Here is a 115,343-nt window from a genome sequence, read left to right as displayed (position 1 = left end):
CGTACCAGGAGAGCAGCGCACGCGGATCGGGCCGCGGCGGCTTTTCTGCGGACGGCCTTCCGGCCGACGACTTGGCGGGGACTCTCGGCATGGGCTAATCTGTCCTTACCGAGATCGGAGCCGATCGCGCAAGGAGCAGGCCATGACCGGGGCGGCGACGGGACGCTCGAAATTCAGGCAATCGCGCCTCATCGGCGAATTCATCGACAAGACGCTGGATCCTCTGGCGGCGCGGCATGGCTTCAGCGAAAGCTCGCTGCTGCTGCGCTGGGAGGCGATCGTCGGCGCGCGCGTCGCCGCCATTTGCGAGCCGGTGAAGCTGCAATGGCCGCCGCGCGCCAAAAGGCGCGCGGCCGACGAGAACCAAACTGGCGCCAAAAACCGCGCGGCCGACGAGAACCAAACTGGCGCCAAAAACCGCGCAGCCGACGAGAACCGAGCCGGCGCCAAAAACCGCGCGACCGAGAAGAAGGACGAGCCGGCGACTCTGGCGCTGCGCGTCGAGCCCGGTTTCGGGCTCGACATTCAGCATATGAGCGCCGCCATCATCGAGCGCGTGAACACGCATCTCGGCTGGCGCTGCGTCGCCAAGGTCACGATGAAGCAGGAGCCGCTCGCGCCCCGACGCGTCCGGCCGGCGAAGCCGCCGGTCGATCTCGCGGCGCGCCGGCAGGCGGAGGCCGCGACCGAAGGCGTCGCCGACGAGAGGCTGCGGGCCGCGCTCGTCACGCTCGGCGAGCGGGCGCTCGCCAAGCCCGCCCGCTGATCATTGGATGATCCAATAAGCGTCCGGATCGCCGCGCATATGCACTTTCGCCAGCCGGCTGAAGGGCGGGACCACCTCGACGATGATGTCGCCGCCGAGCACGCGGCAGTCCTTGCTCTTTATGCCGCGGCGGATCATTTCCCGCGCCGCCTCGAGATCATATTGCTCCGCGAGCTCGATGACGCGCTGCATGTCGGCGCGCTCCTTGCAGCCGGCATAGCCCGGAAAGCCTTCGTAAATGACGGCGACCTCGACGGCCGCCGCATGGCCGAGCAGAAAAGGCGCGAGCGCCGCGCCGAGAAAAAACGCCGAGAGCTTCATCCTCGTCTCCCAATGAAATGATCGGCTCGCCCGTGAGGGACGCGGGACGCTTTTGAAATTGCGACAAAAATCGATCGGCGACGCAGGGGCGAATCACTGCGCGCAATGGTCGCTCATTCGGCGCTGAAATTCCTCTGTGGATTTATCGAAATCGATCGACCGAATAGGGCGCCGGATCGGTGAAAGGCGTCTCTCCAGTCATCATCTCGGCGAGCAGCCGGCCGCTCACCGGGCCGAGCGTGAAGCCATGATGCTGATGGCCGAAGTCGAACCAGAGCCCCTGATGGCGCGGCGCCTTGCCGATGATCGGCAGCATGTCCGGGAAGCAGGGCCGGCAGCCCATCCAGGGCTTGGGGTCCAGCCGCTCGCCGAGCGGAAACAGCGTGCGGGCGAGGATTTCGTCCTTGTCCACCTGCACCGGCGTGGGCTTGGCGTCGCGGCTCGCGAATTCCGCGCCGGTGGTGAGGCGCACGCCGCGCGTCATCGGGGCCAGCACATAGCCATTGTCGGCGTCGAGAACCGGATGGAAGAGCCGCGCGCCCTCCTCGGTTCCGTAATGCATGTGATAGCCGCGCTTGACCGCGAAGGGCAGATCATAGCCGAGCGGACGGAAAATCTGATCCGACCAGGGGCCGAGCGCGACGACGACGTCGCGCACGATCAGCGCGCCGTCATGGGTGGGCGCGCTCCAATGTCCGTCGCGCGTCTGCGCCAGCGCGCGCACATCGCCGGCGAGAAAGCGCCCGCCGCGACGCTGGAACAGCTCCGCATAGGCCTGCGCAACGGCGCATGGATCGGCGACCGAGGCGGTGTCGCGAAAATGCACCGCGCCGACGACGGGCGCTATGTCGGGCTCCAGCGCCGAAAGGCCGGCGGCGTCCAGCTCCTCGACGCGCAGCGAAAAATCGCGCAGACGGGCGGCGTCGACGATCCCTTTGGCGAGGCTCCTCTCGCTGCGATAGAGCTTGATCCAGCCGGTGCGACGCACGATGTCGCCAGCGCCCGAGAGCTGGATCAGCGCGTCATGCTCCTCGAGGCAGCGCTCGACCAGCGGCAGCGCGTCCAGAGCGTGACGCTTGGCGCGCTCCGGCGAACTCTCGCGGAAATAGCGCCACAGCCAGGGCGCGACGCTCGGTAGGGCCGAGAAATGATAATGCGCCTGCGGCGAGAGATTGAGCGCATAGCGCAGGAGATCGCCGAAGTCCCGCGGGAAGAGATAAGGGAAGATGGAGGCGCGCTCGATGAGCCCGGCGTTGCCGAAACTGGTCTCGAGCCCGGCCGCGCCATGCCGGTCGACGAGAACAACGTCTCGCCCCCGCGCCTGCAGATGCAGGGCGGCCGAGACTCCGACCATTCCCGCGCCCAGCACGGCGACATCGGCGGTCTGCTGCATGAGGTCCTCCGGGCGAACACATTCTAAAAGCGGAATATGGCGGCGCGGGCGGGTGAACGCTAGCGCAAGCGTTGCCTCATCCGCAGCAATATTTCGGCCAAGGCCGCGTCTTTTCCCCTTTGTGGTTTATTCACCACAAAGACACAAAGGACAGGAAGCGGAGCCGGCCCCGCCCCCTTCACTCTGCTCACGGAAGGGCCTAAACGATCCTCTTCCCGCCGACCGGCCGCGCGAAGACTTTTCCCAAAAGGACGCCCAAGCCCATGATCCCTCGCTATTCCCGCCCCGAGATGACCAAGATTTGGGAGCCGCAGACGCGCTTTCGCATCTGGTTCGAGATCGAGGCCTATGCCTGCGATGCGCTCGCCGAGATCGGCGTCATCCCCAAGGAGAGCGCCAAGGCGATCTGGGACAAGGCCGATTTCGTCACTTTCGACGTCGCCCGCATCGACGAGATCGAGCGCGTGACCAAGCATGACGTCATCGCCTTTTTGACCCATCTCGGCGAGTTCATCGGCCCGGATTCACGCTTCGTGCATCAGGGCATGACCAGCTCCGACGTGCTCGACACCTGCCTCGCCGTGCAATTGGCGCGCGCAGCCGATCTTCTCATCGCCGATGTCGACGGATTGCTCGCCGCGATAAAGCGCCGCGCGCTGGAGCACAAATATACGCCGACCATCGGCCGCTCGCATGGCATTCACGCCGAGCCGACGACCTTCGGCCTGAAGCTCGCGCAAGCCTATGCCGAATTCACGCGCTCGCGCGAGCGGCTCGTCGCGGCGCGCAAGGAGGTCGCGACCTGCGCCATTTCCGGCGCCGTCGGCACTTTCGCCAATGTCGATCCGCGCGTCGAGGAGCATGTCGCCAAGCAGCTCGGCCTCGCGGTGGAGCCCGTCTCGACGCAGGTCATTCCGCGCGACCGTCACGCCGCCTTTTTCGCGACGCTCGGCGTCGTGGCGTCATCGGTGGAGCGGCTGGCGATCGAGATCCGCCATCTGCAACGCACAGAGGTGCTGGAGGCGGAGGAATATTTCTCGGCCGGGCAGAAGGGCTCTTCCGCCATGCCGCACAAGCGCAATCCCGTGCTCACCGAAAATCTCACCGGCCTCGCGCGGCTGGTGCGCGGCATGGTGACGCCGGCGCTGGAGAATGTCGCGCTATGGCACGAGCGCGACATTTCGCACTCTTCCGTCGAGCGCAATATCGGTCCCGACGCGACAGTGACGCTCGACTTCGCGCTCTCGCGCCTGACCAGCGTCATCGATCAGCTCATGATCTATCCGGAGAATATGCAGAAGAATCTCGACCGCCTCGGCGGGCTCGTGCATTCGCAGCGCGTGCTGCTGGCGCTGACGCAAAAGGGCGTCTCGCGCGAGGACGCTTATTCGCTGGTGCAGCGCAACGCCATGCCCGTGTGGCGCGGCGAAGGCGAGTTCCGCAAGCTGCTCGGCGCCGACGCCGAGGTGAGCGCGAAGCTCTCGCCCGCGGAGCTCGATGAATTGTTCGATCTCGCCTATCACTTCAAGCATGTCGACACGATCTTCGATCGCGTCTTCGGCAAGGCGTGAATCGGACGAGGCGTGACTAGCGCTCACGCCACCGTCTGCTTGCCATTCTCGTCGAACAGCACCTCGGTCTCGTCCTCGCCCATCAGAATGAGCGCGCGGGCGAGGCCGCCCTCGGCGCGATATTCGTACGCGTGGCGCAGCTCCACCTCGCCATAGACCATCTTCTCGCACAAAAGCAGACGCTCGGCCTCGTCATAGCGGGCGCGAAAGAATGTGTTGCGATTGTTGAGGTCGTTCGGATCGAGCGGCGACGTCAATTTGAGCGGAAGGCTCACGCCGCTATAGGTAAGGAAATAGTAATAACCGTCACTGTCCGCTTGCATGCGTTTGTCTCCCGTCGGACCGGCATTGGCGCTCCCGCCGGCCTCGTCGGAGCGATTGCGTAGCGCGCCGCGCGCAAAAAGAAAACCGCCTCGCTGCGACCAATTCTGCGCTTGACGAAATTCAGAATCGAGATCACCATTTCATCATCGCGTCACAGGGGGCCGCGGAAAACGGCGACGAGCCGAGACCGAGGCGAACCGATCGAGCGGGACCTCGAGGGATGAGAACGCGATGGGCGGGCCAGCGTGGCAACGCACGCAGGCCTCGAGTCGAGCGATACATGCGAGAGGAGCATGACGCCACCGGGTCACACCGTTTGACCTCAGCTGAGGTCGAGGGCGCGGCGAAGAAATCGAGCGCAGGTTTCCTCGGGCGCCGACATTCGTGACATCCCGACGGGCGGCGAAACGCGAAGGCCAAGCGCGACGCCTCCCGATCTTCCGAATCTGGAGCTTTCCGGAGATTCGCATTCTGCGAAGCAAGCGGCCCCGCCAGCCTCAGCGCTGCGGGGCCATCTCATGTCTTCCCCCTCCCGTCGAAATCATTTGTAATTCGTCCGCATATTCGCTAGCGCCTGCCTGCGGCGCAGCGTCGCGGAGGCGTCGATTTGAAAATCGTCATCGTCGATGAGAGTCCGGTGCGGGCTGCGATCCTCGAGGATGGATTGCGCGAGGCCGGCTTCACCAATGTCGAGCGCATCGCTGAGATGCGCAGCCTGCTCGCGCGCATCTATGCGATCGACCCGGATGTCATCCTCATCGATCTCGAGAACCCGAGCCGCGACATATTGGAGCAGATGTTCCAAGTGAGCCGCGCCGTGCGCCGGCCCGTCGCAATGTTCGTCGATCAGAGCGACGCCGCCTCCATTCAGGCTTCCGTCGACGCCGGCGTCTCCGCCTATATCGTCGACGGGCTGAAGAAAGAGCGCATCAAATCCATTCTCGATCTCTGCGTGTCGCGCTTCAACGCCTTCTCACGCCTGCAGGACGAATTGGCGCGCGCCAAATCGGAGATAGAAGAGCGCAAGACGATCGACCGCGCCAAGGGGCTTTTGATGAAGGCGAAGAACCTCAGCGAGGAGGACGCCTATCGGCTGATGCGCAGCACGGCCATGCGCGAGAAGAAGAAGATTTTCGAGATCGCCCAGGCGATCATCACCGCCTCGGAGCTGTTCAAATGACCGCGGAGCGCGAACATTTACGCATCGGCTTCATTCCGCTCGCGGACGCCGCCGCGCTCTTCGTCGCCGTGGACAAGGGCTTTGCCGCGCAGGAAAGGCTCGATGTCGAGCTCGTGCAGGAAGTCTCCTGGTCCAATGTGCGCGACAAGCTCAATATCGGCATGTTCGACGCCGCGCATCTTCTCGCGCCCATCGCCGTCGCCTCCAGCCTCGGCGTCGGCCATGTGAAGACGCCGATCGTCGCGCCCTATAATCTCGCCATGAATGGCAACGCCATCACCGTATCGCCTTCGCTGCACGCGGCGATGAATGCGCGCCTCGAGGACGATGCGCTCGATCCGCTGGCCACAGCCCGAGCGCTCGCGCGCGTCGTCGCCGATCGCAAGGCCGCGCAGGCGGAGCCGCTGACCTTCGGCATGACCTTCCCCTTCTCGGGACACAATTACCAATTGCGCTATTGGATGGCGGCCGGCGGCGTCGACCCGGATGAGGATGTGCGCCTCGTCGTGCTGCCGCCGCCCTATATGGTCGGCAGCTTGGCGCAGGGCCATGTCGACGGCTTTTGCGTCGGCGCGCCATGGAATTCGGTCGCCGTCGATCTCGGCGTCGGACATATTCTGCATTTTTCGGTCGAGCTGTTCTCGCGCTGCGCGGAGAAATCGCTCGCCATGCGCGAGAGCTTCGCCCTCGAGCACCCGAATGTCGTCGCCGCTCTGCTGCGCGCTCTGCATCGCGCCGCGCGTTTCATCGCCGACGCCGATCCGCATGAGATCGCCGCCCTGCTCGCGCGGCCCGATCGCGTCGGCGTCGACGCCGATGTGATTTTACGGACGCTGCAAGGCCGGCTCAAGATCGCGCCAGATGGCGCGACGCGCGAGAATGCGCGCTATCTGCTGCTCGGCCAGGAAGCCGCCGAGCGGCCCGACCCCACTCAAGCCGCATGGCTCTATGCGCAAATGGCGCGCTGGGGACAGGCGCCCGTCTCATCCGCCCTTCTCGACGCGGCGAAAGCCGTCTTCCGCCCCGATCTCTTCGACGCCGCTTTGCCCGCGGCGGCCGCGACGCCGCGCTCCGGCGACGCCATCGGGGCGTTTTGCGGCCCGGAATTCGATGACCGCAACCTCGACGCCTATCTCTCCGCCTTCCCCATTCGCCGCAAGCCATAGCCTGTTTTTTATCGGTCTGGCGCCCGCCTATTGGGCATGGCGCCGATACAGACGTCGCGCTGCGCCGTGACGGCTCTACAAAATTCCTTTTATCTACAAAGAATAATGGCTGCCCCGCCATTTGGCGCGCAGATTGCTTCACTCTTCCCGACGATGCGCCTCGCGCATCTTTCCAATTGTCCAACGACGGACGAACAGCAACGCCGCTGTCCCGAGGAGTTCGCGCACCATGCGCCCTCCCGAGGGAAGCGGCTTTTTGCGTTTCGCGCCGTCGATAGAAGGACGGCGCCGACTCGCCCTGACCGATGCGCTCGCAGCGCGAAGAGGACGACGGTGACGATGACAGACGAAACAAGCTCAGCGAAGACCAGTGCCGTCACGATGCTCGATCGCCGCGGACTGCTGCGCGGCGCCGCCGGCGTCGCGGCGAGCTTCGCCGCCGTTCGCGCGGCTTTCCCCGCCGGCGCCTTCGCGCAAGGCGCAGGGCCGGAAACGACGAAAGCGATCCTGGGCTATATCGCGCTGGTCGACGCCGCGCCGCTCATCATCGCCAAGGAAAAAGGCCTTTTCGCCAAGCATGGCATGCCGGATGTCGAGGTCGTCAAGCAAGCCTCCTGGGGCGCGACGCGCGACAATCTCGTGCTCGGCGGCGCCGCAAACGGCATAGACGGCGCCCATATTCTCACGCCCATGCCCTATCTCATCACCACCGGCAGAGTGACTCAGAACAATGCGCCGACGCCCATGTACATAGTCGCGCGCCTCAATCTCGATGCGCAGGGCATTTCCGTCGCCAATGAATATAAGGATCTGAAGGTCACGACCAACGCCGCGGCGTTGCGTGAGGCCTTCGCCAAGAAGAAAGCCGAAGGCAAGGAAGTGAAGGTCGCCATGACCTTCCCCGGCGGCACGCATGATTTGTGGCTGCGCTATTGGCTCGCCGCCGCCGGCATAGATCCCGACAAGGATGTCTCGACGATCGTCGTGCCGCCACCGCAAATGGTGGCGAATATGAAGGTCGGCAATATGGACGCCTTTTGCGTCGGCGAGCCGTGGAACGAGCAGCTCGCCAATCAGAACATCGGCTACACCGCCTGCGCGACCGGCGAGATCTGGTCGAAGCATCCTGAAAAAGCGCTCGGCCTGCGCGCCGATTGGGTCGACAAAAATCCACGCGCCGCACGCGCGCTCACCGCCGCCGTGCTGGAAGCGCAGCAATGGTGCGACAAAATGGAGAACAAGGCCGAGCTCGCCGAAATCGTCGGCAAGCGCCAATGGTTCAACGTGCCCGTCGCCGATATCGTCGGCCGCCTGAAAGGCGATCTCAATTACGGCAATGGCCGCATGGAGAAAGGCACGAAGCAATTCATGAAATTCTGGCGCGACGCCGCCTCCTATCCTTTCAAGAGTCACGACGCCTGGTTCGTCACCGAGGACATTCGCTGGGGCAAGCTCGAGCCGACGACGAATATCAAAGCGCTGGTCGACAAGGTCAATCGCGAGGATATTTGGCGCGAGGCGGCGAAATTGATCAACGTCCCCGCCAAAGAGATTCCGACATCGACATCGCGCGGCAAGGAGACCTTCTTCGACGGCAAGGTCTTCGATCCCGAAAACCCGCAGGCCTATCTGAAGAGCCTGTCCATCAAGCGCGCGCAAGTGTGATCGAAGAGGCCGAAATGACGATGCAAATCACCAAGGACGATCTCGTCGATGCGACGCCAGCCGACGATCGCTCGATCGACGAGCTCTATACGCGCCGACGCATTCCGCTCATCGAGAAGCATGGCGCGCGCATTCGCGCATTCTTCGCCGCCGTGCTGCCGCCGATGATCGTGCTCGCCGTATTGCTCGGCCTATGGCAGCTTCTCTGCATCAAGCCGACCTCGGCCTTGCCCTCGCCCTCGCGCATATGGAGCGAGGCGAATGATCTCATCCTGCATCCCTTCTTCGTGGCGGGGCCACAAGATATCGGCCTCGGCTGGCGCGTGCTCACCTCTCTGCAGCGCGTCGCCATCGGCTTCGGACTCGCCAGCGTCGCCGGCGTGCTGCTCGGCGTGATCGTCGGACAATCGCGCTGGGCGATGCGCGGGCTCGATCCGCTGTTCCAAGTGCTGCGCACCGTGCCGCCGCTCGCCTGGCTGCCGATCTCGCTCGCGGCCTTTCGCGACAGTCACCCTTCGGCGATCTTCGTGATCTTCATCACCTCCATCTGGCCGATCATCATCAACACCGCCGTCGGCGTGCGCAATATTCCGCAGGATTATCGCAACGTCGCCGCCGTGCTGCGGCTCAATCACCTCGAGTTCTTCTGGAAGATCATGATTCCGTCGGCCGCGCCCTATATTTTCACCGGCCTGCGTATCGGCGTCGGCCTCTCTTGGCTCGCCATCGTCGCGGCGGAAATGCTGACCGGCGGCGTCGGCATCGGCTTCTTCATCTGGGACGCCTGGAACTCCTCGCGCCTCTCCGACATTTTCGTCGCCCTCGCCTATATCGGCGTCACCGGCTTCGTGCTCGATCGCATCGTCGCCACGATCTGCGCATTCGCCACGCGCGGCGCGCAAGCCTCCTGAAAGGATTCGCCATGAGCTATCTCCGCATCGATCATGTCGACAAAATTTTCGCGAGCGGCGCCCGCGCGACGAAAGTGCTCGAAGCCGTCGATCTCACTGTCGAGAAGGGACAACTCGTCACCATCATCGGCCATTCCGGCTGCGGCAAATCCACTCTGCTCAATATCGTCGCCGGGCTGGTGAGCGCGAGCGCCGGCGGCGTCGTGCTGGAAAATCGTCAAGTCGATACGCCCGGGCCGGATCGCGCCGTCGTCTTCCAGAATCATTCGCTGCTGCCTTGGCTCACCGTCTACGACAATGTGCGCCTCGCCGTGGACAAAGTGTTCTCGCGCAAAAAGAGCCGCGCCGAACGCCATGATTGGACCATGCGCAATCTCGAGCTCGTGCAGATGACCCATGCGAAGGACAAGCGTCCGAGCGAGATTTCCGGCGGCATGAAGCAGCGCGTCGGCATCGCTCGCGCGCTCGCCATGGAGCCGAAGGTTCTGCTGCTCGACGAGCCCTTCGGCGCGCTCGACGCGCTCACCCGCGCGCATTTGCAAGATCAGGTGATGGCGCTGCATCGCACGCTCGGCAATACGGTGATGATGATCACGCATGATGTGGACGAGGCTGTGCTGCTCTCCGACCGCATCGTGATGATGACCAATGGTCCCTGCGCCACGATCGGCGAGACGCTGGACGTAGCTCTGCCGCGCCCGCGTGATCGCGTCGCTCTTTCCACCGATCCTCACTATCTCGAATGCAGGCGCCGCGTGCTGCAATTCCTCTATGAGCGTCATCACTATGTCGAAGCGGCGTGAGGCGGACGAAAAATGAGCGAGCCTCTCGTCATCATCGGCAATGGCATGGCCGCCGCGCGCCTCGTCGACGAATTGTCGAAGCGCGCGCTCGGCCGCTACGCCATCGCCGTCATCGGCGAGGAGCCGCGCCTCGCCTATAATCGCGTGCTGCTCTCTTCCGTGCTCGCGGGCGACGCGGACATGGCCGAGATAGAGCTGAGGCCCGCGAGCTGGTGGCGCGACCGCGGCGTTACTCTTCTCTACGGCGCCAAGGCGCACGCCATAGACCTCGCGACGAGACGAGTGTCGCTAGAGAGTGGCGAAAGCGTCGGCTTTTCCAAGCTCGTGCTCGCCACCGGCTCGCGCGCGCTGCGTCTGCCGCTGCCCGGCGCGCAGCTGCAAGGCGTTCATGTGTTCCGCGACGGCGCCGACGTCGACGCGCTGAAGCGCCTCGCGGCGCAGCGCAAGAAAATCATCGTCATCGGTGGCGGCCTGCTCGGTCTCGAAGCCGCCTATGGCCTCGTCAAAAGCGGCGCCGAGGTCTCACTCGCGCATGTCACCGATCGGCTGATGGAGCGGCAGCTGGACAAGGACGCGGCCGAGCTGCTGAAACGAATTATCGAGAGCAAAGGAATTGACGTTCTGCTGGAAGCGCGCACGACACGCATCCTCGGCGATGACCGCGTCAGCGCGATAGAGCTCGCCGATGGTCGGCGGCTCGCGGCCGATGGCGTCGTCTTCGCCGCGGGAATTGCACCCAATATGGAGCTGGCGCGCGACGCGGGCGTGAGCACGCAAAGAGGAATCGTCATCGACGATCATATGGAAACGAATATCGCCGATATCTTTGCGATCGGCGAATGCGCGCAGCACAGAGGCGTCTGCTATGGCCTCGTCGAGCCCGCCTATGACCAGGCGCGCGTCCTCGCCGCGAGACTCTGCGGCGAAAGCGACATTTACGAAGGAAGCATCGTCTCCACCAATCTGAAGGTCTCCGGCGTCAATGTCTTTTCCGCCGGCGAGTTTATGGAAAGCGACGGCGCCGAGACGATCTCCTGGCGCGACTTTGGGCTCGGCCTCTACAAAAAGCTGATCATTGAGGACGGCCGTCTCGCCGGCGCCGTGCTCGTCGGCGACACCAGCGCCGCGCTCTGGTGCATCGAGCTCATTCGCTCGCGCGCCGATGTGACGCAATGGCGCGATGCGCTGATCTTCGGCCGCGCGCTCTGCGAAAGAAAGGCGGCATGACCATGGCCGGCGATTTCACAGCAGAACAAAAGCGCTATCTCGAAGGCTTCGCCTCCGGCTTCCAGGCCTCGCGCGCGCAACGCGCCACGCCGATCAAGGAAACGCCGATCGGCCCCGACGCCATTCATTTCGCGGCGCAGGATCGCGCAATCGCCAATGGCGGCGCGCTCAATGAGCAAGAGAAGATCAAGCGCGAGGAGCATCCATTCGACGCCTATTCGCGTCTCGTCGCGCAAACGAAGCGCAATGAGCCGCCAAAGCCGGCCGATAATTTTCGGTGGCGCTATCATGGACTGTTCTATGTCGCGCCGACGCAATCCTCCTATATGTGCCGCCTGCGCATCCCCAATGGAATTCTCACCCATTGGCAATTCACCGGCCTCGCCGATCTCGCCGACAGCCATGGCGGCGGCTATCTGCATGTGACGACGCGCGCCAATCTGCAGATTCGCGAGATAGAGCCCGAGAGCGCCGTCGCCATGATCGAAGGCGTGCAGAGCCTCGGCCTGTGGACGCGCGGTTCCGGCGCCGACAATATTCGCAACATCACCGGAACGGCGACCGCCGGAATCGATCCACAGGAGCTCATCGATACGCGCCCCTTCGCGCGCGCGCTGCATTTCCACATTCTCAACGACCGCTCCCTCTCCGGCCTGCCGCGCAAATTCAACATCGCTTTCGATGGCGGCGGCCGCATCGCCGTGCTCGAGGACACCAATGACATTGCCTTTCAGGCGATCGAGCTTCGCGACGGGCATGAGCTCAGGACGGGCGTCTATTTCCGTCTCGCGCTCGGCGGAATCACCGGTCATAAGGATCTCGCGCGCGACACCGGCGTGATCGTTCCGCCGGACGAAGCCGTCAAGATCGCCGACGCCATATTGCGCGTCTTCATCGACACAGGCGACCGCACCAATCGCGCGCGGGCGCGATTGAAATATGTGCTCGATCAATTGGGTTTCGATCGATTTCTGACGCTCGTCGAGGAAAAGCTCGGACGTCCCCTGCTCCGCGCGCGGCAGGAGGCGATCGCGCCACGGCCCGGCTTCGACAGGCTCGCGCATATCGGCGCACATGCGCAGAAAGAGGCGCGGAAAAGCTGGGTCGGCGTCGCATTGAAGCTCGGTCGCCTGACGAGCGACGAAGCGCACGGTCTCGCGACGATCGCGCGCGAGCTCGGAGATGGCGACATAAGGCTCACCGTCTGGCAAAATCTTCTCATTTCTGGAATTGCCGACACGCGGATCGACGAGGCGCTCGCTCGGATCGCAGCGCTCGGCCTTTCGACGAAGGCGTCGCCGATCCGCGCGGGCCTCGTAGCCTGCACGGGCAATGTCGGCTGCCGTTTCGCCGCCGCCGACACCAAAAGGCATGCGGACGAGATCGCCACGCATTGCGAGGAGAGAATAGAGATCGACACGCCGATCAACATACATTTGACTGGCTGCCGTCATTCCTGCGCTCAGCATTATATCGGCGACATCGGCCTCGTCGGCGCGCGCGTTCCGATCAATGAGGAAGGCGATACGGTCGAAGGCTACAATTTGATTGTCGGCGGCGGCTTCGGCGCGGAGGGCGCGATCGGCCGCGAGCTGCTCGAGAATGTCGCGGCGACAGATGCGCCACGCAAGATCGAGAGCCTGCTGCGCGCCTATCTCGCGCATCGCGCGACCGGCGAAGAGAGCTTCGCCGCCTTCACGCGGCGCCATGACGCAGAAGCTTTGCGACGGTTGATCGCGGAGACGGAACAATGACCAAGATCACGCAGCCGCAACGTCTCGATCTCATTCCGCCTTCGGCTCCATTCTCTGAAGAGCAGCGCGCCTGGCTCAACGGTTTTTTCGCCGGGTTGATGTCGATGGACGACGCCGGCGTCGTCGCTCTGTCGCCAGCGGAAAATGCGGCCATCGCCGGCGACGCGGATGATGGCGCCGCGCCTTGGCATGATCCGACACTGCAATTGCAGGAGCGCATGACGCTCGCGCAAGGCCGTCCTTTGCGTCGACGGATGATGGCCGCAATGGCGCAGCAGGACTGCGGCCAATGTGGCTATGATTGCCAAAATTATGCGGAGGCGCTGTTCGCCCATAAGGAGGAGCGCCTCAATCTCTGCGCGCCCGGCGGCAAGGACACCGCGCGCATGTTGAAGACGCTCACGCAAGAGCGCGGCGCTGCGCCATCCACCGAGTCGGCGTCGACAGCGCCGTCGGTCTCGCATTCCACATCGGCGCCGGGCCGTTCACGCGACAATCCGGTCGAGGCGATATTTCTGTCGCGTCGGAGGCTGAACAAGCCGGCATCGGAAAAGGAGACATGGCATATAGAGCTCGATCTCTCGAGGAGCGGAATCGATTACAGCGCCGGCGATTCTCTCGGCGTCTTTGCGCAGAATGATCTCGGCCTCGTCGATCAGATCATCGCCATGATCGGCGCCTCGCCGCTCGCGCCAGTGAAGGGCAAGAGCCTTCGCGAAGCGCTGCGTGACGATTGCGCGCTTTCGCCTGCGCCCGATCGGCTCTTCGAGCTGATCTCGTTCCTCACCGGTGGCGAGACGCGCGCAAAGGCGCGCGCGCTGGCGCAAGGAGAAGATAGAGACAATGACGCCGCCGATCTCGACGTGCTGGCGGCGCTGATGAAATTTCCCGGCGTGCGACCGCATGCGGAAGCTTTCGTCGAGGCGCTCGAGCCTCTGCAGCCACGGCTCTATTCCATATCCTCCTCGCCGAAGGCGGCGCCGGGGCGCGTGTCGCTCACTGTCGACGCCGTGCGCTACAAGATCGGCAAGCGCATGCGCAAAGGCGTCGCCTCCACCTTTCTCGCGGAACGCATCGAGGACGATGCGCCAGTGAGAGTCTATGTGCAGGCGTCGCATGGCTTCTCGCTTCCCGATGATCCGAATGCGCCGATCATCATGATCGGCCCCGGCACGGGAGTCGCGCCGTTTCGCGCGTTTCTGCAAGAGCGGCAGGCGATCGGGGCGCGCGGGCGCAATTGGCTGTTCTTCGGCCATCAGCGCAGCGATTGCGATTTCTTCTACGCGGATGAATTGAACGCGATGAAGTCCTCTGGCCTGCTCACGCGCCTCTCGCTCGCCTGGTCGCGCGACGGCTCCGAAAAATTCTATGTGCAGGACCGTATGCGTGAAGTCGGGCGCGATCTCTTCGCCTGGCTCGCCGATGGCGCGCATATCTATGTCTGCGGGGACGCCAGGCGCATGGCCAAGGACGTCGAGCGCGCGCTCGTCGACATCGTCGCGCAATATGGCGCGCGCGCCACGGATGAGGCGGTCGCCTTCGTCGCCGAATTGAAGAAGAGCGGCCGCTACCGACAGGATGTCTATTGATGCAGAGAGTCGATCCGCGCAGCGCCTCTGTCGCGACCGTTTGCCCCTATTGCGGCGTCGGCTGCGGCGTGCTGGCGACGCCGGATGGATGCGGCGGCGCAGCTGTCGCCGGCGATCCCGCGCACCCGGCCAATCATGGGCGGCTGTGCTCCAAAGGCTCCGCTTTGCATGAGACGCTGTCGCTCGACGGGCGTCTGCTGCATCCTATGCTGCGCGCCGGCGAGACGCTGCGACGCGCGACATGGGACGAGGCTCTGGATCATGTCGCACAGGGCTTTGCGCGCATCATCGATACGCATGGGCCGCAGGCGGTGGCGTTCTATCTCTCCGGCCAATTGCTGACGGAGGATTATTACGCCGCCAACAAGCTGATCAAGGGCTTCATCGGCTCGCCCAATGTCGACACCAATTCGCGGCTGTGCATGGCCTCGACAGTGGCGGGACATAAGCGCGCCTTGGGCGCCGATGTGGTGCCGGGATGCTATGAGGACCTCGACTGCGCCGATCTCATCGTGCTCGTCGGCTCCAATGCGGCCTGGTGTCATCCGATTTTGTTTCAACGCATGTTGCGCAACAAGCAGGAGCGCGGCGCGAAGATCGTCGTCATCGATCCGCGCCGCACGGCGACCGCGGAAGAGGCCGATCTCTTTCTGCCCATCGCGCCCGGCGGCGATGTTGCGCTCTTCTGCGGCCTTCTCGCACATCTCGTCGCCAATGGCGCGACCTGCGACGACTATATCACGCAGCATACCGAAGGTTTCACGCAAGCGCTCGACGCCGCGCGCACGATCGCGCCGACCATCGCCGCGACCGCCGCCGCGACGGGGCTGCGCGAGGTCGATGTCGCGGCTTTCTTCGAGCTCTTCGCCACGACGCAGAAGACTGTCACGGCCTTTTCCCAGGGCGTCAATCAATCCGCGCAGGGGACCGACAAGGTCGACGCGATCATTCATTGTCATCTCGCGACGGGACGCATCGGCGCGCCCGGCGCCGCGCCCTTCTCGCTCACCGGCCAGCCCAACGCCATGGGCGGACGCGAGGTCGGCGGCCTCGCCAATCAGCTCGCCGCGCATATGGGCTTTTCCGACGCCGAGGTCGATCGCGTTCGGCGCTTCTGGAACGCGCCGCGCATTGCGACGCATGAAGGCTTGAAGGCCGTGCAAATGTTCGAGGCCATCGCACGCGGCGAGATAAAGGCGCTGTGGGTGATGGGAACCAACCCCGCCGTCTCGCTGCCTCGAGCCGATGACGCACGCGCGGCGCTTGCGAAGCTCGATCTCTTCGTCGTCTCGGACAATGTGCTGTCGAACGACACGATAAACGCCGGCGCGCATGTGCTGCTGCCGGCGCAGGCCTGGGGCGAGAAATCCGGCACGGTCACGAATTCGGAGCGGCGCATCTCGCGTCAGCGCGCCTTTCTGCCCTCGCCCGGCGAGGCGAAGCCGGATTGGCGCATCGTCAGCGACGTCGCGACGCGCATGGGCTTTTGCGACGCCTTTCGATTTCAGTCGGCGGCGGATGTGTTTCGTGAGCATGCGGCGCTCTCCGCTTTCGAGAATGACGGCGCGCGCAGCTTCGACATAGGCGGGCTCGCGACGCTCTCGGATGAAGCCTATGACGCGCTGCATCCGACGCTATGGCCGATCCGCGCCGGCGAGACGAAAGGGCGCGCGCGCTTTTTCGGCGAGGGTGGATATTTCACCGCCAATGGCAAGGCGCGCTTCATCGCGCCCGAGCCGCCGTCGCTGAAGGCCGCGACAACGGCTGCCTTTCCCTTCCGCCTCAACACGGGGCGGATTCGCGACCAATGGCACACGATGACGCGCACGGGCAAAAGCCCGCGTCTCGCGCGGCATTCGCCCTTTCCCTTCGTCGAGATTCATCCGGCCGACGCGGCGCCGCTCGGCCTCGTCGATGGTGGCTTCGCCTGCGTTTCGTCACGCCACGCCGAATGCCTGCTCGCAGTGTCCGTCACCGATCGCCAGCGGCGCGGGCAATTATTCGCGCCTATTCATTGGAGCGACGAGACGGCCTCTTTCGCGCGCGTCGGTTCGCTCGTCGCTGCGATCGTCGATCCGCATTCGGGACAGCCGGAAGCGAAGGCGACTCCGGCGCGCATAGATGCGGTCACATTCAAATCGCGCGGTTTTCTACTCTCGCGCGCGCCGCTGCGGCCGATGATCGCCGCGCTCGGAACCAAGGTCGCCGTCGCTGGCGGTCACGGCCTTCTCTTCGCCTCGGACGCGGCTCTCGCATCATGGCGCGATTATGCGGCGTCGCTCGGCGATGAGGCAGATGTCGCGGAATATCTCGACGAGGCGCGCGGAATCTATCGCGCCGCGCGCTTTCGCGATCAGCGCGTCGATTTCTGTCTCTTCGTCGGAACAGAGGATGCGCGCGGCGCCTTCGACGCGGCGACGGCGCTGTTCGAGACGGAGCGGCTCGGCTTGGAGCAGCGTAAGGCGCTGTTGTCGGGGCGCTCGCCCGATGGCGCGGCGCAGGATGGTCCGATCGTCTGCGCCTGCTTCGGCGTCGGCGCCGCGGCGATCGACGCGGCCATCGCGAAGGGCGCGCGCAGCGTCGCCGCGATCGGCGAGACGCTGCGCGCCGGCACGAATTGCGGCTCCTGCATTCCAGAGCTGAAGCGCGCCATCGCCGCGGCGCGCGCCTGTTGCGAAGAAGTGAGCGCGGCTTATTTCGCCAGCGCCGCGACGCCGGGAAGCTCCTTGCCCTCGAGCCATTCGAGAAAGGCGCCGCCCGCGGTCGAGAGATAACTGAACTCCTGCGCCGCATGGGCCTGATTGAGCGCGGCCACAGTGTCGCCGCCGCCGGCGACGGAGAGCAGCTTGCCTTCCACGGTCAAACGCGCCGCCGTCTGCGCGACGGCGTTGGTGCCTTCGTCGAAGGGCGGCAACTCGAAGGCGCCGAGCGGGCCGTTCCATACCAGCGTCTTCGCCTTGGCGAGCAGACTCTCTATATGGGCGATGCTCTTCGGCCCGACGTCGAGGATCATGTCGCTCTCGCCGACATGCTCGATCGCGACGATATGGGACGGCGCATGAGCTTCGAATTTCTGCGCGACAGTGGCGTCGATCGGCAACACGATCTCGCAATTGGACGATTGCGCATCGGCGAGAATGGCGCGCGCCTTTTCGAGCAGCTCGTGCTCGCACAGCGACTTGCCGACCGGCTCGCCCTTCGCGGCGAGGAAAGTATTGGCCATGCCGCCACCGATGACGAGAATGTCCACCTTGCGGATGAGATTACCGAGCAGATCGAGCTTGGTGGAGATTTTCGCGCCGCCGACGATCGCCATAACGGGGCGCGCGGGATGCTCCAGCGCCTCGGAGAGCGCCTGCAGCTCCGCCTGCATGGTGCGGCCGGCATAGGCCGGTAGAAGATGCGCCAGCCCTTCCGTCGAGGCGTGTGCGCGATGCGCGGCGGAGAAGGCGTCGTTCACATAGATATCGCCGAGCTCGGCGAGCTCCGCGGCGAAGGCGGGATCGTTCTTCTCCTCGCCCTTGTGAAAGCGCGTGTTCTCGAGCAGCAGAATGTCGCCGTTCTTCATCTGCGCGATCGCCGCGCCGGCGACATCGCCGACGCAATCATCGGCGAAGGCGATTTTTCGCTTGGCCGTCTCCTCAATCGCCGAGACGATAGGCTTCAAGGAATCCTCTTCCTTGCGCTCGCCCTTGGGCCGACCGAAATGGGCGAGAAGGATGACCTTGCCGCCCTTTTTCGAAATATCCTCGATCGTCGGCAGCACGCGCTCTATGCGCGTCTTGTCGGTGACGACTCCATTCTCGGTCGGCACATTGAGATCGACGCGCAACAGGACGCGCTTGCCGTCGAGATCGGCGGAATCGAGCGTTTTGAAAGACGGCATGATCGTGCCCCGGTGAATGAGGAAAAAAATCGCGTCTAGATGAGCTTGGCGATCGTCGCGGCGACATCCGTCATGCGCCCCGAGAAGCCCCATTCATTGTCGTACCAGGACAGGACGCGCACCAGCTCGCCCTCGATCACCTTGGTCTGATCGAGATGAAACACGGATGAACGCGGATCATGGTTGAAATCGACCGAGACATTCTTGTCGTCGGTGTAACCCAAAATGCCCTTCAGCGGGCCGTCGGCGGCGGCGATGATGGCGGCGTTGATCTCTTCCACGCTCGTCTTGCGCTTGGGGACGAATTTGAGATCGACCGCCGAGACATTGGGCGTCGGCACGCGAATGGCGGCGCCGTCGAGCTTGCCTTTCAGCTCCGGCAGCACCAGGCCCACGGCCTTCGCCGCGCCGGTGGAAGTGGGAATCATCGACAGAGCGGCGGCGCGAGCGCGGTAGAGGTCCTTGTGATACGTGTCCAGCGTCGGCTGGTCGCCCGTGTAGGAGTGGATCGTCGTCATGAAGCCACGCTCTATGCCGATCGCGTCATTCAGTACCTTGGCGACGGGCGCGAGGCAATTGGTGGTGCAGGAGGCGTTGGAGATCACGAGATCGTCCTTCGTGATCTTGTCCTGATTGACGCCATAGACGACGGTGATGTCGGCGCCTTCGGAAGGCGCGGAGACCAGCACGCGGCGCGCGCCGGCGTCGAGCAGCGCTTTGGCCTTGTCGCGCGCTGTGAAAAGGCCCGTGCATTCGAGCGCAATGTCGATGCCGAGCGCCTTATACGGCAGCTCGGCCGGATTCTTGATCGCCGTGACCTTGATCGGCCCATAGCCCACGTCGATCGAATCGCCATCGACCTTCACCTCGCGCGGGAAGCGGCCATGCACGGAATCATAGCGCAGCAGATGGGCATTGGTCTCGACAGAGCCGAGATCGTTGATCGTCACCACCTCGAGGTCGGTGCGGCCGGTCTCGACGATGTAGCGAAGAATATTGCGTCCGATGCGTCCGAACCCATTGATCGCCACTCTCACGGCCATAGCGGTGCTCCTTCTCATCTGCTCGCTCGGGCGGGGCCGGGCGGCCGCTGAACCGCCCAAAATCGGGGCTTTGCCCATTTTGCCGCTTTTTGTGGCGGCGAACGCCCGCTCGAATGAGCGGCTTGATAACAGGTCGCGCCCCCCTGTCAACGCGGCTGCCGGCCGCTCTGCGGCGGAGCCGCGGCTCGGATTGGGGTTTACGCGATTGTCGCCAGGAGATAACGATTCTTACGTGCGAATCTAATCGCGATCGGTCCGGTTTCCATATGACGCAAGTCCCACACAGGCTCGACGACGCGCTGCAACGGCTCTCCGCCGCGCTGGAGCGGCTGGAGGAGACTGTCGCGCGACGCAGAGAGGCGGAGCTGTCGCACGCCGACCTCGAGGAGGAGCTCGCCGTCATGCAGGACGATCGCAGCCGCCTCGGTCTCGAGCTCGACGCCGCCCTCGCCCAGAACAGCGCGCTGGAGAAGGCGCGCGACGAGGTGCTGACGCGTCTCGACCGCACGAGCCTCGGCATTATCGCCGTGCTCGGCGACGAGGACAGGACGCAGACCTAGCGAGAGGCGGCGAATGGCGCATGTGGTGGTGACGATCGCGGGCCGGACCTATCGCATGGCCTGCGAGGATGGCGAGGAAGCCCATCTCGACGAGTTGGCCAAGCTCGTCGAAAACAAGATCCTGTCCTTGCGTGACGGCTTCGGCGACATTGGCGAGCAGCGCATCACCGTGATGGCGGCGCTCACCCTCGCCGACGAGGCGTCGATCGCGACGCGCAAGCTCGAGGCCGTGCAAACGGAGCTGGCGGCGCTACGCGCGGATGCGGCTGCGGCGAAAGAGGCGGAGGCCGCTCTCACGGAGAAGCTGGCCGCCGCGCTCGAGAATGCGACGATGCGCGTCGAGCGTCTCTCGCGAGACCTTCGGCATGGAGGCGACGAGACGCCTCCTATGCTCTGAGACTTGCAGCGCGGCCCGAGCCGGGCGCGCGCGTCAGCGGCCCCAGGCCTCGAATTCCGGCTGGTGCTTGACCTTCTCGAGCTCGTCGGCCTGCTGCGACAGCTGAATATGCCGGCGTTCCGCCGCGTCGCGCTCCGCGCCATCCTTGAGAATGGCGATCTTGAGCTGCTCGGTCGCCTTGCGGGCGAGGCCGTTGATCCAGCGGTTGATATTGGTGACGACCAGATTCTTGCGCGCCAGCTCGGCGTCGCGGCCGGTCGCGTCGCTCTTCAAAATGTCGCGCTCCTTGACCGCCGCGGCGAGCTGCGCGTCGAGCTCGGCGAGCTTGTCCGGCGCGGCGCCGGCGCGCGCCTTCTCGATGGCGGCGATGCCGTCGTCCAGCCAGGAGATTTGCTGCGCGAGCACACCGTCCTTGATCGGGCCCTTGACGTCGAAGGAATTGGGCAGCGGAAAAAACGGGCTGATCTCCACCGCTCGCGCCGGAGCGGCGGCGAAGGGCGCCGAGATCAGGACAGCCAGAGCCAGTGAGGCGAATTTCGACATGTTTCTCTCCCATGCCGGCGGGTCATTGTCTCTCGTGACGGCGCGCCCATCTCCCAGAGGACCGCCGCCGCCCGCGGCTGCTCGAGATTGGGCCAATGACGCGGCCAAGGCAAGCCTCGTTGAGCCTCGTCCATTAGCCTCGTGACCGATGAGCCTCGCGATCGATGAGCCCTCGCGATTTCGAACGCCGCGCGGCCAACGGCTCGCCCTGCTGCGCTGTTTTTTCGCAGGCTCGACATTCGGAGCGCGAACGGAACGGGGAAGCATCTGCGATGCTCTTGATCCGGCGCTGATATATTGCGCTACAGCTCTGCGCTACACATCAGCGCTCGGACATGCGATAATGCTCTGGGGCTGAAGCGGATGCTCGGCGCGGCGGTCGACTCGGCGACGCCAGCGCGTTATTTTCAGTCTCCCTACCATTGTCGACCGCCAATTTTCCGGGAAGGTCGATTTCATATCTTATCGACACGGTCGAGATACGACAAAAAGAGAATATTTTCTTCCAAGGGCGAGGCAAATGCTCGAACTCGACTGTGACAACTGCTCGAACGCCACAATGCAAGGTCTGCGCGCGCTTCAGCATGATGTGCTCGAGCGGCTGGCGCGCGGCAGGCCGTTGCAAGAGACGATGAACGAGCTTTGTCGCCGCGCCGAGCAGCTCGTCCCCCCTGTCATCTGCTCGGTCCTCACCGTCGACCGCGAGGGCCGACTGCATCCGCTGGCGGGTCCGAGCCTGCCGGAGCATTATTCATTGGCGCTCGACGGCATGAGAATGGGGCCGGACGCCGGCTCCTGCGGCGTCGCCGCCTATTTCGGCGAGCCGATCGAAGCCACCGACATAGAGACCGACCCGCGCTGGGCCGATTTTCGCGCCTTGGCGCTTCCGCTCGGCCTGCGCGCCTGCTGGTCGTCGCCGATTCGCGCCTCCAATGATCGCGTCGTCGGCACTTTCGCTTTCTATTATCCGTCCTGCCGGGGCGCCAGCCCGCTCGACCGCACGATCGTCGAAACTTGCGTGCATCTTTGCGCGATCGCTCTGGAGCAGGAGGAGCGCAAGGAGCGCATCCGTCGGCTCGCCTATTTCGACGCCGTCACCGGAATCGCCAACCGCGCCGCCATGGAGCAGCTCGGCGAAAGCGCGATCGCCGCCGCCGTGGCCAATGGCTTCGGCGCCGCGATCCACTGCGTCGATCTCGACAATTTCAAGGAGATCAACGACACGCTGGGGCACAGAGCCGGCGATATTCTGCTCAAATCCGTCGGCGAGCGCATTGCCGCCATCGTGAAAAAAGGCGACATCGTCGCCCGCATCGGCGGCGACGAATTCGCGGTGGTCCAGTCGCACGCCGCCTCGCCCGCCGATGTCGGCGGCTTCGCCATGCGGCTGATGGAGGCGATGGCCGCCCCTTTCGACCTCGAGGAGGCGATGGCGACGGTCGGAGTCAGCGTCGGCATCGCCCGCGCGCCGGATGACGGCTTCGATCTGCGAACGCTGATGCGCAAGGCGGATTTCGCTCTATACGAGGCCAAATCCAGCGGCCGCGGCCATTTCCGCTTCTTCGATCCCGGCATCGAATCCCGCATCTCCGCCAATCGCCGAATTTGGCAGGATCTCAAGCAGGCCGTCGACGGCGGCGAGTTCGAGCTCCATTTCCAGCCGATCGTCGCGCTCGGCGTCGCCCGCGTCTGCGGCTATGAGGCGCTGCTGCGATGGCGGCATCCGCGCGACGGCCTGCGGACGCCGGAGGATTTCCTTCCCGTCGCCACCAAGGCCGGCCTCCTGTACGAGATCGGCGCCTGGATATTGAACGAGGCCTGCGCCAGCGCTGCCGCCCTGCCCCCGGATGCGCGCGTCAGCGTCAATGTGAGCGAAGTCCAATTGGAGAAGACCGGCTTCGCGCGCGACGTCGCCGCGGCGCTCGCCGGAGCCGGCATGGACCCGAGCCGGCTGGAGATCGAGATCGCCGGCCCGCTGCGTCTCGACGACAATGCGGAAATTCTGAGCTGCCTGACCGCGATCCGACAACTCGGCGTCTCCATCGCGCTCGATGATTTCGGCGCCGGCGGCGCGACTCTCGCGCATCTTCGGGCGCTGCCGGTCGACCGCGTAAAGGTCGGCCGCTCGCTGACGCAGGCGGCCGCGACCGACCCGCGGGCGGCGACGATCGTCAAAGCCCTCGTCGTCCTCGCGCATGATCTCGGCGTAGCGACGACGGCGGAGGGCGTCGAGACCGACGCGCAACTGCGCATGATGCGCCAGTTCGGCTGCGACGAGATTCAAGGCTTTGTCGTCAGCCCGGCGCAACCGCTCTCCGCCTTCCTCGAAGGCGCAGACGGCGCCCGTCCACCCTTGTCCCTCGCTTAGACTCGATCGGGCGGCGCCCTTCGCTCCGCGCTCGAGGGCTGCGCTCGCCATCGGGAGCGCTAGATTCCCGAGCGATGAGGCTTTTTCCGCCGCCGGCGGAAAGCCGTCCGCGACAATTCGGGAAAAATCGCGTTTCCTCGGCCCGCGGCGCGTCGGAGATCCAACCATGTATCGCACTGGGCGCGATCTGCTTTTCGAGGAGCTGGAAATCGTCGACGCCGCGGCCCTCGACGCCGCGATACGGGCCGATCAGGCGCAAATGCTCGCCGACGGAAGGTCCGTCCTCGTCTTCAATGCGGCGAACGCCGCAATCGTCGCTGGCGTTTTCCACGAATTCTACTCCCGCGCGCAGATCGCCGTCTGGCTGCTCGCCTTCGTCCTTTTGGTGGCGGCGCGCCTGATCCACGCCGGCCGCTTTCGCGCCGACGCGGCTTCTCCGGAGGCGGTCGACCGCTTCCTCACGCTATGGACGCTCGGCTCGACGCTCACCGGCGGCCTTTGGGGCGCCGCCTCCTCGCTTTTGTGGCTGACGCCGGACACGAGCTATCACGCCTTCGTCGTCTTCGCCGCCGGCGGCATGGCGGCCGGCGCGGTCATCACCAACTCCGCCTATCTGCCGGCGATGTTCGGCTTCATCGTGGTGGATGTGCTTCCCGCCATCGTCGCGCTTTTCGCATGGCGGCAGCCGACCGCAATGGCGATGGGGGCGCTGCTCGCCGCCTTCACCGCCGTGCTGATCATCCTCGGCCTGCGCGCCAATGGCTGGCTGATATCGGTGTCGCGGCGCCGGCTCGTGCAGGAAGCGCTGTCGGCCGCGCTGCATCAGCGCAACGCTTTGCTCCACGCCGTCTCGACCGTGGCGACCGAGCTCGCCACAGCGGCCCCGAGCGCCGCCGCCATTCCCGACCTTCTCGAATCCGTCGGCGAAGCCATCGAGGCCGATCGGATTCTCGTCTTCGAATCCGGCTCGGCGCCGACCGCGTCGCCGGCTCTGCTGCATTTCTGGCGGCGGTCCGAATCACCGATCGCGCTGGATGCGACATTCTTCGAGGCCGACGAGGCGCGCGGCGCGTTTTTGTCGGCTCCGCTGCTCGCCGCTCTGACGGAGCGCCGGCCGATGACCGCGGCGACGCGGACGCTCGAATCCGGCCCCGCCAAATCCTTTCTCGAGCAGGCCGGCGTGCGCTCGGTTCTGTTCGCGCCCATCGTCGTCGACGGCGCCGCCTGGGGCTGGATCGAGGTCGAAGACTGCCGCGCCGAGCGCCGATGGACGGCCGCCGAAATCGACGCGCTGCGCATACTCGGCGATCTCATCGCCGGCTCGGTCGCGCGGCGGCGCTATATCGATCGCCTCCGCGACGCCAATGAGGTCGTCGAACGCAGCCCGACGCTGCTGTTCCGCCTGCGCATGGACAGCCGCCGGCCGCGGCTCGTCTATGTGTCCCACAACATAGCACTGTTCGGCTACGATCCATGGGAGCTCACCGATCCGGCGAGCAGCCTCGCCGATTGCGTCCATCCCGACGATCGCGACAAGGTCGGCGCCTCGCTGGCGCGGGCGGCCGCGGATGGAAGCCGCGGCGGCATGGTGGAATTTCGCTTTCGCCGGCGCGACGGCGGCTATCGCTGGCTCGACGCCCGCTACGCCGCGCGCGAGCGTCCCGGCCGTTCGCAGCTGATCGAAGGCGTCGCGCTCGACGTCACCGAGCGCAAGGAGATCGCGGACCAGATCGCGATCCTCGCGCAGACCGACGCTCTGACCGGCCTCGCCAATCGCCGCAGCTTCCTCGATGCGCTGCGCCGCGCCTTCGCGAACGCCGAGGCCGGCGGCGAGCGCTTCTCGCTGCTCTATATCGACGTCGACCATTTCAAGGAGGTCAACGACCGGCTCGGCCATGCGAGCGGCGACGCGCTGCTGGAAGCGCTGGCGGCGCGGCTGAAAGGCCATTGTCGCGCCGGCGACGTCGTCGCGCGGCTCGGCGGCGACGAATTCGCGATATTGCAATCCAACTCGCGCGACGCCGCCAGCGCTTCCGTCATGGCGGCGAAAATCTGCGCGCTCTCGGCGGAGCCCTACGCGCTGCCCGTCGGCGATCTGCGCGCCACGGTGAGCGTCGGCGTCGCTCTCTTCGCCTCCGCGCTGGAGGGGCCGGACGCCATGCTGGCGCGCGCCGACCGCGCGCTCTATCGCGCCAAGGAGAACGGCAGAAACCAATATCGCATCTATTCCGAGACGGCGCCGGCGGATCGTTTCTCGACTTGAATTTTCGCGCGGCGGCGCCGTGAACATCGAGGACGCGCGGCTCGCCGCCCCCATTCCCGTCCCCGCCTCCTCGTATTAGACTCGCGCCCATGACCGACGCCCCCATCCGCTATGTCGAGCCCGTCTTTCGCCCGCCGAGCGAGGCGGAATCGCTGATCCTTCCCGTCACCGACGGCTGCTCCTGGAATCGCTGCAGCTTCTGCGAGATGTACACCGCGCCGCAGAAGCGCTTCCGCCCGAGGGACGAAGCCGAGGTGATGGAGAGCATAAAGCGCTGCGGCGCGCTCTATGGCGCTTCGGTCGCGCGCGTGTTTCTGGCCGATGGCGACGCCATGACATTGTCGACGCGCCGTCTCGCCGCCATTCTCGAGGCGATCCGCCGCGAGCTGCCCGGCGTGCGGCGCGTATCGAGCTATTGCCTGCCGCGCAATGTGAGCCGCAAATCCGTCGCCGAGCTGCGCGATCTCGCCGCGCTCGGCCTCTCGCTCGTCTATGTGGGCGCCGAATCGGGCGATGACGAAGTGCTGGCGAAGGTCGAGAAGGGCGAGACCTTCGCCTCGACGCGCGAGGCGCTGGAAAAGCTCGGCGAGGCCGGGATCAAGCGCTCGGTGATGATTCTCAACGGGCTCGGCGGCGCTGCGCTCAGCCGGGGACACGCCGAAAATTCGGCGGCGCTGATCAACGCCGCGCAGCCGGAGTTTCTGGCGACGCTGGTCGTCAGCTTCCCCAAGGGCGAGGCGCGATTCCGCGCCGATTTCCCCGATTTCGCGCCGCTCGACGTGCCGGGGCTGCTGCGCGAGATGGAGATTTTCCTCTCACGGCTGGAATTGCGGCGGACCGTATTCCGCAGCGACCACGCCTCCAATTGGCTGGTCCTGCGCGGCACGCTCGGCGCCGACAAGCCGCGCCTGCTGGAGCAGCTCCGCGCCGCCATCGCCGCGCCGGAGGCGGCGCCGCTGCGGCCGGCCTGGGCGCGGGGGCTCTGAAGCTTCGCAATATGCGCCGGCGCACAGCGCCGCCCGCCGATCTCGGCCAGGATGCGGCCGGGTCGAAGAGCGGCCATTCGTCGAGAGAAAGATGCGCGCATGATCAAGATCGAGCTCGAGCCGCAGATCGCCAAGGAGCTCCTGATCGTCCTGGAGCGGCGACTGCTGGTTATTCACGAGGTCGAGCAGCGGCTGAAATCCGCGGAGACCGGAACCATCGAGCAGGAGAAGGAGGCGATCATTCCGATGATTATCGCGCTCGAGGGCGCGCTGAAGATACCGCCGCATCAATAGGCGATGCGTCGGAGCGGCGGGACGGCTATGCTGGCCGCCTCCCTCCGACGAAAGGCCCGCCACTATGCAATTCCTCCACACCATGATCCGCGTCGGCGATCTCGACGGCTCGCTGGATTTTTTCTGCGGCAAGCTCGGCCTCGTCGAGGTGCGCCGCACCGAGAACGAGAAGGGCCGCTTCACGCTCGTCTATCTCGCCGCGCCGGACGATCTCCCGCAGGCGAAGAGCGTCGCCGCGCCGCTCGTCGAGCTCACCTATAATTGGGACGAGCATGATTATGCGGGCGGCCGCAATTTCGGCCATCTCGCCTTCGCCGTCGACGATATCTATGCGGTCTGCGCGCGTCTGCAGGCGGCGGGCGTCACCATCAACCGCCCGCCCCGCGACGGCTATATGGCCTTCATCCGCTCGCCCGATCACATCTCGATCGAGCTGTTGCAGAAGGGCGCGCCGCTGCCGCCGGCCGAGCCCTGGAGCTCCATGCCGAATATCGGCGCCTGGTGAGGGCGCGCCGATATTATTACTGAACGCTCGCGAGCGTTCAGTAATAATAATAGTAGCGGCGCCGGCGGCGGAAGCGCGGCCGGTAGTGCCGCCGCCAATAGCGGCGGCGCCAGCGCGGCCGCCACACGCGGCGACGGTAATACCAGTAGGTTTTTTCGACCTGCGCCCGGTCGATATCCTCCTGCGTCGCCACGGCGGCCTCGGGAGCTGGCGCCGGCGCGAGGGGCGCATCGAGCGGCGCGACCGAGGTGAGCGCCAGAGAGGGGCCGGCGGCGAGGGCCGCCGCCGCGCCGACGACGAAAAATTTCATGAAAGAGCGGCGTTCCATCGACATTCCTCCATAAAGCCGCGGCGATCCGCAACGGCTCTCCAGCAGAAATCGCGCGGCTCGGGCGACCGGCAAGGCCTTCGCCGCGCAGACGGCGGAGCCTCGTGAAACCTTTTCACTTCGACGACGTTTTGCTTACGCGGCCCGGGCGGGGCGCCGGTACGATCGAATAGATTCAAATCAAGTCGAGATTCGTGATGATATGACGGCCAATGACGGGGGAAAAGCTTTGAATGAACTGGTTCGGCGCTTGCGTATCTGGTCCGGCTTTTGCGTATGCGTTTTTGCCCGCGACTTCGTTCCGGCGGCGGAGCGCCGCCTCGAACGGAAGCGGACAATAGCCGGCGCAGGGACGGCGCAGCGCCGCATGAAGACGATGGGAATTTCAAAAATGCGTTCCGACGGGGCCGCAGAGTTTCGTTCGCAGGACGGAGAAAAGGTCATGCTCGTCACCGATCTGATCCATTCATGCTCGAACGACAAGGTCGCGCAGGCGGCGACCTTCTGCATCGGAGGCGTTTTCGCGGAGAGAGTCCTCGCCGTCGCGCAGGAGAATGGGGTCAGCGCCGGGCGTTTCGTGGCCGTGGTGGTGCGCGATTTCGCGCTCCGGGCCGGCGAGACGGAGCGCGCCCAGCTGGCGCGCGAGATGGCCGGCTGCGATCAGCCGATCCTCAGCGGACTGCGCCGAGTGGTCGAGAAAGCGCTGGAAGGCGGCGCGCAATTCGCCGACGATGTGAAGGGCTTCGGAATGCCTTTCGTGCGTCGCGACGGCGGCCTCTCCTTCGATGCGGCGGCCGAGCTGCGCCGCGCCGCCGCACGCTGACCCGCGATCGCGCGCCCCTTGTTCTGGGCCGCCGCGCCGGCGACAATGCCGGTCGACAGCCGGATCGACGAGGGCGACGCATGTCGGGACTGATCGACGAAGCTCAGATCGTCTCCATTCTGACGACCTATGGCTATTGGGCGATATTCTTCATCGTGGCGCTGGAGAGCGCCGGCATTCCGCTGCCCGGCGAGACGACTCTGGTCGGCGCGGCGATCTACGCCGGCCACTCCGGCAATATGGACATCGGGCTGGTCATAGCCGCCGCGGCGGCGGGCGCGATCCTCGGCGACAATATCGGCTATTGGGTAGGACGCGAATTCGGCGTCCGGCTGCTGATGCGCTACGGCTCCCATGTCGGCGTCGGACCGCCGCAATTGCGGCTGGGGCAATATCTCTTCATGCGCTGGGGCGGCGCCATCGTCTTCTTCGGCCGCTTCATCGCGCTATTGCGCATATTGGCGGCCGTGCTCGCCGGCGCCAATCGTTTCGATCCTTTGAAATTCCTTTTCTACAACGCCGCCGGCGGCATATGCTGGTCGCTGGTCTTCGGCCTCGGCGGCTATATCTTCGGCGCCGCCATACAGCGCCTCGCCGGCCCGTTCGGCTGGCTCGGCTTCGCCGTGGCCGCCATCGGCGCTTTCGTCCTATGGCGCTATTGGAAAATCCACGAGGAGCGGCTGACGAAAGAGGCCGAGGCGCATTTCGAGCGCATCGATTATCGCCGGCCGTGACGCGCGGGCGTCAGCTGTGCGTGAGCCCGAGCGCCAAAACGGCGCCGAGAATGACGAGCGTCTGAAAGCCGATCGTTCCGAACAGCCATTTGATGATCTCGGCTTTCGTGGCCTCGATCTTCGCCTCGAGCCGCAGCTCGGCTTTTTCGATCTTCGTCTCCAGGTCCGTCTTTACGGCGGCGAGATCGGCCTTGGTCGCCAGTTCCTGGCTCGTCGCCTCGGCGAAAGCTTCGGCGGTCGCCTTGGCCTGAGCGTGCGGAATGCCGGCGGCCTCGAGCTTCTCCACGAATTTCACCGTATCGAAGGCGACCGCGGCGCTCATTTCTGGTCCTCGTGAGGTGAGCCATCAATATGATGCGGCTCGGCCTTCGCGTCCAGAGCCGCCTCACGCCTCGCTTTCGGCCGGCAGAGGCGCCAGTCGTCCCGCCTCCCAGCCGATGATCGCCTGCTTTCGCGTCAGCCCCCAATGATAGCCGGTGAGCGCGCCGCTCGCTCCGAGCACGCGATGGCAGGGTACGACGAAGGAAACGGGATTGCGCCCTACAGCGGCCCCCACCGCCCGCGCGGCATTGGGCCGACCGAGCCGCCGGGCGATCGCTCCGTAAGTCGTCGCCCGGCCCATATCGATGTCGAGCAGCGCCTCCCAGACCGAAACGTCGAATTCCGAGCCGATCAGCACGAGGCGCAAGGGCTGGTCCGGCCGCCATTCCGCCGGATCGAAGGCGCGTCGCGCGTAAGCCGCGATCGCCGGGCCGTCGAGCGAAAATCGCGCCTTCGGCCAGCGGCGGCGAAGATCGTCGAGGGCCTCCGCGCGCGCGCCGTCGACGAAGCCGAGCCCGGCGAGACCGCGCTCCGTCGCGACCAATATCGCCTCGCCGAAGGGCGAAGAATGGAAGCCGTAGCGCATCTCCAACCCCTCGCCGCCGCGCTTATATTCGCCCGGCGTCAGCGCCTCATGGGTGATGAAGAGATCATGCAGGCGCGAGGGGCCGGAAAGGCCGAGCGAGAGAGAGGCGTCGAGCAGGCTCGCCTCGCCGCCGAGCAGCGCGCGCGCATGGCGCAAAGTCAGCGCCTCGAGCAAGGCCTTGGGCGAGAGCCCCGCCCAGCGGCGGAACAAGGCGCGCAAATGCGCTTCGGAAAGGCCCGCCGCCGCCGCCATCTCCTCGACCGAGGGCTGCCGGCGCCAGTTCTCGCCGATGAAGCGGATCGTCTCGGCGACCTTCTCATAATCCTCCTGCGGCCGCGTTTTAGCGAGAGGAGGGATCGTATCGGAGCGCAGGGTCATGCGGCGCATCATGGCGCGGGCGGGCGGGCGCCGCCACCCGAAAACGTCTCGAATAATACGGCCCGCGCTTGGCCTCCGCGAGCGCGCGGGAAAGCTCCTCGGCGAGCGCCGCCTTCTGTTCCGGCGCGAGAAAGCCGCCGATCTCGATCCGCTCTCCGCGTGAGACGAGCAGCACGCGCTGCATTCCGAACTCCTCGTCTTCCTCCGTCTCGAGCCGCAGCCAATAAGTGTCGAAACGCCGCTCCCGCCGCAGGCCATAGGCGCTCTTCTGGACGATCACCAGCTCGAAGGGGGTAAGGCTGAGAGTTTCGAAGGCCTTGGCCGAGCGGAAGCTGACGCGGAGTGCGACATAGAGCGCCAGCACGTCCAGCCCCATGAAGCCGACGACCGGCCAGGCGCCGAGAATATAGAAGGGAACCGACAGCACGCATGTTCCCGCGCCGAACAGCAGGATGAACACATGCGCCTGCCGCAGCGTCATCGAGCGATGCGGTATCAGCCGCGTCTGATAAATGGCTTCCGCAGAAGGAGCGCTCGCCGTCACGCCGCCGCCTTTCGTTCTCCAGAACGCCGAGTTATAACGCCTTTATGCCGAACGAAAAGAGCTCGCTCGCCAAGGCGCGGCGCCCTGCATCGCCGCGTAGCCGCGAGGCTGCGCGCATCGATGAGATTTTCGCGCGTCTCAAGGCGGCCGATCCGCACCCCAAAGGCGAGCTCGAGCATGTGAATATCTTCACTCTGCTCGTCGCCGTGGTGCTCTCCGCCCAGGCCACCGACGTCGGCGTCAACAAGGCGACGCGCGCTCTGTTCAAAATCGCCGACACGCCGCAAAAAATGCTCGCGCTCGGCGTCGAAGGGCTCTGCGGCTATATCAAGACGATCGGCCTCTATCCGACCAAGGCGAAGAATGTCATCGCCCTCTGCGCGCAGCTGATCGAGAAGCACGGCGGCGAGGTGCCCTGCGACCGCGAGGCTCTGCAGGCGCTGCCCGGCGTCGGCCGCAAGACCGCCAATGTGGTGCTCAACATCGCCTTTCATGTGCCGGTGATCGCGGTGGACACGCATATTTTCCGCGTCTCCAACCGGCTGCCGCTCACCAAGGGCAAGACAGTCGAGCAGGTGGAAGCGGGCCTCGAGAAAATCGTGCCCGAGCGCTTCAAGCTCCACGCGCATCACTGGCTGATCCTGCATGGCCGCTATGTGTGCAAGGCGCGCAAGCCCGAATGCGAGCGCTGCATCATCGCCGATCTCTGCCGCTTCGAGGGCAAGACGATCTGAGAGGGCAAGACGATCCGACGGCCAGCCCGCTCTTTTCGGGCCGGAATGTGCGCCAGCGCACGAACGCCGACCCGCTCTCCCGCTAGACCAAAGCCATAGTCTGGCCGCGTGGAGGGAGGGGTCATGCGTTTCGAATTCTCCGCCCCTCGCGCGCGCCGGACCGAGGCCACGAATCAGAAACCATTCATTAACGCAGCCCATAAAAAAGGCGGGTCGCGGCCGGTTTCGCAGGCGCCCGCGCCGGTCGGCATTACGCGTATTATTTTCAGACAATTAGAGCGAAGCCAAAGCCCGGCGGAGCACAATCTCCACGCTTGTCGCGCCGCGCGCTCCGACTTATACGAACGTCTCCGCTTTCGCGCGGCCAGGCGCAGTTTCCGGCGTTTCGCCGTCACATCACGGCTCCATGCCCACTCTCTATCATCACCCGCTCTGCCCCCATTCCCGCTTCGTGCGGCTGATTCTCGCCGAATACGGGATCGAGACGACGCTGGTCGAGGTGCGGGCGGCCGAGCGGCGGCGGGAATTTCTGACGCTCGATCCGGCCGGCAAGACGCCGGTGCTGGTCGACGACGACGGGACCGTGATTCCGGGCGCGAGCGTCATTGTCGAATATCTCGAGGATTGCCTGCCGCCGGACTTCCGCGGCCTGCGGCTGATGCCGGCTGGCCTGCACGAGCGCATAGAGACGCGCCGGCTGATCGAATGGTTCAATGTCAAATTCTTCGACGAGGTGACGAATTATCTCGTCATGGAGAAAGTCTACAAGCGCTTTCTCGCGCCGGAGATCGGCGGCGGCGCGCCGGACATGGACCTGCTGCGGGTCGCGCGCGCCAATCTGCGTCCCCATATTCGCTATATCGGCTATTTGACCGAGGCGCGGCGCTGGCTGGCGGGCGAATCCCTCACCTATGCGGATTTCGCCGCTGCGGCTCATCTTTCCTGCGTCGACTATCTGGGCGACGTGCCATGGGACGAAGACGAGACGGTCAAGCATTGGTATCAGCGGATCAAGTCGCGGCCGGCCTTCCGTCCCCTGCTGGCCGATCGCACGCCGGGCATGACGCCGGGGCCGGTCTACGCCGAGTTGGACTTCTGACCCTCGAGCAGGCGCTGCGTCGCCGCGCGGCCGCGCTCGGCTTCGATCTCTGCGCCATTACGTCCGCCGACGCCCCGGCGAAGGCCGGCGAGCGTCTCGCCCAATGGCTCGAATCCGGCGGCCATGGCGATATGGAGTGGATGGCGGAAACCGCCGAGCGGCGCGCCGCGCCGAAGGCGCTGTGGCCACAGGCGCGCTCCATAATAATGCTCGGGGTCGACTATGGCGCGTCCGGTGATCCGCTGGCGACGCTGGCGAAGCCCGATCGCGGCGCCGTCTCGCTCTACGCGCGCCGCCGCGATTATCACGAGGTCATAAAGGGAAGGCTGAAGCAGCTCGCCGGCTTTCTGCTGGCGCAGGCCGGCGGCGGCGAGGTCAAGGTCTTCGTCGACACGGCGCCGGTGATGGAAAAACCATTGGCGCAGGCTGCCGGGCTCGGCTGGCAGGGCAAGCACACCAATCTCGTCTCGCGGCGCTTCGGCTCCTGGCTGCTGCTCGGCGCGATCTTCACCGATCTTTCGCTCACGCCCGATGCACCCGAGGAGGACCATTGCGGCTCCTGCCGCGCCTGTCTCGACGCCTGCCCGACCAAGGCCTTTCCGGCGCCCTACCAGCTCGATGCGCGGCGCTGCGTCGCCTATCTCACCATAGAGCACAAGGGCCAGATTCCGCGCGAGTTTCGCGAAGCCGTCGGCAATCGGATCTTCGGCTGCGACGATTGTCTTTCCGTCTGCCCCTGGAACAAATTCGCGCAGGCGACGCGGGACGCCAAGCTCGCCCTGCGCGAGGACCTCGCCGAGCTTCCTCTCGCCGATCTCGCCGCGCTGGACGACGCCGGCTTTCGCGCGCTCTTCGCCGGAACGCCGGTCAAGCGGCTCGGCCATGCGCGCTTTCGGCGTAATGTCGCCATAGCGATCGGCAATTCGAAACGTCCCGCTCTCGCCTTCGCGGTCGAGCCGCTGCTCGGCGATTCGTCGCCGCTGGCGCGCGGCGCGGCGGTATGGGCGCTGGCGCGGCTGCTGCCTAGGGGAGATTTTTCCATGCTCGCCGGGAAGGCCCTACCAGAGGAAGACGACGGCTCCGTACGCGAGGAGTGGGCAAAAGAGACACACCCAACGAAAAAGTGACGTCGCGACACAGATTGCCGCGGCGCAACGCCGGCGCGTCCATGGATTCGCCGCAGCACAAACAGTAGACTTCTCCGCGCCGCCCTCGGGGCGCGCGCCCCACGCCGAACGCCGCCGCCATGTCCAATATTTCGCGACGCACAATAGATGATCCAGCCGCCGAGGCGGCGCGCCTTTTGGCGCGCCTCAGCATCATGCTGCTGTTCATCATCTCACAGCTGGCGCCGATCGTGACGCGGCAGACCATCTATATTCTGCTGCCCATCGGCGCCGCTCTGCTGCTGCTCTCGGCGAGCCTCGCGCCACAGACGCGGCGCCTGCGGGAGATCGCCGCGCTGGCGCTGACGCCGACGGCGCTGGCCGCATTCTTCTTCGTCGGCTGGACCGGATTGTCCCTCGCCTGGACGCCTTTCGGCGCCGGCCCGGCCGAGCGCTACGCCAAGAGCGCCGCGACTCTGGCGCTGGTCGCCGCCGCCTGCGCGCTGCTGCCGACGCGGACCAAGACCTCCAATCTCAATCTTCTGCCGATCGGCACCGGCGCCGCAGCGGCGGCGCTCGCCGCCGTCGCCTTTCTCTCGGCGAGCGGCGGCGATCAGCCCGCCGATCTCGACAGCAACGCCCTGCAGCGCGCCGGCCTCGGACTGGCGCTGGCGATCTGGCCGGCGCTCGGCGCGCTGGCGCTACGCGGCCGCTGGGTTTCGGCCGCGATCGTCGCCCTCGTCAGCGTCGCCGCCTGCCTGCTGGCGCGCGCGCCCAATGTCTTGCCGGCGCTCCTCGTCGGCGCGCTCGTGCTGGCGCTGTCCTTCGGCAAGGCGCGGCGCGCCGGCTCGCTGCTGGCGATCGTCTCGGCGGCTCTGATCCTGCTCGCGCCGCTGGCGCCGATTCTCCTGCATTTCGCAGCGCCCGAGCGTCTGCCCGCCTTCGCTGCGCCGCTGGAGAATTGGGGACTCGAAACCTGGGGCCGAATCATCGCCAATGACGGGCCGCGGCTTCTCATCGGCCATGGCTTCGGCGCGGCGGTGTTCGGCGTCGCCGGTCATTATCTCTATCCCGACACGCCGCGCAGCCTGCTGTTCCAGGTGTGGTTCGATCTCGGCATTCTCGGCGCGCTCGGCCTCGCCGCCGTCGTCGCGCGCGCCTTCTATGTCATCGGACGGACGCGGCCGGTGCTCGCGCCTTTCCTGCTCGGCGGATTGGCGACCGGGCTGACGATCTGCGTGCTGGGACCGGCGGCCGAGCAGCTCTGGTGGCTGACGCTCGCCGGCCTCGACGCCATCGCCTTCGCGCTGGTGCTGAAAGGTCAGTTCCGCACGCGCCGTCCGCGCGTCGAGCCCAATTGGGGCATGGGCCGAATCGGCGCCCGCTGAGTCACTGCGAACAGGCGATTCCCCGCGTCACGCTCACCTGGCCGTCCGAGCCTTCGACGCGGGTGACGGCGAGCGCGCAATCCTCGTCATCGCCGCCATAGACGCGGCCGATCAATATGGCCGGTCCGTCGCCGAAGGGACGCAGCGCCGTCGCGCTGTCGCCGAGCGTCGCTTTCACGATCGGGAGCGGGGCGAGCGCCGGCTGGAACCGCGCGCCGAGCGAGGGCGTGGCGGCGATGGATGCGCCGAGGCTCGCGGCGACGGTCACGGCGGCGAGGACGGAAAGCTTACGCGCAGAAAGCTCAGGCATGGAACGACGCTCCCGGCGAAGGGCCGACGGGAGCGATCAATTCTCCCCGAAGCGTCGGCCGCGCCTCTCATGGGCTGTAACGCGGCGACGTCCGGGAGGGTTGCAAGCACAGTAGAAACCGAAAGGCGAGGCCAAAGCCTCGCCCTCTCGTTACTCGCAGACGCGGGTGGGGCGATAGCCGATGACGACGCCATATTCGTCGAACACCGGCCGGCGCTCGCGCCAGCAGCGATAGGGCGGCGGCGCTTCATAGACGGGCGCCGGATAATAGGCCGGCGCGCCGTAATAGGGCGGCGGCGGCGGAGCCGAATGCGCCGAGCTGCCGGCGAGCGCGCCGAGCGCGAAACCGCCGATGCCCGCCGCAATGGCCGCGCCCGGATCGCCCGCGGCCGCTGGCGCGGCGGTGACGATCGGCGCGACGCCGAGGGCGAGCGCGACGAAGACGCCCGCGATTTTCCGTCCCGAAATCTCCTTCATGACTCTCTCCATTACCCCTCGAGGCGTCGCTCGCACGGCCTGTCCCCGAGCAGCCCACTCGCCGAGCGCGGTCGATGAAAACGAGAAAACGTAAATGAACGGCGAAAACGTGGCCGCTATGCTCACGCCGCGCGATTTTCGCGCGGCGATGCATTCACGCCACAGCGCCGCGACGCGGTTGCGGCGGAATGGGAAAGCGCAGCACGATGCGCGTGCCCTTGCGGCGAATCGCCGGGCTCTGCGCCACGACCGTCCCGCCCATCGCCTCGACGAGGCCCCGGCAGATGGAGAGGCCGAGGCCGGCGCCGGCCTTGCGCCCGTCGACGCGGCCGCCGCGATAGAATTTCTCGAATATGCGCTCGAGATCGGCCGGCTTCACGCCCAGCCCTTCGTCGGTCACGGTGAGCAGCAGATCGTCGCCATCGCGCCGCGCATAGACGGAGGCCTGTCCGCCGCCATATTTATGCGCATTGTCGAGCAGGTTGAACACGATCTGCCCGAGCAGGCCGGCGTCGCCGCGAATCGCCGGCAAATCCGGCGCGAGGCTCGCCGAGACCGTCAAATCGGGAAACTCCTTCCGGCTGCGCTCCATCGCCGAACGCACGGCGTCGCCGACATCGACCAATTCGCGCCGCGGCGCCAGCGCGCCCGATTCGATGCGCGACATATCGAGCAGATTGACGATGAAGCGCGACAGGCGCGCCGCCTCCTCCTCTATGGAGGCGAGGAGATCGAGCCGATCCGTATCGGCGAGCCGATCGCCGAGCTGACGCAGGCTGGTGACGGCGCCGGTGATGGAGGCGAGCGGCGTGCGCAAATCGTGAGAGAGCGAGGCGAGCAACGTCGTGCGCAGCTTCTCACTCTCCTCGAGCGCGGCGACGCGCACCGATTCCCCGGCGAGCAGTGAACGATCGATCGCGATAGCCGTCTGCTCGAGAATGGCGGTCAGCATACGCTCGCTCTGCGCGGAGGGCGTCTCCGGCGCGGCTTTCGGCTCGAGGCCGATGACGGCCATGACGCCGCGCGACGTCGTCAGCGGACGAAATTCGAAGCGAATATTCGGCAGAGTGCCGCTGCGCAGACCGGCCGGCTCGCCGCGCTCATAGGCCCAGCGCGCCGCCGCCTCCTCTTTGGCGTCCAAGCGGTCGATCGGCGGCCAGGCGGCGGAAATCGTCAGCTCGCCATCCTTCGGCACGAGCAGCGCGACGCATTTGGCGTCCAGCGCTTTCTGCGCATGGACGGCGGCCGCCCACAGCACCTCGTCGAGCGAGGCGGCGCTCGACAATTCGCGTGAGAATTCGAACAGAGATTGCGCCGCCTCCGCCCGCGCGCGCATGGCGCGCGACTGCTCACGCACGCGGCCGGCGAGCGAGCCCGTCACTATGGCGACGAATGTGTAGACCAGCAGCGACAAAAATTCATGCGCCTGCGAAATGCTGAATTGATAGCGCGGTTCGACGAAAAAGAAATCGAAAGCGAAGAAGGAGAGAATGGAGGCCGCGACCGCCGACCAGACGCCCGCCGCGAGCGCGCAGAACACGACGGAAGCGAGGAAGATCATCCCGAGATTGGGAAGACGCAGCCACACATCGAGCGGCCAGGCGACGAGAATGGCGAAGGCGACGGAGGCGAGTGTCGCGCCGAGGCCGCGCCAGAACTCGCCATGAGCCGATCGCGCCTTGCGCGGCCGCGCCCCTTCCGCGACGTTCGCGCGGCTTTCCGTGATCACCTGCACGGCGATATCGTCAGATCGCCGCACGATCTCGTCGGTCAGCGATCGGCGCCGCAAGCGCGCGAGAAGCCCCGCATGGCTGCGGCCGACGACGATTTGCGTAATATTCTCGCGCCGTGCGAATCTCAGCGTCTCGCCGGCGAGATCATGGCCGACGACGCGCTCCACATCGGCGCCGAGACGCTCGGCGAGACGCAGCGCATCGTCGACCCGCCGCAAGCGTTCCGCGTCCTGCTCCTCTTCTCCCGCGCGCTCGACATGCAGCGCGATCCAGGGCGCATTCAATCCGGTGGCGAGACGCGCGCCGGCGCGCACGACATATTCCGACAGATCGTCGCCGCCGACGCAGACGAGCAAGCGCTCCGACGTCGCCCATGGTCCCTCTATGGCGCTCTGGCGCAAGTAGTCGACCATCTGATCGTCGACGCGCTCGGCCGTGCGGCGCAGCGCCAATTCGCGCAGAGCGGTGAGATTGCGCGCCGTGAAGAAATGCTGCACGGCGCGCCGCGCCATATCGGGCACATAGACCTTGCCCTCGTTCAACCGCTGCAGCAGCTCGTCCGGCGTCACATCGACGAGCACGACCTCGGCCGCATCCTGCAGCACGCGATCGGGCACGGTCTCGCGCACGGCGACGCCGGTGATGCGCGCGACGACGTCGGCCAAGCTCTCGAGATGCTGAATATTGAGCGCGGTCCAGACGTCGACGCCGCTGTCGAGCAGCTCCTCGACATCTTGCCAACGCTTCGGGTGACGGCTCTCCGGCGCATTGCTGTGCGCGAGCTCGTCGACGAGGATGAGCGCCGGATGTCGCGCGAGCGCCGCGTCTATGTCGAATTCCTCGAGCGTGCGGCCGCGATAATCGATTTTTCGCCGCGGCAAGGTCTCGAGCCCTTCCGCCAAGGCTTCCGTCTCGCCGCGGCCATGCGTCTCGACGAGGCCGATGACGAGATCGACGCCGTCGGCCGCGAGCGCGCGGGCGCGCGCCAGCATCGCATAAGTCTTGCCGACGCCGGGCGCGGCGCCGAGAAAGACGCGCAGCTTGCCGCGCTTCTCCCGATCCGCCAGCGCGAGCAGCGCATCGGGATCGGGCCGGCGCTCGAACTCGTTTCCCGCCTCCGCCATTTTCCTCTCTCGCGACGCTCGTGCTTCGACGACAGAAAATGCTCGCGGCGCGCCGCGCGCGCAAGCGCTGCGGCCACCAAAATCGCCGCATCCGCCCGATCTTTATGAAGCCCTTATACGATCGGTCGAATCGCGAATGGCTCCCTTACGGCTCTTCTGCGCATGTTTCGCGCCGTCGACCCTTCAGGAGAGGCGAAAATGTTCCAAATCATCGGCGCGGCGATCGCCGCCATGGCGCTCGTCGCGGCCTATGCCGCGGCTTGGCGCATCTATCGAACGGCATGGGTGCGAAAGGCCACGGACCCGCTCGATGTGACGGGCGCGCTCACGCGCTTTCTCCGCGCCCGCCATCGCCGCCGCCTGAAGGCGCGCTTCGCCAGCGCGCGCAGATAAAAATTTAAACAAGGAGCCGATCCATGCTCGACCTCGTCTATCTTTGCCTCAGCGCCATCTTCTTTGCGCTGATGGGAGCCTATGCGCGTTTCTGCGGAAGATTGTGAAAGGACCAGCTCATGTTCGAACCCGCGCTCGGCCTGAGCGTCGCCGTCCTGCTCGGCGCCTATCTTCTCTACACGCTTCTTCATCCTGAAAAGTTCTGACGCTATTCGTCCGGCCTTTTTGCAAAGGACTCCGAAATGAACGCCATAGGTCTGGCGCAAATCGCGATCGTGCTCGCGGCCGTGATGGCCGCGGCCGTTCCGCTCGGCGCCCATGTCGCGCGCGTGCTCACCGGCCAGCGCAATCTCCTCTCGCCGATCCTCTCGCCCATCGAAAGGCTTTTCTACAAATTGTCGGGCGTCGATCCCGCGCGCGAGCAGAGCTGGCTCTCCTATACGATCGCCATGCTCGTCTTCAGCGTCGCCGGCTTCGGCTCGCTCTATGCGTTGCAACGATTCCAGCATCTTCTGCCGCTCGATCCGCAAGGCTTCGATCCCGTCCCGGCCGATCTCGCCTTCAACACCGCGATTAGCTTCGTCACCAATACGAATTGGCAGAATTACGCCGGCGAAACGACGATGAGTCATCTCACGCAAATGCTCGGGCTCACCGTGCATAATTTTCTCTCCGCCGCGACCGGCCTCGCAATGGCCTTCGCGCTCGCCCGCGGCTTCGCCCGCGCAGAATCGCCGACGGTCGGCAATTTCTGGGTCGATCTCACACGCTCCACCCTCTATCTGCTGTTGCCGCTCGCGATCGTCTTCGCGCTCGTTCTCGTCGCGCTCGGCGTTCCGCAGACGCTCCTCGGCTCCGTCGAAGCGACGACATTGGAGGGCGCGAAGCAGATCATCGCCATCGGCCCGGTGGCGAGCCAGGAGGCGATCAAGGAGCTCGGAACCAATGGCGGCGGCTTCTTCAACGCCAATTCCGCGCATCCTTTCGAGAGTCCCGACGCGATCACCAATTCGCTCGAGATCTTCGCGCTGCTCGTCATCCCCTTCTCGCTCGCTTTCGCCTTCGGCCGCATCGTCGGCGATATTCGCCAGGGCCGCGCGATCGCGATCACGATGATGATCGTGCTCGTCGTCGGCGTTCTCGTCGCCTATTGGGCGGAGGCCGGCGGCAATCCGCTGCTCACCGAAATCGGCGTCGATGCTGCGCCCGGCAATATGGAGGGCAAGGAAGTGCGTTTCGGCGTCGCCACCAGCGCGCTCTTCGCCGCGGCGACGACCGGCACCAGCACGGGCGCCGTGAATTCCATGCATGATTCCTTCATGCCGCTCGGTGGGCTCGTGCCTTTGTTCAACATGCTGATGGGCTCGATCGCGCCCGGCGGCGTCGGCGCGGGACTCTATGGCTTCCTCGTTCTCGTCGTCATAGCGGTCTTCGTCGCCGGCCTGATGGTCGGCCGCACGCCGGAATATCTCGGCAAGAAGATCGAGACGCGCGAGATGAAGCTCGCAATGCTCGCCGTGCTCGTCTATCCGCTCTGCGTGCTCGGCTTTTCGGCGGCCTCCGTTCTGGTGAAGACCGGCCTCGACAGTCTCAACAACGCCGGCCCGCACGGACTATCCGAGATCCTCTACGCCTTCGCCTCGACGACCGACAATAATGGCTCGGCCTTCGCCGGACTCTCCGGCAACACGCTCTGGTACAATACGACGCTGGGCCTCGCCATGGCCTTCGGCCGCTTCGCCTATGTGATTCCGGTGCTCGCCATCGCCGGCGCGCTCGCCGAGAAGAAACGGGCGCCGGCGTCGAGCGGAACCTTCCCGACGCATGGCCCGCTCTTCGTCGGCCTGCTGATCGGCGTCATCGTCATCCTCTATCTGCTGCAATATTTCCCTGCGCTCGCGCTCGGCCCCATCGTCGAGCATCTGCTGCTGCAGTCCGGCAAGCTCTTCTGAACGGAGTTCGCGCAATGTCTTCGAAAGTTTCGGCTCCCGGCCTCTTCGACGGGACCATTCTGCGCCGCGCGGCGATCGACGCTTTCTACAAGCTCGATCCGCGCAGGCTGGCGCGCAATCCGGTGATCTTCGTCACCGAAATCGTCTCCGCAGTGGTGACGATTCTCTTCATCCGCGATCTCGTCACCAAGGACGGCGACGCGCTCTTCTCGGGCCAGATCACGGCCTGGCTGTGGTTCACCGTGCTCTTCGCCAATTTCGCGGAAGCGGTGGCGGAAGGGCGCGGCAAGGCGCAGGCCGACGCGCTGCGCCGCACGCGCAGCGACGCCGAGGCGAAGCGCGTCAGAGGCGGCGCGACCGAGACCATTTCGGCGCTCGATCTGAAGATCGGCGACGTCGTCCTGGTCGAGGCCGGCGATCTCGTCCCCGGCGACGGCGAAGTGATCGAAGGCGTCGCCTCGGTCAATGAATCCGCCATCACCGGCGAATCGGCGCCGGTCATTCGCGAGGCCGGCGGCGATCGTTCTGCCGTCACCGGCGGCACGAGCGTTCTCTCCGATTGGATCAAGGTGAAGATCACCGCCGCGCCGGGCTCCACCTTCATCGATCGCATGATCGCGCTCGTCGAAGGCGCCGAACGGCAGAAGACGCCGAACGAGCTCGCTCTGTCGATACTTCTCTCCGGGCTGACGATCATCTTCCTCATCGTCTGCGTGACGCTGTGGCCGCTCGCCGATTATTCGGGGACCCGGCTGTCGCTCACAGTGCTGGCGGCGCTGCTCGTCTGCCTCATTCCGACGACGATCGGCGGCCTGTTGTCGGCGATCGGCATCGCCGGGATGGATCGGCTCATCCGCTTCAATGTCATCGCTACATCCGGCCGCGCGGTGGAAGCGGCGGGCGATGTCGACACTCTGCTGCTCGACAAGACCGGCACCATCACTTTCGGCAATCGCATGGCGGATGAATTCATCGCCGTCGGCGGCGTCGGCGAGCATGAGCTCGCCGAGGCGACGCTGCTCGCCTCGCTCGCCGACGAGACGCCGGAAGGCCGCTCCATCGTCGCTCTGGCGCTGCGCCGCTATGGCCTCACGGCGCCGGAGGTCGGCAGCGACCTTCGCGTCGTTCCCTTCACCGCGCATACGCGCATGTCGGGCGTCGATCTGCCGGGCCGCGCGCTGCGCAAGGGCGCCGTCGACGCGATTCTCGCGCAGAGCGAAACGTGTAGCCTGCGCGAAGCGCCTGCGGATGCGCGCATGAGCGGCGGCGGCGCGGAAATTCTGGAGCGCGCCGGACATGCGAGGCTCGCCGCGCCGGAGGATTTTTCCCGCGCGGTGGAGCGCATCTCGCGCGCCGGCGGCACGCCGCTCGCCGTCAGCGAGAATGGGCGTCTGCTCGGAGTCGTGCATTTGAAGGACATCGTCAAGCCCGACATAAAGGCGCGCTTCGCAGCGCTGCGCGCCGTGGGCATAAAGACGGTGATGGTGACCGGCGACAATCCGATCACTGCGGCCGCCATCGCCTCGGAGGCCGGCGTCGATGATTTCATCGCGCAGGCGACGCCCGAGGACAAGCTCACCTATATTCGCCGTGAGCAGCAGGGCGGGCGCCTCATCGCAATGTGCGGCGACGGCACCAATGACGCGCCGGCGCTGGCGCAAGCCGATGTCGGCGTCGCCATGCAGACCGGCACGCAGGCGGCGCGCGAAGCCGGCAATATGGTCGATCTCGACAGCGATCCGACCAAGCTCATCGAGATCGTCGCCATCGGCAAACAATTGCTGATGACGCGCGGCTCGTTGACGACATTCTCGATCGCCAATGATGTCGCCAAATATTTCGCCATCATTCCGGCGCTGTTCGTGATCGCCTATCCAGAGCTCGGCGCGCTCAATGTGATGAAGCTCGCCTCGCCGCAATCGGCGATATTGTCGGCGGTGGTGTTCAACGCGCTCATCATCATCGCGCTCATCCCGCTCGCGCTGAAGGGCGTCGCCTATCGGCCCGTCGGCGCGGCGGCGCTGCTGCGGCGCAATCTGCTGATCTATGGTCTCGGCGGCGTCGTCATTCCCTTCATCGGCATAAAGATCATCGATCTCATCGTCACCGCTCTGCATCTCGTGTGAGGAAGCGCCCATGATCTCGCATCTTCGACCGGCGATCGTGATGATCGTCCTCTTCACCCTTCTCACCGGCCTCGCCTATCCGCTGGCGATCACCGGCATTGCGCAGCTCGCTTTTCGCGAGCGCGCCAATGGCAGCCTGATCGAGCGCGATGGAATCGTCGTAGGCTCCTCGCTGATCGGGCAGAATTTCGCGTCCGAGCGCTATTTCCACGGCCGCCCTTCGGCGACCACGGCGCCGGACCCGAATGATTCGAGCAAGACCATCGACGCTCCCTTTAACGCCGCCAATTCGGGCGGCTCCAATCTCGGCCCGACCTCGAAAAAGCTCGTCGATCGCGTCAACGCCGCGATAGAGGCGGAATTTTCGGCGGGACGCATAGACGTCGTCGCGGCCGACGCCGTCACCACCTCCGCCTCCGGTCTCGATCCGCATATTTCGCCGCGCTTCGCTCTGGCTCAGGCGGCGGCGGTGGCGGCGGCGCGCGGAATGCCGGAGGCGCAGGTGCGCGCCCTCGTCGAGACAAAAGTCGAACCGCGGCTCGCGGGCGTCATCGGCGAGCCGCGCGTGAATGTGCTGGCGCTCAATCTGGCGCTGGACGCGCTGGCGCGAGCGCAGGCGGCGCGGTGAGCCCTCTTCCGTCCGAAGGCGCGAAGCCCTATTGAAGGGAGGACTCACTTAAGCCGGATCGAAGAATGAATGTTCTGCTCATTGGCTCGGGCGGCCGCGAACATGCGATCGCCCGAGCGCTCTCCAAAAGCGCTCTGCTCTCGCGGCTCTACGCCGCGCCCGGCAATCCCGGCGTCGCCGAGGTCGCGGAGCTGGCGCGGCTCGATGTTTCCGATCACGCCGCCGTGGCCGGCTTTTGCGCGGAAAAGAACATAGAGCTCGTCGTGGTGGGGCCGGAGCAGCCGCTGGTCGAGGGCCTCGCCGATTCGCTGCGCGCGAAGGGCGTCGCGGTTTTCGGCCCTTCGAAAGCGGCCGCGCGACTCGAGGGCTCGAAGGGTTTCGTCAAGGATATCTGCCGGGCGAATGCGATTCCGACCGCCGATTACGAGCGCTTCGCCAATGAGGAGAAGGCGCTCGCCTATCTGCGCGAGAAGGGCGCGCCCATTGTGGTGAAGGCCGACGGCCTCGCCGCCGGCAAGGGGGTGGTCGTCGCCGAGACGCTCGAGGAGGCGGAGCAGGCGGTCGCCGACATGTTCGCCGGCGCCTTCGGCAAATCCGGCGCGGAAGTCGTCATCGAAGAAAAGCTCGAGGGCGAGGAGGCCTCCTTTTTCGTGCTCTGCGACGGGACCCATGCGCTGCCCTTCGCTTCGGCGCAGGATCACAAGCGCGTCGGCGACGGCGACAGAGGGCCGAACACGGGCGGAATGGGCGCCTATTCGCCGGCGCCTTGCTTCACGCCGGAAATCGAAGCGCGCGTGATGCGCGAAATCGTGGCGCCGACATTGCGCGCCATGCGCGAGATGGGCGCGCCGTTTCAGGGCGTGCTCTTCGTCGGGCTGATGCTGACGAAAGACGGGCCGAAGCTCATCGAGTTCAATGTGCGCTTCGGCGATCCCGAAACGCAGGTCTTGCTGCCGCGGCTCGAGGACGATCTGCTCGAGCTGATGCTCGCCTGCGCGCGCGGCGCGCTGCCCGAGCGAAAGATCCGCTTTTCGCCGCAGACCGCGCTCGCTGTGGTTCTGGCCGCGAAAAACTATCCGGGAACGCCGCTGACCGGCACGGAAATAAAGGGCCTCGAGCGCGCCGGCGAAATCGCGGGCGTCATCGTCACCCATGCCGGCACGCGGCAGGAGGGCGACAAGCTCGTCGCCGCCGGCGGGCGCGCGCTCAATGTCGCCGCGCTCGGCGCGACTGTGCGCGACGCGCAGGCGCTGGCCTATCGAGGCGTCGATGCGATAGACTGGCCGGACGGATTTTGTCGCCGCGACATAGGCTGGCGCGCGATCGAACGGGAAAGATAGAACGAGAACCTGTTTGCGGGGAGGCCACATGGACAAGATCGCGCCCAATCTCACCGGCGTGCCGGAGACCATGTTGTGGACGCTGCACAATCGCGCCGGCGAGGCGCTGCGCGAAGACGGCCTGCTGCGTGACGAGAAGCTCGTCGAAATCTATCGCGCGCTCGATTATGATTATGAGGCGAGCTTCGGCGCGGCGCAGCCCTCACACGCCAATCGCGCTCTCGTCTTCGACAATGCGCTGCGCGCCTTTTTGGCGGCGTATCCAGACGGTGTGATCGTCAATCTCGGCGAAGGATTGGAGACGCACAGATTTCGCATCGCCGACACGGGCGAAGCGCTGTGGATCACCGTCGATCTGCCGGAATCGATCGCCATTCGCGAGCGCTTCATAGAGCCCGACGCGCGCCATCGCCATGTGTCGCTGAGCGCGCTCGATCGCCGCTGGTTCGACGAGGTCCCGCCGGGCCGGCCCGTCTTCATCACGGCGCAGGGGCTGTTCATGTATCTTCCGCCGGAGGAGACCGCAGAGCTGATACGCGACATGGCGCGCCGCTTTCCGAAGGCGAGCCTGCTATTCGACCATGTTCCGCGCTGGCTCTCCAAAGCGACGCTGAAAGGTCATGCGCTCACGCCGAATTTCACCATACCGCCCATGCCCTGGGGAATAGATCGCAGCGAGATCGAGCCGACATTGCGAAGCTGGGCGGCGATCGAAACGGTTGAGATTTTCGATTACCGCGTCTATCGCGGGTGGCGCGGGCGCCTTTTCGGATGGCTGTCACGCCTAGCCTTCATTCGCGAGCGCGTCCCGGCGATCACGCGCGTGACCTTCGCCTGACGAGCGGCGCGCCGAAGACTTGACAGTTGCCGGCCGCTGCCGATTATGCCGCCATGATGATGCGGCGGAGACGATTCAGCAAAGAGCCATTCGGCGCGCTCTCGCGCATCGTCGCGATCTTGTCGGTGCTTCTGGGACTGACGATGAACGCCGGGCCCGCGCACACGGTCCCGGCCGACGAGGCTTCGCTCACCGCGACGACGCAGAACATCTGCGCGACTCATCGCGGCGGCCATGAGCGCGAAAGCTCCGGCTGCTGCTGCCTGCAGGCGACGGCTCGGCGCGATGCGACGGTCTTTGTCGCGATACTGCTCGGCGTCGTCCATTTCGCATGTCCCGAAGCGCCGTCTTTCGCCGCGCGATCCACGACGGCGAGCCGCGCAGGCGTCGCTCTGCCGACGACACCCTGGCTGTCGCGAGCGCCGCCCCTTTTCTCCTGATCGGCCCGATGCGGCTTTCCCGCTCCGTTCTTTGATCTGCGCGCGCGATCCTGCCGCGCCAGGAGAAACTCTCATGATTCGCACTGCTCTTTCGCGCGGCGTCTCCGCCGGCGCGCTCCTCGTCGCGTCTCTTTCCTCCGCCATGGCGCAAGAGGCGCTTCCCTCCATCGACATCGCCGCCGAAGACGCGCCCTCCGCGCGGGACAAAAATATCTCGGCGCCGGGATTTTCTCCCGAGAAGAAAGCGCTGCCCGTCTATCGCGATCCGACCGGCCAGACCTTCACCACGGTGAAGCGCGAGGACTTCAAGGCCTCGCCGCTCGTCACCATCGGCGATCTCGTCCAATACAGCCCCGGCGTCTCCTTCAAGCAGGGCAATGGGCCGCGCGACATGACTCTGTCGATTCGCGGCTCCGGCGCGCGCATCGGCGGGGCGATGCGCAATATCGTCCTGCTCGAGGACGGCTTCACCATGACGCAGCCGGACGGATTCTCGCGCACCGATTCGACCGATCCGCACGCCTATGCGGGCGTCGACGTCTATCGCGGCCCCTCCTCCGCCCTGTTCGGCAATTGGGCCAATGGCGGCGCCATCAATTTCCGCACCCGCACGGGCGCCGAGATCGACGGCGTGGAGACGGGCCATGAAGCCGGCAGCTTCGGCTATCTCACCAATTATACGACGATCGGCAAGAAATACGGCGATTTCGACATCGCCCTCTTCGCCAGCGACGCACGCGGCGAAGGCTCGACGACGCATACGGAATTCAACACGCAGACGGTGAATCTGAAGGCGAGCTACGAGGCGACCCCGACCGATCGCTTCACCTTCAAATGGGTCCACAATCAGCTCTACGGCAATGTGCCGGCGCGCATGTCGCTCAACCAATTCTATTTCAACCCCTATCAGCGCGGCTGTTACGGGCTGCCGACGCCCTCCACCGCCTTCAGCCGCAGCCTCTGCGGACAGACGGCGGTGTTCCTCAACGGAACCAATGGCGCGACGGCGCAAGTCTCGGCGCTGCAATCGGGCTGGCATCGCAACGACCGGCGCGACATGCTGGGCCTGCGCTGGGAGCACGACATCGACGCACAGACGGTGCTACGCACGCAGTTCATCTATGACGACAAGGATTTCTATCAGCCGATCGACACGCCTGTCACTTATGGCGACGCGCCCTCGATCAATATTTCCACCGACCTCACCCATCACGGCGCGCTGCAGGGCCGTGAGCTGACCAGCAATTTCGCCGCCTGGTACAATCACACGCGCTTCACCACCTACTCGCAGAATCTGCTCGGCTGGGGCAATGGCGATCTCGGGCCATTGCTCACCAACAAGCAGGAGATCATGCATTCCAATCTCGGCGGCCGTTTCCGCGAGGAGCTCGAGCTCGCGCCGGATGTGACGGGCGTGATCGCTCTCGCCACGGAAATGAGCAAGGTCGCGGCGCTGTCCTCTTCCGTCTCCTATCCCTCCGGCGCGCTGACCACCGTGCCGGCCAATCGCACCTTCTGGAATTTCGCGCCGGAAGCCTCGGTGACCTGGCGGCCCGATCGCGAGTGGAAATTCTATGCGCGCGCCTCGAGCGGCTATGGAACGCCGCAATATGGCTTCCTCTTCGTCAATCAGCAGGGGCTCGACGGCAATAACACAAATCTCAAATCGCAGCGCAATTCGGGCTTCGACGCCGGCTTCGACTGGACGCCGACGGAGACGCTGAAAGTCACGCTCAACGGCTTCTACGAATGGTATCAGAACGAGATGCTGACACAGTCGCCGGGCAATGGCCTCAAGAACTACACCTATAATGCGCCGGGCTCTGTCCATCGCGGCGCGGAGTTCCTGCTCGACTGGCGGCCGATCGACGGCTGGCGACTGCTCGCCAATTACTCCTACAATAATCAGATTTTCACGAGCTTCGTCGAGCAGCGTGGGCCGAGCTCGTTTTTCGACCGCGCGGGCTATAAGATTCCCGGCGTCGCTCCGCATGAGCTGACGACGCGCATCGGCTACGACATTCCGCAGGGCGACTTCAAAGGCGTCGGCGCCTATCTCGAATATGTGCTGAAGAGCTCCTATTTCATCGACAATGGCAATCAGCTCACCATACCGGGCTATGGCCTCGTCAATCTCAACCTGCATTACGATCGCGACGTATCGATCGGCTTCCTGAAGAACATCTCCGCCTTCGTCGAGGTGCGCAATGTGTTCGACAGGACTTACGTCGCCTCGGCGACGGTGATCGCCAATTCGCTCACCTCGGGATTTCAAAATCCCGGCTTCGTGCTCGCGCAAAATTCGACCGGCTCGATTTATTCCGGCCAGCCGCGTGCGATACAGGGCGGCGTGAAGTTCAAATTCTGAGGCGAGGATCGCCGCTATTCTCCCCCGCCGAAGGCGCGGGAGAATAGCGCGACGTCGTCATCCGTTCGGCTCGCGGTCGGCGGCGAAGATCATGCAGCTCGTCGTCGCATGGGCGAGCAGGCGCCGCCGCGCGTCATAGAGCCGCGCTTCCGCGGTCGCGACGCTGCGGCCTCTGTGCAGCACATTTCCCTCGGCGTGAATGTCGACGCCGGCCGTGATCGCGCGGGTGAAGTTCACCTTGAACTCCAGCGTCGTATAGAGCTGGCCCGGCGGCAGCGTCGTATGCACGGCGCAGCCCATCGTCGAATCCAGCAGCGCGGCGATATAGCCTCCATGAACCGTTCCCAGCGGATTGTAGTGGCGCTCGTCCGGCGTCGCCGCGAAGACCACCCGCCCATCCTCTATCTCCACGGGGCGGAAGCCGAAAAAGAGCAATATGGGCGGAACCGGCAGGGCGGCTTCGCCCATGGCCCGGACGACGTCCAGCCCGCTCATCGAGCGCAGGCGCTCCAGCGGCAAGGCGCCGCCGACATGAATCCTCGTTTGATCCGACATGAGGCGCTCTCCCCTCTATAGTCGCGCGTGAAACTGCGTCTTATATTTAGTTTCGTCAAGAGACCAAACAGGGCCCGAGCGAGACGATGCGAAACGAGCAATTCCCGGATCAGGCCTGTTCCGTGGCGCGGGCGCTGGAGATCGTCGGCGAATGGTGGACGCTGCTCCTCATCCGCGAGGCTTTTCTCGGAACGCGACGCTTCGGCGAGTTCGAGCGCAATCTCGGCGTCGCCAAAAATGTGCTGAGCGAGCGGCTGTCCAAGCTCGTCGCCTGTGGCGTACTCGAACGCGTCGACGTTCCGGGGCGCGGCAATCCGCGCGATTACCGTCTGACCGAGAAGGGCCGCGACCTGTTTCCGGTTCTGGTGGCGCTGATGCAATGGGGCGACCGCTGGGCGGCGCCGGCGGGGCCTCCGCTGCGGCTGCTGGAGCGGTCGACGGGCGAGGAGATCGCGGCGCTGTGCGTGAGGGGCGCCAGCGGCGCGGCGCTCGCCCCGCAGGAGGTGAGAATCGCCCCCGGTCCCGGCGCGGATGAGAAAATCCGCCGGCGCCTGGCCGACGCGGCTTCGGAAATACTCCCGAGATGACGGCGGCTCCGGCCGCCGCTATCCTCGCCATGGCGCCGTCGATGCGCCGGCGGGCGGGCCGAGACGAACGAGGGTTGAACCCTCGGCCGGTTTCGTGTGAATGCTCTCCACTCTCACCTGGATCGCCGGCTCGATGATGCGCAGCTTTTTCAATGTCGCGCCCGGCGCCGCCGGAACATCTCGCGGAACGGAAGCGGGCGGCGCATCCGTTCGGTCGGGACGAAAAGCGACGCTCGCGCCGTCCTTTTTCCGCAATGCGGCGTTCGAATGTCGCTTCTGACATGAGCTTGAGAGCAGACCCGGCCGAACGTCTGATAACGCAGCCCGAGAGCGAGGGACCTGCGAAGCCTTCGCTCGCGCCCATTATTCTTTCGGCGCTGGTCCATATTTTCGTCCTGGCCGTCTTTCTGCTCGAGCAAATGCTGGTGTCGATCGATATTCCGACGATGGAACAGGAAATTCCGCTCGAAGTGGTCGCCGAGGCGCCGCAGCCGCCACAGGAACAGCCGCAACCAGAGCCGGAGCCCGAGAAAGAGCAGCCCAAGCCCGAGGAGAAGGAGAAGCAGAAGCCTCCGCCGCCGCAAAAGCTCGTCGACGACGAGAAGCCCGCCTTCGACGCGCCGCGCGCGCCGAATCAGGAGAAGCTCGACCGCGAGGCGCCGGATCAGGAGACCAAATCCGCTCGTCGCGAGCCGCCCAATGAGCAGCGCGCCGCCAAGCCTGCGCAGGAAAAATCCGCCGATCCGCAACAGCAGCAGGCGGCCAGAGCCGAGCCCGCGCCGGCGACGCCCAAGGCGGAGGAGGACAAGCCCGACGCCGAGATCGTCGAGCAGGGGCAGCCGCAGCTCGAGGCGCGGCTCGACGACAGGCGGGGCGATGTCGAGATCAAGGCCTCGCCCGAGCCCAAGCCGAAATCCATCGCCGATCAGCTCGCCTCGCTGGAGCCGCTGCCGGATTTCAAGCTTTCCGGCTCCTCCAGGCCGGCGCCGGTCAGCGGCGGCACGGCGAAGACCACTTATCTCTCCGTCCTCTACGGGCTGATAATACCGCATTTGCATGTGCCGCCGCCCTTGCGCAACAAGACGACGCCAAATCATGGCGTCGTCGTGTTCTTCATCGACGAGGGCGGGCATCTCACGCATCAGGCGGTCTATCGCTCGAGCGGCTTTCCGGAGCTCGACAACGCCGCCCTGGCCGCCGTGCGCCGCGCCGCGCCTTTCCCCGCGCCGCCCTATGGCCATCCGCGCGGCATCCAATTCCACTTCGATCCGAAATGAGGGCGTTTTGAGCGTGATGTCGGCGGCGCGTGATGCGGCCGTAAATGGCGCATTATTGCGCGTGACGGGCCTTTCCAAATCCTATCGCGGGCCGCAGGGGCCGCTGCCCGTTCTGCGCGGCGTCGACCTCGCGCTCGCCGCCGGGACGAGCCTCGCGCTGATGGGCGAGTCGGGCAGCGGCAAGAGCACGCTGCTGCATCTCGTCGCCGGGCTCGACCATGCCGATAGCGGCGCCATTCGCATCGACGATGTGGAAGTGACGAAGCTCGACGACGACGGCCGCGCGGCGCTGCGCCGCAAGACGCTCGGCGTCGTGTTCCAACAGTTCAATCTCGTGCCCAGCCTCACCGTCGGCGACAATCTCGCTCTGCAAGCGCGGCTCGCCGGCCATTACGATCGCGATTGGCGCGACGCGCTCGCCGAGCGCCTCGGCCTTTCGGCGCTGCTCGATCGCTATCCCGAACAATTGTCGGGCGGGCAGCAGCAGCGCGTCGCCGTCGGCCGCGCGCTGGCGCCGCGCCCGCGGCTGCTGCTCGCCGACGAGCCGACCGGCAATCTCGATGAAGCGACCGGCGACGCCGTGCTCGATCTTCTGCTCGAGCTCTCCGCCACAGCGGGCGCCGCGGTGCTGATGGTCACGCATAGCGCGCGGCTCGCCGCGAGGCTCGACCGCCGCGTCACGCTCGCCAGCGGAAGGCTCGCTCTATGAGGCAATTTCTCTATGCGCTGGCGACTCTCGCGAGCCATTGGCGGCGGCGGCCCGGCCAATTCGCCGCGCTCTTCGTCGGCCTCGCCATAGCGACTGCGCTGTGGAGCGGCGTCGCGGCGCTCAACGATCAAGCGCGCCGTAGCTATGACCATGCGGCCGGCGCGCTCGGCCTCGGCGCCTCGCCGAGCCTCGTTGCGACGAGCGGCGGATTTTTCGCGCAGGATATTTTCGTCGCTCTGCGGCGCGCCGGCTGGAAGGTCTCGCCGATCCTCGAGGGGACGATCCGCCTCGGCGACAAATCCTATCGTCTCGTCGGCGTCGAGCCGCTGACTCTGCCCAAAATCTCCAGCGCCAAAATGCCGACGGGCGAGGCGCTGAATGATTTCCTCGGCCCGCCCGGCCGTGCGCTGGCCGCGCCGCAAACTCTGCGCGCGCTCGGCCTCGCCATGGGCGCGACGCCGAGGATCGGCGACGCGGATAGGCTGCCGCCGCTCGCCATCGCCGAAGACCTCTCGCCGGGAATGATCGTCGTCGACATCGGCGTCGCGCAACGCCTGCTGCATCGGCCGGCGCGTTTGTCGCGCCTGCTCATCGCCGAGGAGCCCGCGCCGGATGCGCCCGCGCTCGCAGCCGTCATCGGCGAGGCTCTACGCCGCGTCGAGGCGGATGAGGCGCCGGAACTCGCCAAGCTCACCGACAGCTTTCATCTCAACCTCACCGCCTTCGGCCTTCTGGCCTATGTGGTCGGGCTGTTCATCGCTCATGCGTCTTTCGGCCTCGCCTTCGAGCAGCGCCTGCCCCTTATCCGCACGCTGCGCGCGATCGGCGCCTCCTTGCGCGCGCTCGCCTTCGCGCTGATCGCGGAGCTGATGCTGCTCGCGCTTCTCGCCGGCGCGGCGGGAATGGTCGGCGGCTATCTCATCGCCGCCGCTCTGCTGCCCGATATGGCCGCGAGCCTCGAAGGACTCTATGGCGCCGAGCTCGACGGCGCGCTCGGCCTCGCGCCCTCCTGGTGGATATCCGGAATCGGCATGGCGCTGATCGGCGCCGCGATCGCCGCGGCGAGCGGTCTCGTCAAGACTCTGCGCCTGCCCGTGCTCGCCATAGCGCAGCCCTTCGCCTGGCGCGAGGCGCAGCGGCGTTGGCTGCGCCGCCAAGCGGCGCTCGCCGCTCTCGCGCTCATGGGCGCGGCGGCGGCGCTGCTCTTGGGCGAAGGGCTCGAGGCCGGCTTCGTCTCCATGGCGGGATTGCTGCTCGGCGCGGCGCTCGCTCTGCCGCTGCCGCTCGCCGCAATGCTGCGACTCGGCGAGCGACGCGCGCGCGGACCGCTCACAAAGTGGTTCTTCGCCGATGCGCTGCAGCAGCTTCCCGGCCTCTCGCTGGCGCTGATGGCGCTGCTGCTCGCGCTCTCGACCAACATAGGCGTCGGCTCGATGGTGGAGGGCTTCCGTCGCACATTCGCGCAATGGCTCGATCAGCGCCTCGTCGCGGAAATCTATTTCGAAGCCGCGAGCGAGACGGACGCGCATCGGATCGAGACCTGGCTCGCGAGCCGCGAGGACGTCGCCGCCATTCTGCCGCTGTGCAAGGCGAAGACGACTCTGCGCGCCTCGGCTATCGAAACCGCTTGGCCCGTCGAGATCGTCGGCGCGCCGCCGCATGAGACATTCAGCGCGCATTTTCCATTGCTCGAAACGCGCGCCGACGCTTGGGGCTCCGTCGCGCGCGGCGAGGCCGCCCTCGTCAGCGAGCAGCTCGCGCGGCGTCTTCGTCTCGCGCTCGGCTCTCATTTGAACATACCGACGCCGACAGGCGATTGGCGCGTCGAGATCGTCGGACTCTATCCCGATTACGGCGCCGCCAAGGGCCAGCTGCGCGTCGATCGCGATGCGCTCGTATCGCGCTGGCCGGACGCGCGCAAGCTCGACTATATGCTGCGCGCTAATGCCGAATCCGCGCCCGATGTGATGCTCGCGCTGCAATCGGAATTCGGAGCCGGCGTCGCGCGCATCATCGATCAGGCGGCTCTGAAGCAGCGCTCGATGACCATATTCGAGCGCACTTTCGCCGTCACCGCCGCGCTCGACGCGCTGACGCTCGTGGTCTCGGCCATTGCGTTATTCGCCAGCCTCACCACGCTCGCCGCCGCGCGCACGCCGCAGATCGCGCCGCTCTGGGCGGCGGGCGTTTCGCGGCGTAGCCTCTCTCTGTTCGAATTCGCGCGCGTCACGCTGTTCGCGGCGGCGACGGCGCTCGTTTCCGTGCCGCTCGGCCTCGCGCTCGCTTATGATCTCGTCGCCATCGTCAATGTCCGCGCCTTCGGCTGGCGCCTGCCCTTTCATGTGTTTCCATCGCAATGGCTCGAAGTCTTCGCTCTGGCGCTGCTCACCGCCGCGCTCGCCGCATTATTGCCCATTCGCCGTCTCGCGCGCATCGCTCCGGCCTCGCTGCTCGCGGTCTTCGCCAATGAACGCTGACGCAATGCGCGGCCTCTTCCTCTCACTGGCGCTCTGCGCCGCCTCTTTCGCCCGCGCAGAGGGTTTCGCCGGCCTCGGCGATGAGGCTCGAGGCTTCGCCGAGCCGCAGCCCGGCCATAGGCTCGTCTTTCCGCGCGATCATGGCGCGCATCCACAATTTCGCATCGAGTGGTGGTATCTCACAGCCAATCTGAAAGACGAGTCCGGCAAATCCTATGGCGCGCAATGGACCTTGTTCCGTCACGCCCGCGCGCCGCAGGACGGCGAAGGCTGGGACAGTCCGCAAGCCTTTGTCGCGCACGCGGCCGTCACGACGGACACGCTGCATCTCTTCGCCGAGACCCGCGCGCGCGGAGGCGTCGGACAGGCGGGCGTCGAGGCGGCGCCATTCCGCGCCTTTATCGATAATTGGTCCTTTTCCGCGACAGAATCCAATCTCTCCGGCGCGAGCATAGCCGCCGTCGCGCCGCGCTTTCGCTACACGCTCGCGCTCGCCGCCGACGAGCCGCTCGCACTGCATGGCGAAGCCGGCTTCAGCCGCAAATCGGAGAGCGGACAGGCCTCTTATTATTACAGCCAGCCTTTTTTTCGCGTCGAAGGCGCGCTCGCCATAGACGGCGCCGACCGCAAGGTCACGGGCCGCGCCTGGATGGACCATGAGTGGAGCAGCCGCCCGCTCGCCGCGGATCAGAAAGGCTGGGACTGGTTCTCGCTTCATCTCGACGGCGGCGCAGCGCTGATGCTGTTTCGCTTGCGCAGCGACAAGACGCTCCCCTTCGTCTCGGGAAGCTTCATCTCCGCCGATGGCGCGACGCGCGCGCTCGCACGCGACGATATTTTTCTCGAGCCGCTGGAGCAGAGCCTCGTCTCCGGCCGCCTGCTGCCCATACGCTGGCGTGTGCGCGTCGCGAGCCTTCGCCTCGACATAGAGGCGAAGCCGCTCAATTCGCAGAGCTTCATGGGAACCGGCCTCGGCTATTTCGAAGGGCCCATCGCCGTCTTCGGCTCGCATCGCGGCGAGGGCTACCTCGAGATGACGGGATACTGAAGCGCCGGTTTCGATTCTCCGCCGAAGCTTGATCCGAATGTCATCGGCTCTATCCATACTGGGACGCTTTCTTCTGACGCAACGCTCTCGCCGGACGCGTTTCCGCGACGCATCGCCATGGGATTTCTCACATGTATCTGTCGCCGACCTTTTTCCTCGATCTCGGCCTGCGCACATTCACGAACAATCCCTTCTTCAGCCGCGATCGTCCTATTCTCGCCGCGGGCGAGAGCGACTTTCGCCTGCTCGAGGGACAAGAGGGACTCGTCGTCACTCTGGGGCCGAATACGGCGTTTTTCGATCGTCCCAATCGCTCCGTCTGCCGCTGGCCGGGCGTCAAGACGATCCCGCGCCAGAGCCCGCACGCGATTCCGCGGCGCTCCTTCTTCGCCAATGAGAGCAACGCCTTTCTGCAGATATTCTGCGGCGGCGGCGACGTTCGGCTGAACCGCGTCGCCACGCTCGGCGATCAGCGGCAGATTCTCCTCTCCGCCGGCGCCGGCAATGTCGTCGAGAAAATCGATCTCACCGAGCTCGCGCGCGAAGGCGCGCCGGCGCTGAAGTTTCTGCAGCCCGCCTATCTCTGCTCCTCGGCGGAGGTCGCGATACGTTCGACGCCCTGCGACGCCGCCACCATGAGCTGGGCGCGCGCGCCCTATGTCTATCGCGCGGAACAGCAGGAGAGCGCGGGACGCCAGGCGATCCTCTGCCTCTCCGGCCGCACGATGGTCTGGTGCGAACGCCTCGCGCCCGGCGAGAGCCGCGATTTCGCGCTCGGCAATGTCATCGCCGCGACGGAGAATATCGATTCCAAGCTGCGTCCGACGAGCCAATGCCATCCGGAGGACGAAGACGACGCGCCGGCCTCGACGCTGGCGAAGCCCGTGCGGACGCGGCTGCGCGAATTCACCGAAGCGACAGGCATTTTATTCGAATCGATGCGGGCGCGCGAAGGCTTCCTCGTCTGCGAATTGACCAATCGCTCCGAGCGCCCGGCCTATGTCTATGTGCAGCTCAACAAGGACAGCTTCTATGGAGGCTCGGGCTTCGTCGGCGTCATGGTGAAGCTCGTCTCGGCGTTCTTGCGCATGTCGCATCTGCCGCTACGCTGAGTCGCCGCCTGTCATCGCGCGCGACCCGGCTGCTTCAAGGAAAAAGCCGGCCCTGGTAAACATCTGAGGGCGAGACGAAAAAAGCCGCGGCCCGGCTCTCACTCGATCGTCACCTCCACGACGCGCGAGCCGCCCGGCCGCAGCGGCAGACGCGCTTGAAATCGATGCGTTCCGGGCTGCATGGGCCAAAACGCCGGCTTGTCCGCATCGGCGAGCTGAAACGGCCTGCCGTCCACCATCCAGAGAATTTGCTCCACCGAGGCGGGGGCCGAGACGCGCAGGGCGAGGCGATCGAGCGCCGCCGGCTGCTCGGGATTGCGCCAAATATGGGTTCGATTCTCGGGCGTCGCGATCGCGAGCTCGAGATTTTCGTCGAACGGCGCCGGCAGCGACGCGCTGCTCGCGCCGACGGGCAGCGACGGCGCTCTCTCCGGCTTCACCCATTCCACCAGCGTTTCGCCGCAGCTTCCGTCGCTGCGTCCGCCGGCAAGGCACATTTCCATCGGCGCGCGGCCCCGCGGCGGTGGAAAGGTCCCCGCCTCCGTCTCGCCGGGCCTTGCGCCATGAATGAGAGTCAGCGCCGCATGAGCGAGCCGCGCGCTCGAGGAAGCGCCGCTCAACCTGTTCATCGCGCCGGCGTCGCCGCGGCCGACCCATACGCCGACGACGGCCTTGCGCGAGAATGCGATGGTCCAAGCGTCGCGATAGGCTTGTGACGTGCCGGTCTTCACCGCCACGGCGAATGGATATTCGAGCGGCCCATAGCGCGGGAAGCTCGGCAGGCGCGCGAGCGGATCGGCCAGCATGGAGGTGACGAGCCGCGCCGTGTCGCTCGACATAACGCGAATGGAGCGGCGGCGCGTTTGCTCCTTCGCGAAGACGAGATCTGACAACAGGCCGTCCTCGGCGAGCGCGCCATAAGCGCGCATCAAATGCTCGAGCCGCGTCGGCAGCGCGCCGATCGCCATGGAGAGGCCGAAGGATTCCGCCGGGGCCTCGAGATCATGCAGGCCGAGATCGTGCAGAAATTGGAAATTGGCCTCGAGCCCGACCCGGCGCATGAGATTGGTCGCGGGCACATTGCGCGAATTGGCGAGCGCCTGGCGCGGCAGCATCGGCCCGAGAAATGCGCCATCGGCATTGTTGACGCCGGCTGCGCCCTCTGGAACGTCGGCGAGGAGATCGGTGGGCTCGAGCGCGCCGCGCTCGAATGCGAGCGCATAGACGAAAGGCTTCAACGTCGAGCCGGGCGAACGCAGAGCGCGGGTGAAATCGATGGCGCCGTCGCGCCAGTCGCGATAATCGGAGGAGCCGATATCGGCGAGCACCGCGCCCGTGCCGCGCTCCACGACCATGAGCGCAACCTGCTGCGCGCCCGCCGAGCGCCACAGCGAGAGATAGCGCCGCGAAAGATGCGCAAGCTTCTCTTGCAATGAGAGATCGATCGTCGCGCCGATGCGCGGATCATGAGCCGAGGCCGGCGCTATGAGGCCCTCGCGCACGAGCCTCTCATAGCGCAATGCGAGATGCAGCGCCTCCGGCCGCCGCGCGGCGCCGATCGGGCGCAGAGTCGCGAGCTGCCGCTCCGCGAGCGCGATTTGCGCCGGCTCGACGCGATTTTCGCGCGCGAGATAAGTCAAAGCGCGCGCCGCCCGCGCGCGCGCGAGGGCGAGCCCGCTCTCGCGAAAGAGATTCATGCGCCCCGGCGATTGCGGAACGGCGGCGAGCAGCGCGATCTCGGCGAGCGAGAGATCCGCGACCGGCTTGTCGAAATAAAAGCGCGCGGCATGGGCTATTCCATGGCTGCCATTGCCATAGGGCGCGAGACGCAGATAATGCGCGAGCACGGCGTCATGACCCTTGCGCGCGACGAGCGCGAGCGCCGTCGCCGCTTCCACGATCTTGGCGGAGACGCGGCGCGGCGCGGGATTTTGCATCCGCGCGACCTGCATGGCGATGGTGGAGGCGCCCTCGCGGCGCTTTCCCCCTACGAGATTGCGCCATGCCGCGCGCAATAATGCGCGCGCATCGACGCCCCCATGCGAGGCGAAGCGGCGATCCTCGAGCGCGAGCGTTGCGAGCGCGACCCGCTGTGAAATGTCACGCAATGGCCAATAGCCATAGTCGATCCGCGCCGCGTCACGCGCGCCGATCTGCGTGAGAAAAGCGCCGTTGCGGTCATAGACCATCGGCGTCGGCCGCGGCGCGACGAGCTGCGCGCGCTCGAGGGCCGTATGAACGACGAAAGCGGAAGGAACGAGTAGCGCAACAATGAAGACGAAAAATAAGAAAAGAGCGGGCCGCCTCCTTCTCCCACTCGTGGGAGAAGGCGTCGCGCGAATGCGCGACGGATGAGAGTCCGCGAAATCGCCATCACCATCATCCGACCCCGCTTCGCGGGGCCGCCTTCTCCCGCAAAGCGGGAGAAGGAAACCGCGAAGCGACTTCATTTCGTGATTTCCACGCGCTTGCCGGCGCTCTGCGCTTGCAGCCCCTTCTTATACATCGTCTCGACGACGCCCGGCGGCTCGGTGAAGGCGCCCGCCGTCTGCGCCTTGGCGCGGAAGGCGAAGCGATATGTTCCCTTCGGCAATTGGTCGTAAGCGTAGAATACGCGATCATCGCCGAAGGAGACGCTGGTCGGCGCCAGCGTCGGCGCGCTCGACGGCTGCGCCTCGGCGGGCGCCGTCGCGAGATTGGGGTTCAGTGGCTCGAAGCCGGCCGGCAGCGGCAGCGAGATCGCCACATGGGTGTGATCCTGCGGATTGACGAGCTCCGCTGTTTCCTCGATCACATCGCCGATGGCTAGCTTCACGACGCCATTCTCCGCCGCGATTTTTCCCAATGGCGCATCCGCTTTGCCGACGCGCAGAATATCGCGCGTCAGCGCGAAGCCTTCGCTCACCGGCAAAGCCTTCGCGCCGCTCTCTTGCGGCTCGTATCGCGTCTCGACCAACGCCACGATCGGCGCCGTTCCACGATTGACGACCGTCAGCGCCGAAGGAGCCGTGCTCGTCTCGTGCAGGACAGGATTATTGGCGTCCAGCGTCAGCGTCCGCGGCGGCGCGTCGTCCTGCGAGAGCGCGATCTGCAGCGGCGTTTGCGGACGACGCCAAATCTCGGCGAGCGCATCGATCGCGGCGGCGGTGGCGTTGGTCGAGCCCCAGCCGTCGCCCTCGCCCAATCGCAGCAGCGCGTCGCGCAAGAGCCCCGCGCGCGGATCGGACGGCGAGGCGATAGTAACGGCGCGCAGCATCTCCGCGAGCGAGCGCGTCTCGGAGGGGAGGATGATCGGATTGCCGCTGTCCGCCGCCTGACCCGCATAATATTGCGCGCCATTGCGAGAGAGAATCTTCACGCGGCTCCACAGCGAATCGAGCAAGGAATCGACGATGCGCCGATCGCCCGATTGCGCGCGCGCGGCGGCGCGCGTCAGCTCCGCAACGCTGGCGCCCGCCATGAAATCGGCGTGGCGCGACAGCTCGGCGACATAGGATTCGTCGAGCTTGCCGCCGTCGGCGAGCGCGATCAGCGCCTCGATGCGCTCGCGCAATTCCTCGCCGGAGAGCAGACGCGGATAATCCGAACGCAGCGACAGCTTCAACACATTGGCGAGACGATCGGCGAGCGGCTTGTCGATCGGCTCGCCCGCGCGCTCTGCGCTGACGAGGAAGGAATAGGCCCAGGCGGTGAGCGACACATTTCCGCGCGCGCGCGGCCAGAAGGCGACGAGCCCATCGGCGTCGACCGCTTGATCGATCGCGCGGATCGTGTTGCGCACATCGCCAGAAAGACGCGTCTCGAGTCCGGCGGCGGAGAGAATCGGCGTGAAATTCTTCAGCGCAAGCGCCGAGCGCGCGAGCGAGAGGCGTTGCTCCGTGCAGCCGTAAGGATATTCGACGAGCGCGTTCAATCCCGCGACGAGCTTGACGAGCGTCGGATCGCCGGCGAGCGTGACATCACGGCGGAAGGAGCCGGGTCGCGCCGCGTCGGTCGCGGTCGCGAGGGCCTTGCTCTCGCCCGGCGCGATCTCGACGATCTCATAGCGCCGCGCCGGCAGTCGATCCGGCCTGATCGGCAAGTCGATCTCCACCGCATCGCGCGCATGGTCGGCGTCCCGCTCCACACGAAAATTCAGCTTCACGCTCTCCTTTCCGGGCGCAGGCTCCGGCACGCTCGCGCGAACGTCTATGCGCGCAGGCTTGTTCGCGATCCAGCTGAAAGCCTGCGACGCATCGCTCGCCAGCGTCAGCCCCTCCGCGACGACGGAGGCTCTGCCGCCGCCGCCAGGCCCCTCGACGATGCGCGCGAGGACGGACACATCGAGCGTATCGCCCGGCCGCAAGAAGCGCGGCAGCACGGGCTGCGCGACGAGCTCCTGACGAATGAGCATCTCGCCCGTCGCAAAGCCGAAGCGATCGGCGCCGCTCACCGCCTTGGCGCGCAGCTTGAACATTGTGAGCGAGTCGGGCAGCTTCACCTTGATCTTGGCGACGCCGTCGGCGCCGACTTTCACGCTCGGCAGATAGATCGGCACGGGCGTGAAATTCTTGCGCACGCTGACATTGGTTTCCGCGCCCCATTCGTCGAGGCCGGCGTCACCACCGGGGATCTCCTCCAGCGGAATCTTGCCGAAAGCGAGATTGCGCGTGTCGCGCGCGGCGAGCCTCGTCTCGCGCTCGACGATGAAATCCGGCAGCGGATCGAGCGACCGCTCCTTGGCGAGCGACAGCACCGCCTGATCGACGATCCAGAATGTCGCTTCTCCGGCGAGAGGCTTGCCGAGATCATCGGAAAGACGCAAGCTCACCTCCACCTCCTGCCCCGGCCGCGCCTTCGTCGGATAATCGAGCTTTGCGGTCACGATATTCTTGACCGGCGTCACCTCGATCCATTTGGTGGCGGCGACCGTCACCGGCTTGCCCTGGTCGATATTGGAGGCCGCCGCCGGTGCGCTGTCCTTCAAGCGTCCACGCATAACGAGGAAATGCACGGCGAGCTTCGGCGTCTGCTCCTTGCGCAGCGTGAGCGTGTAGCGCCCGAAGCCATTGGCGATGTCGATGAGCTGATAATCGAACACGCCATTGGGCTGCTCGACGATGGCGAGCGCCTTGGCGCTTTGGAACGGCGATTGGATGATGAGCGTCGCCGTCTCGCCCGGCGCATAGGATTGCTTGTCGGTCGTGATCGTCGCGGTGGAAGCCGGCGGATGCTGGAAGGTCACAGGCGTATTGCCGCCGACGAAGAAATCGACGCTCACCTGCTGACGTCGGCCGATACGATCATAGGCCTCCAATTGCACGACATAGACGCCGGCGTCGCGCGCCTCCAGCTCGATTTTCTGCGCCTCTTTCGCGCTCGTCAGTCTGCGCTCGAGGAGCGTCTCCTCCATCACCTGCGTCACATATTTCGCCGCGCCCTGCGCGAAATCGGAAGCCTGCAGCGTCGACACCCAATTGCGCTTGATGAAGCGCATGGTGACGGGAAGCCCTTCCACCGCCTCGCCCTTGCCGTCGAGCGCGAGAAACTCCGGCGTCACCGCGCCGGGCCGCTCGACATAGCGCGGCAGCTTCACGCCGAGCGCGAAAGGCGGAACGGCGATGACATTCTGCACATTGCGCACCTCTATTCCGTCGTCGCCGGTGACGGTCGCCTCTATCGAATAGCGCCGCGGCTGCGCGGTCGGCTCTATCGTGGTGTCGAAGGTCATGCGCGAGGCGCCGCCGGCGTCGGTGCGCGCATCGCGCTCCAGCACTGGCGAGGATTTGAACTTGCCCTCGCCGGAGAAGCGCGCGTCGCTCGAGAACAAAAAGCCCTCGCGTCCCGGCGGCTGAAACACATGTGGAAATTGCACGGCACGCCATTTCACCGGTCGTTCCGCGACGAGGCCGCCGGCGAAATAACGTGCGATGAGATCGACATTGAATTCGCCGTCGAGCGGAACGATCTGCGGCGCATTCAGCACCACCTCGAATGTCGGCAGCCGATAGGCCTCTTTCTTGAACGAAAACTGTCCGCAAGAGGCGGTCTGCGGCGCGTCGCCCTCGGCCTCTGCGTTTTCGTTCGGCTCGGCCTCATCGCTTTTCGTGTCGCTCTTCTTCGGCTTCACGCCATCGGGCTCGAAGCGCAGCGAATAATCGCCGGTCGCCGGCGTCTGCGCGTCGAATTTGTGATAGAAGCTCCCGGCTGCATCCAGCTTCACCGGAATGCGCCATTCCTGATTGCCAGGACCGGAGACGACCAGCGTTCCGCCAGCTTTCGCAATGGCCAGTGCGCCATCGCGATAGGCGCGCACGAAGCCCTTTATATGCGCCGGCTCCTCGGGCCGATAGATCGGCCGCTCGGCGAAGACATGGCAGAGCGTGCGCGGCTCTTCCTTGCGCGGCTCCTGCGGATTCGCGGTCCAGGCGAGCCAGGCGCCATCCGGCTTCGTCCAATTCTCGCGCGCATATTCGGAGGGGCCGTCATTGGCGTCCAATACGAGCGTGTCGAGGCCTTTGGTCACGACGATGCGGCGCACGTCGGCTTCCGCGCGCTTGCCGGGATCGAAAGCGAAGAAGCCGGAGTTATCGGTGGTCCCGCGCGCGAGCGTGACGAATTTCTCGCCCTTCACGCCTTCGAGCCGCACTTCCGCGCCGGAGATGGGCTGCGCGGTGGCGAGCGAGGTGACGACGAAGCGCACGCGCGCGCGCTCCTCTATCGCGCTCAGCGACAGATCGGTCACTTGCGCGCGCAGCCAATGGCGCTTCTTCTCATCCACGGCACGCAGGCCGATGAGATAGGTTCCCGGCTGTCCGGCGCCGGCGATCTTGGCGAATTCGCTCGAGAGATCGAGGCCGAATTTGGCGTCGGCGCCATTGCGACGGATCGGCAGATCGAGCAGCGCCGAAATGGCGGGCGAGCCCAGCGCCTTTATGCGCGCGGCGATCGCATCGGCCTCCGGCGCATCGGTCTCGCCCCAATGCGCGGGCTCATTGCCGGGCAGCGGCGGCGCGGCGCTGTCCTCCGTCTCGACGCCGCTCTTGGGGAAAGGCCAGAAGTCGCGCGCGAGCGGATCGATCGCATGAATGCGAATATCGGCGCGATCATAGCCGCGCCCGCGCAGCGGCAGCAATTGCGGGCCGAAACGTTCGACGAGCCCTTGCGCGGCGTCCCATGCGAGCGCCGGCCGGTCGCGATCGAAAGCGAAGCGCAGCGCGAAGCGCGAGGCGAGCGCGCGCTTTCTGACGTCGCGTAGAGCGCCCGGCGCGAGCGTCAGCTCATAGACGCGATCGGAGAGAAACTTGCCATAGACGTTGAGGCGCTTGCGATCGATCTCGACGGAGAGATCATCGACCGGCGGCGAGATGCGCAGCGCCTCGCGCGCGCGCAAAATGTCGATCTCGCCCGGCTGCTCGGTGAAGCTCAGCGTCAGCCGGCGCCGATTGGCGGGCTGATAATTGGAAACGGGCGCGGAGTCTTCCTCGCCCTCCGACGAAGCCGACGCCGGCGCGACAGCGTAGCCGAAGGCGCAGCGCAGCACGCCGTCCTGCTTATCGTCGTTCCAGCCGCGGCCGCAGCTGGCCTCTGTGACGGCGAAAGGCGCGGCGGAGCGCGCGCGCAATTCGAAAATCTCATCGTCGAGGCCCGGCTCGTCGGCGAGCTTCAAGCGCAGGATCGCGACGCGTCCGTCGTGAATCGACTCGCGCAAGCGAATGGCGACGCTCTGCGCGGCGTTGCGATCGGCGCGCTCCAGCGAACGAATGTCATAGTCCTTCGGCGTCAGCAATTGTCCGCCGAGCGGAGAAATTCCCGGCGCAGGACGCAATTCGATCGTCAGCAGCCGCGCCAGCGCGGCGATGTCCACGGGCTCTGGAAAAGTGAGCGTGATCTGCTCGAGATCGGCGATCGGATCGGCGCTCTCGGTCGGATTGGTGGAAGAAGGCGTCGGCAGCAGCGCGACGAGCCGCGTCGCGGCGGCGCCCGCCTCTATATCCACACGCTGCAGCGGCTTCCACGGCTCGGCGGGACGAAATTGCAGCGCGCGCGCGCCGATCCAGCGCCATTCGCCGGCGGGCTCGCCGGAGAGCTTGGCGAATTTCTCATGCGCGTCTTCCGGTCCGCCGGCCTTGGGGCCGATGTCGCGATCGAAGAAGATGGTGATGGGATCATAGCTGCGCAGAAATTTGTCCGGCACGATGCGCGCGCCATCGGCGCGGCGCAATTGATCGAAGGACGCCGGCTCGGCCCGCAGCGGCGCGGAGACGCAGAGACAAGCGAGAATGAGGAGCGCCATCGACGCGGCGACGATGGAGAAATGGATCGAGAAGCAAGCTATGCGTTTCATCGCCGAGCCTCGAATGGGACTGAGGGCGTTTGTCGAATGAGGAAAGCTCATCTGCCGGTCTTCCTTCCGGCCTTTTCCAAAAACTCCGCCGCCACTTCCTGCGGCGGGCCGGAGGGCGGCGGCGCGAGGCCGCGCAGAGCGAGGCGCAATGTCGTCGCGGGCGCGTCAGCGGGCGCGCGCGCCTCCACGAAATAGCGGCCGGGCTCGAGGCGCAGAATCTGCGCGGCGCCCTCTCGAAGAGTCTTGCCGGCGACATCGAGAAGACGCAGCGTGGCGCGATCCGGCTCGGCGCGCAGGCCGAGGCCGATCTCGCCGACCTTCGCCACCTCGAAGGTGAAGAGCGCCGTGCCGGCGGGGCCGAGAGCGATCGGATCAATGACGCCATCCGTCACCGGAACGACCGGCGTCGTCGCAATGCTCAGCGCGCCGGAGAGCGCGCCGTCATGCGGCGAAAAAATCTCGATGAGCGCGCGGCCGGGCGCAGCGTAGCGATGCAGCTCCACGCCGGCGGGAAATGTCTCCACCTCGCGCGCGCCATTCTGCGTGAAGGCGACAATGGCCGGCGCGCTCGTGCGAACATCGACGACGACGGGCGCGCGCAGATCGAGCGCGAAAGCCTGCGCCTCGCCATTCAGCGTCGCGGCGAAAGGCGCCGTCACATCGCGCGGCGCGGCTGCGGGCCAGGGCGATTTGCCGGCGCGCTCGATCCATGCGGCGACGAGGCCCGGCGCATGGGCGATCGTCACTTCGCCCAGCCCGGCGAGCGTGAGCGAGCGGCCGCGCTGCACGCGCCCGTCGGCGCCGACGAACACCGCTTCGCCGCCGGTCACGACGAGCCGGTCGCCCGGCTGCGCCTCGACGAGATGCGCGGTCTCGCCGGCGGCGCCGTAGAAGCGCTTGATCGCTCCGCCCGCCGTGAGCGGCTCATAGCGCTCGGCGGACGAAGCTACGCGCGCCGGCGCCGGGCGATCGGTGAGATTGACGAGCCAGAGCGCTCTCGCGCCCTCGAAACGGCGCGAGAGCGGCGCGCCATCGGCGAAAGCCGCGAAGCGGCGCGCCTCCTCCGGCGCGGAGAAAGCGGCGAGGCCGCTCGCGAGGTCGAGCGCCAGAGCGCCGGCGCCGTCGAAGACGACAGGCTGCGCCGTGAAGGGCGGGACGACGCCGGAAAACAATGCGCCGACCTGCAATGGCGCCGCGAGGGCGACGTCGATCGCCTGCGCAGCAAGGCGCAAAGGCTCGGCGCCGGCGGCGTTCCACAGGCGCGGCGGCTCCTTGCCGGCGAGCGCGAGCGCCGCGCCCGGCGCGACGGCGAATCCGCCTCCCGCCGAGACGCTCGGCTGGCCGAAGGCCGAGCGCGCCAGCCACAGCCGCGCCTTGCCGGACGGCGGCGCGGCGGCGGGCAGAATTGCGCGCTCGCTCTCGCCGAGCGTGAGCGGAATTTCGGCGCCGCTCGGCGTGAAGGCGGAGACGCGCGCCTTGGCGGCGCAATCCTCGCGCGAGAGCAGCCACAGGCTCTCCGCTTGCGGAGCCAGCGCTCCCGCCGAGGTCGGCGCGAGCAGACGTCCGCGGGCCGAGCCGGCGGCCAGCGACGACGGCGCCGCGCCTATGGCGACGAGGGCGGAGGCGGGCGCGGCGACGCGGCCGACGCAGATATTGCTGGCGAGCCCTTCGATCGGCGCCGGCTCCAGCGCAATGTCGCCGAAGCCGGCCGGCCGGCGCGTGAGGCTGCGCGCGGCGAGGGTGACGGGCGCATCGGCGCCGCCGATGGTCCAGACGCTCACGCGCCACTCGCCGCCCTCCGCCGGCCAGGCGGCGACCGGCGCAAGGCCGCGCTCGCGCCCGATGACGCGCCAGCGTCCGTCGGCCTCGCGCTTCTCGATCGACAGCGCCGTCTCGCGCGTCGATTGCGCGGCGACGAGCATCAGCGCTCCCTCCGGCGCCGCCGGCAGGGCCAGCTCATGCGCGCCGGCGCCGAAGATCGTCTTCACGCCGGAGAAGGCCAGCGGCTCCGCCGGCGCCGAAGCCGGCAGGGCGAGGCGAATCTCGACGCCTTTCGGCTCCTCGGCTTCCTGCCCGGCGGCGCTTTCGCCCTCGCCTTCGGGGCTCTGCTCCTCCGCCTCACGCGCGGGCTGCGGCGCGCCTTGCAGCGCATCGAGCCGCAGACGATAGGCGCCCGCGGGCAGACGGCGCGAGAGAGAGATATTCCAATCCTCCGCGCGCCCCTCGAGCCGCTCGACCACGGCGCCATTCTCGTCCTCGAGCGCGCCGATCAGTTCCTTGTCGCCGAAGCTCGCAATATCGACCACGCCATCGCGCGCGATGGAGAAGGGCAGAGTCGCGGGAAGCGCGACGAAGCGCGGCGCGCCCGGCTGCAATTGCGTAGAGGCGAGCGCGATTCGGTAATCCAGCCGATCGTCATGAGCGAGGCTGCGCGCCTCGATGCGATAGGCGCCGGCGGCGAGCCGGCCCGAAAATTTGCGGCCTGCGGAGAATTTGCCGACGCTCTCGCGCGCCTCGTCGAAAATCTCCGCCACCATGCCGTCGCCTATGTCGAGCGCGACATCGGAGGGGCCGGCGAGCGCGAAGCTCCACACATCGGGATCGCGCGGCGCGCCTTTGGCGAGCGGCTCGCGCCATTGCAGCTTCTGCGGCGCGTCGAAGGGCAGCGCATGAGGACCATGGCCCTCGAGCGGCGCGGGCGTCACGATTTTGCGCAGACGCGCGACGAAACGGCCCTCGACATCCTCCGGCAGAACGACGAGGCGATAGCTTCCCTTTTCGAACCGCCGCGTGAGCTGGGCGAGCGGGCCCGGCGCGGCGAGCGGCCAGCCGTCCGCCTCCTCGAGCCGGGCGCGCCATTGCTTGCCGAGCCCCTGGAGCTCGAGCCGATAGAGTCCGTCCTCGGCGATCTCGATCGGCGCGACGGCGCCGCGGCCCCCGTCGAGCGCAGCGCGCGCCGCGCCTTCGCCGATGATGGGCGCAGTCGTCGTCATCGCCACGCTCTTCACCGAAAGGCCGAGATGGCCCGCCGATTCTCGCGCGGCGACGGCGGCGCGATAGGCGCCGGCGCGCAAATAGCTCGTCACCAGCCCATTATGGCCGGGACCATTGTTCTCGCCTTCGCCGAGATGCGGAGCGAGAGCCGCGCCGAGCGAAAGGCGCGTCCGCAACCGCCCCAAAGTCTCGACGCGATAGAGCCCGCCCTCTGGAATATCGAAGCGAAACTCCCGCGTCTCGTCGCGGGCGAGATCGAACCAGACGGGCTTGGCGGAAGAAATCGCCGCCGCGGGACGCTCCTTCGCGGCCTCCGACGCCGCCGGCTCGACAGCGCGCGCATAAACGAGCGCGAGCGCTTCCGCCTCGGCGCGCGCCGGCAGACGGATGGTCGCGAAGCGATTGTCGTTTTCAATTTTCTCTTCGACGATCTCGGCCGGCGCGCGCGCCCCTCTGTCGTCGACGACGAGAATCCGGCCGCCGCGCGGGGTGCGGACGGGCAGAAGATATTCCGTCGCAGCCGGCAGCCACAAAGGCGCGGCGCCTTTTTCGAGATCGGCCGGCAACGCGATGACGCGCGGGCCTGTCAGCAGGCCCGGCGCAGAATTGGCGAGGATGAAATGCGATGCGTTCCGGTCGAGCTTCTGCTCGCCGAAGGAAACGATCGCGCGAGCCGGCGGTCGCGGGGGAAGCTCCGGCGCGACGCCGGGAGCGCCGAGCGTCAGATCGACACTGCCGACCGCCCCCTCGAGCGGCGTGAGCGAGAGGACGTAAAAGCCCGCCTGAAGATCATAGCGGCTCGGCAGGCGCCCATCGGCGCGGGGAGCGGCGGCGCCGAAGGCGGGCTCGATGAGCGCGCGCAGCCGCGGCCCTTCGACATTGATCGCCACCGGGCCGCTGTCGGTCGCCTCGAACAGCAATGTGGTCGGCCCGCGCAGATTGAACCTGCCCCGATAGGCGCGCCCGCCCCCGATTCTCGGAAGATCGGCGGCGAGAGCGCGCGTCTTGCCGTTTTCCGTGCGCGCCAGCAGGGCGGTGGCGGGAACTTCGTCGGCGCCCTCGCCGGTCACGTCCAAGGCGACGAGATTGGGCCCGGCCGTCTCGATCGGCGCGCGGCTCGCCCGGCGCAGCGCCCGCAAGGAGAACGCCTGTCCCTCGAGGCCGAAGATTTCGACGACGCCCGGCGTCTTGCCATCGCCGCCGAGCGAGACGACGGCGACCGGCTCCCAATTGCTCTTGTCCAGCACGGCGGAAGCGGACGCGCCCTCGCCACGGCGCGCCTCTATGCGCGCGGCGACGGGCTCGGGCAGCTCCAGGCGGAACGCGTCATAGCTCGCCGGCGCCTCGAAACGCGCCGAGCCGAATGGGCCGATAACGCCATTGGCGACGCCAGCGGCCAGCGAAGCCGGCTCGAGCCGGCGCAAGAGAAAGGGCTGCGCCGCGCCGCCCTCCGGCCAGACGATCGTCTCCCCGCCATAGGCGGTCGCGACATAGCGGCCGGGCTCGACCGCGCCTTCCAGCCGCAGCCGCGTCATCGGGCGGCTGGGCTTCGTTTCGATCGTCGCGCGCGTCGGCGACAGATCGACGAGTTCGCCGCTCGCCTTCCACAATCGCAGATCGCGCAAGCCGCGGCCGAGCGCCTCCACGGCGACGCGGCCCAAAGAGCCGACCTCGAGCGAATAGCTCCTCTGCGCGAGATCGCCGAGTTCGGCGGACATTGTCGCGCCCGGCGCCAGCGCCTCGCGCGCGCCCTGCTCCTGAAACGCCTCCGCAGCGAGCCGCGCCTTGCCGACTGCGCCCTTCGCGCCGAAGACGCGCAATTTGTAGACGCCTGCGTCGAGCAGGAGATCGAGACGCCCATCGCGCCGGCCGGCGACGCCGGACGTCTCGCCGGGACCCGAAATCATATCGACGAGCGCAATGGCCACGCCCGAGGCGCTATGCGCGGAAATGGCGTAGCGGCCGGGCGCCGGAATGGTCAACAGTGTGAAGCCGTCGCGATCGGCTGGCGGCTCGCTCACCGAAAATCGGCCGGGAGCCGCGCGCGGCTCGCTGCGCGCTTTGGCTGAGGGCTCGGAAGCCGCAGAGGAAACGAAAGCGCCCAGCGCCAGGCAGGAAATGGCGAAAGCCGTCGACACTTTCACGAGCAAGGCCCCGATCATGCGCAAGATGACACCCTCCGCCGCCGCGCGCGAAAGCGTCGCGCTCGAGCTTACGCCGCCGCATCTCTTCGAGTCGAGCCGGACTCTTTTCGCACTGCGCATCCTAGGGCGGAAAAAAGCGCGCTTTTTCGTGGCGCCGCCGTGCGCGAGCGCACATTGCGACCGGAATGCGACGTTTCGCTAAGAGATCGCGCGCACCGGCATTAACCTCGAGGGAAAGTGAATTTGCGCTGCGCCCCTGTCGCCGGCCCGCCGCGCGCTACTTGCGCCGACGTGAGGCATCATGATTGCCGAATGGGATGCCTATTACGGAGGTCTTGAATGAAATCGAAAATCGCATCCGTCCTCGCCGCCGCCGCGCTGCTCGGCTCGGTCGGTTCCGCCGCCGCCTTCCCGCGCGTCGTCACCGATCTCGCCGCCTTCCGCTCGGGCCCCGGCCTCGACTTCCTGCCCATCCTCGCCGTTCCCCCGCAGGCGGTGGTCGATGTGCAGGGCCATATCGGCGGCTGGTCGCGCGTCGCCTACGCGGGCAAGATCGGCTTCATCGCCAGCTCGCTGCTCGCGCGGCCGATCATCGTCAAGCCGGTCGTGACCTCGGTCGTCGTCGCCCCCGCTCCGGCGGTCGCCGTGACCCCGGTGGTCGCCGTCGCGCCCGCCCCGGCCCCGGCTCCGGTCGGCCTGATCACGGCCCCGCTGCGCATCTTCGAGTGATCGAGAGGCGACGCGACAAACAAGGAGACGCGCGGAATTCTTCCGCGCGTCGCCGCTTTCTCGACATGCGCCGGCGGCCTGCGTCGAATGATTCGACGTCTCGGGAAACGAGCCTGAAGCAAGGCTCGCGCTCGCTCTTTTAAAACCGTTCCGTTCCGATGAAGCAGACCACTAGGCGGCGCCGACGGCTCGATGATAAGCTCGCCGCATCGAATCTCTTTTTTTTGAAAATTCGTTTCGAGGCGCCATGCCCCTTCTCGCGATTTTTTCCTTCTGCGCCTTCGCTCTCATTCTCGCCGCGCAAGCACAGGCCAAGCCGGCCAAGGTCGCCGAGATCGTCAATTTGCGTTCCGGCCCGGGCCTCGATTTCGCGCCCGTGCTCGCCATTCCCGCCGATGCGGTCGTCGATGTCGCTCACTGCCGCTCGGCCTGGTGCCGCGTCACTTACGCGGGCTCCGGCGGCTATGTGGCGCAGCCTGCGCTCGCCGCTGTTCCCGCACGTCCTGTCGAGACGCCGATCCTGCCGCCGCTCGGCGCCAATGTATGGCGGCGCGACATTCCCCCGCTCTACGATCCTTATGTTTCCGCCGGCCCCTGGTACACCGGCCCATGGGCATATGAAGGAGCCGCCGCCGTGCAATGGCGTTACGGCTTTCCCGGCGGATATGTGCCCTGGCATCGCAACGCCACATGGCGGCCGGGCTTCGGCTGGTTCTGACGGCGCGACGCACATCGCCGCCATTGCGCGCGAAGCGCTCGTCGAACGCCCGCGCGCAAATGCGCTTCGCATTGCGACAAAAAAGCGCGCGTCTCGTCTTATGACGCTTGCGCGCTGCGGCGGCCTCGTATGAAAGTCCAACAATTCCAGGGGAAATAACGCCTCGATTTCATTCGCCTGTGACATTTGTGCGCAGCGCGGCGCGCGCGCCGCTTTTCTTGATCGAAATCAAATCGCCATTTGGCGCGAGCGTTAGACTCTTCACTGTCATCAAAGACGAAAGAGGCGAAAGGCGTCGCATCGGCGGCGCATCCGCCCTCTTCCCGCCTGTCTGCGAGGATTGCTTCCATGGCGCCGACCGACGCTCCCGCAACCAAATCCGTCACTGTTTCCGAAGCCGCAACGACGCTTCTCTTCATCGCGCTCGCCACATTGGCCGGCTTCATCGCCTCACGCGCGCATACGCCGGCCTATGCGTTCCACGCCGCTCTCTTCGCGCTCGGCTCGATCATCGCAGTGATCGCATTGCTGAAACGCTATGAGCTGCGCGACGTGGAGGCGCCTGCGCAATTCATCGACGGACGCCCCAATTACAACTACGGGCCGATCCGCTTTTGCGCGCTCGCCGCATTGTTCTGGGGCGTCGCCGGCTTCGCCGTCGGCCTGTATATCGCGCTCGAGCTCGCCTTCCCGGCCTTCAATCTCGATCTGCCCTGGATCAACTTCGGGCGCCTGCGGCCCTTGCACACATCGGCGGTGATCTTCGCCTTCGGCGGCAATGTGCTGCTCGCCACCTCCTTCTATGTCGTGCAGCGCACCTGCCGCACGCGGCTCGCCGGCGAGATCGCGCCCTGGTTCGTCGTGCTCGGCTATAATTTCTTCATCCTCATCGCCGGCACCGGCTATCTGCTCGGCGTCACGCGCGGGCACGAATACGCCGAGCCGGAATGGTATGCGATCCTCTGGCTCGTCGTGGTGTGGGTCGTCTATCTCATCGTCTTCCTCGCGACATTGGCCAAGCGCGAGGAGCCGCATATCTATGTCGCCAACTGGTTCTATCTCGCCTTCATCGTGACGGTCGCGGTTCTCGTGCTCGGCAACAACGCCGAGATTCCGATCTCCGTCTTCTCGCCGAGATCGGTGATCGTCTGGGCCGGCGTGCAGGATGCGATGATCCAATGGTGGTATGGCCATAACGCGGTCGGCTTCTTCCTCACCGCGGGCTTTCTCGGCATAATGTATTATTTCGTGCCCAAGCGCGCGGAGCGACCGATCTATTCCTACCGCCTCTCCATCGTCCATTTCTGGGCGCTGATCTTCCTCTACATCTGGGCCGGCCCGCATCATCTGCATTACACCGCTCTGCCCGATTGGGCGCAGACGCTCGGCATGACCTTCTCGATCATGCTGTGGATGCCCTCCTGGGGCGGCATGATCAACGGCCTCATGACTCTCTCCGGCGCCTGGGACCGGCTGCGCACCGATCCGGTGCTGCGGATGCTCGTCGTCTCCGTCGCCTTCTACGGAATGTCGACATTCGAAGGACCGCTGATGTCGGTGAAAACGGTGAATGCGCTGTCGCATTACACCGATTGGGGCATAGGCCATGTGCATTCGGGAAGCCTCGGCTGGGTCGGCTTCGTCTCCTTCGGCGCGCTCTACTGCCTCATTCCCTGGGTCTTCGGCCGCAAGCTCTATTCGCTGAAGCTCGTCGACTGGCACTTCTGGATCGCGACCATCGGCATCGTCTTCTACATATCGGCGATGTGGGTCGCGGGCATCATGCAAGGGCTGATGTGGCGCGCCTACACGCCGCAGGGATTCTTGGAATATTCCTTCATCGAGACCACCGACGCTCTGCATCCCGAATATGTGATCCGCGCGGCGGGCGGCGGCCTCTTCCTCATCGGCGCGCTCATCATGGTCTACAATATCTACAAGACGCTGCGCGCGCCTTCGGCGGCGAGCGCCACCGAATTCTCGCCCCTTCCCGCTCCCGCGCAATAAGAGGAGAGAGACATGTCCGACATTGCGCGCAACACTCCGACGGGCGGCCTGCAGAGGCGGCTCGAGACCAATTCGATCCTGCTTCTGCTGGCGATCCTGCTGCTCGTCTCGATCGGCGGAATCATCGAGATCACGCCGCTCTTCTATCTTCACAACACGATCGAGAAAGTGGAGGGCGTGCGGCCCTATTCGCCGCTCGAGCTTTCCGGCTACAATATCTATGTGCGTGAAGGCTGCTACACCTGCCATTCGCAGATGATCCGCCCCTTGCGCGACGAGGTCGAGCGCTACGGCCATTATTCGCTCGCCGCCGAGAGCATGTACGACCATCCGTTCCAATGGGGCTCCAAACGCAACGGGCCGGATCTGGCGCGCGTCGGCGGACGCTATTCCAATGATTGGCATCGCGACCATTTGCGCGATCCGCGCTCCGTCGTCCCGACGTCGATCATGCCGGGCTATCCTTTCCTCGCGCAGACGCCGCTCGACGCCGCGCATATCGTGGAGCAGATGAAGACGCTGCGCATCGTCGGCGTGCCCTACACGGATGCGCAGATCGACAACGCCGCGGCCGATCTTTCCGCGCAGAGCGCGCCGGACGATCCGGGCGCCGAAGCGATGCGCCGCCGCTATCCCAACGCCGTCGTCTACGACCAGGCGGGCAAGAACGGGATCACCGAGGAGGATGCGCTCATCGCCTATCTGCAGCATCTCGGCGTCTCGGTGAATTTCAAGCTCTATGACGACAAAGCCGCCGTGAATGTGAGGTGAGCCATGACCGCTTATGAAGCATGGCGCGAATTCGCGGCGAATTCGGGCCTTTTCTTCTTCATTCTGCTGTTCGCCGGAGCCACGGCCTATGCGCTGTGGCCGTCCAATCGCGAGAAATTCCGACGCGCCGCCGAGACGCCGTTGCGGGAGGATTGAAAGACATGTCGACGCGAGAAGCTCACAGCGAGGCGGTCCGCATCGATCCGCACACCAAGACCACGACGACCGGCCATGAATGGGACGGCATAGAGGAGCTCGACACGCCGCTGCCGCGTTGGTGGGTCGTCACCTTCTATGCGACGATCCTCTGGTCGATCGGCTATTTTCTCGCCTATCCGGCGCTGCCGACGCTCGAAGGCGGCACGCAGGGCCTCATCGGCTGGCATTCGCGCGCTTCCGTCGCGCGCGACATGGAACAGCTGAACGAGATTCGCGGGCCCGTGCTCGAGCGGCTCGCCAACGCCCCGCTGGAAGAGATAGAGGCGCGGCCGCAATTGCTGAGCGCCGTGCGCGCATTGGGCGCGGCGGCCTTCGCCAATAATTGCGCCGGCTGCCACGGCGCCGGCGCGCAGGGCGCGAAGGGCTATCCCAATCTCAATGACGATGATTGGCTGTGGGGCGGCAAGCTCTCCGACATTCGCCGCACCATAGAGCATGGCGTGCGCTGGGACGCCGATAAGGAGACGCGCAGCGAGACCATGCCCGCCTTCGGCGGCGACGGACTGCTCGACGCAAAGCAAATCTCCCTCGTCGCCGATCAGCTCCGCGCAATGGCGAAGCTACCCGGCGGCATGGCGACGGCGCAGGGCGCCAAGCTCTTCGACGACAATTGCTCCGTCTGTCATGGCGTCGACGGCAAAGGCAATCGCGACATGGGCGCGCCCAATCTCACCGACGCGCTGTGGCTGTTCGGATCGGACAAGGAGACGATCGCGAGCCGCATCGCCAATGGCGGCGGCGGCGTGATGCCGGCCTGGAAGGATCGCCTCGACGAGCCGACGATCAAGGCGCTCGCCATTTATGTGCATACGCTCGGCGGCGGCGAGTGAGGGAGCGGAAAATGACGAGCGCCGATATGGGCAAGGCCAAGAGCGGCTCGCTCTATGCGCCGCGCAAAGCCATCTATCCGAAAGAGGTCGACGGAAAGTTCCGCCGCATCAAATGGGGGCTGCTGGCCTTCACTCTGGCGGTCTACTATCTGCTGCCTTTCGTGCGATGGGATCGCGGCCCCGATGCGCCATCCCAAGCCGTGCTCGTCGATTTTCCGCATCGGCGTTTCTATTTCTTCTTCATCGAGATATGGCCGCAGGAGGTCTATTATCTCACCGGCCTCCTGATCCTCGCAGCGCTGATCCTCTTCCTGATGAATGCGCTCGCCGGGCGCATATGGTGCGGCTATCTCTGCCCTCAAACCGTGTGGACCGATCTCTATCTCTCCGCCGAGCGTTGGATAGAGGGCGATGCGCGCGAGCGCGCCCGCAAGGACGCCGGCCCGCGCAGCGCGAAGATATGGCGCGAGAAGATCGCCAAACATGCGCTATGGCTATTGATCGCCTGGTGGACCGGCGGCGCCTGGGTGCTCTATTTCGCCGATGCGCCGACGCTCGTCTATGAGCTCGCGACCTTCCAGCCGGGAATTTCGGAAGCCTATATTTGGATCGGCATTCTCACCTTCACCACTTACATGCTCGCCGGCCATATGCGCGAGCAGGTGTGCCTCTATATGTGTCCCTGGCCGCGCATACAGGCCGCGCTCACCGACGAATATGCGCTGAATGTCGCCTATCGCTATGATCGCGGCGAGCCGCGCATGTCGCTGAAGCAGGCGACCGCGCTGCGCGCCGCTGGCGCGCCGGTCGGCGATTGCGTCGATTGCGGCCAATGCGTCGCCGTCTGCCCGACCGGCGTCGACATTCGCAAAGGCGCTTCGCTCGGCTGCGTGCAATGCGGATTGTGCATAGACGCCTGCGACAGCGTGATGGCGAAGATCGGCCGCTCCCAGAGCCTCATCGCCTATGACACGCAGATGAATTGCGAGCGCCGCCGCAAGGGCGAGGCGCCTCTCTACAAGCCCCTGCGCGCCCGCACGCTCATCTATGCGGCGCTCATCGTCGCGATCGGCGCGCTCATGTCCGTGAAGCTGGCGACGCGCGACGATTCGCGCCTTTCCGTGCTGCATGATCGCAATCCGCTCGCCGTGACGCTGAAAGACGGCGCCGTTCGCAACGCCTATACGATCCGCTTCGCCAATATGAGCGCCGAGCCGCGCCGCTTTCTGCTGGAGACGAGCGGCGTCGAAGGCGCCGAGGTGGAGATCGTCGGCGTCGAGCCCGACGCCGAAGGCCGCATGATCGTCGGCGTCGGCGCCGATCAGACACGCGAGACGCGCGTGCTCGTCACATGGCGCGGCGCGCGCAAGACCAAGGGACAGACGCCGATCCTCTTCATCTCGAAAGATGTGGAGAGCGACGCCGCGGTCTCCATTCGAGACGTGTTCGTGACCCCGTGAGGAGAAAGCCATGTCGCAGACCAATCTGATGCGCGCGGCGCCGCAGCGCCGCCTCGGCGGTCGGCAAGTTCTCTTGCTGCTCGTTTCGTTTTTCGGCGTCGTCGCCGCAGTCGACGCCGCGATGATCTACTTCGCCGTCTCCACCTTCCGCGGCGAGGAGACCAGCCGAGCCTATGAGAAAGGCCTCGCCTATAATCTCGACATCGCCGGCGCACATGCGCAGAGCGCGCGCGGCTGGAAAGTGGAGGCGACGATCCTGCGTCGCGGCGCATGGGAGAATCTCGTTTCCGTCACGCTGCGCGACGACAATGGCGCGCTGACCGGGCTGAAGCTCGCCGCGGAGATTCGCGCGCCCGTCGATGGCCGCAAGGATGTCGCCGTCGATCTCGCCGAGGCCGCGCCCGGGCGCTATGAGGCGCCGATCGTCATCGAATCGGGCTGGCGCGATCTCGTGCTGATCGCGACGCGCGAGGGCCGTGAAATGTTCCGCTCCAAGAGCCGCATCCGCATCGATTGAGCTCGCGCCATGACGATGGACGTCGATTTCTCCACTCTCGCGACGCATGGCCCGGATGGCGCGCGCCGCCTGGAGCTGGCGCTGGACGGCATGACCTGCGCCGCCTGCATTTTCGAGATCGAAGCGGCGCTGAAGGCCATTCCCGATCTCACCGCGGCGCGCGTGAATTACGCCGATCGCCGCCTCTCGCTGGAATGGGCGGCGCCGAATTTCGACTTCGCCGCCGTGTCGGAAAGGCTGCGCCGCATGGGCTATCGCGCGCGGCCCTTCGAGCGCGAGAGCGGCGAGCGCGCCGAGCGCGAGACCTCGCGGCGCCTGCTGCGCTGCCTCGCCGTCGCCGCTTTCGCCTCGGTGAATGTGATGATGCTGTCGGAAGCCGTCTGGCTCGGCGGCGATATGGATGCGACGACGCGCGATTTCTTCCATGGCGTCTCCGCGCTCATCGCTCTGCCGGCGGCGGCCTTCGCTGGCCAGCCATTCTTCGCGAGCGCCTTCGCCGCGCTGCGCGCGCATCGTCTGAATATAGATGTTCCCATCTCGCTCGGCGTGCTGCTGTCGCTCGCAATGTCGGTCTATGAGACGCTCACCCACGCGCCGCACGCCTATTTCGATTCGGCGACAATGCTGCTCGCTTTTCTGCTGCTGGCGCGTTATCTCGATTGCGCGATGCGCCGCAAGACCCGCGCCGTGGCCGCCAATCTCGCGGCTCTGCGCGCGCCGGCCGCTTGCCGCCTCGGCGCGGATGGCGCGCAATCCTATGTTCCGCTCGCGGCGCTGGCGCCGGGCGATCACGCGCTCGTCCGCCCCGGCGAGCGCATTCCCGCCGATGGCGTCGTCTTATCGGGGGACTCCCGTCTCGACGAGAGCCTCGTCACCGGAGAGACGCGACGCCGTTCGGTCGGCGCCGGCGACACGGTCTATGCGGGAGCGATGAATTTCGACGGGGCGCTGACGATTTGCGTGCAGGCGGCGACCGGCGACTCGCTCATCGACGAGATCGAGCGCCTGCTGGACAAGGCGACAGCGGCGCGCTCGCGCTATAGGCGGCTCGCCGATCGCGTCGCGCGCCTCTACGCGCCGCTGGTGCATCTCGCCGCGCTCTGCACGGCGCTCGCATGGCTCCTCGCCGGCGCCTCGCTGCATGATGCGCTGACGACGGCGATCGCCGTGCTCATCGTCACCTGTCCTTGCGCGCTGGCGCTCGCCGTCCCCGCGGTGCAAGTGGCGGCGAGCGGCGCGCTGTTTCGCGCCGGCGTGCTGCTCAATTCGGCCGATGCGCTGGAGCGTCTCGCCGAGATCGACACTGTCGTCTTCGACAAGACCGGCACGCTGACGACGCCGGAGCCTCGTGTCGCCAATGCGCAAGAGATCGAGCCCGAGCTGCTGATGCTCGCCGCGCGCCTCGCGCATTCGAGCCGCCATCCGCTCGCGCGCGCAGTGGCGCGCGAATATCCCCGCGCCGTTCCGCTCGAGGGCGCGCGCGAAGAGCAAGGCGCAGGCGTCGTCGCCATAGTCGACGGAATCGAGGCGCGCCTCGGCGATCCATGCTTTTGCGGGGTCGAGCGCGATTGCGCCGCGGCGGCGCGCGACGAGTCCTCGGTGATCGCTTTTCGTCACGGCGAGCGCAGCGCGGCGCTCGTCGTGCGGCAGACATTGCGGCGCGACGCGCGAGACACCATCGATGCGCTCACGCGCCGCGGCCTGCGCATTATCATCTTGTCCGGCGACCGCACGGCGCCGGTGGAGGCGGCGGCGCGCGCGCTCGATGTCGCGGAATGGCGCGGCGCGATGAAGCCCGCCGATAAGGTCGCGCGACTGGAGGCGCTGCGGGCGCAGGGGCGCAAGGTTCTGATGATCGGCGACGGCGTCAATGACGCGCCGGCGCTCGCCGCCGCACATGTGTCGCTGTCGCCGATCGACGCGGCGCAGATCGCGCAGGCCGCCGCCGACGCCGTCTTCCTCGGCGAAGAGCTCGCGCCCATCGTGACGACGGTCGACGCGGCGCGGCGCGCACGCGCGCTGATGCGGCAGAATCTCGCGCTCTCGCTTCTCTACAATGCTGTGGCGGCGCCGCTCGCAATGGCGGGCCTGCTGACGCCGCTCATCGCGGCCCTCGCAATGTCGAGCTCTTCGCTCATCGTCACGCTCAACGCCTCGCGCGCCGGCCGCGTGAGCGCTGTGCGTGAATTGGAGGGAGCGAGGGCGCGGTCGCCGCGGACGGATGGCCCGAACGGGAGCGGGCGCGCCGGGGACGAATCGCGAGACGGGCGTCGCATCGAAGAAAAAGAGGGAATCGTCGCATGAATGTCCTTCTCTTTCTCGTTCCGCTGGCTCTGCTGCTCGGCGCGCTCGGCCTCGCGGCATTCGTGTGGTCGCTGAATGCGGGTCAATATGAGGATCTCGAAGGCGCCGCGGCGCGCGCGCTCTCGGACGACGATGTCGAGGATGGACGATGAGCTTCGATCCGCTGATCGCGCGGCCGAGCGAGACGCTCTGCCTCTGCCCGCGCATCGACGAAAATACGGATGCGTCCTCGACGCGGCGTCTCGCGCTCGGCTTCGGCCTCGCCGTTCTGGCGCAAGCGCTCGCGCTCGCGCAATTGCCGCAGGCGGCGTTGCTCATCGCGCCGCGCGCGGAGCAGATCGGCTGGCCGCTGGCGCTGCTGCTCATCGGCGCGGCGCTCGCGTCCTTTCCGGCGGCGGCGCTCGTCGACGGCTTCGGACGCCGGGCGGCCTTCGCGCTCGGCGCGAGCCTCGGCGTCGGCGGCGGATTGCTCACGGCTTTCGGCATGACGCACGGACATTTTCCGGCGCTCTGTCTCGGCGCGCTATGGCTCGGCCTCGCGCAAGGTTTCGGGCTTTTCTATCGCCATATCGCGGCCTCGGCGCTCGGCGGCCTGCGCGTGCTGGCGGGCGGCGCGCTCGCCGCTCTGGCCGCGCCGCTCGTCGTCCACGCTTCGGAGCTCGCGGGAGGAGGAGCGGCGAGCCTGCTCTGCGCGGCGCTGCTTCAGCTCGCCGCGCTCCTTCTGGCGCTGCGTCTTCCGCATGGTTTCTCAGAGGTGAACGCGTCGGTTTCGAGCCCCGCCGCTGTCGATGGCGCGTCCTTCCGCTCGGCGACGCATTTCGCTCTGGCGACGCTCGCCGGCGCGGCGGCTTGGGCGATCATGGCGGCGGCGATGCTGCACGGCCCGCTGTCGCTCGCTCTGTGCGGAGCCGCTCAGAGCCTCATCGGCGGGGCGATGGCGTGGCATCTCCTCGCAATGTATGGCCCGGCCGCTCTGGCGGCGCGCTTTCCCGCGCGCTTTCCGCCGCTCGCGAGCCTCGTCGCCGGGCTCGTCCTGCTGGCCGGGGCTTTCGCCTCGCTCCGGCTCTCGACCTCGCCCGCGCTTCTCGCGGCGGCGATGGCGGTGGTCGGCGTCGCCTGGTCGCTCGCCAATATCGGGGCGCTGCGCCTGCTGCACGAGAAAGGACCGCCGTCGCGCACGGCTCTGGCGCTCCACGATCTCTGCCTGCTCGGCGCGGCGGCCGCCGGCGCTCTGGCCTTCTGACGCGATTTCGCCGCAAGATTTTCGCAAATTGCCGAAAGAGCGTAGACTCGGCGCCCAAAGACGAGACCGGGCGCGCGAGCGCTCGCGCGCTACATGCCCGGCGAGGAACCGAAAATGACCTTCTGGCGCAAAAGACCGAGCGAGGACGAAAGCGAGGCTTCGCCGGCGCTGGAGCTTTTGGTGCGACGCTCGCTCGCGGCCATCGCCGTCGAGCGGCTGGCGCGCGTCGCCGCCGGGCTCGCCACGCTTGCGCTCTTTTTTCTCGCGGTCTCGTTTTCGGGCCTGTGGCTGGAGATCGGCGCGACCGCGCGGGCGCTCGGCGTCGGCGGCTTTGCTCTTGCCGCGCTGTGGATCGTCGGCCGCGGGCTGTCGGCCGCGACGCCCCGGCGAAGCGAGGCGCTGGCGCGGCTGGACGCCGCGCCGGGCGCGCAGCATCGGCCGGCGGCCTCGCTCGGGGACACGCTCGCCGGCGGCGCCGATCCGGCGACACGCGCGCTTTGGGCGCTGCATCGCAGCCGGCTCGAGCGCAAGCTCGCGGCGATCGAAGTGGCGCCGCCGGACCCCGGCCTGCCGCAACGCGACCCATTCGCTCTGCGCGCCGCCGCGCTGGTCGCCGCCCTGGCCGCGGCATTCGTCGCCGGGCCGGATCGCGAGGCGCGGCTGCTCTCCGCCTTCGATTGGGCGAGCGGCTCCGCCTCCGGCTCCGCCGCTCGCGTGGACGCCTGGTTCGAGCCGCCCGCCTATACGGGTCGTCCACCCATCGTGCTGCCGCAGCGCGCCGAAGGACCCTGGGCGCAAGTCTCGGTTCCCGTGCATTCGACGCTCGTCGTGCGCAGCCTCGGCGCGCGCGGCGCCGCTACGACGCGAGGCGCGCTCGCGCCCATAGAGGGCGGCAAGCAGAAGCAGCCGGGCGGCGAGTCGGAGGAGCGGTTCAAGCTCGAGGGCGAGGCCGCGCTGGCGCTGCGCGGCGCCGGCGAGTTCCGCATCCTCGTCATCCCGGACCGGCCGCCGACGATCGAGATCACCGAGCCGCCGCGCAATAATTCGCGCGGCACGATGACGCTCGGCTTTCGCATCGACGATGATTATGGCGTCGTCTCCGGCGAGGCGGCGGCCGCTCTCCCGGCCACGACGCGACCGAGCCGATCGCTCTATCCGCCGCCGCGCCTCCCTCTGCCCGTGCCGCCGACCCGCGGCGGCCTCGGCGAGACCAAGGCGACGCTCGACTTCTCCGACCATCCCTGGGCCGGCGCGCGCGTCGCGCTGACGCTGATCGCCCGTGACGAGGGCGGCAATGAGGGCTTCTCGGCGCCGCTCGACGTCACTCTGCCCGAGCGCCGCTTCGGCAAGCCATTCGCCCGCGCGCTCGCCGAGCAGCGCCGCAATCTGGCGCTCGACCCCGATCATCATGCGCGCGTTTCGACGGCGATCGGGGCCCTGTCGCTCGGCTCGGAGCTGTTCGAGACGCCCGCCTCCATTTTCCTGGGGCTGAACGCGGCCAAGGCGCGTCTGGAGGCGGCGCGCGACGACGCCGATCTGCGCGAGGTCGCCGATCTGCTCTGGGCGATGGCGCTCTCGCTCGAGGAGGGCGACGTCTCGCAGGCCGAGCGCGATCTTCGCGCCGCGCAGAAAGATCTGCGCGAGGCGCTGGCCCGCGGCGCGAGCGAGGAGGAGATCGCCAAGCTGACGCAGGACATGCGCGCCGCCATGGAGAAATTTCTGAGCGGACTCGGCCAGAAGACCGGCAAGAGCGCCGAGCGCGCCGCGCCGCAGCAGGGCGATCGGCGCGCGCTGACGGAAGACGATCTCGACGCCATGATGCGCGAAATCGAAAAGGCCGAGCGCGCCGGCGATTTCGCCGAGGCGCAACGCCTGCTCGACGAGCTTCAGGACGTGCTCGAAAATCTGAGCCCCGTGCAGGCGGGCCGTTCCGACCCCCGCGCACGAGAGATGTCGCGCGCGCTCGACGAGCTCGACAAGCTCACGCGCGAGGAGCAGCAATTGCGCGACGAGACCAATCGCGGCCAGCAGGGCGGCGGCGAGCCGCGGCGCGGCGGCAAGGGCCAGTCTTCCGCCTCCGATGACGCGCGCGCACGGCAAAAGGCGCTGCGCGACCGGCTGGAGCGCGAGCAGGACCGGCTGCGCCGCGCGGGAGAAGCCTCGCCCGATCTCTCCGACGCCGAGAAGGCGATGAAGGAGGCCGAAAAGGCGCTCGGCCCCGGCGGCGAGGGCGCGGGCCGCGCAGTCGACGCCCAAGGACGCGCGCTGCAGGCGCTGCGCCGCGGCGCGGATCAACTCGCCTCGCGAATGCAGGGCGAAGGAGAAGAGGGCGAGGGCCAGTCCGGCCGCGCCGGCCGCCGCGCGGGAATGCGCCCCGGCGACGGCGCCGATCCGCTCGGCCGTCCGACCGGCCGCCGCCAGCCCGGCGGTGACGCCGGCCTGCGCGACCCTCTGGGCCTGCCGCCGGCCGTGCGCGCGCGCCGCGTGCAGGAGGAGCTCCGCCGCCGCCTCGGCCAACCAGAGCGCCCGGCCGAAGAGCTGGAATATTTCGAGCGGCTGCTGCGGCGATAGGCGGCGATCCGCGCGTCGCCGACGCCAATCGCGCAGCGACGACGTGAACAGATTTTGGAAACCGTTTTTGCTCCGCCCTGCGACGCCCGCCGTTCTCCGCACTAAACCCTAGATTGACGGACCGAGGCCTGTCGGATACCAAATTCTCCTGGGATTCTTATCGCTTCCCCCTTCGAATCGCGAGGCGCAAAAGATTTTCAAATGATGGAGACCGACATGAAGAAATTGTTCACTCTGCTCGTATCCGGAACGCTGATCGCCGCTTCGACGTCGGCTGTCGGCGCCGCCCCTGTGGCCACGGCCGCGTGCTATGACGGCCAAGGACAACAGATCGCCTGCGCGCCCCATTACGAAGGACGTTCGCAAGCGACGGCGCATGACGGCATCGATCCTCTGTGGGCCGGCGGCGCGCTGTTGCTCGCGGGCGGCGGCATCGCCGCGGGCCTCGCGCTCTCGAGCAACAACAATAATTCTTCTTTGCCGTTCATCGCCATTGGCGGCGTGAGCCCGTAATCAGACCGCGACTCAGGCGCGCGAGCGACCTCGCGCGCCTTTCGGTCTCGTCGATTCGACAACGCCCGGGAGACGCCTCTCGGGCGTTTTTTTGCGCCCGGCCATCCCGGCGAAGAAGAGAAAAAATCGGCGACGGCGCAACCTCGAAGCTCGTCCGAAGTTATTCCGGCTGTCGCCGACCCCGCGCGGCAGGAGAATGACATGTCGCTCACCGACGAGATCGACCGGAACGCCGCGACGACGATAGCGCGAATGTCGCTCGCGAGAAGGCGGCCGACGCCGATGTCGCGCGCCCTCACCGTGTTCGCCCTCGCTGCGCTCGGCTCACCGTCGGCGCTCCTATTCGCCGCCGGCTGTCCGATTATCGCGATCTGGGCCGCGCTGGCTCTTCTCGGCTGGCTGTTCCTCGCAGGCGCCGCGGAGTCCGAAAGCGGCGCGGAAGACGCCGGCGCGCGAGATGTCGGAGCCGAAAAGCTCTACTGAGCGCCCGAGGGGCCGCCGACAGTCGCCGATGGCGCACCCTCGCCGATCGGCTCGATCTTCAAATCGGCATAGGAAATCTCGCCGGCGACGATCCATTCCGACGGCGAGCGCGCGTCGAGCTCCAATCGCGCCGATTGCATCGCGCAATCTTTGTCCGGCACGATGAACTCGAATTCGAAATGTCGCCAGTCGCGAATCCGGCCCATGCCCATTTCGCTCTCGCCGATCGACCCGTTGGCGTTCACACAGGCCACGCGCCAGCGCGGCCCGCGGCGGCCGGCGATCTCGCCGCGATACCGCCCGGCCATTCGATAAGCGCCCGCCGGGAGCTTGATGAATTGCATGGCGACATGCGGCGCGACGCGCCCCGGCCCGTAATCGATGCGCAGCGCGCGCGAATCTTCGGAGGCCGACGCGATGTCGATCCGCGCGCCGGCTCCCGAACGCAGCAGCCAGTCGAATGGCGAGCCGCTCGGCGGAAAAGCGAAGTCGCCGTTGTAGAGCGTCGCCTCGTTCTGCGCGCGCTCCGGCGGCAGCAATTGCCGCCAGGCGTAATAGGCGAAATCATAGACGCGACGCTCGAACAGAAACTCGAAATAGCGCCGCTGACTTTCCGCGCCGGCTGGATGGGCCGTGTTTTTCAGCGCCAGCATCAGCCGCAAAGGCGCGCGCACATCGGAGACGATCGACGGAAGATGCGTCAGAAAGCGCTCGCGCCATGGCGGATTTCGCGCCAGCATTCGTTCGAGCGCGATGGACGCCGTTCGATCCTCCGCCATACGCTCGAGATAAGGCGCGATAAACGGCATGAGCTGCGGTCGCGTGCGCAGCACGATGTCGGCCGAAAGCAGCGCCTCGGCATATCGGCCTTCCGACAAGCGCTTTTGCAGCAGCCAATGATGCGCGCGATACTCGTTGAGCGAATGACGCGCCGCCAGCTCCATGAAGTCCGCGGCCGCCGACTCTTCCGGCGCGAGCTGGCCCAATATGCGTAGCCCTCTCGCGTCGAGCGGCGATCGAAGAAGCGCGCTCTGCGCGCGGCGACGCAGACGGTCACGCGCCGACCGGGACATCGCCGGCGGCGCCACGATCGCGGCGCTCTCGGCCGCGCTGTCGGGATTGATCTTGCGGTCGACGACGCCGAACACGACGTTCGGATTGTCGGACGCCAGCAAGAGCGCGACGCCGGGCGCACGCTCGGCCACATGCGGCATGATATTCGTCGTCACGATCGCCCAGGCGAGCGCCGCGCCCAAGGCGCCGAGCGCAACGACCCGCAACGGCCGCCGCTCGAAGACGGAATCGAGCCCGACAATGCGCCTCATATCGAACACCGCTCACGAACGCCGCCGCACGCGCCTTCTGCCGAGGCCAAAAAGAACCAATATCGCGTGCAGCAGGCGGATGAATTTCTCGGCCGGGTCACGCGTCTCTCGGCGCCCCGCCGAACGTCTCTCCCAGCCGATTCTGCCCTTGCTCTCCGACTTCGATCCGATTTTCGAGCGGGAAGCGCTCGTCTTCGACATCCCCAATTCGATCGGCGGATGCGTTTCGTCGTAGCGGATGCGACGCTCCGGCGTTTTGAGATTGTCCCAGGCCTGCGTGACTTTGGCGACGGATGACGCCCGATCGGCGTCACGCTCGACATCGGGATGATAAACGCGCAGCAGCAACGCCATATTGCGCCTCAGCTCGACCATCGACGCCGAACGATCGACGCCGAGGATGCGGTAGCTGTCCGACTCCGCATCGAACAGGACCTGCTCGATGAAGAACAGCGCCGCCGCATGGACGGCCTCGCGCGATCTCTCGCTCGCTCGCGCCGCCTCGTCCTCCGCCTCGGCGTCTCTCGCAGCGACCCGCAGCAGAAACGCCACGCGAGCCGGCAATGGACGAGATTTCGCGATACGCACGCGAGACGGCGCATACAAAAGATCGAGCGCCACTCGCACAGCGGAAAGCTCCGTCGTCATGCGCTCTTTCGTTCCTCCGCGAGTTCGGCGTGACGCTCGGAGCCGGATATTCGCGAAGGCTGGTCGTTCTCGCCATATCCATATCCGTATCCATAACCATATCCATATCCCGCATTTTTGGAGTCGTGCCGCGTCAGCACGCCGCCGATCACATTCGCGCGCGCGGATCGCAACCGCTTCAGCGAATCGCGTAGCTGCGCCTTGCGCGTCCCGCCCGAACGTATGACGAAGGCCGTCGCCGCTGCGCCATTCGCCAGCAATTGCGCATCCGCGAGCCCCAACACCGGCGGACCATCGACGACAATGAAATCGAATACTTCGGCGCCCACCGACAACAGCGTCATGAAACGCGAGCTCGCCAACAAATCTGCCGGGCTCGGCGGGATCGGACCAGACGACATGAAGACGAGATTGTCTGTCGCGGTGTTCTGCATCGCATTGGGCGGCGAACATGCTCCCGTCAAATAATTGCTCAACCCCATCCCATTGTCGAGACCGAGCTTCAGATGCAGAGACGGACGCCGCATATCGGCGTCGATGATGAGAACCTTCAGCCCCAAAGCGGCGAAATGCCGAGCGATCGCCAGCGCCGTCGTCGACTTGCCCTCCGACATGGCGGAGCTGGTGACCAGCAAGCTCTTCGGAAGTCCGCTCTCCGTCGCAAAATGCAGAGAGGTGCACAGCGAGCGATAGGCTTCGTTCACGCCCGAACGAAGCTCCGCCAGCTCACGTTCGATGCCATCCCCTTCGACCAGCGGGATCAAGCCCAGGGTCACGAGCCCGGTCACGCTCTCGAGCTCCTCCGCCGAGCCGATCGTGTCGTCGAAGCGCTCCAGCACGAACACAGCGGCTCCCGCCGCGAGCGCGCCCAGAAGCAAGGACAAAATGAGATTGCGCGTCATCAGCGGCGATGACGGGCTTCCCGGTAACGCGGCGGTCTCGACCACGAACACATTGTTCGCGCCCGCTCCGCTGGCCACATCCACCTCCTTATAGCGCTGTAGCAGGTTCTCGTACAGCGAGCGATTGGTGTCGACCTCGCGCTTCAGAATATTGTAGCGAATGCTTCGCTTTTGCAGATCGAGCACCTCTCCGCGGAGCGCCTCGATCCGTTCCTTCATCTCTGACTCCTGGCTGAGCGAAGCCTCGTAAGCGCCTTTCAGCGCGTCTTTGATCGCCTTGACCTCCATGCCGATCTGATGGTCGATTTCCTTGATCTTATTGTTGATCTGGACCATCCCAGGATAGCTCGGCCGGAACGTCTCCAGCTTCTCCTGATACTCGGTGACCAATGAATTGCGCTTGTCTCGCAATCCTTCGATCACCTTGTTGGACAAGAACTGGGGCAGATTGATCGCCTGCACCTGCTCCACCTGCCTATACAATTGCTCGTTCCTGATCCGCTCCGCCACCAGCGCGCCGAGCGCCACATTTCCCGCCGCGAGATTATTGTCGGCGATCGACGATTTCTCATTTGTCGTGATGATCTGCTCTTTCGCGCCGAAATCGACCAGCGCCTTCTCGGAATCCTGCAGACGGCTCTGCAATTGCTTGATCTGATCCTCGAGAAACGATTTTGCGTAGGCGTTGACCTGAAAGCGCTTGTCGAGGTTCAAATCGATGAAAGCCTGCGCGAATCCCGCGGCGATCTTCTGCGCCCTCGCCGGATTGGAATCCGTGTAGGAGATATCCACCAGCCGAGACCCGCTCAGCGGCTTGATCGTTCGGTTCGAAAGCACGACGCCGGCCGCCGCTCGCTCTTTCGCGCCCTTGTCCGCCGAATTTCCCGGACGAGAACCAAAGGACAACAATCTGCGGATGGCCCCGAAAGCGCCGTCCCCGCCCTGGTTCAGAAATCCCGCGTCTTCCCCGAGCGACAGATTCGACGCGGCGCGCTCGGCGACGGCCATTCCTTGCAAGAGCTCGTATTGCGTTCGCAAGAACTCCAGATCGAAGCTATCGACCGGGGCGATGTTGCCGCTTTCGACGACTTTCGCGACATTGCGATCGATCTGCACTCTCGTCGTCGACGTGTAGAGCGGCGTCATCATCAAGGTCCGCAAAAGCCCTATGGCGCCGAAAGCCGCGACGATCGCCAGCACTCTCCACTTGTGCTTTCGCAGAATGCGCCAGATTTCGTGGAAGCTCGCGGAGTCGGAGCCAAAGGCCGAACGAGCCGAATATCCGCCCGAGTCCGCCTCGCCATAAGGCGCGGGCGCGGCCGAGCTCTTGGGCACGAGCTTTCCGGCTTCTTCTATGCTCATCGCTTTGTCGTTCATGCCGTCCGACTCCGAAATTCGAGACGAAAAAAGCAAGCCCGCGCTACCAGGCGGTGGGACGAAACGCGGCGAGCGCAGGGGTCACCTTCAAGAAGGACGAAAGCACGACCTTGGTCGCCGATGTCGGCACGACGACCACGTCTCCATTCTGCACAGCCGGATCATCGGCTCTTCCTTCCCGAATATCGTCGAGACTGAAAGAGGCGGCCATGCGCTGCCCGTCATGGGTGCGAAACACCATCACATTTTCCGACGCCGTATCGCGATCGAGCCCTTCCGCCATAGCGATCAGCTGAATGAGAGAATTCTTGCCCCGAAGCGGGTAGATCCCCGGCCTCTTGACCGCGCCCTCGATCGTCACGCGCTGACTGTTGAACTCGCGGACATAGACGGACACTTGAGGCGATCTCAGATAGGTCGCCCCGAGCCGCGCGGAAAGATCACGCTCTAGCTCTTGCGCCGTTTTTCCGGACGCCGGCACCTCGCCGAGGAGCGGCAAATTCACGGTTCCCGTGTCGGCGACCTGCACATTGCGCGTGAGCTCCGGCACCTTGAACACCACCACTTCGAGCACATCCTGCGCGCCGATCTTATACGCCGTATTGCCGGGCGTCGCGGCGGCGATGAAAGATCCGACCGAGCTCGCCAATTGCTTCGTTTCCTCTGGCGCCGGCTCGCTCGCGGCGCCGCTGGAAAGCGCTATCGCGCCGCGCGCGTCGTCATTGAAAGATTGCTCGCACCCGGCCAATGACATCGCGCCAGCCGCCAGCATCGCCATCCTGATAAGCGTCGACTTTATTCGCATTACCGCCACCGTATTGTTTCCTCGAGCGCAAGGACGTCTCGTCGCGTCTGAAGCCACCGCAGCCTCCCGGTCCCGGCGCCGGCATATGCGACGGCGGCAAATTCTCGAGGATTCCCAGAGGCCGCGTGAGCACCATGTCGATGGCCGCCTCGTCGCCGAGACGCTTTGCGACCGCGTCGCGCCCCTGTCCGAGATTGGGCCGCCGCCGCCCGATCCCATGCGCGTCCGATGCGAGAATGTGAACGCGCCCCTCGTCGAGCATTCGCTCCGCCCAATAGCGCGGACCACGGCCGAAAGCGCCGATGAGCGACCCGGCAGTGATCTGCATCCACACCCCGCCGTGAAACAATTGCTCGATCGCGGCGGAATGCGTGTCGATCCAGGACAGCCGCTCCGGGTGAGTGAGGATGGGCACATAGCCGGCGAGGAGAACGTTGAAAAAAAAATCGACGAGCCTGAGAGGCGCGACGTGATGCGGCGGCTCCACCAGCACGTAGCGCGTGTCGGCCAAAGACAGAATGCGCCCGGACCGCAGCCCCTCGGCGAGATCGGGCGCCAAATGAACGTCCGCGCCCGTGATCAGCCGCAGCGGAATGTCGTTTTCATCCAGACGCCGCTGGAGCTCTCTGGTAGCGGCGCGTATCTGCGGACCGGTATTGTGATAGAGGCCGGGAAGAATGTGCGGCGTGCAAGCCTGCACCTCCACCCCGTCCGCCACGGCCATGCGCGCCATAGCGAGCGATATCCGAAGATCCGCCGCGCCGTCGTCGATGCCGGGAAGCATGTGACTGTGAAGATCGATCATCGTCGTATCGACACCAAAATGAAAAATGAACGAAGCAGCGCATCGGCGTCGGACGCTGCCGATCAATGTCAACATTTTTGCATTCTTCCGAACGCCTCGTCTCGCGCAAAACGACCGGATCACATATTTTTTTGTGCATCGACATCGGTATTTTTGTGACATGTCTCCATAATGCTCGGTGAAAACGCGTACGTATATTTGCGCGAATTGTGAAGATGCGCTTCCAAACCGCGAGAAACGCCACAGGCCTCTTCGATGGACCGCGCCGAACGCCATTTACTGCATTTCGCAGCCTTGTTAGACTCGCCCCATTGTCGATCCTGCTCGCTCATTCATTTACGAGGTCGTTCTTGTTCGTTCTCACGGCATTCACCGTCATTGCGAGCTTTCTGCTCGGGGGCGGAACGAGAAGCGGCATGGTCTCCGACGCCATTCTCGAGCTGCTCGCCCTTCCGCTGCTCTTATGCGGCCTATGGCGCTGGCGCGACATTCCCGCCGATCGTCGGCCCCGCTCGATCTTCATCCTCTGCGCCGCCTCGGCCCTCTTGCTTTCGATGCAGCTGCTGCCGCTCCCGCCCGCACTGTGGACCATGTTGCCGCACAGACAGCCGATCATCGAGTCGATCCAATCGATCCAACGCGATCTTCCCTGGATGCCGATGAGCGTCGATCCGCTTCTCACGCTCGCGAGCCTCCTTACGATGATTGCGCCATTGAGCGTATTTATCGCGGCGTCCTGTCTCGAAGGCGAGCAGCGTCGACATCTTGCCCTTCTGATTCTGCCCATGAGCGCGGTCAGCGTGTTCCTCGGTCTCCTGCAAGTGGCGCAGGGCGAGGACAGTCCACTTCGCTTCTTCAACTACACAAATCCAACGGAAGCGGTCGGCTTCTTCGCGAACCGAAACCACTTCTCCGCCTTTCTCTATTGCGCGATCCTCTTCGCCTCGACCTGGCTAGCCGAGACCGCCTCGAAAGCCGCGCCCGCCGATTCCAAACATCGCTTCGAAATGACGTCCTTCGTCGCCGCGACCGCCGCCGCCACATTGATCGTCATTCTTCTCTCGGGGCAGGCAATGGCGCGATCGCGCGCCGGCATCGCCCTCACTCTGCTCGCGCTGATCGGCGCGATCGCCATCGCTTACGCAAAGCGGCGAGATATACAGGCGAATGGGTCGAGCAATCGTCTGCTTCTCGGGGCGATCACAGTCGGCGCAATCCTCCCCGCCCCTTTCGCTCTCTATCGTGTTCTCGATCGCTTCGACGCCGGCATGTTCGACGAGACGCGTTGGGCGATCGCAATTCGCGCGATGGATGCAGCGCGAACATTTTTTCCCTTCGGCGCCGGCATCGGCACATTCGTTCCCGTCTATGCGGGATTCGAACGTCCAGAGGACGCTGTCGTCAACGCCTATGTCAACCACGCGCATAATGATCTTTTGGAGCTATTTCTCGAGAGTGGCGTCATCGGCGTCGGCGTCGCCGCCGCATTTGTCGGCTGGTGGGCGCGGAGCAGCTGGCGCATTTGGCGCGGCCCCTCGGCCTCGCGGCTGGCGCTCGAAGAGCCATATGCCCGCGCCGCGACCCTTGCCGTCGCGCTTCTCCTGCTGCATTCCTTAGTGGATTATCCGCTCCGCACCGCAACGATGACGACGATATTCGCGCTGGCCTGCGCCTTGATGATCGATCCGCCATTGGTCGCGGCCAATAGACAGCGCGATCACTCCGACGATGGCCCCAGCCGACGCAAATCGGCGAAGGCGCCGCCGACGCGGCCAATATCTATCGCAACGCCGAACGCAGAAGCGCCGCGGCCGCGCGCGAGCGCCGCGCCCGTGATCGATTGGCCGACGGAACCAAAAGGCGCCCGGCGGCAGACTTCTGTTCGGGAGAAGGCCGAATGACCGACTGGCGCGCCGAGATGAAGCAAATTCCCTTTTTCGCCGAAGCGAACGCCGCTCTGAAAGCGGCGTTGACCGAACAAGAGGCGGCGAGGACCTATCGCCGCTACGTCGTAGAAGCTCGCAAGCGCGGCGTCCGGCCTCTGCATGGGGCCGAACGAGTCACCGCATTGCGTCTTCGCCTTCACGAGCGCGCATCGCGGCTCGGCTGGCCGAAGCCGAAGGGAGGACTGCACATTTTTCTCGGCTACGCCTCTTGGAATTGGGAAGCCGTGCTGCCGGAAGCATTGTCACCCTTCGGCGAAGTCGCCTCATTCGAATGGCGCAGCCATGGCTTCGCCGAAGAACGCTCCGATTGGCTCGACCACAGAGACGACATGAACGCGATGATGCTCGCTTCGTTTCGCACGGCGAATCGACGTCGCCCCGTGGATGTCGTGGTAGGATATTTCTCCGGGCTGACTGTGTCGCCTGAAACGATCCGCGAAATGACCGCTACGGGCGCCATCGTCTGCAACTTCTGCTTCGACGACAAGTTGCACTTTCCAGGCGCGATCATCGGCGGACGCTATTCGACCACAGCGGCGATAGCCGAGGCTGTCGACCTCAATCTCACCAGCGATCCCGAAGCGATTTCCAGATACGCCGTCCACGGAGGACTGGCCATGTTTCATCCCGAGGCGGCGTCGCCACGCTTACACTTTCCGCACGACATTCCTTTCGTGCACGACGTCTCCTTCATCGGCGCGCGCTATGGATGGCGGCCTCGCTTCATCGAACGACTGAAAGCGCTCGGAATCGATGTCGCCTGTTATGGCCAAGGCTGGCCGAACGGCGCGGTGACGAATGAGGCGATGGCCGAGATCTATTCGAAAAGCCGGATCAATCTCGGCTTTGGCGGCATCGGCCATTCGCGTAAGCTCGTCAATCTCAAAGGGCGCGATTTCGAGACGCCGATGAGCGGCGGACTCTATCTCACGCAACACAATCCCGAGCTGGCGCTCGTTTACGACATCGGCCGTGAAATCCTGACCTATAGGAATGAGGCGGATTGCGCGAAGATCATCCGCGCCCTCCTCGCCGATCCCGAACATGCAGCGGCGATCCGAGCGCGCGGCCACCAGCGCGCGCTACGGGACCATACATATGAAGCGCGCTGGACCAATGCGCTGAAAGCGCTCGGCGCTCTCGCCTGATCGCCGTTGAGCCGCAGGGTTTTGCACATCCGAGTTTTGATGGAGCCACATCACGTTCGCAGGATCGAAACGGCGCTTCGAGCCTCGGCGCGCCGACAAAGGTCACGACTTCGGCTGAGCCGATCGAGCGTACACATCGCCCCAATCGGCCGCATCGGCCTCGCTCAACATCTGGCGCATGACCTCGGCTTCCACCCAATCCGCATATTTCAACGCCAATGACTCTCCTTGCGAGAAATTGAATCGATAAGGCCCCAGCCGAGCTATGCGGTCGATGCATTCGCTCGCCTGCTCGAGGCACTCCGGCGTGAATTCGAACGACAATGCCGGAACAGGCGCCGACAGCCCTTTCAGGACCTCCACCTCGAATCCTTCGACATCGATTTTGACGAAGCTCGGTTCGCCGTATTTTACGCGCGCATGATCCATCGTGACGATATTGATTCGGGTCCGAACGTCCCAATCCTTGTCGCCGAATCGACCGCTTTTTTTCACAGCGTCGATCCACGCGGTCGAGAGAGACGAAATCGTGCTCGAATCGCTAATGAACATTTCGGCGGAGCCCGGCGCCGCGCCCAGCGCGTCGCGGACGATCGTCACATTCTCATGTTCGGCGAAGCCGGCCTCGAGCACAGAAATGCAATAAGGCTGCGGCTCGAAGGCGATCACCTCGGCGCCGAGATGGGCGAATATCTTCGCTCGATTGCCGATATTGGCTCCGACATCGAAAACGATATCGCCCGGCGCCACGAAATCCGCATAGAAGCCCGCGAGACGCTCGTCCGCGCTCGTCCATTCTCGTAGCTGGCCCCGATCTCGACGGAACCGCCTTTCGGCGATCAAACGGTCGAGGACGATCCGCGCCGGCCCGGATCTCCGCGCGAGCTTGATGACCTGTCGCAACATTTGGGCCCCTCCATTTCGCTGCGAAGGACAACCATCCGCTGTCCATTCCGATGGACCGATAGCGCCGGCATGTCCCGATGACTTCGAACGGCGCAACGCACGACGAGCAGCGAGAGACCCTCGCCACACAGCTCCGCGCTTCATGTCGCCAATTGCGGCCTGTGCGCGCGCTTGATCGAGCGGAGCAGTCCGAGCGTCGGTCGCTCCACCAATGCGTAGAACGCCGTCGAGACGGCCAGCACGACGCAAATATAGACCAGCGTGACGCAAGCCAAAGCTATCGATGACGTATATCCGAAATATACGAATCCCGCGGCTTGAACGGATCCGAGCAGCGGAAAATGCACCAAATAAAGCGAGAAGCTGATTTTCCCCAGAAATGCCCCCGACCTTCCGCTGAGAATATTCTGCATCGTCGGCGATGTCAGAGCGCCGAACAGCAGCAACATCGCGCCGAGCGGGTATATGAGACCCGTGACATGCATTCCATCGGCGAAGTGGACCAACGGGAAATAAATCGAGCTCAGGCTCGGCGCAGAGAGCGGTTTGCCGCCGAGAAAGATCCCGAGCGCGATGGCCGCGACGACGAGCTGTCTCGGTGGCCTTCGCTTCACGACGCCGAGATCGTACATTGCGGCGCCGGCGACGAAGCAGAGATAATTTTGTGGCTCCAGCCTCGCCACAACGCATAGCGCGGCAATCGCGACATAGGCCATGAGCCGCGTGGAGGCGGCCGACGCCGACTTGAAGATGATATATATTCCTATCGATCCGATGAGTTCCCGTTGCATCGTCCATAATACGGGCACCAGAATCGATCCGCCGGTAAGGTAATACGTACCGAGAGCCTCGGCGAGCGCGTGGGACCAGCTTATGTTCGGATCGGAATATTGCCTCTCGATCCACGGGTGACCGACGATCTCGGAAGCTTTCGCCATATACATGGCGTCGAGCTTGAAGAGCATATAGGTCAGCAATATCGCAGCAGCGCAGGGAAACGATAGACGAACGATACGCGCTGCGCATTGCGAGAGGAGCGGCGTCCTGGCGCCATCGCTCGAGCCGGCGATGACATAGGCGCTCAGAACGAAAAATAGGTGAACATGGAACGCGCCATTTATGACGAAGAAACCCGGCGTGACAGAAAATACCGTCCACCACCATGCGTCTTCGTCGGCCCTGCCGCCGAAATATACCGAAGGCGCGAAGCCGGCGACCACATGAGACAAGACCACGAACAGCGCCGCTACGCCGCGCATTCCGTCGAGGCTCACATTTCGCGGCAAGGCTCCCGCGACGCGGCACACGGACCTCGTTAAAAGGGCTTCGCCTTGCATCTCAGAAAAACTCGACTCGTTCGTGGCGACGCCGTTCGACCCGATCGCCGCGTGAGGGAACCATCGATCGCTCATCGATCGCTTCGAGCATGAGCGTCTCGAGCCTCGCTGTCATCATGTCCCACGAAAATGCGTCGACCTCGATCGAGACAGAGCGCCGAGGGGCGCCAGCCCATGATTTCCATGCGTCGTCGAGCGCCGCAGCGACATCGATCGAGTCCGCGCAGAGACACAGCGAGCCGCCGACCATCCGGGCGAGCGCGACAGATTCCTCATGCTCGCCTGGATAGGCGACGACAGGACGCCGACAGGCGAGGAGCTCGAGAAGCTTGTGATGAAATGTCGTTTTGTCCCAGAGATAGCAGTTCAGCGCCGCTTCCTGGCAAAAGCGGCCGAGGTCGGTCAAAGACAGATATTTCTGGATGTCGATCGCGCAAGTGAGGCGCGCGTCGCGCACCGCCGCCGTCACTTCATCTGCGGATCCTCCTGCATAGCAGAACATGATTTTCGCTCGCTCGTCGTTCGGTCGCCGCTCGATCCACTGCTGCAAGTTGGAGAGAAGACGCGGCAAGTCGGGCGAACCTCTGGTGCCACCCACCAGAGTGATACGAAATTTTTCGGTTCCGCCGCGGTCGCCTGAGGCGATCATTTCCGGCGCGACGCCGCTATAAATCGTCGTGATCGGGCGTCGATGCCAGCGCACCGCCGATCGCGCGTGATAGTCGGCGTTGCTGGTCACGCGAGAGGCGTCGCGAAATCGCCACGCTACGATCCGACGCAGCCCGCATGGAACAAAAGCTTCCCAATTGTCTTTCAGGTCCATGATCCACGGCGCATCGGCCAAACGGGCGATCGATCGCGCGGCGATCAGATTGCTGGTATCGCCGAAGGTGGACCACACGATGTCCGGGCGAAAGCCTTCGATCAGTGGCCGCCATACCGGACGCGACGCCGCCACCCTCGCGGCCGCGGTTCCATTTCCGAAAACCAGCGCTGTCGCCGTCGTCGCTTTGCGTATGACCGCGCCAGCTCGACGTCCCTTACGCGGCGTCGCGCCATCGATAGGCATAGGATGGGTCACGAGCATCGGCTCGCTCCAATCACGCCTTAGAAGCAGCTCCTTCTCGAAATGTCGCCAATTCGCGCTCTGGTCGCGGTCGAAGACCGGAGTCAGCAAAACGACCTTATGGCCGCGATGCGCGAGGCCGGCTGCGAAGCGCGCCGCTCGAACAGCGCCTATATGAGAAGCGTCGGGATGCTGACTGTTCACCAGGAGCGCTTTCATGAAGCGACCTTTTCCAAGGCGGCGGTCCGATGCGTCGCCTCGGCCACAAAATGGCGCTTCCAGGATTCGATCATGAATGGTTGCCAAGCCGTCCATCCGAGCGCCCAGTCGCCTCTGTCGATTCTGTCGAGCAGACTGTTCCACCATGACGCCGTCCAATAGGGCGACTCGCGAAAGCTCGACGACGACAATGTGTCGCGGACGATCGCTCGCATTCGCGCAGATTTGAACCAGAGCTCCTGCGGAGGCAGAAAGCCCCGCTTGGCCCAACGCGTTCTGATCGGCTCGGGCAGAATTCCACGCATACTCTCGCGAAGCAGGCGCTTCGTTTGAATTTCGCCCATCAACAAATGGGGAGGAAGAGAAAGCGCGAGATCTGCGAGACGATGATCGCAGAAAGGAAGCCTCACTTCGCGCGAATGCGCCATTGAATTGCGGTCTCCGTAACGAAGCAGCGTCGTGAGAAAGCGGCCAAAACTATCTTCCGCGAGCGCGCTGGACAAAGGATTGAAGCCAGCGAGCCTCTCACGCTCCGAGAGCTTCAGCGATTGCGCCGCGACATCCGGGGAGAGCCCATAGAGAATGCTAGAACCGGTTCCGGTTCGGTTCGCAAACGCATGTCGCCACGAAAACGGCAGGCTGTCGCGCAATCGGCGCAGCGGCTTATCGCGCGCGGACGGATATCGCTCGTCAATTCGAATGATTTCGTCATCCAATCGTGCGTGATCGCCGATCTCCGTGAGACTCTCGACATAAAGCGAGTAATAGCTCGGATATCCGCCGAGAAGCTCATCCGATCCTTGTCCGTCGAGCAGAACGGTTACGCCATGTTGCGCGGCGAGCTCGAACACGCACCATTGCGCGAACTGACTCGATGTGCCGACCGGCAGCTCGTTCAGCCACACGAAGCGAGGAAGCTCGGCGATGAAGCGTTCGCATGTCGGCTCGACAACGTGGTTGCCGACGCCCGTCTTTGCGATGACCTCGTCCGCAAAGCGCTTTTCGTCCGCGTAGGTCCCGGGAAACACGCCGGTGAACGTTTCATACGGCGCATCGTCTCCGAGCAAACGCCGCGCAATGCAGACAATGGCGCTCGAGTCGAGGCCGCCCGAGAGGCACGAGCCTACCGTCACGTCGCTCCACAAACGCAGACGAACAGAATCGATGAGAAGCTCACGGAATTCCGCAAACGCGTCTTCCTCCTTTCCATTCCACCGGGATGGATCGAAGCGAGGTTCGTAGTAGCGCCAAATCCGGTGCGTGAAGTCGCGGCAGTCGATCTCCAGCGCCTCGCCGGGCCTGAGCTGCTGGATATCGTCGAATGTCGTCTGCCGGTCGGCGTCGAGCCCTGTGCTCGGATTATATCCCGCGCGAATGAGACGGAATTCGTCATATCGCGCGCTCACCTCCGCCTGAGCGAGCAGCGCCTTATATTCAGATGCAAAGGCGAAAAACGACGGCTTCGAGCAGAACAGAAAAGGCTTTTCGCCATATCTGTCTCGTGCGCAGAAGAGCCGCTTGCGCAAGCGATCATAGATCGCGAACGCGAACATTCCGTTGAAGCGCGACACGCAATCATTCCCCGACTGCTTGTACGCCTCTAGAATGACCTCGCTATCCGAATCGGTTCGGAACCGCGCGCCCGAGCGGACGAGCTCGGCGCGCAGTTCGAGATAATTATAGATTTCGCCATTGAAAGTAAGAATATAGCGCCCGGAAACATCCGCCATCGGTTGCGTCGCCGCCTGCGAAAGATCGATAATCGCGAGCCGACGATGGCCGAGCGTCACCCTCGGACCATCTAAAATCGCTTCCTGCCACTGATCGTGACCATCCGGGCCTCGATGGCCCATCAAATCGAGCATTCGCGACATATCCTCGCGATCATGGCCGCCTCGGCGAATAATTCCCGCAATTCCGCACATTTGGCGCAATGTCCTTTCGGAAGTCGAACGAACGGAAACGAGCGGTCCCGGCGCCGCGGTCCAAAGCCGCAAAGGCGCTACTGCTTGCGATAGACATGGGTCCATTCACGCCACCATTGTGGCAGACCTTCCGCGCGCGAGAAGGCGCAGAGCTGTGCGGTCTCCTCTATGTTGGGCCGCCACCCCTGGCGCAGGAAAAGCCCATGCCAGAATTCTTTGGGCCGACAATTGATATGGTCGGTGCCAGATTCCGAAGGCGGCGCCGCGCTGAAGACGATCACATCCTCGGCGTGCCTGCAAACGGACTCAACCAAGGTCTCGCTGGCGTTCGACGGTATATGCTCGGCCACTTCTATGCACATCGTAAGAGAAAATCTGCGATTCAACCGCAATGGCCGGCGAAGGTCGAACTGAAACGCTGTAGCCGGGCTGGGCACTCGACGAATTCCCTCGATGCTGCCTTCACATCCGACTGCGAGGCAGCCAGCATCTGCAAAATGGCGAAGATAGCTGCCCTTCCCACAACCGATGTCGAGCACGGAACGCGGTGCGTAGGTTCGAATGAGATAATGAACGACATGGCGAGCCGTTTCCTCCGTCTTGTCGAACGCGCCGCCATCATAGAAGGCCCCATCGTAGATCGCATCCGGCGACATGCCGAAGCGCTGCGATCTCACGAAGGTCTTAAATCGATATGCGGCGGAGCGAATCTTACGTAGGAGAACCGGCGCGGTCGTCTCGCTGCTGACGGACATGACTTTCTGCTCCCTGGTAAGTCGAATCGAGCTCGTATCGAAACATCGGTCGATCGCGTTCACGCTCCTTGACGACACGTCGTATCCACAGCGCCATCAGCATGTCCGCATGTCACTCGAAGCGACCCAGATGTGAACGACGACGCAAGTCGCGAAGGTCGAAAAGAGCGTCGCCGCGGCAAATCCGGAGACGCCATATCGCGGCACGACGACCCAGTACACGACGATCTGCATAGCGCCCTGAACGATGGTCTGCATCAATACTTCGAACATCCGCCCTTGACTGACGAACAGATTCTGGAGCACCACGATGTAGACCCCCGGCAATGATGTCGTGACGACGAGCGTAAACGGCAATTGTCCGCTCTGGAACTCATCGCCATAAGCCGCCAAGAGGTGGCTTGCCGCCGACAGAACGACCACGACGACCGCGCCCGCCGCGAGCAAATTGGCGGCGGTGTTGAGACGGTGAATTCGTCTAGTGGCGGCAGTGTCGCCACTGGCGAGCAATCGGCTCATCATCGGCACGGCCACCGAGGCGAGGATCGTGGTCGCGAACACGACGGCGCTACGCCATTGCACGCCGACGGTAACGAACGCTAAATCACGAAAACCGGTCGCTCCTTGTTTCACCATCAGCAATCCGTACCATTGGGAGAGCCCCGACACCAAGCTGATGAGAAGAGACGGAATGCTGAACTCGACGATAACCGGCGCCGCCGCTATAATCTCGGACATGCGCGTGCGCAGCCCGAGACGGCGGGTCGCCGATTCCTTCAGAGAGAATAGCAACAAAGTGCGCGCTATGCTCGCGACGGCGATCGCAGTTATGACCGACGTCAAATCGCCGGCGCGCCCCATTATCAAAAGCAGCACAAATCCCAAAAGCGATGTCACGACGCGCGCGATCGACAAGCGCGCGAACTCCTCGAAACCCTGCAAAATCGCTTCCTGCACGCCCCCCGCGACAGCGAACAACGCTATGAGCGCGCCAGCGACGATGACTTGGCCTCCAAAGGGACTGTCGAGGAGCCAATGCGCTATCGCCTCCGGCGCGAAGAGAATAGCGACGAGCCCGATCACGCTCAGCGATAAAGTGACGAATTCGCATAGGCGCATGACGGCTGCGGCCCGATGTGGCCTAGAGGTCAGATAACGTGAAATCTGCACTGTCGCAGTGAGACCGAGCTGCAGCCCAGTGACCATGCTAACGAGAGCGATGGTCGTAAAGAGCAAACCATATTTTCCGAATGCATCGATGCCGAGCAGCCGCGCGACATAATAGGCCTGAACCAGACCGACGAGACGTTCGATCGCGGCAGCCCCGCCGGTCCACGCGACTCCCCGGAAAAGAGCTCGAACCGAATGGTCGGACCAAATCCGCTCGATTACCGCCAAGCGATTCGATCTCGCCGCGACGAAGCTCGACGATAGCGACGGATTTGCATTGCCGGACTCCAAATTAGACATTCCGATCACCGTCGCTCCGGGAATTCGACAATTGCGGGCATTTCACGCTTCAGCTCGTAACATTGCGCGTCGCCTCACACCGCTGGCGCTCGCGGTGAAATCAATAACGAAGAACAGAAACTAGATCGGCGCCACGACGTCGATCCGCTTCGCCGATCGACCGGCAGCGGTCGCGGTCGACCGCCCGTCGAGAAACCGCTTCATCCAAAGCTCTGTCATCACGATCGCGAGAATGAGATAAGAATTGTCGCGCCGCTCCGATCGAAGGTCGTCGAATGCCTTGCGGACGCCGCCGACATCGAATAGTCCGCGCTCGCGAAAACCTCTCGACGCGAAGAGATCTGCTATCATCTCGCCGGTCTGACCAGCGAGCCACAGGCGGACCGGACCGCCAAACCCCGTCTTGCGACGTTTCAATACCGAAAGCGGGAGGCGCGAGCCCAAGCCTTTTTTCAAAGCCCACTTTTCGGACAAGCCGCGTATCTTGAGCCGCCAGGGTATGCGCCGCGCATATTCCACCAGTCGGGGATCGAGGAACGGCACCCGCACCTCTACGCCATGCGCCATCGACGCCTTATCCGTGTAGTTGAGATTATGATCGGGCAAAAAGCCGTGCAATTCGAGATCGAGCATTCGCTCCACGAGCGGCCAATCGACGGTTCGCATCAAAGCCTGTTCGAGCCATTTCGACGGCGCCGCATCGATTGCATCACGCGCCTCGCCGCCGAGACAGGCGACAGCGCTCTCACGAGGATTGAATTCGAACGCGCGAATGAGAAACTCCTGCTCCGATCCCGCGAACATATAGCGCAGCTTCTCTATCCGCCGCTTCGACGCCGGGCCCATGACGCGCGCCGTCGCAGGCGGCAATGCCTCGAGAATGCCGCCGAACCACCCCCCTAGCCGCGCCCGCATCGCCGCGGCCCGATGACGTCGATAGCCGGAGAATATATCGTCGCCTCCGACGCCGCCGAGCAGCACCTTGATCCCATCGGCTCGCGCCGCTCGCGCGATCGCGCCGACATATAGCGGCGCGGGATCGGCTTCCGGCTCGTCGAGAGTATAGACGAGAGTTTCGAAGTCTTGCATGGTCGGCGACGGCGCGAGCAAAGGCGTCAAAGGCACATCGAGCAGAGCGGCGACCTCACGTGCATGAGTGAGATCGTCTGAAAACCCCTCTTCTTCCAGTCCTGCGCCTTCGAAGCCTACGCAATAGGTCCGTCGCGGAACATGACCGTTCGCAACCATAGCAGCGACGATCGCGCTGGAATCTACGCCGCCGGACAGGAAAGCTCCGACCGGCGCGTCGCTCATGCATTGGTCCGAGACGACTTGGTCGAAAATCCGCCCGAGCCCTGCGATCGCGCCGACATTCTCCGTCCCACCCTCGGCGACCGGCGGAGCCGACCAATGCCATCGTCTAATCTCAACATCGCCGCGCCGCGCTTTCAAAAGATGGCCGGGCGCCAGCTTGGCGACCGAGCGCAAGGGCGTTCTCTCGCCCGGGCTCCACAAATGCGTCAGATAATCGCCGATCGCGACGAGGTCCACCTCGAGATCGAGTCGTGAATAGGCGAACAGCGCCTTGAGTTCGGAAGCAAAGACGAGCCCGCCGCCCGACTTGACGAAATACAAGGGCTTCACGCCGAATGAATCGCGCGCGATGAGGAGTTCGCGCCGACGCCGGTCCCATAGAGCGAAAGAAAACATCCCATTGAGGCGAGCCAACATCGCCTCGCCCTCGAGATCGTACAATGGCGCGATGACCGCCGTGTCGGAATTCGGATTGAAGCGATATCCGCGCGCGGCCAACTCGACGCCGAGCTCGCGAAAATTATATATTTCGCCGTTGAAGACGACGACGTATCGATCATTGCAGCTCAGCATAGGCTGGGCCGCCCCGTCGCTCGTGTCGATTATCGAAAGGCGGCGATGCGCCAATCCGACCATTGCGTCGCGATCGCTCCATTGGCCCGCGCCATCGGGGCCCCGATGCGCGATGAGCTGCGACATGTCGCCGAGCAGACGCTCTTCGTCAATGCCGAGAAAACCGGCGATTCCGCACATCGAAATCTCATTGTTTGAAGCCGAACGAATATATTTCGTAGCCGGAGCGCAGCGCGAGACTGTCCATGCGACCACGACTTCCAATCACGACCTGGATCATAGGCCGATCGTCGATTCCAAGCGTCATGCACGGTGAAGCGCGCCAAATCCAATTCTTTGCATGCTCGCCTCCAAGGCGGCCGTGACGACATGAAAGACCACGACAATGGCCGTCGTGCCGGCAATTTGCGAGACGAACATTCCATCGATCGCCAGACCGACCTTCATTCCGATCAGCGCGATCGGAAAGAACATCCATTTCTCACGTTGCAACACCCAGAGCGAGTAGCGCGACATCCACAAAAGGAAGAGTCCGAGCGGCGTCATCACCAAGGGAACGCCCATCCATCCGTAGTTCCAATAAGCCTCCGCGAACATGCCGGGCGACACAGAATTTTCTACATATCGTCCCGAAGCCGCCATCGCGAAATCGCCACCCGCCTGAAGCAACGGCTTTTCCGGCCAAAGTACGCGCGGAACGAGCGAGACGAAAAGATTTTTGAAAGAATCGCCCGAATTGCCGCGATCATACATCACAATAGCGAAAGCGCCGGCGTTCACATAGCTGATGCGCATTAGCCCCTCGCCGGGTTCTTCGCTCGGGCTCCGCGTCCGAAACGGATCGAAATAGGATACCAAGATCTGGGCTCTCATCGCGATCGTCGCATTGGTCGCCATTCCCCCGGTGCGCAAATTGAATTCGTCTCGCGCGAATGCGATCATGGGCTGAAGCACCTCGAGCGCGATCGCGACCGCGATAAGGGCGCCGATCACGCGCTTCAATGTCAATCTTTGCGCCATGATTCCGACCAGAAGCATGAGCATTGGGAGCAGCACCTGCGTTTTGCTGAGAAGCAGCACGCCTACCAACATCTCTATTGCGACCAGAACGCATACGATCGGAAAAAATGCACGGGCGTTCTGCAGACTCCAAATTGTCAACAGATTGAGCCCAATGAGCGACATTTCCGCCATCGTCACGATCGAGCCGGGCACTTCGCCCCATGCGACCCATCCGATCGACACCGGGAACACGAAAATGTATTTGAGCGCCGACCCGATCACTAGGAACGCCAAGCCATAGTTTCTCATCCGCCTCGCATCGGCCCCGGCGATGCTCGTCGTCGGCGCCGGCGTTTCGGAACGCGTCGCGAAGCTCTCCGCCACCCCAGCGACGACAAGGATAAAGAGCGTGGAACACGCCACCAGAAAATTGAGCTTGGCCACGTCTCGGTCGGTGAACAAATAGAACGACTCGAGTATGGCGCGGCGCTCTGGGCTGACGACCATATGCACGAGCGATCCCATGCCGAAATAGACGGCCGACGCCACGCGGAATGTAAAGAGTGGCGCGAAGATCGATCGCGCGTCGTCGAGCAGCATCCGGACGAGGCCGAAGCCCATGATCGCCGAGAAAGCGATCGGTCCGGCGATGTTGACCAGATCATCGCTGGCGTCGCCGACAATCTCGTCGGCGAGCCAATAGAAGGCGATGAGCGCCGACAGCGACCACAGCTCGACGCTCGTAGGAATGAACAGAGATCGCGATCGAAGAGTCGCGGCAGCCACGCTGAACATGCGCGGAGTCTCGACCGCACGATCTTTGCGATCGGCCCTCAGCGCGTCGATATTCGGGTACCTCATGTTATCCTTCGCTGTTCAATCGACTATTCCGCAACTTTTCTCACGAACGCGCGCCCATGCGCATCCTCGTCGACAGACTTGGCCCAATTGTCGTAGATCTTCATTATTCTGGCGCGCAGCGGCCGCTCGACATATCTATAGACGAGCACGCTCACGCCGTTGAGCATCGCGATATAGACCACCCAGCCGAAGATTGTCTCGTCTAGCCCAGCAGCCTGCAACGCCGCCCGTAAGGGCGCATGGGCGAGGTAGATGGCGTAGCTCGCTTCGCCCAGCGACACGAATGCAGGGAAGCACAGAAGCGTCCGCACGCCGCCTCCGCATAATGCGACTGAAAGAATGAAGCAGCAATAGACAGGTATCAGCAGTCCATTATGTAGCGCGAGGTAACACGCTTCATAGGCATATAGGGCGAGCGGGACGAAGACCGCGAGGCTCACCATCAACCCAATATTGGCGTTCCTTCTACATTCTCGCTCCGCCGACCGCCGAGCTCGGTAAAAATTCGCCAGCGCAATTCCGGCCACAAACTCTGGAAGCCGCAGTAGGGGATGCTGCTGAATAGCCATCTCCATATTTATCGGAGGGGATATGAGAAAGGCGCATATGAGCGCCGAGGTAAAAATCGCGACGATCCATGCGCCCGCCATCACGCCCAACAGACCATTGGGCGAGCGGATCGCTGATATGGGCCCGACCAAAAATGGAAAAGCGATATAAAAGAACGCCTCGGTCGAAACGGTCCAGCTCGGACTGTTCAATCCTTGCAGAACTGTAAAAGGCAGCCATGTCTGGAGCAGAGTCGACTGGAAGCCGAAAGTGGCGAAAGTGGCCGCGGCGGCCGATACAAATCCGTATTTGGCCACACGCCAGCTCAACAGCCTCGGAAGATCGGCGAGAAGCGAGAGTAGATAGACTGGATAGATCCGCGCGAACCGTGCTACCCAAAATCGTCGGATCGATCTCGGATGGTCGAACCATTGATAAGCCATGGTGAGGAGAAATCCAGACAGCACCATGAATAATCCGACCGTCACAAAGCCGTATTGGACCAATCCGCGAAGGATCGGAGCGCTGGACTCGTCGAGTGGAAAGGTATGATAGATCACCACCCAGAGCGCGGCCACGAACCGAAGAGACGTCAATGGCGCAATTTTGCTCGCCTTCTGCGCGCGAAGCGCAGAAGGCGCGAGCGAATTTCTCTCGATGGCGTTCGTCATAGGAGCTACGCCTCTGTCGGCAGGACCGTCGAAATTCTACGCCAGATTACGAACGATGGCAGGCTGCCGACGAGCGCTTTGAATACGTAGCGAACGCTCAGACTTGCACCAAAGAGTGGACTGTCGGCGCGTTCGCCGAAGATCGCAAGTTGCTGCGAATCGCCTCGATCATCTGCAGCGCGCGTTCATCGCTCGAATATCCGGAGGAGCGGCAGCGCGCCAGCGCGCGTCGCCCGATCGCTGCGCGCCTCTCGTCGTCATCCAGCATTTCGCGGGCTTTGGCGATCAGCTCGCTATTCGAGGAAAAGCCCTGATATTCGCTTCCGTCGACGAAATGAACGTCGTGCTCGTCTGTCTTCTCTGCGAGCATCGGTCGCCCCATCGCAGCGATTTCCATCGTCCGCTGCGTTATGCGGTCTCGGTTCAGCTTGCGAAGAAAGCAAAGCGCGATTTTGCCGTGGTGCAATGCGCGGGTGTATAGATGCGCGAACCGCGGCTCTCGCAAGGTCGCGCGGGAATGAAGGCGCCCGCCGCTCCATCGCGCGTGAGCGTCGCCATACACGACGACGCTGAAACCCGCCTCGGCGAGCGCATTGATGCTGTCGCAACGCTCCTTCTCGAATGCGCCGGCGAACACCAAATCGAATCTCTCATAGTCCGAGCCGGCCTCCTGTGGCGAAAGGGGACGATGAATGTCCGCATCGAAGGCTTTGCCCATGAGCACGACATTGCGTACGCCGGCGGCTGCGAGCTCGGCGACATTGAATGTCTTCGTCGTGAAGAAGACATCCCAATCTGGAAGCGACGCCTTGAGAGTCCAGCTCAAATTGTGGCGGCCCATGACATCGTCCGGCGTGTAATAGGCGAGGCAGCGGACGCCGAGCCTGCGCAGAGTCGCGAGCGTGTCGCGCCTGATGACTTTGCTGTTATCCACCACGACCACCTCGGGCCGCTCGCGCAAAGCGGCCGCGACGAGAGATTCGTTCAGACGGAGGTCGTCGATCGGCCATCGAAGCTTCCAGCGCAAGCGGTTGTAGAGGCTGATCCGACGCCCGACCACGCCCGTGCCTGTGGCCAGCCCGATGAGCTCGACTCCGGGGATGCGGCCGAACGCCTCTGCGCGTTGAAGAGACGTCGCGCCGAGCATGAGTTCTCCGAGGTAGAGCAGCTTCACATGAATGCCCTCGCTCTCGAGGAATCGGCGGCGATCACGAGCGGCGGCTGTCTGTCCGCGACCACATCACAATCGACAGAGAATGCACGCGTCCAAATTGTGGCGACGAGCGCACGCCACACGCGGCCGACATCCGCGGGGCCCGCGGCGCGATGTCGTAGCGCCTCGCAGCGCGACGATATCCAATCTGTATCGAAGAGCTCCGACGCTCTCGCCTCCTCTCCGCAGACGAGCTCCTGCACCCATTCGATTTCGGCGGCCATCAATTCCGTCAGCGGGGTATGAAAGCCGATCTTGTCATTCCGCGAACGGACGATATCGGGCAATAGATCACCACACGCGTGGCGTAGCAAATTCTTTCGTCGACCATGATCCAGGAAGGCCTGCGGCTCGAAGCCAGCGACCACATCGGCGAGGCGATGGTCCAGAAAAGGCATACGCCCCTCGATCGAATGACGCATACAGTTACGATCGTCGTAGTGCACCAGATGAGGCAACGCCAGCTTCTCGATGTTTTCGAGCCAGACGCCGTCGAGATGGCTGAGCGCCGCGAGATGCGGTGAAAGATCCCATGCCGCTTCTCGCAGCGCGGGACTGAGCCAATGATACGCGTTCAGTTTGCTTCGTCGTCTCATGCTGCGTTCGAGCGTCGGCCAAATCGCCGACGCGCCTATGCGGATCAGCGCGCCGCTTCCCATGCCGAGGCTCGTCATTTCGCGCAGCGCCCAGTACCGCCGACCGCCGCGCAATTCGGACGCGACGACAGCGGGCGAAAAGTGCGGATAGCCGAGCAGCAGCTCGTCGCCGCCTTGTCCGCCGAGCAAAACCGTTATCCCGGACTTCCGAACCGCGCGCGTGATGAGATCATGCGCGATGATCGAAGGATCGCCGAACGGTTCTTCCTGCGCAACGACGACCGCCTCCGTCAGAATCGAGAGCGACATGGTCTCGACAGCGAGGGCCTCGATCTCGAGCCGGTCGCCCCATAGCTCGCCCACCGCAGCAACGTAGCTGCTCTCGTCGTAAGCCGTTCCTCTCGCCTGAGCGGTGAACGCTCGGATCCGGCCATTCGACTTCGACAACGCCATCGCGCCGACCACGGCGCTCGAATCCAGGCCCCCGGAAAGAGTCGCAGCGATGGGAACGTCGGCGACCATCTGCGAGCCGACTGCTTCCAGGAATGCCTCTCGGAATTGGCGGGCGGCGTAATCGTCGAGCGGCCTCTGGTCCTGCTTTCGGCAAACGGGGAAGCGCCAATATCGTCGCGGCTCGATCTCGCTTCGACAATTGTCGATCCATGCCCAATGTCCCGGCGGAAAAGATCGGATATCGCGGAAAAATGTTCGCTCGCCGAGATGCCCATAGCTGCCGACGGCGAGGAATTCGGCCATGGCGGGCGCGTAGAGCTTCGGCCTCTCGCCAGCATCGATCAGTGGCGCGATTTCGCTCGCGAAGCGTAGCGATCCATCGTCGCACTTGCGCCAATACAGCGGCTTTTGGCCATATCGATCACGCGACAGCAGAAGCCGCCCATCGACCGCATCCCAGAGGGCCAGCGCCCACATTCCGACCATTCGCTCGAGCGCCACCGGTCCCTCCTGCGCGAGCGCCGCGAGCACGGTTTCCGTGTCGCAGCGCGAGCTGAATTGCCAGCCATTCGACAATCGAGGGCGCAAATCCTCGTGATTATAGACTTCACCATTGTAGATGAGCGTGTAGCGTCCATCTGGAGACGTCATCGGTTGATGACCCGCCGCTGTCAGATCGACAATCGATAGGCGACGAAAACCCAAAACGACTCCGTCCGCAGCGAAAACACCTTCATCATCGAGCCCGCGATGCAGCAGGAGCCGACCGCCCCGCTCCGCGAATTGCCGGCCGCTCGCTGCATCGGCGCCCAAATACCCGACGATCCCACACATGAGCTTCTCTCATTCTCTAAGAAGTTGCGAGAGCCGACTCAGTCGGCGCCGCGTCGTCGCCATGATCCGCATTGCGATCCGAGACAGCGAACTGGCGAGAATGACCGACTGTCTTCGAGAGCGTAGCGCCTATCGCGCCGCCATCGATGTCATCGTCAACGCATATGGCCGAGAGCCGAATGGAGCATTGCACGATTGGCCGCCACAGCGTCGCTCTCGAGGATCGATCGCTCCCCCAGCTCGCGCGCAGCCGCCCTCATCGTCGCGGCTTTCTCCGGGCTCATCGCAGCGAATGCTTCAATCGCTTCCGCGAAACGTTCTGGCGCATCGAGCGAGAGACTCCAGCCGGCCCCTTTCAGTTCGAGAGACTGAAACGGCGTCCGATCGCTGATGAGAACAGGCACACCCGCGAGGAGAGCGTCGAGAATGGCATGGCCGAAATTTTCGCCCCGCGTCGGCAGAAAAAACAGGTCACAATCGGCGAGCGTTTGTGAAACGAGTTCGTTACGGATTTCGCCTTTGAACGCGACCGAGATATGTCCCGGCAAGTCGGCGGCGATCGCCAGGCACTCTCGGAGATAGTCGCCGTCTTGCAAGGGACCGAAAATGTCGAAAGACACGGGCCTCTCGACGCTCCTCAATACACGAAGCGCGTAGTCGAGATTTTTGACACGCGCAACTCGGCCGAGAAACGCCAGGCGAAGCGTCCCTTCGCGCTTGGCAACCGTTCGAACCGCTGGCGCAGGAGTTGGTCGCCGCACATTCGGCGCGACGAAAATTCCTCTCCCATGCGGAAAGGCGCGGGCGATGTCCTCGGCCTCACATGGTCCGGTCGCATGGAGCCACACGTCTTCGAGAAGGCCGAGCCGTCGAGCGAGCGCGAGGTAGCAATGCTTGCGGCCGGAATTGAGCGCAAGTGCGCCTCGGGAGAATTCGCCACGCGGTGAGAGAATCGTCGGACGCTGGGGAACACGACCGAAGCGACGAAGCGTCAGCGCCGGAATGGTAAAGTCTCGATCAAAAAATCCATTCATCATCAGGACGTCGTAGCTCGTCGTCCGCAAAATCTCCGCGAGGCCGGCCGCGCCGAATACGGAGACGGGGCAATATCGCACCTTCGCGAACTCTCGCTCGAACCACACCCCGACGGGAGCAACGGCTAGCGTCGAGCCGAATGGCCTATCGCGAGCCACCGCCTTGAATACGAATTCGTCGCCGAGACTTCGGCAGAGCTCCAGAAAGCTCTGATTTGGGCCTGTCGCGTCATTTCCCGGCCACAGCACTTCGAGCAGCGCCAAGACGACCGGCCGCGTTTTGTCGACGCCGCGAGGCGAAGCCTCGATCTTCATCGCTGCGGTTTGTGGCGCCGAAGCGCCCGCACGATGCCGCATCATGAAGGAATCCCTCGGCGGGGCTGGTCTGCTCGCGATCGGCGCTCGCATTTCGGCATTCGACCGAGTTCGAAGCATAGATCGTCGACACACCGATGCGCGAGCGCCATCAGCGACATCGTCGGATTAGCGAGGCCTGGGCGCTGGAAGACAGCGCTAGAAATCACATAGACATTTTCGGCGCCGATCAAACGAAGCCGATCATCGATCACTTCTCCGAGCACGAGCCCTCCGCCGAGATGGTAAGCGTCAGTGGCCTCCCGACGAAGATGATCGAGCCGCCCCTCGAATGTCGAAATGTCTCCGAGCGGCTTTATCTGCACGCGGTATTTCTCGGCGAGCTCGAGGAGTATGACCCTCGCCCTCTCGTACAATCGTTCGAACGCGACTTCGTCATCCCGGCGGACATCCCAGCTCATGACGACATCGCCGAATTCGTCGAATTCGACTTTGTTGTCGCCGCAACACGTCGACTCGACGTCGAGGGTCGCGATGACGGGAACATTTCTGCTCACATGAAGCCGGCTATTAACGAAGCGTACATAGCCGATCCGACAGAGTTCGAATATGTGAGGAGAAGCCTTTGTCATAGCCCACAGGATTTCGATCGAGCCGGCCCGCTGCTGGCGCAGAGCGAGAATGCGCTTGATCTGGCGGTAGAGCGGCGAATCGTCGAACCGAAACTGAAAATGCAGAACGCCGCGCATAGAATCGTCGGCGCTCTCGAGCTCGAGCCGCTTCCCCACGATGCAATTCCCACGGAAAGTCGGAAACAGAAACTCCTGGAACGCTCGGCTTTCGCCGATCGTCACTTCGCCGATCGGCATTGAAATATGATCATGGACATTCGCGCCTATCGAATGCATCCGACTCGAATGCAATGCGGAGCCAAGGCGTCGAACGAGCAATAGAGTGTCGATCGTTCCCGCGCAGAGGAAAAGCCCGTCGCACACGACGTCGATCCGCTTTCCGCGAGAAAGAACGCCCAATCTACGGCGTGGGCCGCCCTGATCGAAATGCATGATTTCGGAATCGCATATGATGGTGCATGACTTTGTTCCGCGCAGAAATTCGAGTGCGCTCGCCGCGAGATTTCGAACTCGACCCGGAAGAACGACGGTCTCGGATAGCCAACAATCTTTAATGGCGCCATCCGAAACAAAAACTCGATCGTTCCGAGGCGACTCTTCGAGGCCGACATCGGCTTCCACCACATCGAAATACGGCGCCAGATCTTCCGAGGTCGAATTTCCCGACAGCGCCAGTCCCAAGACAGCGCGAAGCGTCGTATTCCGCGGTCGGACAAGTCCTCCCCCCCAGTAATGACCATTTCCGCCGAGCACATGATTGCGTGCGTTATAGACGCCATCGTGTCGCCGTGCGGAACAACGCACATTCGGGCGAGCTTCGAGTTGATCCGCGAGAGCAGCCGGCCCTTTCTCGATCAACGCGACACGCATTCCACGCCTTACGAGCAGTTTGGCGACGAGCGTGCCCACCAGGCCGCCGCCAATGATCGTCGCATCGACGTCGAGTATGCTCACGGGAACAGACCCTTCCAGCTGTTCAAGGTCTTGCGCGAGGTCGACGCAAGAATGATCTCGAGTCTCGGGCGCTCAACGCGTAAAGACGACACGAAGTCGACGAAGCCCCGACCCCGGCTCGGCGCCCGATTCGAGAACTCCCGATACGCTCCGTAAGCCACGGTCGCCGCACCCTCGATCGGCAGATCGGCAATGTCCCATATAGGCGCTTGGACCACATCGAAAGGTATGGAATCGAGGACATTTCTTATCGATCGAGATGTTCCACAGACCCCGAACGATCGAATCTTTCCCTCGACCTTCAAGCGCTCCGCGAGATCGATCAATTCAACGGAAATGCGCAATGGCAAAGGCTCCAGCGGCTCATGCATCATCAGACGATCCACGTAATCGGAGCGCAGCCGGCGCAACGATCCATGCAGGCTTTCGAGCAGCGCGGACGCGGAAAAGCAACGCCGCTCATATTCGGAGCCGTAGCTGCGCGACAAATATTTTCTCTTCGCCCGCATCAAAAAAAACATCGCCCTCATGCGTTCGCCATAGAGCTCGACGGGGATGCCGAATTTTGTCGTGAGCTCGACCTCCGATCGTCGCCGGCCGAATGCGTATCCGAGCTCGAGCTCGTTCAGGCCATTGCCGTAGGCCGGCGCGGCGTCGAACGCCCGAAAGCCGAGCTCGAACGCCTGATCGAGCAGCCTCTGCCTGCCGGCGCTCGAAAAGATCCGATGAAGGCTTCCCGCGCCGAACACGAAATCATTCCGCGGCGAGCGCTCGGCGCCGGGCGTGAACGCCGTCATATCGAGCGTCGCCGATTCATGTCGTATAGCCTCCCCCTTTCGCGGGCCTGCGCCCCTCGATCAAGAGATACAGTCCGAAGCGATCCCCGAGCAGCCTGACCAGCGGACGCGGGTAGAACATCCAGGCGAGGCGCGCCGCCCATCCACGATAACGACGGCTCGGCTTGATCTCCAACAAATCGCCGGGACCGAGGCGCGTCGTCACGACAACGGAATCGAATCCCACATCGGCGGCGAGCCTACGTCCTTCTGCGCATGTATAAGCCTTCGTGCCGGGGCTCTCCAAATGATTGAAAATCGCCGAACGCAATCCGAGCGCGATGCGTCCTTTCAACAAGCCATGCGCGACATACAGCATGATTCCAGTCCAGGAGGGAATGTGATAGATCATGGTCCGCATCACGCCGCCCGGCTTCAGAACGCGATAGGCTTCGCGATAAGCACGCTCCGTGTTCGGCGTGTGATGCAACACTCCCCAAGAATAGACGATGTCGAAAGTTTTATCTTCGAACGGCAGAGCTTCGGCGTCGGCCGTTCTCAAAGTGAATCGGCTTTCGGATATCCCCTCGAGCCGGAGATGTTCCGCCGTGAGCGCGATCGCCGCCTCCGTCAGATCGACGCCGGTCGCATGGGCGGCATATCGACACCACTGCTCGAAATCCGTTCCCGCCCCGACGCCTATCTCCAGAATCTGGCGGCCATCCGCCTCCGGGAAGCGCGCAAAATCCAAAATATAAGGTTCGAGACGGATACGATTTTCTGCGATCTCCCGAAACCATGCGAGCCGATCATGGTCCTCGCCATATCGCGTCCCGCAGGTCTCCAATTCCCAATGATCTCGCACGCGAGCCTTCAATTCGCACCGCACGTCGCTGGATCCTTCGGTCGTCACCATTGCATCCTCCATCCTCTCGTCGCGTCACAATGCGATGCGGTGGCGTCGGCGAAGATGGTCGCGAAATGCATCGACTCCGTTCTCGCTTATGTAGCCGCGCGCTTCGTCGACCTTGGCGTCGATCAGGAGAAAATACCAAAGTCCGTGCAAAACATGGAACAAGAGGCCCTCGCGCCCGTCGAGAAAGCCAAATCTCAGGATGTAGCGATAGAAAAAATACAAGAGGCTGCGTAGATAGAGCGGCGCGCCGGCGAAGACGCGGTTGCGAAGGAAGCGCTTCCAACGCGCCTGGGCGTGAGCGTTGCGGTCGACGCGGTGGTCGATCGCGAACAGGCTATGCTCGCGATTTATGAAGTCCACCATCTGCCTTGTCGCGTATCGATTGTGCTTGTCTGTCCACCAATCAATGTCCTTCAGGCTGTGATCGACGAGATCGCCGCCTTTCACACGAATGGACCGCCCACGAGTCAACACGACGCGTTCGTCCATCCAGCGTTGCTCGTAATAGCCCGCGCCGGAGCGCCACAAGCGGGTGAGCAAGGTGGAATAATAGCCGCCGAATCGGATCCAGCGATTACGAAAAACGACTTTGAGCTTCAGATCGAGACCGGTCACATCGTCGGGAAGCGCACTGAGACAATGTCGAAGCGTATCGATCAGCCCCGGCTCGAGATATTCGTCGGCGTCGAGCCGCAACACCCATTCCGTGGCGATGACGCAGCTCGATTGCGCCCATTGAAACTGCTCCGCTTGATTCTTGAACGCGCGTTGAACCACCTCCGCGCCGAGCCCGCGCGCGATCGCGACGGTTCGATCGGTGGAGAAGCTGTCGACCACGATGATGCGTTCGACCAGAGGCGCGATCCGCGTCAAGCAGCGTTCGATATGGACTTCCTCGTCAAAGGTAAGGATGATCGCCGTAATGGACAGCTTTCCCGCGCCGCGAGAAAATGACCCGCGCTCGTCTCGCGCCTCCTGAACGCAGCTCATGCCGAGATCGCGACAGGCGCGCCGATACGCAACGAGTCCTCGATCGCAAAGGTCGCCGCGGTCACAGCCGCGAGCTCCGCCAACGGAATCGGCGGATCGCGATCGCCGCGCGTCGCTTCGAGAAATGCGGCGACGAGTCCGTGCTGT

General features: G+C 64.7%; 95 protein-coding genes and 1 pseudogene (2 of these 96 only partly in view). 55 read left to right on the top strand and 41 right to left on the bottom strand.

Features of this window, described 5'->3' with window-relative positions; translation table 11 throughout:
- On the bottom strand, positions 1 to 91 hold the 5' end (the start) of the coding sequence (mutY, locus tag KP010_RS15030) for an A/G-specific adenine glycosylase (RefSeq protein ID WP_142863258.1). Its footprint begins 1,010 nt before the window's first position; 91 of the gene's 1,101 nt are visible here — the first part of the coding sequence; it begins with the start codon at positions 89 to 91; its stop codon lies beyond the left edge, outside the window.
- Positions 92 to 142: 51 nt separating this feature from the next.
- On the opposite strand from mutY, the gene KP010_RS15025 reads away from it, so the two are divergent.
- Positions 143 to 766 (top strand): DUF721 domain-containing protein, encoded by a 624-nt coding sequence (locus KP010_RS15025; protein WP_142863259.1) that lies wholly within the window; start codon positions 143 to 145, stop codon positions 764 to 766.
- Here the strand turns inward: KP010_RS15025 and KP010_RS15020 are convergent, their stop codons facing one another.
- Both KP010_RS15020 and KP010_RS15015 read right to left on the bottom strand, forming a co-directional pair.
- Positions 767 to 1,087 (bottom strand): hypothetical protein, encoded by a 321-nt coding sequence (locus KP010_RS15020; protein WP_142863260.1) that lies wholly within the window; start codon positions 1,085 to 1,087, stop codon positions 767 to 769.
- A gap of 142 nt (positions 1,088 to 1,229) precedes the next feature.
- Positions 1,230 to 2,480 carry an FAD-binding oxidoreductase gene (locus KP010_RS15015; RefSeq protein ID WP_142863261.1) on the bottom strand — a complete coding sequence of 417 codons (1,251 nt, stop codon included), beginning with the start codon at positions 2,478 to 2,480 and terminating at the stop codon, positions 1,230 to 1,232.
- Positions 2,481 to 2,743: 263 nt separating this feature from the next.
- Between KP010_RS15015 and purB the strand changes: the two genes are divergently transcribed.
- Positions 2,744 to 4,051: an adenylosuccinate lyase gene (gene purB / locus KP010_RS15010; protein WP_024878632.1), complete on the top strand. Its 1,308-nt coding sequence runs from the start codon at positions 2,744 to 2,746 to the stop codon at positions 4,049 to 4,051.
- A gap of 23 nt (positions 4,052 to 4,074) precedes the next feature.
- Here the strand turns inward: purB and KP010_RS15005 are convergent, their stop codons facing one another.
- Positions 4,075 to 4,374 (bottom strand): DUF6156 family protein, encoded by a 300-nt coding sequence (locus KP010_RS15005; RefSeq protein ID WP_024878631.1) that lies wholly within the window; start codon positions 4,372 to 4,374, stop codon positions 4,075 to 4,077.
- Between the two features lie 608 nt (positions 4,375 to 4,982).
- Here KP010_RS15005 and KP010_RS15000 point away from each other — a divergent pair.
- From KP010_RS15000 to KP010_RS14960, 9 genes are all read left to right on the top strand, one after another.
- The gene (locus KP010_RS15000) at positions 4,983 to 5,555 is read left to right on the top strand and encodes an ANTAR domain-containing response regulator (RefSeq protein ID WP_108916027.1); all 573 of its coding nucleotides are present in this window, start codon (positions 4,983 to 4,985) and stop codon (positions 5,553 to 5,555) included.
- Positions 5,552 to 6,721 carry a CmpA/NrtA family ABC transporter substrate-binding protein gene (locus KP010_RS14995; RefSeq protein WP_142863262.1) on the top strand — a complete coding sequence of 390 codons (1,170 nt, stop codon included), beginning with the start codon at positions 5,552 to 5,554 and terminating at the stop codon, positions 6,719 to 6,721. The genes KP010_RS15000 and KP010_RS14995 overlap by 4 nt, the downstream gene beginning before the upstream one ends.
- Before the next feature lie 339 nt (positions 6,722 to 7,060).
- A complete protein-coding gene (locus KP010_RS14990) occupies positions 7,061 to 8,386 on the top strand; it encodes a CmpA/NrtA family ABC transporter substrate-binding protein (protein WP_142863263.1) in 1,326 nt (441 codons plus the stop codon).
- A 14-nt stretch (positions 8,387 to 8,400) separates the two neighbouring features.
- Positions 8,401 to 9,297 (top strand): nitrate ABC transporter permease, encoded by an 897-nt coding sequence (ntrB, locus tag KP010_RS14985; protein WP_142863264.1) that lies wholly within the window; start codon positions 8,401 to 8,403, stop codon positions 9,295 to 9,297.
- Between the two features lie 11 nt (positions 9,298 to 9,308).
- Positions 9,309 to 10,100 carry an ABC transporter ATP-binding protein gene (locus KP010_RS14980; RefSeq protein WP_142863265.1) on the top strand — a complete coding sequence of 264 codons (792 nt, stop codon included), beginning with the start codon at positions 9,309 to 9,311 and terminating at the stop codon, positions 10,098 to 10,100.
- A gap of 12 nt (positions 10,101 to 10,112) precedes the next feature.
- Positions 10,113 to 11,327: an NAD(P)/FAD-dependent oxidoreductase gene (locus KP010_RS14975; protein WP_142863266.1), complete on the top strand. Its 1,215-nt coding sequence runs from the start codon at positions 10,113 to 10,115 to the stop codon at positions 11,325 to 11,327.
- A 2-nt stretch (positions 11,328 to 11,329) separates the two neighbouring features.
- Positions 11,330 to 13,081 carry a NirA family protein gene (locus KP010_RS14970; protein ID WP_142863277.1) on the top strand — a complete coding sequence of 584 codons (1,752 nt, stop codon included), beginning with the start codon at positions 11,330 to 11,332 and terminating at the stop codon, positions 13,079 to 13,081.
- Positions 13,078 to 14,670 (top strand): sulfite reductase subunit alpha, encoded by a 1,593-nt coding sequence (locus tag KP010_RS14965; protein WP_142863267.1) that lies wholly within the window; start codon positions 13,078 to 13,080, stop codon positions 14,668 to 14,670. The genes KP010_RS14970 and KP010_RS14965 overlap by 4 nt, the downstream gene beginning before the upstream one ends.
- On the top strand, positions 14,670 to 17,444 hold the full coding sequence (locus tag KP010_RS14960) for a nitrate reductase (RefSeq protein WP_246659876.1): 2,775 nt from the start codon (positions 14,670 to 14,672) through the stop codon (positions 17,442 to 17,444). The genes KP010_RS14965 and KP010_RS14960 overlap by 1 nt, the downstream gene beginning before the upstream one ends.
- Here KP010_RS14960 and pgk read toward each other — a convergent pair.
- Positions 17,363 to 18,556, bottom strand: coding sequence for a phosphoglycerate kinase (pgk, locus tag KP010_RS14955; protein WP_142863268.1), 1,194 nt, complete (start codon positions 18,554 to 18,556; stop codon positions 17,363 to 17,365). The genes KP010_RS14960 and pgk overlap by 82 nt on opposite strands.
- A gap of 35 nt (positions 18,557 to 18,591) precedes the next feature.
- On the bottom strand, positions 18,592 to 19,599 hold the full coding sequence (gene gap / locus KP010_RS14950) for a type I glyceraldehyde-3-phosphate dehydrogenase (RefSeq protein WP_142863269.1): 1,008 nt from the start codon (positions 19,597 to 19,599) through the stop codon (positions 18,592 to 18,594).
- A 266-nt stretch (positions 19,600 to 19,865) separates the two neighbouring features.
- Here gap and KP010_RS14945 point away from each other — a divergent pair, with 266 nt between their 5' ends.
- Together KP010_RS14945 and KP010_RS14940 are read left to right on the top strand one after the other, a co-directional pair.
- Positions 19,866 to 20,159: a DUF4164 family protein gene (locus KP010_RS14945; RefSeq protein WP_108916035.1), complete on the top strand. Its 294-nt coding sequence runs from the start codon at positions 19,866 to 19,868 to the stop codon at positions 20,157 to 20,159.
- Between the two features lie 13 nt (positions 20,160 to 20,172).
- Positions 20,173 to 20,556, top strand: coding sequence for a cell division protein ZapA (locus KP010_RS14940; protein WP_142863270.1), 384 nt, complete (start codon positions 20,173 to 20,175; stop codon positions 20,554 to 20,556).
- A gap of 33 nt (positions 20,557 to 20,589) precedes the next feature.
- Here KP010_RS14940 and KP010_RS14935 read toward each other — a convergent pair whose 3' ends face one another.
- Positions 20,590 to 21,099 (bottom strand): hypothetical protein, encoded by a 510-nt coding sequence (locus KP010_RS14935; protein WP_244594577.1) that lies wholly within the window; start codon positions 21,097 to 21,099, stop codon positions 20,590 to 20,592.
- A 520-nt stretch (positions 21,100 to 21,619) separates the two neighbouring features.
- On the opposite strand from KP010_RS14935, the gene KP010_RS14930 reads away from it, so the two are divergent.
- From KP010_RS14930 to KP010_RS14910, 5 genes are all read left to right on the top strand, one after another.
- Positions 21,620 to 23,467 (top strand): bifunctional diguanylate cyclase/phosphodiesterase, encoded by a 1,848-nt coding sequence (locus tag KP010_RS14930; RefSeq protein ID WP_246659877.1) that lies wholly within the window; start codon positions 21,620 to 21,622, stop codon positions 23,465 to 23,467.
- Between the two features lie 166 nt (positions 23,468 to 23,633).
- Entirely contained in the window at positions 23,634 to 25,730 is a 2,097-nt protein-coding gene (locus tag KP010_RS14925) for a sensor domain-containing diguanylate cyclase (RefSeq protein WP_216281031.1), read from the top strand.
- 89 nt (positions 25,731 to 25,819) lie between these two features.
- The gene (locus tag KP010_RS14920) at positions 25,820 to 26,716 is read left to right on the top strand and encodes a radical SAM protein (RefSeq protein WP_142864520.1); all 897 of its coding nucleotides are present in this window, start codon (positions 25,820 to 25,822) and stop codon (positions 26,714 to 26,716) included.
- 99 nt (positions 26,717 to 26,815) lie between these two features.
- The gene (locus KP010_RS14915; protein ID WP_108916041.1) at positions 26,816 to 27,010 is read left to right on the top strand and encodes a hypothetical protein; all 195 of its coding nucleotides are present in this window, start codon (positions 26,816 to 26,818) and stop codon (positions 27,008 to 27,010) included.
- A 64-nt stretch (positions 27,011 to 27,074) separates the two neighbouring features.
- Positions 27,075 to 27,515 (top strand): VOC family protein, encoded by a 441-nt coding sequence (locus KP010_RS14910; protein ID WP_142864519.1) that lies wholly within the window; start codon positions 27,075 to 27,077, stop codon positions 27,513 to 27,515.
- Positions 27,516 to 27,552: 37 nt separating this feature from the next.
- Here KP010_RS14910 and KP010_RS14905 read toward each other — a convergent pair whose 3' ends face one another.
- A complete protein-coding gene (locus KP010_RS14905; protein ID WP_142864518.1) occupies positions 27,553 to 27,843 on the bottom strand; it encodes a hypothetical protein in 291 nt (96 codons plus the stop codon).
- Between the two features lie 391 nt (positions 27,844 to 28,234).
- Here KP010_RS14905 and KP010_RS14900 point away from each other — a divergent pair, with 391 nt between their 5' ends.
- On the top strand, positions 28,235 to 28,666 hold the full coding sequence (locus KP010_RS14900) for a hypothetical protein (RefSeq protein WP_246660005.1): 432 nt from the start codon (positions 28,235 to 28,237) through the stop codon (positions 28,664 to 28,666).
- An 80-nt stretch (positions 28,667 to 28,746) separates the two neighbouring features.
- The gene (locus tag KP010_RS14895; RefSeq protein ID WP_142864517.1) at positions 28,747 to 29,400 is read left to right on the top strand and encodes a DedA family protein; all 654 of its coding nucleotides are present in this window, start codon (positions 28,747 to 28,749) and stop codon (positions 29,398 to 29,400) included.
- 10 nt (positions 29,401 to 29,410) lie between these two features.
- Here KP010_RS14895 and KP010_RS14890 read toward each other — a convergent pair whose 3' ends face one another.
- From KP010_RS14890 to KP010_RS14880, 3 genes are all read right to left on the bottom strand, one after another.
- Positions 29,411 to 29,722, bottom strand: a complete 312-nt coding sequence (locus KP010_RS14890; RefSeq protein ID WP_142864516.1) for a DUF1640 domain-containing protein — start codon at positions 29,720 to 29,722, stop codon at positions 29,411 to 29,413.
- A gap of 63 nt (positions 29,723 to 29,785) precedes the next feature.
- Complete coding sequence (locus KP010_RS14885; RefSeq protein WP_246660004.1) at positions 29,786 to 30,685, bottom strand: bifunctional helix-turn-helix domain-containing protein/methylated-DNA--[protein]-cysteine S-methyltransferase; 900 nt, start codon at positions 30,683 to 30,685, stop codon at positions 29,786 to 29,788.
- On the bottom strand, positions 30,648 to 31,229 hold the full coding sequence (locus KP010_RS14880; RefSeq protein WP_371824211.1) for a DUF2244 domain-containing protein: 582 nt from the start codon (positions 31,227 to 31,229) through the stop codon (positions 30,648 to 30,650). The genes KP010_RS14885 and KP010_RS14880 overlap by 38 nt, the downstream gene beginning before the upstream one ends.
- A 44-nt stretch (positions 31,230 to 31,273) precedes the next feature.
- Here KP010_RS14880 and nth point away from each other — a divergent pair, with 44 nt between their 5' ends.
- From nth to KP010_RS14860, 4 genes are all read left to right on the top strand, one after another.
- Positions 31,274 to 31,963 carry an endonuclease III gene (gene nth, locus KP010_RS14875; RefSeq protein ID WP_216281022.1) on the top strand — a complete coding sequence of 230 codons (690 nt, stop codon included), beginning with the start codon at positions 31,274 to 31,276 and terminating at the stop codon, positions 31,961 to 31,963.
- A gap of 406 nt (positions 31,964 to 32,369) precedes the next feature.
- Positions 32,370 to 33,062 (top strand): glutathione S-transferase family protein, encoded by a 693-nt coding sequence (locus KP010_RS14870; protein ID WP_216281020.1) that lies wholly within the window; start codon positions 32,370 to 32,372, stop codon positions 33,060 to 33,062.
- Positions 33,059 to 34,189, top strand: a complete 1,131-nt coding sequence (gene queG / locus KP010_RS14865; protein WP_142864524.1) for a tRNA epoxyqueuosine(34) reductase QueG — start codon at positions 33,059 to 33,061, stop codon at positions 34,187 to 34,189. The genes KP010_RS14870 and queG overlap by 4 nt, the downstream gene beginning before the upstream one ends.
- A gap of 119 nt (positions 34,190 to 34,308) precedes the next feature.
- Positions 34,309 to 35,556: a hypothetical protein gene (locus tag KP010_RS14860; protein ID WP_142864512.1), complete on the top strand. Its 1,248-nt coding sequence runs from the start codon at positions 34,309 to 34,311 to the stop codon at positions 35,554 to 35,556.
- Position 35,557: 1 nt separating this feature from the next.
- On the opposite strand, the gene KP010_RS14855 is transcribed toward KP010_RS14860, so the two are convergent.
- The 3 genes from KP010_RS14855 to KP010_RS14845 form a co-directional block, all read right to left on the bottom strand.
- Complete coding sequence (locus KP010_RS14855; RefSeq protein ID WP_216281018.1) at positions 35,558 to 35,866, bottom strand: hypothetical protein; 309 nt, start codon at positions 35,864 to 35,866, stop codon at positions 35,558 to 35,560.
- A 150-nt stretch (positions 35,867 to 36,016) separates the two neighbouring features.
- Complete coding sequence (locus tag KP010_RS14850) at positions 36,017 to 36,343, bottom strand: hypothetical protein (protein WP_246660002.1); 327 nt, start codon at positions 36,341 to 36,343, stop codon at positions 36,017 to 36,019.
- A 154-nt stretch (positions 36,344 to 36,497) separates the two neighbouring features.
- Entirely contained in the window at positions 36,498 to 39,200 is a 2,703-nt protein-coding gene (locus KP010_RS14845) for a sensor histidine kinase KdpD (protein WP_216281017.1), read from the bottom strand.
- Between the two features lie 198 nt (positions 39,201 to 39,398).
- Here KP010_RS14845 and KP010_RS14840 point away from each other — a divergent pair, with 198 nt between their 5' ends.
- From KP010_RS14840 to KP010_RS14800, 9 genes are all read left to right on the top strand, one after another.
- Positions 39,399 to 39,593 (top strand): hypothetical protein, encoded by a 195-nt coding sequence (locus KP010_RS14840; protein WP_142864508.1) that lies wholly within the window; start codon positions 39,399 to 39,401, stop codon positions 39,591 to 39,593.
- Positions 39,594 to 39,712: 119 nt separating this feature from the next.
- Positions 39,713 to 39,799 carry a K(+)-transporting ATPase subunit F gene (gene kdpF, locus KP010_RS23360; protein WP_108916053.1) on the top strand — a complete coding sequence of 29 codons (87 nt, stop codon included), beginning with the start codon at positions 39,713 to 39,715 and terminating at the stop codon, positions 39,797 to 39,799.
- Between the two features lie 36 nt (positions 39,800 to 39,835).
- Positions 39,836 to 41,545 carry a potassium-transporting ATPase subunit KdpA gene (kdpA, locus tag KP010_RS14830; RefSeq protein ID WP_142864507.1) on the top strand — a complete coding sequence of 570 codons (1,710 nt, stop codon included), beginning with the start codon at positions 39,836 to 39,838 and terminating at the stop codon, positions 41,543 to 41,545.
- A gap of 14 nt (positions 41,546 to 41,559) precedes the next feature.
- Positions 41,560 to 43,671 carry a potassium-transporting ATPase subunit KdpB gene (gene kdpB / locus KP010_RS14825; RefSeq protein WP_216281016.1) on the top strand — a complete coding sequence of 704 codons (2,112 nt, stop codon included), beginning with the start codon at positions 41,560 to 41,562 and terminating at the stop codon, positions 43,669 to 43,671.
- Between the two features lie 10 nt (positions 43,672 to 43,681).
- Positions 43,682 to 44,299 carry a potassium-transporting ATPase subunit KdpC gene (gene kdpC, locus KP010_RS14820; RefSeq protein WP_142864505.1) on the top strand — a complete coding sequence of 206 codons (618 nt, stop codon included), beginning with the start codon at positions 43,682 to 43,684 and terminating at the stop codon, positions 44,297 to 44,299.
- Positions 44,300 to 44,364: 65 nt separating this feature from the next.
- A complete protein-coding gene (gene purD, locus KP010_RS14815) occupies positions 44,365 to 45,639 on the top strand; it encodes a phosphoribosylamine--glycine ligase (protein WP_142864504.1) in 1,275 nt (424 codons plus the stop codon).
- Positions 45,640 to 45,667: 28 nt separating this feature from the next.
- Positions 45,668 to 46,477, top strand: coding sequence for a class I SAM-dependent methyltransferase (locus tag KP010_RS14810; RefSeq protein WP_216281015.1), 810 nt, complete (start codon positions 45,668 to 45,670; stop codon positions 46,475 to 46,477).
- A gap of 26 nt (positions 46,478 to 46,503) precedes the next feature.
- Positions 46,504 to 46,917 (top strand): hypothetical protein, encoded by a 414-nt coding sequence (locus KP010_RS14805; RefSeq protein WP_142864503.1) that lies wholly within the window; start codon positions 46,504 to 46,506, stop codon positions 46,915 to 46,917.
- 73 nt (positions 46,918 to 46,990) lie between these two features.
- Positions 46,991 to 49,285 carry a TonB-dependent receptor gene (locus tag KP010_RS14800; RefSeq protein WP_253203640.1) on the top strand — a complete coding sequence of 765 codons (2,295 nt, stop codon included), beginning with the start codon at positions 46,991 to 46,993 and terminating at the stop codon, positions 49,283 to 49,285.
- Between the two features lie 57 nt (positions 49,286 to 49,342).
- On the opposite strand, the gene KP010_RS14795 is transcribed toward KP010_RS14800, so the two are convergent.
- Complete coding sequence (locus KP010_RS14795; protein WP_216281014.1) at positions 49,343 to 49,840, bottom strand: PaaI family thioesterase; 498 nt, start codon at positions 49,838 to 49,840, stop codon at positions 49,343 to 49,345.
- A gap of 86 nt (positions 49,841 to 49,926) precedes the next feature.
- Between KP010_RS14795 and KP010_RS14790 the strand changes: the two genes are divergently transcribed.
- The 6 genes from KP010_RS14790 to KP010_RS14765 all read left to right on the top strand — a co-directional run bounded on the left by KP010_RS14790 (position 49,927) and on the right by KP010_RS14765 (position 57,050).
- On the top strand, positions 49,927 to 50,427 hold the full coding sequence (locus KP010_RS14790) for a helix-turn-helix domain-containing protein (RefSeq protein ID WP_142864501.1): 501 nt from the start codon (positions 49,927 to 49,929) through the stop codon (positions 50,425 to 50,427).
- Between the two features lie 281 nt (positions 50,428 to 50,708).
- Positions 50,709 to 51,704, top strand: coding sequence for a cell envelope integrity protein TolA (locus KP010_RS14785; RefSeq protein ID WP_142864499.1), 996 nt, complete (start codon positions 50,709 to 50,711; stop codon positions 51,702 to 51,704).
- Between the two features lie 16 nt (positions 51,705 to 51,720).
- On the top strand, positions 51,721 to 52,413 hold the full coding sequence (locus tag KP010_RS14780) for an ABC transporter ATP-binding protein (RefSeq protein ID WP_142864522.1): 693 nt from the start codon (positions 51,721 to 51,723) through the stop codon (positions 52,411 to 52,413).
- Entirely contained in the window at positions 52,410 to 54,890 is a 2,481-nt protein-coding gene (locus tag KP010_RS14775; protein ID WP_142864498.1) for an FtsX-like permease family protein, read from the top strand. The genes KP010_RS14780 and KP010_RS14775 overlap by 4 nt, the downstream gene beginning before the upstream one ends.
- Complete coding sequence (locus KP010_RS14770) at positions 54,880 to 55,938, top strand: lipocalin-like domain-containing protein (protein ID WP_142864497.1); 1,059 nt, start codon at positions 54,880 to 54,882, stop codon at positions 55,936 to 55,938. Before KP010_RS14775 ends, KP010_RS14770 begins: the two co-directional genes overlap by 11 nt.
- A 131-nt stretch (positions 55,939 to 56,069) precedes the next feature.
- Positions 56,070 to 57,050: a hypothetical protein gene (locus tag KP010_RS14765; protein ID WP_108916067.1), complete on the top strand. Its 981-nt coding sequence runs from the start codon at positions 56,070 to 56,072 to the stop codon at positions 57,048 to 57,050.
- A 98-nt stretch (positions 57,051 to 57,148) separates the two neighbouring features.
- On the opposite strand, the gene KP010_RS14760 is transcribed toward KP010_RS14765, so the two are convergent.
- The 3 genes from KP010_RS14760 to KP010_RS14750 form a co-directional block, all read right to left on the bottom strand.
- Complete coding sequence (locus tag KP010_RS14760) at positions 57,149 to 59,239, bottom strand: transglycosylase domain-containing protein (RefSeq protein WP_216281013.1); 2,091 nt, start codon at positions 59,237 to 59,239, stop codon at positions 57,149 to 57,151.
- Between the two features lie 257 nt (positions 59,240 to 59,496).
- Positions 59,497 to 65,376, bottom strand: a complete 5,880-nt coding sequence (locus tag KP010_RS14755) for an MG2 domain-containing protein (protein WP_216281012.1) — start codon at positions 65,374 to 65,376, stop codon at positions 59,497 to 59,499.
- 47 nt (positions 65,377 to 65,423) lie between these two features.
- Positions 65,424 to 70,532, bottom strand: a complete 5,109-nt coding sequence (locus KP010_RS14750; protein WP_371824240.1) for a hypothetical protein — start codon at positions 70,530 to 70,532, stop codon at positions 65,424 to 65,426.
- Between the two features lie 321 nt (positions 70,533 to 70,853).
- Here KP010_RS14750 and KP010_RS14745 point away from each other — a divergent pair, with 321 nt between their 5' ends.
- The 14 genes from KP010_RS14745 to KP010_RS14680 all read left to right on the top strand — a co-directional run bounded on the left by KP010_RS14745 (position 70,854) and on the right by KP010_RS14680 (position 84,879).
- The gene (locus tag KP010_RS14745) at positions 70,854 to 71,243 is read left to right on the top strand and encodes a hypothetical protein (RefSeq protein WP_108916071.1); all 390 of its coding nucleotides are present in this window, start codon (positions 70,854 to 70,856) and stop codon (positions 71,241 to 71,243) included.
- A gap of 247 nt (positions 71,244 to 71,490) precedes the next feature.
- Complete coding sequence (locus KP010_RS14740) at positions 71,491 to 71,961, top strand: SH3 domain-containing protein (RefSeq protein ID WP_142861927.1); 471 nt, start codon at positions 71,491 to 71,493, stop codon at positions 71,959 to 71,961.
- Positions 71,962 to 72,309: 348 nt separating this feature from the next.
- On the top strand, positions 72,310 to 73,968 hold the full coding sequence (ccoN, locus tag KP010_RS14735; RefSeq protein ID WP_142861926.1) for a cytochrome-c oxidase, cbb3-type subunit I: 1,659 nt from the start codon (positions 72,310 to 72,312) through the stop codon (positions 73,966 to 73,968).
- A gap of 12 nt (positions 73,969 to 73,980) precedes the next feature.
- Positions 73,981 to 74,739, top strand: a complete 759-nt coding sequence (gene ccoO, locus KP010_RS14730; protein WP_108916074.1) for a cytochrome-c oxidase, cbb3-type subunit II — start codon at positions 73,981 to 73,983, stop codon at positions 74,737 to 74,739.
- A gap of 3 nt (positions 74,740 to 74,742) precedes the next feature.
- A complete protein-coding gene (locus KP010_RS14725; RefSeq protein ID WP_142861925.1) occupies positions 74,743 to 74,895 on the top strand; it encodes a cbb3-type cytochrome c oxidase subunit 3 in 153 nt (50 codons plus the stop codon).
- A gap of 5 nt (positions 74,896 to 74,900) precedes the next feature.
- On the top strand, positions 74,901 to 75,788 hold the full coding sequence (gene ccoP / locus KP010_RS14720; RefSeq protein WP_216281008.1) for a cytochrome-c oxidase, cbb3-type subunit III: 888 nt from the start codon (positions 74,901 to 74,903) through the stop codon (positions 75,786 to 75,788).
- An 11-nt stretch (positions 75,789 to 75,799) separates the two neighbouring features.
- Complete coding sequence (gene ccoG, locus KP010_RS14715; RefSeq protein ID WP_142861923.1) at positions 75,800 to 77,248, top strand: cytochrome c oxidase accessory protein CcoG; 1,449 nt, start codon at positions 75,800 to 75,802, stop codon at positions 77,246 to 77,248.
- Positions 77,249 to 77,258: 10 nt separating this feature from the next.
- Positions 77,259 to 77,765, top strand: a complete 507-nt coding sequence (locus KP010_RS14710) for a FixH family protein (RefSeq protein ID WP_142861922.1) — start codon at positions 77,259 to 77,261, stop codon at positions 77,763 to 77,765.
- Positions 77,766 to 77,774: 9 nt separating this feature from the next.
- Positions 77,775 to 80,069 (top strand): heavy metal translocating P-type ATPase, encoded by a 2,295-nt coding sequence (locus tag KP010_RS14705; RefSeq protein ID WP_142861921.1) that lies wholly within the window; start codon positions 77,775 to 77,777, stop codon positions 80,067 to 80,069.
- Positions 80,066 to 80,221, top strand: a complete 156-nt coding sequence (ccoS, locus tag KP010_RS14700) for a cbb3-type cytochrome oxidase assembly protein CcoS (protein ID WP_108916080.1) — start codon at positions 80,066 to 80,068, stop codon at positions 80,219 to 80,221. The genes KP010_RS14705 and ccoS overlap by 4 nt, the downstream gene beginning before the upstream one ends.
- The gene (locus tag KP010_RS14695; RefSeq protein WP_216281006.1) at positions 80,218 to 81,312 is read left to right on the top strand and encodes a hypothetical protein; all 1,095 of its coding nucleotides are present in this window, start codon (positions 80,218 to 80,220) and stop codon (positions 81,310 to 81,312) included. The genes ccoS and KP010_RS14695 overlap by 4 nt, the downstream gene beginning before the upstream one ends.
- Positions 81,313 to 81,426: 114 nt before the next feature.
- A complete protein-coding gene (locus KP010_RS14690) occupies positions 81,427 to 83,883 on the top strand; it encodes a TIGR02302 family protein (protein ID WP_142861919.1) in 2,457 nt (818 codons plus the stop codon).
- A 201-nt stretch (positions 83,884 to 84,084) separates the two neighbouring features.
- Positions 84,085 to 84,396, top strand: coding sequence for a hypothetical protein (locus tag KP010_RS14685; protein ID WP_185966416.1), 312 nt, complete (start codon positions 84,085 to 84,087; stop codon positions 84,394 to 84,396).
- A gap of 201 nt (positions 84,397 to 84,597) precedes the next feature.
- Positions 84,598 to 84,879 carry a hypothetical protein gene (locus KP010_RS14680; protein WP_142861917.1) on the top strand — a complete coding sequence of 94 codons (282 nt, stop codon included), beginning with the start codon at positions 84,598 to 84,600 and terminating at the stop codon, positions 84,877 to 84,879.
- Here KP010_RS14680 and KP010_RS14675 read toward each other — a convergent pair.
- The 5 genes from KP010_RS14675 to KP010_RS14655 form a co-directional block, all read right to left on the bottom strand.
- On the bottom strand, positions 84,873 to 86,204 hold the full coding sequence (locus KP010_RS14675) for a hypothetical protein (RefSeq protein WP_142861916.1): 1,332 nt from the start codon (positions 86,202 to 86,204) through the stop codon (positions 84,873 to 84,875). The genes KP010_RS14680 and KP010_RS14675 overlap by 7 nt on opposite strands.
- 12 nt (positions 86,205 to 86,216) lie before the next feature.
- Entirely contained in the window at positions 86,217 to 86,852 is a 636-nt protein-coding gene (locus KP010_RS14670) for a DnaJ domain-containing protein (RefSeq protein WP_142861915.1), read from the bottom strand.
- Positions 86,849 to 89,131: a polysaccharide biosynthesis tyrosine autokinase gene (locus tag KP010_RS14665; RefSeq protein WP_142861914.1), complete on the bottom strand. Its 2,283-nt coding sequence runs from the start codon at positions 89,129 to 89,131 to the stop codon at positions 86,849 to 86,851. The genes KP010_RS14670 and KP010_RS14665 overlap by 4 nt, the downstream gene beginning before the upstream one ends.
- Before the next feature lie 43 nt (positions 89,132 to 89,174).
- Complete coding sequence (locus KP010_RS14660) at positions 89,175 to 89,780, bottom strand: polysaccharide biosynthesis/export family protein (RefSeq protein ID WP_244594583.1); 606 nt, start codon at positions 89,778 to 89,780, stop codon at positions 89,175 to 89,177.
- A gap of 70 nt (positions 89,781 to 89,850) precedes the next feature.
- Entirely contained in the window at positions 89,851 to 90,741 is an 891-nt protein-coding gene (locus KP010_RS14655) for a tyrosine-protein phosphatase (RefSeq protein ID WP_108916089.1), read from the bottom strand.
- Between the two features lie 350 nt (positions 90,742 to 91,091).
- On the opposite strand from KP010_RS14655, the gene KP010_RS14650 reads away from it, so the two are divergent.
- Both KP010_RS14650 and KP010_RS14645 read left to right on the top strand, forming a co-directional pair.
- A complete protein-coding gene (locus KP010_RS14650) occupies positions 91,092 to 92,642 on the top strand; it encodes an O-antigen ligase (RefSeq protein ID WP_185966414.1) in 1,551 nt (516 codons plus the stop codon).
- Positions 92,639 to 93,835 carry a glycosyltransferase gene (locus KP010_RS14645; protein ID WP_142861912.1) on the top strand — a complete coding sequence of 399 codons (1,197 nt, stop codon included), beginning with the start codon at positions 92,639 to 92,641 and terminating at the stop codon, positions 93,833 to 93,835. The genes KP010_RS14650 and KP010_RS14645 overlap by 4 nt, the downstream gene beginning before the upstream one ends.
- A 102-nt stretch (positions 93,836 to 93,937) precedes the next feature.
- On the opposite strand, the gene KP010_RS14640 is transcribed toward KP010_RS14645, so the two are convergent.
- The 18 genes and pseudogenes from KP010_RS14640 to KP010_RS14560 all read right to left on the bottom strand — a co-directional run.
- Positions 93,938 to 94,741: an FkbM family methyltransferase gene (locus KP010_RS14640; RefSeq protein ID WP_166140907.1), complete on the bottom strand. Its 804-nt coding sequence runs from the start codon at positions 94,739 to 94,741 to the stop codon at positions 93,938 to 93,940.
- Positions 94,742 to 94,881: 140 nt separating this feature from the next.
- Positions 94,882 to 96,027, bottom strand: coding sequence for an acyltransferase (locus KP010_RS14635; RefSeq protein WP_216281004.1), 1,146 nt, complete (start codon positions 96,025 to 96,027; stop codon positions 94,882 to 94,884).
- 52 nt (positions 96,028 to 96,079) lie between these two features.
- Positions 96,080 to 97,363, bottom strand: coding sequence for a hypothetical protein (locus tag KP010_RS14630; protein WP_185966412.1), 1,284 nt, complete (start codon positions 97,361 to 97,363; stop codon positions 96,080 to 96,082).
- The gene (gene asnB, locus KP010_RS14625) at positions 97,360 to 99,288 is read right to left on the bottom strand and encodes an asparagine synthase (glutamine-hydrolyzing) (protein ID WP_185966411.1); all 1,929 of its coding nucleotides are present in this window, start codon (positions 99,286 to 99,288) and stop codon (positions 97,360 to 97,362) included. Before asnB (KP010_RS14625) ends, KP010_RS14630 begins: the two co-directional genes overlap by 4 nt.
- Before the next feature lie 77 nt (positions 99,289 to 99,365).
- On the bottom strand, positions 99,366 to 100,106 hold the full coding sequence (locus tag KP010_RS14620; RefSeq protein WP_216281002.1) for a methyltransferase domain-containing protein: 741 nt from the start codon (positions 100,104 to 100,106) through the stop codon (positions 99,366 to 99,368).
- 33 nt (positions 100,107 to 100,139) lie between these two features.
- On the bottom strand, positions 100,140 to 101,513 hold the full coding sequence (locus tag KP010_RS14615) for an oligosaccharide flippase family protein (protein WP_142861906.1): 1,374 nt from the start codon (positions 101,511 to 101,513) through the stop codon (positions 100,140 to 100,142).
- Between the two features lie 120 nt (positions 101,514 to 101,633).
- A complete protein-coding gene (gene asnB, locus KP010_RS14610) occupies positions 101,634 to 103,580 on the bottom strand; it encodes an asparagine synthase (glutamine-hydrolyzing) (RefSeq protein ID WP_142861905.1) in 1,947 nt (648 codons plus the stop codon).
- Between the two features lie 123 nt (positions 103,581 to 103,703).
- Positions 103,704 to 105,263 (bottom strand): hypothetical protein, encoded by a 1,560-nt coding sequence (locus tag KP010_RS14605; protein WP_216280988.1) that lies wholly within the window; start codon positions 105,261 to 105,263, stop codon positions 103,704 to 103,706.
- 23 nt (positions 105,264 to 105,286) lie between these two features.
- Positions 105,287 to 106,390 (bottom strand): acyltransferase, encoded by a 1,104-nt coding sequence (locus KP010_RS14600; protein WP_216280986.1) that lies wholly within the window; start codon positions 106,388 to 106,390, stop codon positions 105,287 to 105,289.
- Positions 106,391 to 106,580: 190 nt separating this feature from the next.
- Positions 106,581 to 107,657, bottom strand: a complete 1,077-nt coding sequence (locus KP010_RS14595; RefSeq protein ID WP_142861902.1) for a glycosyltransferase — start codon at positions 107,655 to 107,657, stop codon at positions 106,581 to 106,583.
- A complete protein-coding gene (asnB, locus tag KP010_RS14590; RefSeq protein WP_216280984.1) occupies positions 107,654 to 109,579 on the bottom strand; it encodes an asparagine synthase (glutamine-hydrolyzing) in 1,926 nt (641 codons plus the stop codon). Before asnB (KP010_RS14590) ends, KP010_RS14595 begins: the two co-directional genes overlap by 4 nt.
- Before the next feature lie 155 nt (positions 109,580 to 109,734).
- Positions 109,735 to 110,973 carry a glycosyltransferase gene (locus KP010_RS14585; RefSeq protein WP_185966407.1) on the bottom strand — a complete coding sequence of 413 codons (1,239 nt, stop codon included), beginning with the start codon at positions 110,971 to 110,973 and terminating at the stop codon, positions 109,735 to 109,737.
- Complete coding sequence (locus KP010_RS23355; RefSeq protein WP_371824239.1) at positions 110,970 to 111,389, bottom strand: GMC oxidoreductase; 420 nt, start codon at positions 111,387 to 111,389, stop codon at positions 110,970 to 110,972. The genes KP010_RS14585 and KP010_RS23355 overlap by 4 nt, the downstream gene beginning before the upstream one ends.
- Positions 111,390 to 112,403: 1,014 nt before the next feature.
- Positions 112,404 to 112,532, bottom strand: a pseudogene (locus KP010_RS23350) (NAD(P)-binding protein); the annotation flags it as partial.
- Entirely contained in the window at positions 112,511 to 113,311 is an 801-nt protein-coding gene (locus KP010_RS14575) for an aldo/keto reductase (RefSeq protein ID WP_216280982.1), read from the bottom strand. The pseudogene KP010_RS23350 and the gene KP010_RS14575, both read right to left, overlap by 22 nt.
- A gap of 16 nt (positions 113,312 to 113,327) precedes the next feature.
- Positions 113,328 to 114,206, bottom strand: coding sequence for a class I SAM-dependent methyltransferase (locus KP010_RS14570; protein WP_158271757.1), 879 nt, complete (start codon positions 114,204 to 114,206; stop codon positions 113,328 to 113,330).
- Positions 114,207 to 114,230: 24 nt separating this feature from the next.
- On the bottom strand, positions 114,231 to 115,196 hold the full coding sequence (locus KP010_RS14565) for a glycosyltransferase family 2 protein (RefSeq protein WP_216280981.1): 966 nt from the start codon (positions 115,194 to 115,196) through the stop codon (positions 114,231 to 114,233).
- Positions 115,193 to 115,343, bottom strand: the 3' portion of a protein-coding gene (locus KP010_RS14560; protein WP_142861897.1) for a bi-domain-containing oxidoreductase. The gene runs 1,970 nt beyond the window's last position; 151 of the gene's 2,121 nt are visible here — the last part of the coding sequence; its start codon lies beyond the right edge, outside the window; the stop codon is at positions 115,193 to 115,195. Before KP010_RS14560 ends, KP010_RS14565 begins: the two co-directional genes overlap by 4 nt.

Source organism: Methylosinus sp. KRF6 (genome assembly GCF_018887255.1).
GTDB lineage: Bacteria > Pseudomonadota > Alphaproteobacteria > Rhizobiales > Beijerinckiaceae > Methylosinus > Methylosinus sporium.
This window is presented reverse-complemented; position numbering and strand designations above follow the sequence as displayed.

What these genes read in the sequence shown, in the direction of transcription:
- KP010_RS14905 (WP_142864518.1), bottom strand. Translation starts at nt 27,843, where the DNA reads ATGGAACGCCGCTCTTTCATGAAATTTTTCGTCGTCGGCGCGGCGGCG.
- KP010_RS14995 (WP_142863262.1), top strand. Translation starts at nt 5,552, where the DNA reads ATGACCGCGGAGCGCGAACATTTACGCATCGGCTTCATTCCGCTCGCG.
- KP010_RS14970 (WP_142863277.1), top strand. Translation starts at nt 11,330, where the DNA reads ATGGCCGGCGATTTCACAGCAGAACAAAAGCGCTATCTCGAAGGCTTC.
- KP010_RS14915 (WP_108916041.1), top strand. Translation starts at nt 26,816, where the DNA reads ATGATCAAGATCGAGCTCGAGCCGCAGATCGCCAAGGAGCTCCTGATC.
- KP010_RS14975 (WP_142863266.1), top strand. Translation starts at nt 10,113, where the DNA reads ATGAGCGAGCCTCTCGTCATCATCGGCAATGGCATGGCCGCCGCGCGC.
- KP010_RS14900 (WP_246660005.1), top strand. Translation starts at nt 28,235, where the DNA reads ATGCGTTCCGACGGGGCCGCAGAGTTTCGTTCGCAGGACGGAGAAAAG.
- asnB (WP_216280984.1), bottom strand. Translation starts at nt 109,579, where the DNA reads ATGTGTGGGATCGTCGGGTATTTGGGCGCCGATGCAGCGAGCGGCCGG.
- nth (WP_216281022.1), top strand. Translation starts at nt 31,274, where the DNA reads ATGCCGAACGAAAAGAGCTCGCTCGCCAAGGCGCGGCGCCCTGCATCG.
- ntrB (WP_142863264.1), top strand. Translation starts at nt 8,401, where the DNA reads ATGACGATGCAAATCACCAAGGACGATCTCGTCGATGCGACGCCAGCC.
- KP010_RS14655 (WP_108916089.1), bottom strand. Translation starts at nt 90,741, where the DNA reads ATGATCGATCTTCACAGTCACATGCTTCCCGGCATCGACGACGGCGCG.
- KP010_RS14665 (WP_142861914.1), bottom strand. Translation starts at nt 89,131, where the DNA reads ATGAACGACAAAGCGATGAGCATAGAAGAAGCCGGAAAGCTCGTGCCC.
- purB (WP_024878632.1), top strand. Translation starts at nt 2,744, where the DNA reads ATGATCCCTCGCTATTCCCGCCCCGAGATGACCAAGATTTGGGAGCCG.
- KP010_RS14770 (WP_142864497.1), top strand. Translation starts at nt 54,880, where the DNA reads ATGAACGCTGACGCAATGCGCGGCCTCTTCCTCTCACTGGCGCTCTGC.
- ccoN (WP_142861926.1), top strand. Translation starts at nt 72,310, where the DNA reads ATGGCGCCGACCGACGCTCCCGCAACCAAATCCGTCACTGTTTCCGAA.
- kdpC (WP_142864505.1), top strand. Translation starts at nt 43,682, where the DNA reads ATGATCTCGCATCTTCGACCGGCGATCGTGATGATCGTCCTCTTCACC.
- kdpB (WP_216281016.1), top strand. Translation starts at nt 41,560, where the DNA reads ATGTCTTCGAAAGTTTCGGCTCCCGGCCTCTTCGACGGGACCATTCTG.
- KP010_RS14680 (WP_142861917.1), top strand. Translation starts at nt 84,598, where the DNA reads ATGTCGCTCACCGACGAGATCGACCGGAACGCCGCGACGACGATAGCG.
- KP010_RS14755 (WP_216281012.1), bottom strand. Translation starts at nt 65,376, where the DNA reads ATGAAACGCATAGCTTGCTTCTCGATCCATTTCTCCATCGTCGCCGCG.
- KP010_RS14885 (WP_246660004.1), bottom strand. Translation starts at nt 30,685, where the DNA reads ATGACCCTGCGCTCCGATACGATCCCTCCTCTCGCTAAAACGCGGCCG.
- KP010_RS14640 (WP_166140907.1), bottom strand. Translation starts at nt 94,741, where the DNA reads ATGTTGCGACAGGTCATCAAGCTCGCGCGGAGATCCGGGCCGGCGCGG.
- KP010_RS15020 (WP_142863260.1), bottom strand. Translation starts at nt 1,087, where the DNA reads ATGAAGCTCTCGGCGTTTTTTCTCGGCGCGGCGCTCGCGCCTTTTCTG.
- KP010_RS14570 (WP_158271757.1), bottom strand. Translation starts at nt 114,206, where the DNA reads ATGGTGACGACCGAAGGATCCAGCGACGTGCGGTGCGAATTGAAGGCT.
- kdpA (WP_142864507.1), top strand. Translation starts at nt 39,836, where the DNA reads ATGAACGCCATAGGTCTGGCGCAAATCGCGATCGTGCTCGCGGCCGTG.
- KP010_RS14935 (WP_244594577.1), bottom strand. Translation starts at nt 21,099, where the DNA reads ATGTCGAAATTCGCCTCACTGGCTCTGGCTGTCCTGATCTCGGCGCCC.
- ccoP (WP_216281008.1), top strand. Translation starts at nt 74,901, where the DNA reads ATGTCGACGCGAGAAGCTCACAGCGAGGCGGTCCGCATCGATCCGCAC.
- KP010_RS14965 (WP_142863267.1), top strand. Translation starts at nt 13,078, where the DNA reads ATGACCAAGATCACGCAGCCGCAACGTCTCGATCTCATTCCGCCTTCG.
- KP010_RS14925 (WP_216281031.1), top strand. Translation starts at nt 23,634, where the DNA reads ATGTATCGCACTGGGCGCGATCTGCTTTTCGAGGAGCTGGAAATCGTC.
- KP010_RS14845 (WP_216281017.1), bottom strand. Translation starts at nt 39,200, where the DNA reads ATGGCGGAGGCGGGAAACGAGTTCGAGCGCCGGCCCGATCCCGATGCG.
- KP010_RS14690 (WP_142861919.1), top strand. Translation starts at nt 81,427, where the DNA reads ATGACCTTCTGGCGCAAAAGACCGAGCGAGGACGAAAGCGAGGCTTCG.
- KP010_RS14765 (WP_108916067.1), top strand. Translation starts at nt 56,070, where the DNA reads ATGTATCTGTCGCCGACCTTTTTCCTCGATCTCGGCCTGCGCACATTC.
- KP010_RS14740 (WP_142861927.1), top strand. Translation starts at nt 71,491, where the DNA reads ATGCCCCTTCTCGCGATTTTTTCCTTCTGCGCCTTCGCTCTCATTCTC.
- KP010_RS14945 (WP_108916035.1), top strand. Translation starts at nt 19,866, where the DNA reads ATGACGCAAGTCCCACACAGGCTCGACGACGCGCTGCAACGGCTCTCC.
- KP010_RS14785 (WP_142864499.1), top strand. Translation starts at nt 50,709, where the DNA reads ATGAGCTTGAGAGCAGACCCGGCCGAACGTCTGATAACGCAGCCCGAG.
- KP010_RS14705 (WP_142861921.1), top strand. Translation starts at nt 77,775, where the DNA reads ATGACGATGGACGTCGATTTCTCCACTCTCGCGACGCATGGCCCGGAT.
- KP010_RS14605 (WP_216280988.1), bottom strand. Translation starts at nt 105,263, where the DNA reads ATGAGGTACCCGAATATCGACGCGCTGAGGGCCGATCGCAAAGATCGT.
- KP010_RS14840 (WP_142864508.1), top strand. Translation starts at nt 39,399, where the DNA reads ATGTTCCAAATCATCGGCGCGGCGATCGCCGCCATGGCGCTCGTCGCG.
- KP010_RS14695 (WP_216281006.1), top strand. Translation starts at nt 80,218, where the DNA reads ATGAGCTTCGATCCGCTGATCGCGCGGCCGAGCGAGACGCTCTGCCTC.
- ccoG (WP_142861923.1), top strand. Translation starts at nt 75,800, where the DNA reads ATGACGAGCGCCGATATGGGCAAGGCCAAGAGCGGCTCGCTCTATGCG.
- KP010_RS14710 (WP_142861922.1), top strand. Translation starts at nt 77,259, where the DNA reads ATGTCGCAGACCAATCTGATGCGCGCGGCGCCGCAGCGCCGCCTCGGC.
- KP010_RS14585 (WP_185966407.1), bottom strand. Translation starts at nt 110,973, where the DNA reads ATGATGCGGCATCGTGCGGGCGCTTCGGCGCCACAAACCGCAGCGATG.
- KP010_RS14980 (WP_142863265.1), top strand. Translation starts at nt 9,309, where the DNA reads ATGAGCTATCTCCGCATCGATCATGTCGACAAAATTTTCGCGAGCGGC.
- KP010_RS14890 (WP_142864516.1), bottom strand. Translation starts at nt 29,722, where the DNA reads ATGAGCGCCGCGGTCGCCTTCGATACGGTGAAATTCGTGGAGAAGCTC.
- KP010_RS15025 (WP_142863259.1), top strand. Translation starts at nt 143, where the DNA reads ATGACCGGGGCGGCGACGGGACGCTCGAAATTCAGGCAATCGCGCCTC.
- ccoO (WP_108916074.1), top strand. Translation starts at nt 73,981, where the DNA reads ATGTCCGACATTGCGCGCAACACTCCGACGGGCGGCCTGCAGAGGCGG.
- asnB (WP_142861905.1), bottom strand. Translation starts at nt 103,580, where the DNA reads ATGTGCGGAATCGCCGGTTTTCTCGGCATTGACGAAGAGCGTCTGCTC.
- KP010_RS14780 (WP_142864522.1), top strand. Translation starts at nt 51,721, where the DNA reads ATGTCGGCGGCGCGTGATGCGGCCGTAAATGGCGCATTATTGCGCGTG.
- kdpF (WP_108916053.1), top strand. Translation starts at nt 39,713, where the DNA reads ATGTTCGAACCCGCGCTCGGCCTGAGCGTCGCCGTCCTGCTCGGCGCC.
- KP010_RS23355 (WP_371824239.1), bottom strand. Translation starts at nt 111,389, where the DNA reads ATGAGCTGGGATGTCCGCCGGGATGACGAAGTCGCGTTCGAACGATTG.
- KP010_RS14750 (WP_371824240.1), bottom strand. Translation starts at nt 70,532, where the DNA reads ATGATCGGGGCCTTGCTCGTGAAAGTGTCGACGGCTTTCGCCATTTCC.
- gap (WP_142863269.1), bottom strand. Translation starts at nt 19,599, where the DNA reads ATGGCCGTGAGAGTGGCGATCAATGGGTTCGGACGCATCGGACGCAAT.
- KP010_RS14800 (WP_253203640.1), top strand. Translation starts at nt 46,991, where the DNA reads ATGATTCGCACTGCTCTTTCGCGCGGCGTCTCCGCCGGCGCGCTCCTC.
- KP010_RS15015 (WP_142863261.1), bottom strand. Translation starts at nt 2,480, where the DNA reads ATGCAGCAGACCGCCGATGTCGCCGTGCTGGGCGCGGGAATGGTCGGA.
- KP010_RS14870 (WP_216281020.1), top strand. Translation starts at nt 32,370, where the DNA reads ATGCCCACTCTCTATCATCACCCGCTCTGCCCCCATTCCCGCTTCGTG.
- KP010_RS14850 (WP_246660002.1), bottom strand. Translation starts at nt 36,343, where the DNA reads ATGAAGGAGATTTCGGGACGGAAAATCGCGGGCGTCTTCGTCGCGCTC.
- KP010_RS14685 (WP_185966416.1), top strand. Translation starts at nt 84,085, where the DNA reads ATGATGGAGACCGACATGAAGAAATTGTTCACTCTGCTCGTATCCGGA.
- KP010_RS14675 (WP_142861916.1), bottom strand. Translation starts at nt 86,204, where the DNA reads ATGAGGCGCATTGTCGGGCTCGATTCCGTCTTCGAGCGGCGGCCGTTG.
- KP010_RS14990 (WP_142863263.1), top strand. Translation starts at nt 7,061, where the DNA reads ATGACAGACGAAACAAGCTCAGCGAAGACCAGTGCCGTCACGATGCTC.
- KP010_RS14725 (WP_142861925.1), top strand. Translation starts at nt 74,743, where the DNA reads ATGACCGCTTATGAAGCATGGCGCGAATTCGCGGCGAATTCGGGCCTT.
- ccoS (WP_108916080.1), top strand. Translation starts at nt 80,066, where the DNA reads ATGAATGTCCTTCTCTTTCTCGTTCCGCTGGCTCTGCTGCTCGGCGCG.
- pgk (WP_142863268.1), bottom strand. Translation starts at nt 18,556, where the DNA reads ATGCCGTCTTTCAAAACGCTCGATTCCGCCGATCTCGACGGCAAGCGC.
- KP010_RS14960 (WP_246659876.1), top strand. Translation starts at nt 14,670, where the DNA reads ATGCAGAGAGTCGATCCGCGCAGCGCCTCTGTCGCGACCGTTTGCCCC.
- KP010_RS14795 (WP_216281014.1), bottom strand. Translation starts at nt 49,840, where the DNA reads ATGTCGGATCAAACGAGGATTCATGTCGGCGGCGCCTTGCCGCTGGAG.
- asnB (WP_185966411.1), bottom strand. Translation starts at nt 99,288, where the DNA reads ATGTGCGGAATTGCGGGAATTATTCGCCGAGGCGGCCATGATCGCGAG.
- KP010_RS14855 (WP_216281018.1), bottom strand. Translation starts at nt 35,866, where the DNA reads ATGCCTGAGCTTTCTGCGCGTAAGCTTTCCGTCCTCGCCGCCGTGACC.
- KP010_RS14645 (WP_142861912.1), top strand. Translation starts at nt 92,639, where the DNA reads ATGACCGACTGGCGCGCCGAGATGAAGCAAATTCCCTTTTTCGCCGAA.
- KP010_RS14630 (WP_185966412.1), bottom strand. Translation starts at nt 97,363, where the DNA reads ATGAAAGCGCTCCTGGTGAACAGTCAGCATCCCGACGCTTCTCATATA.
- purD (WP_142864504.1), top strand. Translation starts at nt 44,365, where the DNA reads ATGAATGTTCTGCTCATTGGCTCGGGCGGCCGCGAACATGCGATCGCC.
- KP010_RS14940 (WP_142863270.1), top strand. Translation starts at nt 20,173, where the DNA reads ATGGCGCATGTGGTGGTGACGATCGCGGGCCGGACCTATCGCATGGCC.
- KP010_RS14810 (WP_216281015.1), top strand. Translation starts at nt 45,668, where the DNA reads ATGGACAAGATCGCGCCCAATCTCACCGGCGTGCCGGAGACCATGTTG.
- KP010_RS14775 (WP_142864498.1), top strand. Translation starts at nt 52,410, where the DNA reads ATGAGGCAATTTCTCTATGCGCTGGCGACTCTCGCGAGCCATTGGCGG.
- KP010_RS14910 (WP_142864519.1), top strand. Translation starts at nt 27,075, where the DNA reads ATGCAATTCCTCCACACCATGATCCGCGTCGGCGATCTCGACGGCTCG.
- KP010_RS15005 (WP_024878631.1), bottom strand. Translation starts at nt 4,374, where the DNA reads ATGCAAGCGGACAGTGACGGTTATTACTATTTCCTTACCTATAGCGGC.
- KP010_RS14615 (WP_142861906.1), bottom strand. Translation starts at nt 101,513, where the DNA reads ATGTCTAATTTGGAGTCCGGCAATGCAAATCCGTCGCTATCGTCGAGC.
- KP010_RS14920 (WP_142864520.1), top strand. Translation starts at nt 25,820, where the DNA reads ATGACCGACGCCCCCATCCGCTATGTCGAGCCCGTCTTTCGCCCGCCG.
- KP010_RS14860 (WP_142864512.1), top strand. Translation starts at nt 34,309, where the DNA reads ATGTCCAATATTTCGCGACGCACAATAGATGATCCAGCCGCCGAGGCG.
- KP010_RS14575 (WP_216280982.1), bottom strand. Translation starts at nt 113,311, where the DNA reads ATGACGGCGTTCACGCCCGGCGCCGAGCGCTCGCCGCGGAATGATTTC.
- KP010_RS14760 (WP_216281013.1), bottom strand. Translation starts at nt 59,239, where the DNA reads ATGGTCTATGACCGCAACGGCGCTTTTCTCACGCAGATCGGCGCGCGT.
- KP010_RS14565 (WP_216280981.1), bottom strand. Translation starts at nt 115,196, where the DNA reads ATGAGCTGCGTTCAGGAGGCGCGAGACGAGCGCGGGTCATTTTCTCGC.
- KP010_RS14670 (WP_142861915.1), bottom strand. Translation starts at nt 86,852, where the DNA reads ATGACGACGGAGCTTTCCGCTGTGCGAGTGGCGCTCGATCTTTTGTAT.
- KP010_RS14895 (WP_142864517.1), top strand. Translation starts at nt 28,747, where the DNA reads ATGTCGGGACTGATCGACGAAGCTCAGATCGTCTCCATTCTGACGACC.
- KP010_RS14930 (WP_246659877.1), top strand. Translation starts at nt 21,620, where the DNA reads ATGCTCGAACTCGACTGTGACAACTGCTCGAACGCCACAATGCAAGGT.
- KP010_RS14790 (WP_142864501.1), top strand. Translation starts at nt 49,927, where the DNA reads ATGCGAAACGAGCAATTCCCGGATCAGGCCTGTTCCGTGGCGCGGGCG.
- KP010_RS14745 (WP_108916071.1), top strand. Translation starts at nt 70,854, where the DNA reads ATGAAATCGAAAATCGCATCCGTCCTCGCCGCCGCCGCGCTGCTCGGC.